We start from the raw sequence: 113,704 nt of genomic DNA, 5'->3' as shown, positions 1-113,704 counted from the left end.
GAAGCCGATGGACAGCACCTGCATGGCATCGGCCAGCCATACCAGCCCGAAGATGACGAACAATCGATACTGGAACTTGCCCACGCCCGCCGCCTCGATGCCGTTCTCCAGGGACACAGCAGCGGCCGAGGTGTGGCCAGCGGATCGATCGGAACTGTCGCCCATGGGGTGAGCCTTGCGGTACGTGGCGGAAGTCGGGGCCGCCACGGGGGGCAGGGCAGCCTCGGTGTCTTGATACGGGGATTGCATTGTCGCTCCTTATGGCGTCTTCGCCGTGCTTTGTCTACCCGGGATCTGGCCGCCGGGCGGCTCTGCGTTGTCGCAAAGTCCGCGCCAGCCGTCATGTGATCGATTGGCATCGATTCTGTGTGCTGCTTGTGCTTCTCTACGGCCTGCTTCAATGCGAGGACTTGCGGAGCCTCGCGACGGTGTCTTCCACCCCATCCCAGCGGGGCTGGTCCGGTGCAAATCGTTCCCGCAGGTAGTGCACGAGCGCACTCACCTGGGCATCGTCGAGGCTGTCCGCAAAGCCGGGCATATAGCCGATGCCGGCGTGCGGCGGTGCCGAGGCACCATGCAGCACGACCTGGATCACGTTGTCCGGGCGCGCGCTGTGCAGATTGGTGTTCAGGGCCAGTGAAGGCTTCTCGCCGAACTGCGGCACGCCGGCGTTGCCCTGGTGGCATACCGCGCACGCATTCTGGTACAGCCTGTCCGTTGTGCCGGAGAGCCGCAGGGCGGCTGCGGCGCTGCGGGCTTCTACTGCCGCCACCTGCGCCGCCGCGGCCTGCTGCGTCCCTGCCTGCGTGGGCGAGGCCGGGTTGAGCGATGCAACGTAATGGGCGATCGCGCGCACATCGCCTTCCGGCAGTTCACGCAGGCTCTCCACCACCGGGGCCATCGGGCCCGCCGCGGCACCGTGCCGGGCGGCAAAGCCGGTGCGCAAGTACTGGAACAGGTCGTCCTCGGTCCACGGCACTGGCGCCTTCGAGAGTGCCGTCAAGGCCGGCGCTTCCCAACCCTCCGCTTCGCCGCCAGTCAGATAGGCCTTGCCACCCCGCTCGCCGCCCAGGGCGTTGCGCGGCGAGTGGCACGCGCTGCAGTGGCCCAGTCCATCGGCCAGATACGCGCCGCGATTCCATTGTGCGGAGCGCGAGGTGTCCGGTACGTATTGCTCGTTGCGGTGGAACAGCATGTTCCATCCAGCCAGCAGCGGCCGGGCGTTGAACGGGAACGCCAGTTGCGTTTCGGGTGGGCGCGATACCACCGGGTCGGCGGCCATCAGGTAGGCATAGAGCGCCTGCATGTCGGCATCGCTGACCTTGGCAAACGCCGTGTACGGGAAGGCCGGATAGAGCCGGCGGCCATCGCGATGGATGCCTTCGCGCATGGCGCGCTCGAACGCCGCGTAGGACCAGTTGCCGATGCCGGTCTCGGCGTCGGGCGTGATGTTGGTGGTATAGACGGTGCCGAACGGCGTTTCGAGCGCCAGCCCACCGGCATTGCGCGTGCCGCCTGGCGCCGTATGGCACACCGCGCAGTCGCCGGCGGCGGCTACCAGCCGGCCGCGCTCGATGGTCGCCGCCGAATACAGGCCGGGCCCGGGCGGCGCCACCGGGGCGATGGGCGCGCGCCACGGCAGGACCGTGGCACACAGGCCGGCCAGCGCCGTCAGCGGGGCCAGGGTGGCCAGCAGCCAGGCGCGCTTGCGCGGCGACTTGTTCGCGCTGGGCTTGTGCTCGAGCGCCTGGCGGATCTGCCCGGCGCTGAACGGTGGCTCCAGCAGGCGCACGCCGGTGGCGTCGTGAATGGCATTGGCCACGGCGGCGGCGGCCGGCAAGGTAGCGGCGGCACCACCCGCCAGCGTGCCGACGATGTCGACACGGGTCTGCGGGGCAAGGTCGTGGCCGGCCCCGTCAGCCGCCAGGGCCGGCGAGGTCTCGGCGGGCGCGCCATCGCCCCAGTCGTCGTAGCGTTGGCCGCCGGTGGTCAGTTGCCGCGTGGCGGTGGCGATGTCGTCGGGCAGCGTGGTGGTCGGCGCCTTGGCGCGTGACGCGATGTCTTCCCGCTCATGGCCGACGGTGACGCGCGTGACGTGGATATCGCCAGTCCGGCTGTCGACCTCGACATCGGCCACCCAGGCCGACCACGTACGCGCGGGCCGGCCGTCTTCCATGTCGATCACGCTGGCATAGGCAAAGCCGCGCCCGCGCCGCACGCCTGCCGTGGCGTCGTTGTGGCCTTTCAGCGGGCCTTGCCAGCCAGATTGCTCGGCCACCCGCGTGATCAGGCCGCTGCCCGTGCGGTCATCGAGCCATTGCAGGCGCAGCGCCACGGGGTCGATGCCGGCCTGGGCCGCCAGTCCGTCGAGATGGGATTCATGCGCGAAGACCTGCCCGCGCGCGGCGATGTCCGGGGGCACGCCCAGCGGCTGCGCGGCCGATACGTCGAGGTGTTCCACGGCATACGGCGGCACCAGGCCCGGATCCACGCCGGACGCTTCGGCGTAGGGCGCGGCGCGGCCCGTCTGCGTGAGGGCGAACGGGGTGCCCGCTCCGGGCGTGGCGGTCGCTGCGATCGTGTAGGCCGACGCCGGGGCGAGGGTGGCGCTGACGTCGAGCCTCAGCTTCGGGCCGTCATTGCCCAGCTCGGCGGCGCGAAACGTTGTACGTACCGGGCGGCCGATGGCATGCGCCATCAGTGCCGCGTCGGCGGCGGCCTGACGGGCGCAGAAGGCGTCGTGCCGGGCCGGTGGGTCGGGGTCGCAGAGGATGAGGATGGACTCGGCGGCAATGTCGAGCAATGCGGCCAGCTCCAGCCGCAACGCGGCAGGCTGCGTGCAGGCGAGCCACACATGCAGCGCGCCGTGCTGCCAGTCAGCGATGGCGCTGCCGCAGGCATCCGCACGCGGGCTGGCCAGCGGCCAGCGATAGGTGGCATCGACGCGCCCGGCGCCTTGCGCCAGCACTTGCGTGGCGTTTCCGTGCGAGGTGACGGCACGCATCTGCGGCGGGGTGGTGAGGGTGTCGCGCGGTGTCTCCCAGCGGGCTTGCAGCGCCACGGCTCCGGCATGCGCCTGCTCCGGCATCGCCGCGACAACGGCCAGAAAGTTGCCACGCACCACCACATCGACCACACCCGCACAGCGGCGCGCGGCGTCCGCATCGAAGCCGGTCAGTCGGCCCATGCCCGCCGCCGGCCGCACGGCATGGCCGTGGAGCATGCCAGTTGGCGCCGCAACGTCCATCGGCTCGCCTGCGGAGGCGTTCATCCGGGCATTCATCGGATGGCCTCGATTTCCGCGTGCGCGTGGGCCTCGCGCTGCAGCACGGCAGCGCGTTGCACCGCGCGCAGGATCTCGACGTGCGTGCCGCAACGGCACAGGTTGAAGCGCAGCGCCTCGCGAATCTCGGTCTCGGACGGATCGGGATTGGCAGCCAGCAGCGCCTTGGCGCTCATGATCATGCCGTTGAGGCAATAGCCGCACTGGGCGGCCTGTTCCTCGATAAAGGCCTGCTGCACCGGGTCCGGTGCCGCGCGCGTGCCCAGTCCTTCGAGCGTGGTCACGGCCCGGCCCACGGCGGCGCTGGCCGGCACGATGCACGACCGGGCGGCCAGACCGTCGATCAGTACCGTGCACGCCCCGCACTGGCCCAGCCCGCAGCCGTACTTCGGGCCATTGCAGGCAAGGTCATTGCGCAGGACGTATAGCAACGGCGTTGCCGGGTCTACGCAGACTTCCTGCGTATCCCGGTTCACGCGCAACACGATCGGGCGGGGCGTGGCCATCAAGTGTCTGGGGGGCGTTAGTGTTGCAATTCGTGCCGGCGCCGCTCGTCCCTGAAGGGATCTGCGCGGCGCCGCTACCAGGGGCGAAACTCAGGCTGCCGCGGCAACCGTCCGGGCCGCCGGCTCGCGCAGCGGTACGGAGAATACATCGTAGCCGAAGCACCAGTCGGGGTTCTCGTTGGTACGCAGCCACGTATTGTCGTGCGATACCTTCTGAACCTTGCTGGCGCGCTCGGCACGGTTGGCCTCATAGAGCGCGAACGTATAGGTGTGGTCCTGCAGGCCGGCCTCGACGAAGCAGCGCGTGAGCATGGCGGCGTCCTCGATCGCCATGGCCGCACCCTGCGCCATATGCGGCTTCATCGGGTGGCAGGCGTCGCCCAGCAGCACCAGGCGGCCACGGCTCCAGAGCGGCAGCGGGTCGCGTTCGAGCAGCGGCCACTTGGTGACCTCCACGGTGCCTTCGATCAGCGACTGGACCCCCTGGTGCCAGCCGTCGAAGGCCGCGCGCATCTCCTCGATGCTGCTCGGCACCCAGCTCCGGCTCATGTCCCACTCGGGCTCGGGCACGCCGGTCACGTAGTAGATCTCGTCGAGCTTGCTGGTGTCGAAATACACCATCATGTGGCGGTCGTCAGACCACCACTTGGTGCAGCGGTCGTGCGTGAAGCCCTTGACGCGCGAGATCGGGAACACGGCGCGGTGCGCCACGTAGCCGGTGTACTTGGGCGGCTCGGCGCCCAGCAGGTGCTCGCGGATGCGGGAATTGACGCCGTCCGCGCCGATCACGATGTCGGCTTCCTCGACCGTGCCGTCCGTGAACGTCAGCTTCACCACGTTGCCAAGGTCTTCCACGCGTTCCAGCTTCTTGTTGAAGGCCAGGCGGGCCGGTTCCACGGCGTCGGTCATCAGGGCGTGGAAGTCGCCACGATGCACGGTCAGGTAGCTCGCGCCGTAGTGCGACAGCGCGTAGTCGCCCAAGGGGATCTGGGCGATCACCTCGCCGGTCTTCCAGTCGCGGCTGTACCAGTAGTCCGGGTGGCAGCCCATCTGGTTCATCGCATCCTCGATGCCGATGCGCCGCAGGATCTTCATGACATTCGGCCCCACGTGAATGCCGGCGCCCAGCCGGGAGAAGCCTGGCGCCTGCTCATACAGCTTCACGTTGAACCCAGCACGCTGGAGCAGGGCGGCCGCTGCCGTCCCACCCAGGCCTGCACCAATAACCGCGATCCGAGTATTGCCTTGCACGACGTCTCTCCTGAAGTTGGTCTGTCACCGTGAAATCGAGTGTACACACCATAAAAATCCAAGTAAAGATGACTTTTGCCATGCCTATGGAAAACCCTGATGCAAGTTCGTCATATTTAATTCAATGCCCACGAATGGCGAAATAATGCGCCAATAGCGGGATTCATTCATTCAGAAGGCACTGAATGAGTGCGTGTTTCCGGGTGATAAGTCTTGTTGTAAAAATAAGGTGTGTACACTAGAATTTGCTGAAAGGCGCCAAGGCGTGCGCCATAGGTCCCGCCCAGCAGAGGCGGATGGGTAGACAGACAACACAGTCGATGGAGTCACAAGTGCAGAAAGTTTTCCGGATCGGTCAGATCGTCCCGAGTTCCAACACCACCATGGAAACCGAGATCCCCGCCATGCTGGCCGCCCGCCAGCTGGTGCGCCCGGAGCGTTTCACGTTCCATTCCAGCCGCATGCGCATGAAGACGGTCAAGAAGGAAGAGCTGGCCGCCATGGATGCCGAATCGGACCGTTGCGCGCTGGAGCTCAGCGATGCCCGCGTCGATGTGCTCGGCTATGCCTGTCTGGTTGCCATCATGTCGATGGGCCGTGGCTACCACCGCCAGTCGGAGGTGCGTCTGAAGTCCCGCACGGAAGAGAATGGCGGCCTGGCGCCGGTGGTGACCAGTGCCGGGGCGCTGGTCAATGCGCTGAAGGTGATCGGCGCCAAGCGGATCGCGCTGGTCGCCCCCTATATGAAGCCGCTGACCGAACTGGTGGTCGACTACATCGAGCATGAGGGCTTCGAAGTGGTGGAGTGGCGTGCACTCGAGATCCCGGACAACCTGGAGGTCGGCCGCCATGACCCGTCCCGCCTGCCGGGCATCGTGGCGGAGATGAATACGAAGGATGTGGACGCCGTGGTGCTGTCCGCCTGCGTGCAGATGCCGTCGCTGCCGGTGGTGGAGAAGGTCGAGGCGATGACCGGCAAGCCCGTGATCACGGCCGCGATTGCCACCACCTATGCGCTGCTCAAGGAACTGGACCTCGAGGCGGTGGTGCCGGGCGGCGGCACGCTGCTGTCGGGCGCCTACTAGGAAGGGGCGCGGCATGAGCACTTTCCTGTACGGCGGCAACGTCCACGCGAACGGCATCCGCCAGCACTACCTGCGCTACGGCGGCGCCGGCGCTGGGCGCGAAGGGCGCGACGCGGTGATCATCATCCCGGGCATCACCAGCCCGGCCATTACCTGGGGTTTCGTCGGTGAGCGTTTTGGCGAGCGATTCGATACCTATGTGCTCGATGTGCGCGGACGGGGCCTGTCGTCGGCTGGGGATTCGCTCGACTACAGCCTCGATGCACAGGCGGCGGACGTGGTGGCATTCGCCCAGGCGCTGGGCCTTGCGCGCTACCAGATCGTCGGCCATTCGATGGGTGGCCGCATCGGCATCCGGGCGGCACGTGCCCGCCCGGCCGGGCTGACGCGGCTGGTGATGGTCGATCCGCCCGTTTCTGGGCCGGGGCGGCGCCCCTATCCGGCGCAACTGCCGTGGTATGTCGATTCGATCCGCCTGGCCGTGCAGGGCACCGATGCAGAAGGCATGCGGGCCTTTTGCCCCACCTGGACCGAGGCGCAGCGCCAGTTGCGCGCCGAGTGGCTGCACACCTGCGACGAGCGCGCGATGCTGGCCAGCTTCGAAGGGTTCCACGTCGATGACATCCACGCCGACTTGCCGCACGTCGCGGTACCGACGCTGCTGATCACCGCCGCGCGCGGCGACGTGGTGCTGCCGGCTGACGTCGAGGAGTTGCGCACGCTGCGCCCGGGCCTGCTCGAGGTACGGGTGCCGGACGCGGGTCACATGATCCCGTGGGACAACGAAGCCGGCTTCTACGCGGCATTCGGCGATTTTCTTGGTGCACCGCTCGCAGGCTGAGCACAACCCGCAAGGAGCCAAGCATGGCTGTCAGTGACTATGACCTGACCTGCGCGTGGAAGCAGGTCCTTACGTTGTCGAAGCTGGAACCGGGGCAGACCGTGACGGTGCTGACCGGCGCCGACACGCATCCGCAGACGCTGCGCACCGCGCTGGTGGCCGCCGCCTCGATGGGCGCGATCGTCAACCGGCTCGACCTGCCGCCCGTCAATGGCGAGAAGGCGCTGAGCCGCGATGCGCTGGCTTATCTCGGCACCACGCCGTTGACCGGCAATCCGGCGGCAATTGCCGCGCTGAAGGCGAGCGACCTGGTGCTGGACCTGATGACGCTGCTGTTCTCGCCCGAGCAGCATGACATCCTGTCTACCGGCACGAAGATTCTGCTGGCAGTGGAACCGCCCGAGGTGCTGGCACGGCTGGTGCCCACGGAAGCCGACCGGTCGCGCGTGAAAGCCGCGACCGAGCGCCTGTCGCGCGCCCGGACGATGCACATCACGTCCGAAGCCGGCACCGACCTGCATTGCGTGCTGGGCGAATTCCCGGCCATCAGCGAGTACGGCTTCGTCGACGAGCCGGGCCGCTGGGACCACTGGCCAAGCGGCTTCGTCCTCACCTGGCCCAATGAAGGCGGCACGAGCGGCCATCTGGTGCTCGATCGGGGCGACATCCTGCTGCCGATGAAGTCCTATGTGCAGGAGCCGATTCACGTGACCGTGAAGGACGGCTACGTCACGCACATCGAAGGCGGTCTGGACGCGGAATTGCTGGCGGACTACATGGCGTCGTTCAACGATCCCGAGTCGTACGCGATGTCGCATATTGGCTGGGGCCTGCAGCCGCGCGCGCGGTGGTCGACGCTGGCGATGTACGACCGCGAGGCCACCATCGGCATGGATGCCCGGGCGTACGAAGGCAACTTCCTGTGCTCGTTCGGCCCGAACAACGAGGCGGGCGGCAGCCGGACCACCGCTTGCCATATTGACATGCCGCTGCGCCATTGCACCGTCAGCCTCGACGGCGAGCCCGTGGTGGCCGCTGGCAAGGTGCTGGACGGCGCGCCACGAACCGAGATGGAGTTTGCCCATGCATGAGGAAGTCCAGACCTACCGCCGCCAGGGCTTTGGCACGGCGATGGCGCCGAAGGCCCCGTACGGCCTGCTGATCATCGATTTCGTGAACGGCTTTGCCGACCCGGCCGTGTTCGGCGGCGGCAATATCCCGGAAGCCATCGCCAACACGCAGCCGCTGCTGGCTACCGCGCGCGCCCAGGGCTGGCCGGTGGCCCACAGCCGGATCGTGTTTGCCGACGATGACGCCGATCACAACATCTTCACGCTGAAGGTGCCGGGCATGCTGACGCTGAAGGAAGACGGCCCGGCCAGCCAGATCGTACCGTCCCTGGCGCCGGCGCCCGGCGAACTGGTCGTGCGCAAGACGGTGCCGTCCGCGTTCTTCGGCACGTCGCTGGCCGCGTGGCTGGCGCAGCGCGGCGTGCAGACGCTGCTGGTGGCCGGCTGCGTGACCAGCGGCTGCGTGCGCGCCAGCGTAGTCGATGCGATGTCGCATGGCTTCCGCCCGCTGGTGCTGTCCGACTGCGTGGGCGACCGCGCCATCGGGCCGCACGATGCCAACCTGTTCGACATGGAGCAGAAGTACGCCACGGTGATGCCGCGTGACGCCGCCCTCGCGGCGATCGGCGCGACGGTGCAGGCGGCTGCCTAAGCGGTGCGACGCGGGCGCCCGCGCGGCCGGCGCGGCGTCTGCGTGGTGCTGACGGCGGGCACTTCCACGGCGTGGCACACGGCGTTGAGCACGGTGCGCTGGATCACATCGCGCCAGTGGGTCACCGCCGGCGCGCTCATGATCGGCTCGCCGAGGAAGGCGCTGAGCGTATGATGGTTCGAGTTGTAGAAGTAGCCGAGCGACGCGATGATCAGGTACACATCGCGCGCGGTGAGACCGGGCTGAAACACGCCAGCATCGAGGCCACGCGCCAGGATGCCGTCGAGTACCGACAACGCGTATCCCGAGATCTCGTTGAGCCGGCCGGACTTCCTGGCATGGCGGGCGCGGCTCAGGTTCTCGCTGTTCAGGATGGCGACGAACTCGGGGTGATCGAGGTAGTAGCGCCAGACGAAGTCGACCAGCTGCGTGAGGGCGCGCACCGGGTCTTCGGGGTCCAGTTCCAGGGCCTGCTCGGCTTCATTGAGCTGCAGGTAGATGGTCTCCAGCACTTCGATGAACAGCTTTTCCTTGCTGCCGAAGTAGTAGTAGATCATCCGGTCATAGGTATTGGCCAGCGACGAGATGGTCTCGATGCGTCCGCCGTCGAAGCCGCTCTGGGCGAAGACCTTGATGGCGGCCTTGAGGATCTTGGCGCGCGTATCCTGGGCCTGGCGGGCACGGGTGCCCGGTCGGGCAGGCGCGGGGGCGATGTCGTTTGGCATGCTTGCCGTAGTCTGGAGAAACCAGCAGTGCGCTGGCGAAATGGCGTGGTTGCAAGTATAGCCGTGTGGTTCCTTGCGCCCGCCCGTTCCGCCGGCCGTGTATGCCGCCCGGCGCGGCAAGGACGAATGATCGATGCATAAGACTTCGCGGACTCCGCGCGCATTGCGTGAGGCACTGTTCCAGGAACGAGGCGTGCTGCTGGTCACGCGGCCCGCTGCGGCCGCGCCGCGGCCATCGCCGGGACAGCCGGGTGCCGCCTCCGATTTCGTATCCGATCTGCCGGATATCTTTATCGCCATCCGCGCCAACGGCGAGATTCTTGCCTTCAACGGCCACGTCGACCTCGGCACGGGCATCCGGACCTCGCTGGCGCAGATCGTGGCCGAGGAACTGGAGGTCGAGCCCGCGCAGGTGACGATGGTGCTGGGCCATACCGAGGCCACGCCCAACCAGGGGCCGACGATTGCCAGTGCCTCGATCCAGATTTCAGCCCTGCCGCTGCGGCGTGCAGCGGCGCAGGCGCGCGCATGGCTGGTGGCACGCGCCGGCGACGCCGCGCAAGTGGACGTGGCGAGCCTGCTGGCCGGCGAGCAGGTCCAGCTGACGCTGGCCGACGATGTCAAGACCAAGCCCGTGGAGCAATACCGGGTGGTGGGGCGGAGCGCGCCGCGCGTCGACATTCCCGCCAAGGCCACCGGCGAACTGACCTTCGTCCACGACGTGCGCGTGCCGGGCATGCTGCACGGCCGGGTGGTGCGTCCGCCCTATGCGGGGCGCGACAGCGGCGACTTCGTCGGCACCAGCCTGATCGCGGTGGACGAATCGTCGATCGCCAATGTGGCCGGCGTGGTGCGTGTGGTGGTGGAGGGCGACTTCATCGGCGTGGTGGCGGAGCGCGAAGAACAGGCCATCGAGGCGGCCCGGCGGCTCAAGGTGCGCTGGAAGCCGGCGCCGGCGTTGCCGGATCTCAACGCGCCGGAAGCCGCCTTGCGTGCCGCCCCGGCCCAGCGGCGGGAATTGCTCGGCACTGGCGACGTGCAGGCGGCACTGGCGGAAGGCACCCATCGCCTGACCCGTACCTACGTGTGGCCATATCAGATGCATGGGTCCATCGGCCCGTCCTGCGCCGTGGCGGACTGGCACGACAACCGTCTGACCGTGTGGTCCGGTACGCAGAACCCGCATGTGCTGCGGATCGACATGGCGCGGCTCAGTGGCCTTGACGAAGGGGCCATCGAGATCGTCCGGATGGAGGCCGCCGGCTGCTATGGCCGTAACTGCGCCGACGATGTCTGCGCCGATGCGGTGTTGCTGTCGCGCGCGGTCGGCCGCCCGGTGCGCGTGCAGCTGACCCGCGAGCAGGAGCATCTGTGGGAGCCGAAGGGCGCCGCGCAGCTGATGGACGTGGAGGGTGGCGCCACCGCCGATGGCACGCTGACCGCCTATGACTTCGTGTCACGCTACCCATCGAACGATGCCCCCATCCTGGCGCTGCTGCTGACGGGGCGCGTCTCGTCGGCGCCGCGCATGCTGGAGATGGGCGACCGTACGGCGGTGCCCGCGTACGGCTATGGGGCACTCCATATTGCCTGTGACGACACCCCGGCGATTGCGCGGGCGTCCTGGCTGCGCGGTGTGTCGGCGCTGCCCAACACCTTCGCGCACGAATCCTTTATCGATGAACTGGCGCACGCGTGCGGCGCCGATCCGCTGGCCTTCCGGCTGCGCCATCTGCCCGACACGCGCGCGCAGGAACTGCTCGTGGCGCTGGCGCAGGCTGCCGAATGGCGGGAAGGTGCGCGCGGCTCGCGCGGCAAGCCCGATGCCAATGGCCTGCTGCACGGCCGGGGTATCGCCTATGCCCGCTATATCCACAGCAAGTTCCCCGGCTTCGGCGCGGCATGGGCGGCATGGATCGTCGATGTCGAAGTCGATCCGCAGACCGGCAATGTGCGCGTGACGCGGCTGCATGTGGGGCAGGACACCGGCATGATGGTGAATCCTGACGGCGTGCGCCATCAGATCCACGGCAATGTGGTGCAGAGCCTGAGCCGCGTGCTGCGCGAGCAAGTACGTTTCGATGGCGTCGGCGTGGCCAGCCGGGAGTGGGGCAGTTATCCAATTGCGGCATTTCCCGACCTGCCGGCCATCCAGGTGCTGCTGATGCCGCGCCAGTCGGAGAGCCCGCTTGGGGCCGGCGAATCAGCCTCCTTGCCCGGTGCGCCGGCGATTGCCAATGCTCTGTTCGATGCCACGGGCCTGCGCCTGACGCACGCGCCGTTTACGCCGGAAGTGGTGCGCCAGGCGTGCGCCACCGCGCGGGTACCGGCATGACATTGCGCACCCCGTGACCACGGGGTGCGGTCCCTCCCTGACGTCAGAACTTGTGCCGGATGCCCATCACGGCGCCGAACTGGTTCGTGCCGGCGGCGCCGATGGCAGACGACGCGCCATTGAGGCCGATGCGTGAGCCATCGTCATTGTTGATGTACGCCACCTGGGCATACACATCCGTGCGCTTCGAGAACGCATAGTCGAGCAGCAGCGATGCGCTCCATGCGTCGCCATTGCCGCGCCGGTCGTTCAGCAGGTAGCCGGCACCGCTGAGCGATAGCGCCGGGGTGAGCTGGTAGCCGGCGCCGATCCAGAACAGGTCCGCACGCCGGGCCGGCACGGCCGCCGTGGCACCGATGTCGCCGTTGAGCCAGCGGTAGCCCGCATAGACCTTGGCATTGGCAAACCGATAGCTGCCCGCCACGGCCAGGCGACGATCCTTCTGCGACGGGTTTTGCCCGGTGATGCCGGAGGTGCCCTGTTGCTCGTCATAGATCACCGTGACGCCGGCATTGCCGACGTTGTACTCGAGGCCGCCGCTGATCGCACGATCGCTCTTCGCGTCGCCCGGCACTTCCGACGCCACGGCGCCGCCAGCCAGCGAGGTACCGCGCGCGAACGCGTAGAGCCCCGTCACCGTCAGTCCGCCGAACTTGCCAACGTACTTGGCCGTGTTGTCGTAGCGGCCCGCCGTCATGGCATCCATCATGAAGATCGAGTAGCGCGGCGAGACCGCCATGGCGTCGTAGTTGATCAGGATGTCATAGAGGATGTTGTTCTGCCGGCCCAGCGTTACGCGGCCGTACTGCGAGGACAACCCCGTGAAGGCCTGGCGCCCGAACAGGCGCCCGCCCTGGGCAGCGGTGCCGGCGTCGAGGTCGAAGCCGTTCTCGAGCACGAACAGGGCCTGCAGGCCGTTGCCAAGGTCCTCGGTGCCCCGGATGCCCCAGCGCGAGCCAGACAGGTTGCCCGATGTCATGCGGGTCAGGCTATGGTTGTTCGCATCGGCATGGGTCAGGAACTCGATACCGGCATCGGCAACGCCATACAACGTGACCGATGACTGCGCCTGCGCGGCGCCGCTGACGCCAAGGGCCAGAAGGATGGCCGCCAGCGCGGTGTGGCGGAAGGTGGATTGTGGTTGGCTCATATTGGTTGGATGTTCTCGTGCGGTTGCCGCCAATCCCCGATCGACAGCGCGCAGGTAGCCAACGCCTGACGGCTGGCGTCAGGACGCAGGGACGAACGCGCTCTCACGGGGGCTGGCTTGCGCCCGTGTGGCAACGAAGGACTACGGGAAAGGTTGGGGGAATCTGCCTGCTGAAGTCCAGGCGGTGCCCCGGAAGGTCAGTCGACGAGCAGGTTGATCTTCGTCGCGAATTTCTGCCAGCGGTCGATGTCGGTCGTCACCAGCTTCTGGAATTCGGCAGGCGTGCTGGTGGTGGTGGCAAAGCCGAGCTGCGCCAGGGAAGCCTTGATCTCCGGCTTGGCCATCGCCTTGGCAATTTCGGCGTTGAGTTTCTGCACGATCTCGGGCGGGGTGTGCGCGGGGGCGAGGATGCCGAACCACTGGTCCACATCGTAGCCGGGCACGCCGAGCTCGCTGACCGTCGGCACGTCGGGCAGGAACGGCGAACGGGTCTTCGACGTCACGGCCAGCGCGCGCAGCTTGTTGCTCTTGAGGTAGGGCACGGTGTTGGTCAGCGTATTGACGCTGACGTCGGCCTGTCCGCCGAGCACGTCGGCCATGGCGGGCGCGCAACCCTTGTACGGCACGTGCAGCATGTCGACCTTGGCCGAGACCTTCAGCAACTCACCCGCCAGATGCTGGGGCGTACCGTTGCCACAGGACGCGTAGCTGGGCGGGGCGCCGCTCTTGCCGGCCGCCAGCAGGTCATTGAACGTGCGGATCTTCGAGGTGTACGGCACCGCGATCACCGAGGGCACCGAGGCGAAGGTGATGACGGCGCTGAAATCGGCCTTCGGGTCGAACTGCAGCTTCTTGAACACGCTCGGGTTGATGGCGAAGCTGCTGTTGACGATCAGCAGGGTGTAGCCATCGGCCGGGCTCTTGGCCACGAACTCGGCGCCGATATTGCCGCTGGCGCCGGGCCGGTTATCCACCACCACGGGTTGGCCCATCGACTTGCCGATGTCGGTGCCGATCAGCCGCGCCAGGGCGTCAGTGCCGCCTCCGGCCGGGAACGTCACCACGATGCGGATGGGTTTCTGCGGGAAGGTGCTCGCCATGTTGGCCTCGGCGCGCCCGGGCAGGGTGCCTAGGCTGCCTGCGACAAACAGGAGCGATGCCAGACTGCTGACGACGGATAGGGGTCTCATGGGGATTTTGCCTCGTCGGTTAGGGTGAAGGAAGGAAGAAAGCAGGTCAATCGGGATCGATACGGACCGCGTCGCGGCACACGCCGTCGTCGCGCGCCGCCACTACGGCCGCCGCAAGTGCGTCCGCCGTCTCGGCGTGGATGCGATACAGGGGCTGGCCCGGCACCACAGGCGTGCCGATCGTGCACAGCAGATCGACCCCTGCACCAGCACTACGCGGGGCACCTGCCGCCCGCGCCACGCCGGAGATGCCCAGGCCGTCGATGCCGGTCACACGGCCAGGCCGTTCGGCATGAATCACTTCGGTATGCGCACCGGGTGTCACCGGATCCGCCCTGCGGCCCTGCGCCGCCGCGATACGCTCGAATGCCGCTTTCGCCTTGCCTTCGCTCAGGAGCTGCCTCGCAATTCGCATGCCTTCGTCGGGCGTGCCCACGCGCGGGTCGAAGGCGATGATTTCGGCGGCAAAGCGCAGGGCCTTGGCGCGCAGGTCAGCCGGGGCGTCAGGATCGCTGTCGAGCACCTGCAGCACATCGCGCACCTCCAGCGCCGGCCCGATGCCGCGGCCGATGGGGCGGCTGCCGTCGGTGGCCAATGCGTGCACGTGCATGCCCATGCCTTTGCCGACGAGCGCGAACAGCGCGCCCAGCGCCTCGGCATCGGCGCGCGAGGCCAGCTTGGTCTGCGGCCCGTACGGCAGGTCCACCATCACATGGGTGGCGCCGGCCGTGTACTTCTTGGAGAGGATCGAGGCCACGGACCAGCGGCGGGAATCGATGCCGAGGGGGCGGGTGATCGCATTCATGACGTCGTCCACCACGGAGTGGTTCAGGCGCCCATTCCAGGCAATGCAGGCGGCTGTCTGCATCACGCAGCGGCGGACGTCGTCCTGTGTCAGGTCCACGCGGGCGACGGTCTCCATGGCGTCCGCCGTGCCGGCGGCGGAAGTGATCGCGCGGGAGGAGGTCTTCGGCATCGCCAGCCCGTAGGCCGCGACGATCGGTACCACAATCAGCGTGATGCGGCTGCCGGGCACGCCGCCCATCGAATGCTTGTCGACGACGAGTGGCCGGTCCCAATCGATGCGGGGCGTGAAGGCGGTGCGCGCCCGCGCCAGCGCCACGACTTCGTCATCGGTCAGGTTGCCGGCCGTGGTGACCAGGAATTCGGTCAGCGCTGCCTCGGTATAGCGTCCGGCGATGGCGTCGCGCAGGATCGCCACGTAGGCGGCCTCGTCGAGCGCTTCCCCGCGCAGCTTGGCCATCAAGCTGGGGTGGCTGGCAGGCGGCTCGGCGCCGATTTCCGGCCCTTGCCGCAGCGCCTCCACAAAGCGCGCCATGCCCACTTCGAGCGTGCAGTCGTTGGAGACGGTGATGCAAGGCACATCGGCGGGCAGGGGCGCCGCCTGGCGCGCCACGCGCCGCGCCACCTGTTCACCCGACTCCCGGCCGCGCCGGGCAATGCGCTGCGCGAGGATCTCCTGTGGCGCCGTCACCAGCACCACCACGAACCGCGGCAGCCGTGCCGCCAGAGCGGCGATGACGCTGCGCGAGCCGTTGGCCACGACGTGCATGCCGCGCGACAGCGCATCGGTCAACGACGCCGGCAAGCCATAGCGCAGCTCGTGGGCGTCCCACGTCACCAGGAATTCGCCCGCTTCCTGACGTCGTGTGAACTCCATATCGGACACACCCTCGTGGTCCTCGCCCGGAGAGCCGGTGGGCCGCGTGATCACCCGTCGCGCAAACAGGTAGTTGTCGCCGAGGACCGCGCGTGCGCCATCGATCAGGGAATCCTTGCCCGCGCCGCTGGGCCCCACCACAAGGAAGAAGATGCCGGTATTGTTCATCATTAACTTAGATGTCGAAGTTTATAGGGCTATGCTAGCACCGGCCTGTCCACTGTCAAGATAAGTTCGATGTCTAAGTTAATGCAAGGGTCGGGCCAGCTCCCGCAAATCCAGTGTGTACGCGGGATTCCCGCTTTCCTCAGGGAAAACGCGAGGTAGGGCAATGCGCGGTGACGGTGCCCGATGCATCGTCGGTGCGCACGCCGCACTGATGTAGTGAGGGCGCGATGCAATGTGCGGACGGCGGCATCGCGGAGGCGCTATCATGTGCGCTGCCGCGCGCCCGCCGTGCTGCGCGGCGCCTGCGCCCGCATATCTTTGCCACGACTATGACCACGAAAAAACCGGAGACCCCGGTCACGCTCACGCCCGCCGATGAAGCCGAAGAAGAACGTCTTGCCCACCTGGTGAAGGACGCCGCGCGCGCCTACATCCGCGCGCTGCAGTTGCGGCTGACGGAGCATTCGGTGTCGTACGGGCACTGGACCATCCTGCGCATCCTCTGGCGTCGCGATGGCTTGTCGCAGCGCGAGCTCAGCGAACGGGCCGGCGTGACCGAGCCCACCACCTTCGCGGCGGTGAAGGCGCTGGAAGCGCTGGGCTACGTCGAGCGCACGCACCTGCCCGGCAACAAGAAGAAAGTGCACGTGTTCCTGAGCAAGACCGGGCGCGCCCTGCGCCGCAAGCTGGAGCCGCTGGCCACCGAGGTCAATGAGTTGAGCGTGGCGGGGCTGAGTGAAGAGGACGTCCTCACCACGCGGCGCGTGCTGATCACGATTGCGCAACGCCTGGTGGCGGACGAGGTGGCGTCGGCCGAGCATGGCCGCCGCGTGCCGTCCACGCAGGAAGTCGGGCGGCTGCTGTCCGATCTCTGACGGGCACGCCCGGATGGGGCAGCCAATGCAAAAGCCCCCCGCCGGATAAACCGGGGAGGGTGAAGCCCTCGGGTAGGAAGGCGCGAATCGTCAGGCGGGGCCTGGCCCCGCGACACATGCCGGACCGGCTCAGGCCTCGTCGAGGCCGATATCCACTGCCGGTGCCGATTGCGTGATCTTGCTCGTGGAGATGTAGTCCACCCCCGTTTCCGCCACGGCGCGGATCGTTTCCAGGCGGATGCCGCCCGATGCCTCGACCTTGGTGCGGCCATTGACGATCTGCACGGCTTCCTTCATGTCGGGCACCGACATGTTGTCCAGCATGATCACATCGACGCCGGCCGCGAGTGCCTCATGCACCTGCTCCAGGCGGTCGCACTCCACCTCCAGCTTGGTCAGCACCGGCAGCTTGCGGCGTACACGCGCCACGGCGGCGGCAATGCTGCCGCAGACCGCGATATGGTTGTCCTTGATCATCACGCCGTTGTCGAGGCTCAGGCGATGGTTGAGGCCGCCGCCGCACGTGACGGCGTGCTTCTCCAGCGCGCGCAGGCCCGGCGTGGTCTTGCGGCTGTCGATCAGGCGTGCCTTGGTATGGGCGATTGCCGCGGCATAGGTCGCGGTGTGATTCGCGATGCCGCACAGGCGTTGCATGATGTTCAGCGCGGTGCGCTCGGCAGTCAGCACGCTGCGTGCGTTGCCGCTCACGTTGAGCAGCACGGCGCCTTTTTCCACCTTGTCGCCATCGGCGACGCGCACATCCAGGGTCAGCGTCGGGTCGTAGCGGGCGAAGATGCGCGCGGCGACGTCGATGCCGGCGATCAGCATGGGCTCGCGGGCATTCATGCAGAACGTGCCGGTTTCACCTGGCTCGATCATCGTATGGACCGTCAGGTCGCAGATGCCAATGTCCTCGGTCAGCCAGAGATCGATCAGTTTGTCGGTGGAAAAGATGTCATACATGGGAAGCGCTCCTGAGTAGTGGTTGCCGTACCAAGAATCTTAGAGATCGAAGTACATGGCGTAATACTAGCGCATGGCATCTCCTTGTCAATAGATATTCGATATCTAAGTTATTGGCGTGATGCAGGGGCGTCGCCACGCGTGACGAGGCCGGGAACTGGGGGAGGGGGCTGCGACGCTCTGGTCGCAGTAACGGGGGAGGGGAACTACGGTCTGCTGAGCGGGGTGCCGCCTGGGCCCCTAGATTGGGCTGTCAGAGTCGGCGGTATCCGGGGTGTCATCGCCCAGTTCGCTCATTTTCCTGAGCAGGTAGAGCAGTGCCACCCGTTCGGCCGGGTTCAGGCCACCCATGGTGCGCTCGGTGATGTCCTGCGCAAAAGGCACCACTTCGTTGATCAGGGCCTCGCCGGCGGGGGCGAGCAGCACCACGACCTTGCGGCGGTCGCGCGCATCGTGGGAGACCGCAATGAGTTCACGAGACTTCAACCGCTCGATAATGCCGCGCACGGTCGCCTGGTCGATGGCGGTGGCGCGCGCAATCTCGCTCAACGAGCATGGCCCCTGGGCCTGGATGGCGCACATGACGACGAACTGGCCGGCCGTCAGCTGCGAGTCTGGAATGGTCTGCTGGAAGATGGCGACGTGCCGCTGGTAGGCACGGCGCAGCAGATGTCCAACCTGCTCGGTGAATTCATAGTGAGCGGCGTGGGCTGACGCGTGGTCGGGCGGACTTTTCACGGTAGGAGATCAAAAGGAGCTGACCGGCGAAGTATAGCCGGCGTTACAAATAGAGGCGTGGAGCCATCGGGGCGTCATTTCAGCGAGTACCTGAGCCTGGTCGCAGCCGTGTTGATTGTCATGGCTTTCGGCTCTGCCGTGGCCGCGCACCGTTGCATGATGTACGGCACGCCACGCAGCCGTGGCGGTGCAGCCTGTTATTCTCTGGACGTGACATCTCGCCGATAGCCCCCAAGCCCCGTGCCGCGCCTGACCCCCATCCAATACCGACGGCTGTTCTCGATCTGCGCAGTGGCCGTGCTGGTCCTGTCGCTGCTGCCGCCTTCGGTGCCGCAGCCCACCACCGGCTGGGACAAGTCCAACCATCTTCTTGCCTTCGGGGTGCTCGCGCTGCTCGGCGTGCGCGCGTGGGACGGCCGCGTGGCGGCGGTGCTGGCCGGTCTGATGGCCTATGGCGTGCTGATCGAATGGCTGCAAGGCATGACGCCGACCCGCTCGTCCGACTGGCATGACCTGATCGCCGATGCGGGGGGGCTGGCGCTGGGCCTGCTAGCGCATGCCGCACTGACGCGGGTCTGGCCCGGTCTGTCCACCCCTCGGAAAGAGCCCCGGGCCTGACGCGCGCCCGGCTCAGTTGTCGAGCGATTCCAGCGTGTAGCCTGCGCCAGCATCCTGGCCGAGCAAGTCCACCAGCAGCGGCATCGCTTCCTCGATCGTCGCCTTGAGCCGCCACGGCGGGTTGACGATGAACATCCCGCTGCCGTGCAGGCCGAGCCCGCCTTCCACGGGGTGCTTCACGGTCAGCGTCACATGCAGCCAGCTCTTCAGCGGCAGGCGCATCAGTTGCGCCGGCAGTTGGGTCGATTCACGCCGCTGCACCTGCGGATACCAGATCGCATAAACGCCAGTTGCGAACCGTTCGAGGCTGTCTTCCAGCGCCTGCACGGTTCGCGCGTAGTCCTGCTTGTCTTCGTACGACGGGTCGATCAGCACCAGCGCGCGACGCGGCGGGGGCGGCAGGATGGCCTTGATGCCATTGAAGCCGTCGCCGTCATAGAGCATGACCTTGCGGCCCGCGCCGCGGAAATTGTCGCGCAACACCTGGATCTCGGTGCTGTGCAGCTCGAACAGCCGCAGGCGGTCCTGATCGCGCAGCATCTGCCATGCCAGCCATGGGGAACCGGGGTAGTGGCGCAGGTTGCCGTCCGGGTTCTGGGCGCGCACCTGGTCCAGGAATTCGTCCAGAAACGGGGGTAGGGTCTGGCCATCGGCGGCGGCCTGCCAGATGCGTGAGATGCCGGTTTCGAACTCGGCCTTCTTCTGCGCATAGGCGTGGTCCAGCGCATAGAGGCCGGCGCCGGCGTGGGTGTCGATGTACCAGAACGCCTTGTCCTTCTGCGTCAGGTGCTCCAGCAACTGGACCACGACGGCGTGCTTGAGGACATCGGCATGGTTGCCGGCATGGAAGGCGTGGCGATAACTGAGCATGATGAGGCGGGATAAAGCGGGATGACGGCGCGCAAGCGTCGGCGAAAAAGGCGCCTGCGGGCGCGTGGCGCGAAGGGCGCTATGCTACCATCCGCCGCCCCCGGAAGCCCGTTTTACGGCCCGTTCCTGCGGCTGTTGCCGTCCGAAGTGTCCCGTCCGCCAATGCCTGCCATGCCGCGTGCCCTCGAGTCCGCCGAGCCGATCGTCTCCCCCGACGGCATTCCTTTTTCGCCACGTTACGACGACGTCTACCACAGCACGGAAGGGGGGCTGGCGCAGGCCCATCACGTGTTTCTGGGCGGTAATGGCCTGCCCGGCAACTGGGCCGGGCGCGACCAGTTCGTGATCGTGGAAACCGGCTTCGGGCAGGGGCTGAACTTCCTCGCCACCTGGCAGGCGTGGCGCCAGGACCCGCACCGCTGCCGTCGGCTTCACTTCGTTTCCGTAGAAAAACATCCATTTACGCGCGATGGACTGGCGACGCTGCACGCCGGACTCGGCGATCTGCTACCGCTCGCCGAACCCCTGCAGGCGGCATGGCCCGACGCGCTGCCGGGTCTGCATCGACTCGAATTCGAAGGCGGCGCGGTTACGTTGACGCTGGCGCTGGGCGATATCGACGCGATGCTGCCCAAGCTCGCGCTTGGCGCCGATGCGTTCTATCTCGATGGCTTCTCCCCGTCCCGCAACGCGGACATGTGGTCCGAAACCGTCTTCAGGGGCCTGTCGCGGCTCGCCCGGCCCGGCGCCACGCTTGCTACGTATACAGCGGCAGGCTTTGTGCGGCGCGGTTTGCAGGCGGTCGGGTTCGAGGTCACCAAGGCGCCAGGCTTTGGCGGCAAGCGTGACATGACCGTGGCGCGCTTCGCGCCGCCCTGGAAGAACCGCCGTTATGCCCCGCCACCCGCCGCGGAGTGGCGAGAAAGGCATGCCATCGTCATCGGCGCAGGGTTGGCCGGCTGCGCGGTCACCGAGCGGCTGGCCGCGCGCGGCTGGCGCGTGACGCTGTTTGACGCCCATGACGGCCCCGCCCGGCAGACCTCCAGCCATCGCGCGGCGGCCATGCACGCCCATGTTTCATCCGATGAAAGCCTGCTGTCCCGGCTCTCGCGCGCTGGCAATCTCCATGCGCTGCGCGCGTGGTCGGCCCTCGCGGCGGCGGGGCACCCGGTGAACTGGCACGGCTGCGGTGTGCTCCAGATCGGGGAGGACGAGGCCGACAACGCCGCCCAGCAGGCGGCGCTGGCTGCCCTCGGCTTCCCCGAATCGTTCGTCAGGTGGATGGACCCCGCCGAGGCGGCCGCGCGCCACGGCGCGACGGTGGCGCGCGGCGGGCTCTGGTTTCCGCGTGGCGGCTGGGTGGCGCCGCCCGACATCTGCCGCGCCCAGCTGGACAAGGCCGGCGCGGCCCTCGATGCGCGATTCAACTGCCGCGTGGCCGCCATCGAACATGAGGATGGTGTCTGGCAGGCGAGGGCGGGGGATGGTAGCGTGCTGGCTGCGGCGCCGGTGCTGGTGCTGGCCAACGCCCACGAGGCCGAGCGGCTCGTCTCCAACCGCTTTCTGGCCCTGCGCCGGGTGCGCGGGCAACTGACCGATCTCTCCCCGGCGCAGGTCGCGGCGATGGGCGGCTGGCCCGACTGCGTGGTGACCGGCGCCGGCTACCTGCTGCCGAAAGCCCCTGATGGCGGCGCGCGCATCGGATCGAGCTACGACGCCGACGAAGGCCCGCTGGCCGAGCGTCCCGAGGTCCATGCCGCAAACCTGGAGCGCCTCGCCACGCTGCTGCCAGGCCGTGCCGCCGACGTCGCCCATCTCGATCCCGCGCAGCTGACCGGCTACGTCGGCGTGCGCACGGTGACGCACAACCGCCTGCCGCTGATCGGGCCCCTCGCGGACGAGGCGAAGGCGCTGGCCCGCTCCGGCCCGCTGCGCGGCGCCCACCTGCGGGACCTGCCCCGGCTGCCGGGGCTCTACGCGGCACTTGCGTACGCGTCGCGCGGCCTCACTTGGGCGGCACTGGGCGCGGAGTTGATCGCCAGCCAGATCGAGGGCGAACCGCTGCCCGTCGAATCTGACCTGGCCGATGCTGTCGACCCGGCCCGGCTGCTGCTGCGGGCGCTGCGCCATGGCGACACGGCGGGAGCGCCGGCGATCGATCCTGGGGCGGCCTCGGACGCGTCAGGGTAAAAACTGCCGGAAGCGAACAAAAACCGTGCGATAATCCCCGTTTTCCGTTTGCGCGGAAGTCCTTCGTTCGCGTGGGGAATCCGTAGGTTTCACTGGCCACGGCCAGGCCGGTGCGCAGGCGGTTGCGCTTAAAACTACATTTCTGGATTGGATTAACGACCATGTCGAACGTCATTGAAAACCTCGGCAAGCTGGACCGTAAGGTAACCCTGGCTATTCCCAAGGCCGAAGTGCAGAAGGAAACCCAGGAACGCCTGGTGCGCCTGTCGAAGACGGTGAAGATGTCCGGCTTCCGCCCGGGCAAGGTGCCGATGAAGATGGTCGAGAAGCAATATGGCCAGCAGGTCGAGTTCGAAGTGCGCTTCGACAAGGCTGCCCGCAAGTTCTTCGACATCACGCAGGCCCAGGACGTGAAAGTGGCCGGCCAGCCCAAGTTCGACCTGAAGACCGACGGCGTGTCGGACGACGAAGTGGCGTTCGAAGCCACCTTCGAGGTGTACCCGGAAGTCAAGCTGGGCGACCTGGCCACGGCTGAAGTGACCCGCACCAAGACGGAAATCGGCGACGCCGAGATCGACAAGACCATCGACATCCTGCGCAAGCAGCGCGTGCACTACCACGTGCGTGGCGAGGCCGGCGCCCATGGCGACGGTGGCGCAGACGAGGCTGCCAAGAACGGCGACCGCGTGACGCTGGACTTCGTCGGCAAGATCGACGGCGTGGAATTCCCCGGCGGCAAGGCCGATGACTTCGCATTCGTGCTGGGCGAAGGCCGCATGCTGCCCGAATTCGAGCAAGCCGCGCTGGGCCTGAAGCTGGGCGAGAGCAAGACGTTCCCGCTAGCCTTCCCGGCTGACTACCACGGCAAGGAAGTGGCCGGCAAGACCGCCGAGTTCACGATCACGCTGAAGAAGGTGGAGTGGGCGCACCTGCCGGAAGTGGACGACGCCTTCGCGAAGTCGCTCGGTATCGCCGACGGCAGCGTCGAGAAGATGCGCGCCGACATCCGCGAAAACCTGGAGCGCGAAGTCAAGCGCCGCACGCACGCCATGCTGAAGGATCAGGTCATGGAAGCGCTGCTCAAGGTGAGCGAGCTGGACGTGCCCAAGGCCCTGATCGAGCAGGATCAGGAACGCCTGGTGGAAATGGCCCGCCGTGACCTCGAGCAACGTGGCATGCCGAACGCCAAGGACATGCCGATTCCGGCCGAGATGTTCACTCAGCAGGCCGAGCGCCGCGTGAAGCTGGGCCTGATCCTGGCCGAGATCGTCAAGGCACACGGCCTGCAGGCCAAGCCGGAGCAGATCAAGGCGGAAATCGAGGACTTCGCGAAGAGCTACGAAGACCCGAAGGAAGTCATGCGCTGGTACTACGGCGACCAGCAGCGCCTGGCCGAAATGGAAGCCTACGTGCTCGAAAACAACGTGGTAAATTTCGTGTGCGACAAGGCCAAGGTCACGGACAAGTCGGTGTCGTTCGAGGAACTCACCGCCGAGACCAACGCGCAGCAAGCCTGAGCGTTCGCATGACCGGATCGCGCCGCCTGGATGGCGCGGCGCGCCCCGGTCGCGCGGCATCCGGCTTGGCGCGCAAGCGCTGGCCGGGGCCGATTGGCGCATTCCCTGAATACCTGGAGAACCTGCATGACCCGCAATGATTTGCTTGACCGTCTCGCCACGACGCAGGCCTCTGCTCTGGAAACCCAGGGTCTTGGGCTGGTGCCGATGGTTGTCGAGCAGTCCGGCCGGGGCGAGCGCGCGTATGACATCTACTCGCGCCTGCTCAAGGAGCGCGTGGTGTTCATGGTCGGCGAAGTGAACGACCAGACCGCAAACCTGGTCGTGGCCCAGCTGCTGTTCCTCGAGAGCGAGAATCCGGACAAGGACGTGTCGCTGTACATCAACTCGCCCGGCGGCTCGGTATCCGCCGGCCTGGCGATCTACGACACGATGCAGTTCATCAAGCCCGACGTGACCACGCTTTGCATGGGCATGGCGGCGAGCATGGGCGCCTTCCTGCTGGCGGCCGGTGCCAAGGGCAAGCGCAGCGCGCTGCCGAACTCGCGCATCATGATCCACCAGCCGCTGGGTGGCGCGCGTGGCCAGGCCTCGGACATCGAGATCCAGGCACGCGAGATCCTGTACCTGCGCGAGCGCCTGAACAGCATCCTGTCGGAAGTGACCGGCCAACCCGTCGAGAAGATTGCCCGCGACACCGATCGCGACAACTTCATGAGCGGCGACCAGGCCGTGGACTACGGTCTGATCGACAAGGTCATCACGCGCCGCGGTTGATCCGATGCCGGTGTGTCGGAGCGGGCAGCCCACGGCCCGGCGCCGGGGCTCCCGCCACCAGCCTGCGCCAAATGACGCAGGCTACACCGGAACGAGGCTGTGCGCCTCGTTTTTGCGTTTTGCCCCACACGCCGGGGAAGCCGCCGACTGCGCCAATTGTTTTGGCGTATGATGCGTTTAATGCGTTTCCCGTGGGGCTCTCCCGCCGTGCGGGGACCACACTGCTAATGTGACTGATTCCTATGGCGGACAAAAAAGGTTCATCCAGCGAGAAGCTTCTGTATTGCTCGTTCTGCGGCAAGAGCCAGCACGAGGTCAAGAAGCTCATCGCAGGCCCGTCGGTGTTCATTTGCGACGAATGCATCGACCTGTGCAATGAAATCATCCGTGACGAGGCCGCCGCGACCGACAAGGACGCCACAGCCGCCACGCGCTCGGACCTGCCCACGCCCCACGAAATCCGCGAAAGCCTGGATCAGTATGTGATCGGGCAGGAGCAGGCCAAGAAGATTCTGGCGGTAGCGGTGTACAACCACTACAAGCGCCTCAAGCATCTTGGCAAGAAGGATGACGTCGAACTCTCCAAGAGCAATATCCTGCTGATCGGGCCGACTGGCTCGGGCAAGACATTGCTTGCGCAGACGCTGGCCCGGCTGCTGAACGTGCCGTTCGTGATCGCTGACGCCACCACGCTGACTGAAGCCGGCTACGTGGGCGAGGATGTCGAGAACATCATCCAGAAGCTGCTCCAGAACTGCAATTACGAGGTCGAGAAGGCTCAGCGCGGCATCGTCTACATCGACGAAATCGACAAGATCTCGCGCAAGTCCGACAACCCGTCCATCACGCGCGACGTGTCGGGCGAGGGCGTGCAGCAGGCCCTGCTGAAGCTGATCGAGGGCACGATGGCCTCGGTGCCGCCGCAAGGCGGGCGCAAGCACCCGAACCAGGACTTCCTGCAGGTGGATACCACCAACATCCTGTTCATCTGCGGCGGCGCGTTCGACGGCCTGGAAAAGGTCATCATGCAGCGCTCTGACAAGACCGGCATCGGTTTTGCGGCCCAGGTGCAGAGCAAGGAAGAGCGTGACGCCAGCGAGGTGCTGCCCCAGACCGAGCCGGAAGACCTGATCAAGTTCGGCCTGATTCCGGAACTGATCGGCCGCCTGCCGGTGGTGGCCACGCTGGCCAAGCTGGATGAGGCCGCGCTGATGCAGATCCTGGTCGAGCCGAAGAACGCGCTGGTCAAGCAATACCAGAAGCTGCTGGCGATGGAAGGCGTGGAACTGGAGATTCGTCCGGCCGCGCTGTCTGCCATCGCGCGCAAGGCCATCCGTCGCAAGACGGGGGCACGCGGTTTGCGTTCCATTCTGGAACAGTCGCTGATGGACGTCATGTACGACCTCCCGAACTACAAGGGGGTGCAAAAAGTGGTGATCGATGAAAATACGATTACCGGCGATGCACCACCGCTGCTCATGTACGAGGAGCAGCAGCCCAAGGTTGCGGGGTCCAACTGACGAACGCGCCGGCCTACGTGGTGCATGCCACACCGGCTAAAAAATCAAGCGGCCGTTCGCGTGAAAGCGAACGGCTTTTTTTCTTCAATTCGACGATACGAACGGGAGGAAACGCGGGTATGCTGTTTCAGAGTGGGTCACAGGTGCTTTGCGCGGCACTTTTTTGCGCGGCATGACGGCACAAAGAATCGGGGGCGGTACCTTGCAATCGATTCCCGTGACCCTATTTACGCCTTAAATGACTGACTGGGGAAAATGATGTCCGGAACACAACTCCTCCCGGCTGAGCCGATTCGCCTCCCACTGTTGCCGCTGCGCGACGTGGTGGTGTTTCCGCACATGGTGATCCCGCTGTTCGTGGGTCGCCCGAAGTCCATCAAGGCGCTTGAGACTGCGATGGAGTCGGGCAAGAGCATCATGCTCGTGGCCCAGAAGACGGCTGCCAAGGACGAGCCGACGGCTGACGACCTGTACGAGGTCGGCTGCATCGCCAATATCCTGCAAATGCTGAAGCTGCCCGACGGCACCGTGAAGGTGCTCGTGGAAGGCACGCAACGCGCGAATATCACCGAGGTGAGCGAGGACGATTCGCACTTCATGTGCGAAGCCGTGCCCGTGCCGCCCGCGCCGGTCGAATCCGCCGAGACCGAGGCCCTGCGCCGCGCCATCGTGTCGCAGTTCGACCAGTATGTGAAGCTGAACAAGAAGATCCCGCCCGAGATCCTGACGTCGCTGTCGGGCATCGACGAGGCCGGCCGCCTGGCCGATACCATCGCCGCGCATCTGCCGATCAAGCTCGAGCAGAAGCAGAAGATCCTCGAGATGGTCAACGTGACCGAGCGTCTCGAGAGCCTGCTGTCGCAGCTCGAGGGCGAGATCGACATCCTGCAGGTGGAAAAGCGCATCCGTGGCCGCGTGAAGCGCCAGATGGAGAAGAGCCAGCGCGAGTACTACCTGAACGAGCAGGTCAAGGCGATTCAGAAGGAATTGGGCGAGGGCGAGGAAGGCGCCGACCTTGAGGAGCTGGACAAGCGCATCAAGGCCGCACGCATGCCCAAGGAGGCCAAGAAGAAGGCCGACGCCGAGTTCAAGAAGCTCAAGCTGATGTCGCCGATGTCGGCCGAAGCCACCGTCGTGCGCAACTACATCGACACGCTGGTCAACCTGCCGTGGCGCAAGAAGAGCAAGGTCAATAACGACCTGGCGAACGCCGAGCGCGTGCTCGACGAAGACCACTATGGCCTCGAGAAGGTCAAGGAACGGATTCTCGAGTACCTCGCGGTGCAACAGCGCGTGGACAAGGTGAAGGCGCCGATCCTGTGCCTGGTTGGCCCCCCCGGCGTGGGCAAGACCTCGCTCGGCCAGTCGGTGGCGCGCGCCACGAACCGCAAGTTCGTGCGCATGGCACTGGGTGGCGTGCGTGACGAGGCCGAGATCCGCGGCCACCGCAGGACCTATATCGGCTCGATGCCGGGCAAGATCCTGCAGAGCCTGTCGAAGGTTGGCGTGCGCAATCCGCTGTTCCTGCTCGACGAGATCGACAAGATGGGCATGGACTTCCGCGGCGATCCGTCGTCAGCGCTGCTCGAGGTGCTGGACCCGGAACAGAACCACACGTTCCAGGACCACTACATCGAGGTGGACTTCGACCTGTCGGACGTGATGTTCGTGGCGACGTCGAACTCGCTGAACATCCCGCCGCCGCTGCTGGACCGCATGGAAGTGATTCGCCTCTCGGGCTACACCGAAGACGAGAAGGTGAACATCGCCACGCGCTACCTGCTGCCCAAGCAGATCAAGAACAATGGTCTGAAGGCTGGCGAGATCGACATCACCGAAGCCGCCATCCGCGACATCATCCGCTACTACACCCGGGAAGCCGGTGTGCGGTCGCTGGAACGCGAGGTGTCGAAGATCGCGCGCAAGGTGGTCAAGCTGCTGCTCCTGAAGAAGGAATCGGGCGCGGTGAAGGTCGATTCGGAGAACCTGGACAAGTTCCTGGGCGTGCGCAAGTACGACTTCGGCCTGGCCGGCAAGGAAAACCAGGTGGGCCAGGTGACCGGCCTCGCGTGGACCGAGGTGGGCGGTGATCTGCTGACCATCGAGGCCGCGATCATGCCGGGCAAGGGCAACATCACGCGTACCGGCTCGCTGGGCGATGTGATGAAGGAATCGGTCGAGGCTGCGCGTTCGGTGGTGCGTTCGCGGGCACGTCGCCTGGGGATCACGGATGAGATGTTCGAGAAGCGCGACATCCACATCCACGTACCCGAAGGCGCCACGCCCAAGGATGGTCCGTCGGCCGGTGGGGCGATGACGACTGCACTCGTGTCGGTGCTGACCGGCATTCCGGTGCGGGCGGACGTGGCCATGACCGGCGAGATCACGCTGCGCGGCGAGGTGCTGCCGATCGGCGGGCTCAAGGAGAAGCTGCTGGCGGCCCATCGTGGCGGCATCAAGCTGGTGCTGATCCCCGAGGAGAACGTCAAGGATCTCGCCGAGATTCCGGACAACGTGAAGAACGCCATCGAGATCGTGCCGGTTCGCTGGATCGACAAGGTGCTGGAGCTGGCACTCGAGCGCAAGCCCGAGCCGCTGCCTGAGGAAGAGGCCAAGCCCGCCGAGGTGGCGGACAAGGCCAAGGCCCAGGTCGAGATGATTCATCACTGATTGACCAAGCGCTGTCAGGAAGTGCCGCGGGTATTCCCCGCGGCATTTTTTTTGCGCCGCCGGGCTTGGCAAAGCGAAAAGTCTCGTATTACAATCGCGGCCTCGCAACGCAAACAGCGGCAGCCAGGCAGTAACCGCCGAGTCGTGCGAAGCGAGATTACCCAGCGGGCGCGCACGTCCGCGATGGTCTAGTGGGTGCTTAGCTCAGTTGGTAGAGCGGCGCCCTTACAAGGCGTAGGTCGGGGGTTCGAGCCCCTCAGCACCCACCACTTCACCATCCCAGGGAATCCACGCAGGAGTGGTAGTTCAGTTGGTTAGAATACCGGCCTGTCACGCCGGGGGTCGCGGGTTCGAGTCCCGTCCACTCCGCCAAGCAAAATCGCCCGCGCAAGCGGGTTTTTTTGTATCTGTTGTCTTCCCAGCCATTCCCCCTCACGTGACGCTGTCGCATCAGCAAATGACGGTTTCGCGCCCGGCACCTGATAGAATCGCAGAGTTTGTCTTCGTGCCAACCCCTTACCAGAATCAGCATGCTTGATTTCGTACGCAACAACCGGCGCCTGATGCTTTTGCTGCTGCTGGTGCTTGTCTTCCCGTCGTTCGTATTCTTCGGCGTGGAAAGCTATTCGCGCTTCATGGACACCTCGCACGACGTCGCCAAGGTCGATGGCCGCGCGATCACCGTTCAGGAAGTGGACAACGTGGTGCGCGACCAGAGTGAGCGCATGCGCCAGATGCTGGGCAATCAGTACGATCCGCGCATGTTCGAAGGTGCCGCCGCGCGCCAGTCCGTGGTGAACCAGCTGATCCTGCAGCGCGTGGTGTCCGACGCCACCGCCAAGAAGAATCTGACGGTGTCTGACGCCCAGGTGGCGGCAGCCATCCAGAACATTCCGGCCATCGCCCAGTTGAAGACGGCGGACGGCAAGTTCGACGACAAGGCCTACATCCAGTTGCTGGCAACGCAGGGCATGACGCCCGAGCAGTTCGATGCGCGCCTGCGCTTCGAGCTGGCCACACAGCAGCTTGGCGGCGCCGTGGGCACCACGGCGTTCGTGCCGAAGTCGCTGCTGGACCGCCTGATCGCCGTGCGCGACCAGCAGCGCGACGTGCAGACGCTGACGATCAAGCCGGCCGATTTCACGGCCAAGGTTACGGCTGACGCCGCCGCCCTGAAGGCCTACTACGACGCACACGTGTCGACCTACACCACGCCGGAACAGGCGAAGGTGGAGTACGTGGTGCTGTCCGGTGACGCGCTGGCCGCCAGCCAGACCGTCACGCCGGAAGAACTCAAGTCCTACTACGAGAGCAACATCGCCCGTTTCCGGACTGACGAGCAACGCCGTGCGAGCCACATCCTGATCGCCGCGCCCAAGGACGGCAAGGACGCCGACCGCAAGGCCGCGAAGGACAAGGCCACCAAGCTGCTGGAAGACCTGCGCAAGCATCCCGAGACGTTCGCCGATGTGGCGAAGAAGCAGTCGCAAGACCCGGGTTCGGCGGAGAAGGGCGGCGACCTCGGCTTCATGGGGCGCGGCGCGCTGGTCAAGCCGTTCGAGGACGCCATGTACGCGCTCAAGGACGGACAGATCAGCGACGTGGTAGAAACCGACTACGGCTACCACATCATCAAGCTGACCGGCATCAAGCCCGCCGAGACGCAGCCGCTCGAGGCCGTGCGCCCCGAACTGGAAGCCGAACTCAAGAAGCAGCTGGCGAGCAAGAAGTACACCGAGCTGGCCGATGCCTTCGGCAATACCGTCTACGAACAGTCAGAAAGCCTCAAGCCGGCCGCCGACAAGTTCAAGCTGACGATCCAGACCGCCGACAATGTGACCCGCACGCCGAACCTGGCGCTGGGCGCGCAGAACCCGCTCAACAACGAAAAGGTGCTCAAGGCCCTGTTCAGCGACGATGCGCTCAAGAACAAGCGCAACACCGAAGCGGTGCAGGTGGGCCCGACCACGCTGGTGGCGGCACGGATCGTCGACTACCGCCCGGCCACCGCGCGCAAGTTCGAGGACGTGGAAGCTCAGGTGCGCCAGGCCTACGTCACCCAGCAGGCTGCCGAACTGGCCCGCAAGGATGGCGAAGCCAAGCTCGAGGCGCTGAAGAAAGCCGACAGCGCCGCCGGCTTCGGCCAGACTGTGACGGTCTCGCGTACCAAGGCAGACGGCCTGTCGCCGAAGGCGGTCGAGGCCATCATGCGTGCCGACGCAACCAAGCTGCCCGCGGTGGTTGGCGTGGACCTCGGTGCAGATGGCTATGCGATTTATCGCATCGCCAAGGTCAGCTCGCCGACCACGGCGAACCCGGGCCAGCGCGATGCCGAGGCGCAGCAGCTGGCCCAACTGGCCGGCCAGACCGAACTCGCCGCCTACTATGAGTCGCTGAAGGCGCGGGCGAAGGTCAAGATCCTGCGTCCGATCACGGCCACCGACGTACCGGCCAGCGAAGGCGCAGCGCAGTAACCGGCGCGCCTGCTCAGGCGAAGAACCCCTGCGGTCATCGACCAGCAGGGGTTCTTTGTTTTTGGGCCCGGTGACGACTGCCGGCGTCAGCCGGCCTCAGCGCTTCTTCGCAGGTGACTTCAGCAGCGGCTGCAACTGGGGCCAGACATTGTCGAGCAGCGTGGCCTGGGCAGCCGAGGTGGGGTGGATACGATCGTCCTGGAACCACTCGGGCCGGGCGATCACCTTGTCGAGGAAGAACGGCACCAGATTCACGCGATACTCGCCGGCCAGCTTGCCATAGAGCGCGAAGAAGCGCTCGGTATAGTCGGGGCCATAATTTGGTGGAATCCGCATGCCGACCAGCACCACACCCGCGCCTGCCTGGCGCGCCGCCGTCAGCATGCCGCGCAGGTTGGTTTCGGTGGCTTGCAGGGACAGGCCGCGCAGGGCATCGTTAGCGCCAAGCTCCACCACCACGACGGCCGGCTTGTGTCGGGCGAGCAGGTCCGGCAGGCGCGTCTTGCCGCCCGAGGTGGTCTCGCCGCTGATGCTGGCATTGACAACGCTATAATCGAGGCGCTCCTTGTGCAGGCGGTCCTGCAGCAGGCTGACCCAACCGGTGCCCCGCGCGATACCGTACTCGGCCGACAGGCTGTCGCCAAGCACCAGCACCGCGGGTGCGGCAGTGGCAGCCGGTTTCGCCGCCGCTGGTCGGGCCTGGGCCTGGGCACCAGCCGGCAGCGCCACCATCAACATCGCCGCGCCCAGCATCGCACCGCACGCCGCCAGCGCCCGGGGGCGCCAACCGTATCCAATCCTCTCGCTCATGTCCTCTTCCATTCTCGCTGTCGAGTCACTCGGAAAGACCGTTGCCGACACGACGGGTTCGCTGACGATTTTGCACGACGTCTCGTTTTCCGTCACGCCGGGCGAAACGCTGGCCATCGTCGGCGCGTCCGGCTCGGGAAAATCCACGCTGCTGGGGCTGCTGGCGGGCCTGGACCTGCCCAGCACGGGTTCGGTGCGGCTGCACGGCCAGGACCTGTTCACGCTCGATGAAGACCAGCGCGCCGCGCTGCGTGGCCGGCACGTGGGCTTCGTGTTCCAGTCGTTCCAACTGGTGGGCCACCTGACCGCGCTCGAAAACGTGATGCTGCCGCTCGAGCTGCGCGGCGAGACCGACCGCGTGCGCGAACGCGCCACGGAAATGCTCGAGCGCGTAGGCCTGGGCAAGCGCCTCACCCACTATCCGCGCACGCTTTCCGGCGGGGAACAGCAGCGCGTGGCGCTGGCCCGGGCGTTTGTCGCCCGGCCGGACATCCTGTTCGCCGATGAGCCGACCGGCAGCCTCGACACGAGCACCGGCGAGGCCGTGATCGCGCTGATGTTCGAGTTGAACCGCAACGCCGGGTCCACGCTGGTGCTGGTCACGCACGACCGCTCCGTGGCGGCGCGCTGCGCCCGCATCCTGACCATCGACGCCGGCCGCGTGGCCAGCGACGAGTGGATGGGCACCGAAGTCTGACGCTGCGGCGGGCGCGGCGTCAGCCGCGCGCCAGCACGCGGCGCGCGCGGGCGATCAGCGCCGCCGTGGACGCATCGTGGGTGGCGTGGGCGCTGCCATTGAGTTCGGCCTCGATCGGGCGCGCGAGAATCTTGCCCAGCTCCACGCCCCACTGGTCGAACGAATTGATGTTCCACACCACGCCCTGCACGAAGGTGCGGTGCTCGTAGAGCGCGATCAGCGCGCCGAGCACATGCGGCGTCAGGTCTTCCATCAGCAGCGTGTTGCTCGGGCGGTTGCCCTCGAACACCATGTGGGGCAGGCGGTCCTCATCGGTCATGCCGGCCGCCCGCAACTCTTCCGCGCTGCGTCCGCGCATCAGCGCCTCGGCCTGCGCGAAGCAGTTGGCCAGCAGCTTGGCATGGTGGCCGGGCAGGCTGCGCGGCGGCACCAGCGGGGCCACGAAGTCGACCGGCACGATCTGCGAGCCCTGGTGAATCATCTGGAAGTAGGCGTGCTGGCCGTTGGTGCCGGCGGTGCCCCAGACCACGGGCGACGTCTGCACGTGCGCCGGCTGGCCGTCCAGCTGGACCGACTTCCCGTTGCTCTCCATCTCCAACTGCTGCAGGAATGCCGGGAACAGTTCGAGCGAGGTCGAGTACGGCGCCATGCAGCTGGTTGGCATGCCGAAGAAATTTCGATACCAGATGCCCAGCATCGCCATCACCACGGGCATGTTGCGCGCCAGCGGGGCGGTGCGGAAGTGGTCGTCCATGGCGCGCGCGCCGAGCAGCAGGTCGTCGAAGGCATCGAAGCCCACGGCCAGCGCAATCGACAGGCCCACCGACGACCATAGCGAGAAGCGGCCGCCAATCCAGTCCCAGAATTCGAACATGTTGGCGGGGTCGATGCCGAACTCGGTCACCGCCTCGCGGTTGGTGGACACCGCCACGAAATGCCGCGCCAGCTGGTTCTCGGCCACGCCGTTGCGCAGGAACCAGTCGCGCATGCTGCGCGCGTTGGCCATGGTTTCGAGCGTGGTGAACGTCTTGGAGCAGATGATCACCAGCGTGCGGGCCGGGTTGAGGCGGACGAGCGTTTCGGCCAGCTCGGTGCCATCTACATTGGAGACGAAGTGGATGCGCGGCCCGGTCTGGTCGCCCAGATGCGCCAGCGCGCGGCAGACCATGCGCGGGCCGAGGTCGGAACCGCCGATGCCGATGTTGACGACGTCGGTGATGGTCTGGCCGGTGGAGCCTGTCCAGGCGCCGCCGCGCACGCGTTCGGAGAAGTCCTGCATGCGGCAGCGCACGTCGTGGATGGCTGGCATCACGGAGACGCCATCCACCTTGAACGGCGCATCGGGCAGCGCGCGCAGCGCCACGTGCAGGGCGGCGCGGTCTTCGGTGGTGTTGATGTGTTCGCCCGCGAACATGGCGTCCCGGCGCTGCGTCACGCCGGCTTCCTCGGCCAGCTTCATCAGCAGCGCAAAGGTTTCGAACGTGATGCGGTTCTTGGAGTAGTCCAGGTACAGGCCGGCGGCTTCCAGCGAGAAGTCCCCGACCCGTCGGGCAGCTTCCGCTTCGGCAAACCAGTCCTGCATCGGCGTGTGGCGGATGGCGTCGTGGTGTTGGCGAAGGGCGGTCCAGGCGTGGAGTTCAGTCGGCATGCGGTGTTCGGTTTGTCAGGGAGGGCAAACGCCCGGCGCGGCGGGCAGCGCTAGTATATCGCCGGAATTTGGCGGCACATGCGCGGTAACGGACGGTTCTTTCCCGTCTTTTGTTCCGATTGCGTCACCAAGGGCAGATGGGCGGACGCACACGCTACCTTAGCAGCCATGGCGCCCGTGTTTTATCGGACATTGTCCGACGTGGTGCGTTCCCCGGTGCGCCTCAAGTGCGCGGACGGGCGCGTGCCGCGAGCCGGCCCGCCACACGGCGCAGCAACGGCTCCCCGCCGGCCACGCAGACGCCGCCCGCGCAGATGACGGCAATGCCGAGCGCGGTGGTCCAGTCCGGCAGCTGGCCGAAGGCGAAGTACCCGACCACCGTGGCCGAGAAGATCTGCAGGTACAGGAAGGGGCTCAGGAACGAGGCATCGGCGTACTGGAACGCGCGGATCACGAAGTAATGCCCGAGTGACCCGGTGATGCCGGCCGACAGCAGCAGCGCGGCCTGCGCCGGCGTGGGCACTGCCTCGAACCAGAAGAACGGCACGATGAGCGTGGTCAGCACCGCGCCGGTCACGCCGCTCTGGATCAGCGTGGTCATCGGTGCGTCATGGGCGGCAATGTGGCGCGTCAGCATTTGCAGCAGCGCAAACAACATCGCAGAGAGCAACCCGAGCCCCACGCCGAGCGCGCTCAGCTCGCCGCCGGGCCGCACCACCACCAGCATGCCGGCGAAGCCGATGCCGACGCCTATCCAGCGCGTCCAGCGCGCGTGCGCGCCCGGGCGCTCGCCGAGCAGCCACGGCGACAGCGCCACCACGAACAGCGGCGCGCAGAAGTTGAGCGCGGTGGCCTGCGCTAGCGGCATCAGGCGCAGCACGCTGAAGAACACCAGCGTCGAGGCCAGCATCAGCACGCCGCGCAGCCACTGGAGGCGCGGCCGCGAGGGCCGATATTGCAGGCGCCAGCGCGCCGGCCCCAGCAACAGGAAGATGGCCACCACGTGGCCGAGGTAGCGCACCCATGCCACCGCGGCCACGGGCAGCCCCTGCTGGGTCAGCGTCTTGCCGGTGGCGTCGAGCAGGCTCAGGATCCATTGGCCGAGCACCAGCAGCGCGATGCCGGTCAGCAGGCGGCGGCGCGGATCATCGCCCGTGGCGAGACTGGCGGCCTGGGTCATGCCGCCCGGCCCTGGGGCAGCGCATTGAGGATGGCCCGGGCGGGCAGGTAGAGTTCGCTGGCGGTCATGCCGGCCGGACCGGTGCCGTTGCTGACAAGCCGGTCGGCGGCGCGCCCGTGGATCCAGACCGCCGCGCAGGCGGCGTCCGTCGGCGCCATGCCTTGCGCCAGCAGCGCGCCGATCATGCCGGCCAGCACATCGCCCGTACCGGCCGTGGCCAGCGCGGCGTTGCCGGTTGGATTGATGGCGATGCTGTCCACGCCAGCCGCCGCGATGAGCGTGCCGGAGCCCTTCAGCACAATCGTGGCCTGCCATGCAGCGGCCAGCGCCCGCGCGGCACTGAGCCGGTCGCGCTGGATCTCGGCCACGGTGCAGCCAAGCAGCCGCGCCGCTTCCAGCGGGTGCGGCGTCATCACGTGCGGCACGCCGCTGGCGCGCAGGGCATCAGCCAGCGTCTGGTCGCCAGCCAGCAGGTTCAGCGCATCGGCATCAAGCACGAGCGGCGGGGGCGAGCCCACCTTGGCGCAGGTGTCGATCCATTGCCCCAGCAGCTTGCCCGCCGCGCCGCCGGTGCCCATGCCCGGTCCGATGACCAGCGCCGACATGGTCTCGACGGCCATGTCGGCCACATCGTGCAGCATCAGTTCGGGGTGGACCGGGTCCATCAACGGCGCCGGCTGGGCGAGGAAGCCCACATGCACGCGCCCCGCGCCCAGATGCAGCGCAGCCCGCGCGCCGAGCAGCGGCGCCCCGGCCATGCCGTGGCTGCCGCCGAGTACCGCCAGCGAGCCGAAGGTGCCCTTGTTCACCGCATGCGGCCGCCCCGGCAGCGCGTCGCGGAATGCGCCCGGCAGGTTCACATGGGCGATAGCGGTCTGCGTGGGCGGATAGGGCAGGCCGAGCGGGGCGATGTCGATTTCGCCCGCGCAGTCGCGGCCATCCAGCGTCAGCAGGCCCGGCTTGGCGGCGATGAAGGTCAGTGTGCGGCGCGCGCGGATGGCCGGCCGGCCCGCGCCGGTATCGGCGAACAGCCCGCTCGGGATGTCCAGCGCGTACACCGGCAGTCCGGCGGCGTTCACATGGTCGATCCAGCGCGCCATGTTGCCGTCCGCCGGACGGTTCAGGCCGATGCCGAGCAGGCCGTCGACCAGGGCCGTGCAGCCTGCCGGCCAGGGCGGCAGGGCGGCCGTGGCGTTGGATGGGTCGGCCGGCACGGCCAGCAGCGGCACGCCGGCCGTGCGGGCCTCGGTCCAGGCCCGCGAGGCATCGGGCGGGAGCCGGTCGGTCTCGGCAGTCAGCCAGACTTCGACCTGCCGCCCCGACTGGTGCAGCCGCGTGGCCGCAACCAGCGCATCGCCGCCATTGTTGCCGGCGCCGGCCAGCAGGACGATGCGGCCGTCCGGCACCTGCTGCGCCAGCCAGTCGGCGGCGGCGTGGCCGGCGCGCGTCATCAGCGTGAAGGCGGGCAGGGCCGCCAGCGCGGCGTGCTCGATCTCGCGGATCGTGGCTACGTCATGGAGCGGCGTGGCATCGGTGCCGGTGGGGTCGAGCGGCAGCCAGTCGTGCGTTGCGGAAGACGCGGAAGACGCGGAAGACGGGGAGGGCGAGGCGGTCATGGTGGGCATCCAGCCAGTATCGGAGCCAGTTTCAGGCGGGGGCCAGGCCGTAGCGCGCGGGGGTGAGGCCGTCCATGTCGATGGCGGGCCCGTCGCCTTGTCCCGCGCTCGCGGCAATCTGGTCCGCCGCGATTTTGCCCGATCCGCAGCCCATCGCCCAGCCCGTGGAGCCGTGGCCGAGGTTCAGGAACAGGCCCGGCACGCGCGTGGCGCCGATCAGCGGCGGGCCGTCCGGCAGCATTGGCCGGGCGCCGGCCCACAGCGTGGCCTCGTTGTAGTGGCCGGCCACCGGGAACCAGTCGCGCGCCACCTTGATCAGCGTGTCGAGCGCGGCGGGGCGCGGGTCCAGTCGGCGTGAGCCGAGTTCCGCCGTGCCGGCCACGCGCAGCCGGTTGCCCATGCGCGTGATGGCTACCTTGTACGACTCGTCCATCAGGGCGGCGAGCGGCGCCTGCAATTCGTCGCGCACCATGACCGTGGCCGAGTAGCCCTTTACCGGATAGAGCGGCACGCGCAGCCCCAGCGGGCGCAGCAGCGCGGCGCTGCCGACGCCGGCGGCCACCAGCACACGGTCCGCCCGGAGCGTCTCCGGCTTGGCGCCGCGCGGGGCGGCCAGTTCGACGATCAGGCCGCCATTGTCGGCGGCGCGCAGCCGGGTCACGTCGGTATCGAGCCGGAATTGCACACCCGCCGCCTCGGCATGCTGGTGCAGCCGTCGCACGAACATCGGGCAGTTGCCCGATTCGTCCTCGGGAAGGTGCAGGCCGCCAGCCAGCGCCGTGTCGGCGGCCAGGCCGGGTTCGATCCGCCGGCACCCGGCGGCATCCACCAGTTGATGGGGTACGTGGTTCTCGCGCAGGACGGCCAGTGCCGGCGCGGCGAGGTCAAGATCCCGCTGGGTGCGGAACAATTGCAGATAGCCGCGCGACTGCTCGTACTCGATCTCGAGTTCCGCGCGCAACCCGTGCAGGCAGTCGCGGCTGTAGAACGCCAGGCGCTGCATGCGCAGCTTGTTGGCGCGATAGCGCTCCGGCTGGCACTCGCGCAGCCAGCGGCCGATCCAGCGCCACATGGCCGGATCGGCGCTGGGCCGGAAGACAACGGGGGATTCGCGCTGGAACAGCGTCCGCAGGATCTTGCCCGGCATGCCCGGCGCGGCCCACGGCGTGACATAGCCCGGCGCGATCACACCGGCATTGCCGAAGCTGGCCTCCTGCGCCGGCGCGCCGCGCCGCTCGAGCACCGTCACGGAGAAACCGGCCTGGCGCAGATACCAGGCAGAGCACACGCCGATCACGCCGGCACCGATCACGATCACATGCATCTTGGCGGTCTGTCCCTGTGTCGATGAACCCTGTCGATGGCGCCTCCGCTACTTCAGCTCCTTCGCCATCACCACGTCCGGCAGCCACGTGACCACGGCCGGCCAGACCGTCACGATGGCAATGGCAAGCACCATCATCATGAAGAACGGCAGCGAGACCCGGGCGATGTAGTTGCTGTCCTTGCCGGTCATGCTCTGTAACACGAACAGGTTGAACCCGACCGGCGGCGTGACCTCGGCAATCTCCACCAGCAGCACGATGAAGATGCCGAACCATACCAGATCGAAGCCGGCCTGCTGCACCATCGGCAGCACCGTGGCGGTGGTCAGGGCGATCATCGAGATGCCGTCCAGGGCGGTGCCGAGGATGATGTAGATGATCGTCAGCACGCCGATCAGCGCCCACGGGGACAGGTGCAGCGCCGCCACCCACTCCGCCAGCGCGCGCGGAATGCCCGTGAAGCTCATGGTCACCGAGAGGAACGAGGTGGCGCCCAGCACGAACATGATCATCGCCGTGAGCCGCGTGGCCGACATCAGGCTGTCCCAGAACGCGCGGCGCGTGAGCGAGCCGCCCATCCAGGCCAGCGCCAGCGACGCCACCACCCCGTACGCCGCCGCCTCGGTAGCGGTGGAGTAGCCGGCCATCATGATCCACGTGATGAACGCGATCAGCACGATGCACGGCATCAACTGGCGGATGGAAGCCAGCCGCGAGCGCCAGCCGAAGGTCTCGGCCGGCGGCACGCGCGTTGGGTTCAGCAGCGCCCAGACCACGATGTAGCCCGAGAACAGCAGCATCAGCAGCAGCCCGGGCAGGAAGCCGGCCAGGAACACGCGGATGATCGACACATCGGCGGACACCGCGTAGACCACCATGGTGATCGACGGCGGAATCAGGATGCCCAGCGTGCCGGCCGTGGCGAGCGAGCCGAGCGTGATGCGCTCGTCGTAGCCGCGCCGGGTCAGCTCGGGCAGCGCCGACTTGGCGATGGTCGCGCAGGTGGCCGCAGACGAGCCCGACACCGAGCCGAAGATGCCGCAGCCCAGGATGTTCACGTGCATCAGCCGGCCCGGCAGCCAGTTGAGCCAGGGCGAGAGCCCCGAGAACATCTGCTCGGACAGCTTGGTCCGGAACAGGATTTCGCCCATCCAGACGAACAGCGGCAGCGAGGCCAGGGTGTAGGACGCGCTCGACGACCACCACGCGTTGGCCAGGTTGACCAGCGCGTCGTGGTCCGAGAACACCACCAGCCCGATCCACGACGTGACGGCGATGGCCACCGGAATCCACGCCCCCACCGCCAGGAAGACCACCAGCACGACCAGCAGGATCAATGCGACGACAACGGTACTCATCAGATCGTCTCCCCGAAGTCGCCCGACGCCAGCTTGGCCTCCTGCGCCAGCTGGTAGCGCGGCTTCTGGTGCCGCACCACGCGCAGCCATTCGTCGGCCACGGCCAGCAGGAAGCCCACCGCGCCGATCACGGCGAAGCTCTGCGGAATCCAGAGCGGGATCACGATCTGCCCCTGCGACACATCGCCAATGTCCCAGCTCTGCCAGGCGAAGGTACCCAGCGCCCAGGACGCGTAGCCGGCGAACAGCAGGCAGATGGAGAGCGAGAGCAGCTCCAGCATCCAGCGGCGGCGCGGCCCCACGGCCTCGAGCAGCATCTCCACCCGCACGATGCCGCCGTGCTGGAAGGTCTGCCCGAGGACGAGGAAGGCCGAGGCGGCGCAGAGCCAGGCGACGATGTCGTCGCCGCCCTTGAGCGTGATGGTGGTCTCGCGCGAGATCGACATCGCAATCATGACGATGCACACGGCAAGGATGCAGAGCGCGCCCAGCACGGCGCAGAAGTCCAGCCAGCGGTCCAGCCAGCGCTTGTCAGGCAACGGAGTGGTCATGGGGGGTTACTTCTTGTAGGCGCCGAGGATAGCCTTGCCGTCGTCGCCGGCGCTCTTGGCCCATTCGTCGACCATGACCTGGCCCACCTTCTGCATGTCGCTCTTCAGCTGGGGCGAGGGCGGCGCCACGGTCATGCCGTTCTTCGCCAGCGTGGCCAGGTACTCGCGCGTCTTCTGCTCGGAGACCTGCCAGCCGCGCTTCTCGGCATCGGCCACGGCCTTGAGCAGGGCGTCCTGCGTGGGCTTGTCCAGCGCGGCGAAGGCCTTCTTGCTGACCACCAGCATGTTCTTGGGCAGCCAGGCATCCACGGTGTAGAAGTACTTGACCGATTCCCAGACCTTGGTGTCCACGCCGGTGGCGCCGGAGGACATGAACGAGTTGACCGTGCCGGTGGCCAGCGCCTGGGCGAGGTCGGCCGCCTGGATCGTCACGGGCTGGGCGCTGACCAGTTCGGCGATCTTCGACGTGGCCGGGTTATAGGCGCGCCATTTCAGGCCCTTCATGTCGGCGGCACTGTTGATCGGCTTGTTGGCGTAGATGCCCTGCGGCGGCCAGGCCACGGCGTAGAGCAGCTTCATGCCCTGGCGGTCCAGCAGCTTCTCGGTGACGGGCTTGGAGGCCTCCCAGAGCTTGAACGAATCGGCGTAGCTGGTGGCCAGGAACGGCACGGCATCCACCCCGAAAACCGGGTTCTCGTTGGCCAGCGTCGACATCAGGATTTCGCCCATCTGCACCTGGCCGGTCTGCACGCCGCGCTTGATTTCGTTGGCCTTGAGCAGCGAGCCATTGGGATGGAGCAGGATCTTGAGCTTGCCGCCGGTGGCCTTCTCCACGTCGTTGGCCATCTGCTGCAGGTTCTCGGTGTGCAGGTTGGTGGCCGGATAACCGGTGGGCAGGTCCCACTTGGTGTCCGCCCATGCTGCCGTGCCGCCCAGCAGCAGGGCTGCCGCCGCAACTGCCATTGCCTTGACTCGCATCTCGATCTCTCCTGGTGTTGCGCGTGGGCGCCTGCCCGACTGCGCGGGTTGGAACTCTTCCGGGCGTGCGTCAGGTGTCAGACATCAGGCAATACAGGGTTCGATTGTCTGAGACATGGCGCACGCCGCGATCACGCGCGCGGCTTCTGGCTCGGTCGCCGCGCGGTGAACATTGCACGATGGCTTCGAATGCAAGGGCCGTGCCCAGTGGCTGCGCGCCGGGCATGGCTTCGGGAATCCACAGGGTAGCAAGAAGCGCCCGGCGCCGACAGATAGGGTTCGTCTGGATGTGGCGGGCGCGCCGCGCGGGTCAGGGCGCGGCCGGCTCGCGGGCGGGCGGGGGGAATTGCATCGCGAAACGGGTGGTGCCGGGCTGGGAGTGCACCGAGATGCTGCCGCCGTGCGCGGCGACGATGGCGCGGGTGATCGACAGGCCCAGCCCCACCGTCTCGGACTCCGGCCGCGCGCGCGATTTGTCGCCCCGGAAGAAGCGGTCGAACAAGGCGGGCAGCAGGTCCGGCGCGATGCCGGGGCCGTCGTTCTCCACGGCAACTTCCACCTCGCCCGCACGCTGCGTGACGGTGACTACCACGCTGCCGTGCTCGGGGGTGTACCGCAGCGCGTTCGACAGGAGATTGCTGAGCGCGCGCCGCAGCATCAGGCGGTCGCCGTCGATGCGCGCATCGCCCACCAGCCGCAGGGCGATGCCCTGGTCCTCGGCCAGCGCCTCGTAGAACTCGAACAGCGCCAGCACCTCGGTGCCGATCGAGATCGATTCCTTATGAGGGAGGTCGAGCCCGTGCTCCATCTTGGCCAGGTAGAGCATGTCGGACACCATGCGCGACAGGCGCTGCAGCTCCTCGACATTGGAGGCCAGCACGTCGCGGTAGCGGGCGGCGTCGCGCGGCTGCGAGAGCGCCACCTGGGTCTGCGTCATCAGGTTGGTCAGCGGCGTGCGCAGTTCGTGGGCAAGGTCCGACGAGAATTCGGACAGCCGGCGGAAGTCGTCCTGCAGGCGGGCCAGCATCGCGTTCAGGTCGGCGGCCAGCGCGGCCATCTCGACGGGCACGGCCTCCACGGGCATGCGCTGGTCGAGCTTGTCGCCGGTAACGGCCTTGGCGCGCGAGGCCATCGCACGCAGCGGCGACAGCCCGCGCCGCGCCGCCCACCAGCCGAAGAGCCCGCTCGCCAGCACCGCCAGCGCCACGTAGAGCACCAGCGAGCGGCGGAACGCGCGCAGGAAATGCTCGTGGATATCGGTGTCCATCGCCAGGATCACGCCGATGGGCTGGGCGGCATCGCCGGCCGGCACCGCTGCGCGCAGGCCCCGGTAGCGCTTGCCGGCCTGCTGCCAGGCGAGGCGGTCTTCGCCGTCCTCGCGGACTGGCCGGGCGGCCAGCGCCGCCGTGAAGTCGAAATCCGGCGTGGCGTAGCGGGTGCGGCCATCGGCCTCGCGCAGGTGGAGTAGCACGCCGGCGTGGTGCGCGAAGGGGTCGCCGGCATGGCCGGATGGCCCGGATTGGCTGCTCTGGCCGAAATGGGGCGAGGCGCCCGGCGCCAGCGACTTTTGGATGACGCGGAGGTTGTCCCGCAGCAGCGCATAGTCTTCATCGGCGAAATGGCTGTCCATGGCCGAGAGGATCAGCCCGGCGAGCCCGAGCAGCACCACCGCCGACGACAGCGAGAACAGCACCGTCAGCCGCGTGGTGAGCGAGTAACGGCGCCTCACGCCTCGTCCTCCGGCACTTCGAGCACATAGCCCATGCCGCGCACGGTCTGGATCAGCTTGGGCTCGAAGTCATCGTCGATCTTGGCGCGCAGCCGGCGGATGGCCACGTCGATCACGTTGCTGTCGCTGTCGAAATTCATGTCCCAGACCTGCGAGGCGATCAGCGAGCGCGGCAGCACTTCGCCGCGGCGGCGGGCCAGCAACTCCAGCAGGGCGAATTCCTTGCCGGTCAGCACGATGCGGCGGCCCGCGCGCGTGGCCCGGCGGCGGGCGAGGTCGAGCACGAGGTCACCGATCTCGATGCGGTCCAACTGCACGATGGCCGTGCCGCGCCGGAGCAGGGTCCGCACTCGCGCGAGTAACTCGGAAAAGGCAAAAGGCTTGACGAGGTAGTCGTCGGCGCCCAGTTCCAGCCCCTTGACCCGGTCGGCCACGCTGTCACGCGCGGTCAGGAACAGCACGGGCACGGGGTTGCCGGCGGCGCGCAGGGTCTGGAGGATGCGCCAGCCATCCATGCCGGGCAGCATCACGTCGAGGATCAGGAGGTCATAGGCTTCGGTCATCGCCAGATGCCCGCCGTCCTGGCCGTTGACGGCCAGATCCACGACAAAGCCGGCCTCGGTGAGGCCCTGCCTCAGGTATTCGCCGGTTTTCGGCTCGTCTTCCACCACCAGCAGCTTCATGCCCACTCCCCATCCGCGCGAGGCGACAGTGTATGTCGCCCCATGAACATGACATGAAGATTACCGGAATGTAATGTTCGGGTCATTCGACGGTTACTGCGAAGTCCCTAAGCTGGCGTCGCCTATATAAGAGACACCAAGGATTCACTGCAATGCGACCCACATCTCCGGCGGGGCTTTTGCTGCCATCGCCGCGCGGCCTGTCAAGGCGTCGATTCGTTCAGGGCCTGGCGGCAGGCGGCGTGCTGGGGGCGGTTGGCGCCGTGCCGGCATGGGCGCAGGCGTCCGCCGGGCCGGCCCGCGCCGGTAGCGGCACCGCGCCGGTGCTGCGCGGCACCGAGTTCGATCTGGTCATCCAGGACGCCGTGGTTGACTTCACGGGCCACAAGACCATCGCCCCGACCATCAACGGCATGCTGCCCGGCCCCACGCTGCGCTGGCGCAAGGGCGACACGGTGACCATCCGCGTGACCAATCGGCTGAACGAGCCCACGTCGCTCCATTGGCACGGCATCCTGCTGCCCTATCAGATGGATGGCGTGCCCGGCATCAGCTTCCCGGGCATCGCGCCCGGCGAGACGTTCACCTACCGCTTCAAGGTGGCGCAGAGCGGCAGCTACTGGTACCACTCGCATTCCGGCTTCCAGGAGATGACCGGCGTCTACGGCGCAATTGTGATCGACGGCGATGACGACACGATCCGCGCGGATCGCGACTATTCGGTGCTGCTGTCCGATTGGACGGACGAAGACCCGATGCGCATCCTGTCCAAGCTCAAGACCCAGAGCGACTACTACAACTACCACCGGCCCACGGTGGGCGACTTCTTCCGCGATGTGTCGCAGGACGGCCTCGGCGCCGCGCTGGAGAAACGCAAGATGTGGAACCAGATGCGGATGAATCCGACCGATCTGGCCGACCTCTCCGGCGCCACGCTGACCTACCTGATGAACGGCGTCACGCCGGCCGGCAACTGGACCGGCCTGTTCCGCGCCGGCGAGACCGTGCGGTTGCGCTTTATCAACGGCGCCGGCAACACCTTCTACGACGTGCGGATCCCGGGGCTGAAGCTCAAGGTGGTGCAGGTGGACGGGCAGGGCATCGACCCGGTTTCCGTCGACGAATTCCGCTTCGGCCCGGGCGAAACCTGCGACGTGCTCGTGACGCCGACCGACGACGCCCACACGGTCTTCGCCCAGTCGATGGACCGGAGCGGCTACGCGCGCGGCACGCTGGCCGTGCGGGACGGCATCGAGGCGCCCGTGCCGCCGCTGGACCAGCCCGAGTGGCTCACCGCCGTCGACATGATGGGCAGCATGGATCACGGGACGATGGATCATGGGGCGATGGACCACGCTGCGATGGGGCATGGCACCATGGACCACGCGGCCATGGACCACAGCCAGCATGGCGCGGCCGCCCCGGACCCGCTCCGGGTGCCCAGCACCAAGGCGCGCCACGCGCGTACCGAGTACGGGCCGGGCACCGACATGCGCGTCGACATGGCCCGCACCAACCTTGACGATCCCGGCATCGGCCTGCGCAATAACGGCCGGCGCGTGCTGACCCTTTCTGACATGGTCACGATTGGCGGCCCCATGGACCCGCGCGGCCCGGGGCGTGAAGTCGAACTGCACCTGACCGGCAATATGGAGCGCTACACCTGGTCGTTCGATGGGGTCGAGTTTGGCAAATCGACGCCGGTGCGCTTCCGCCACGGCGAACGGCTGCGCGTGATCCTGCACAACGACACGATGATGACCCACCCGATGCACCTGCACGGCCTGTGGAGCGAACTCGAGGCGCCGGACGGGACTTTCCAGGCGCGACGGCACACCATCCCGGTCCAGCCGGCGCAGCGCATCAGCTTCCTCGTCACCGCCGACGCGCTCGGCCGCTGGGCCTGGCATTGCCACCTGATGATGCATATGGACGCCGGCATGTTCCGCGAAGTGGTGGTGGCATGATGACGCTGCAAATTAGGAAAAAATTGATTGTCGCGGCGCTGTTTTCCGGGCTGGGCACGAGCGCCGCGCTGGCTCAGCACGATGCGATGCAGGGCGGCAGCGCGCCCGCCGATGCGCGCGATCCGCATGCGTATTCGGATGGCTACCTGCTGGGCGTCGGCGAGTACGCGCTGGGCGGGCATCGTTCCTTGCACATGGCGGACGAGCACCCCTTCGGCTCGGTGCTGATCGACCGGCTCGAATGGGCGCACGGCAACGGCAGCAATGCCGCCGCCTATGAGGCCCAGGCGTGGTTCGGCGGCACCTACAACCGGCTGGTGATCAAGGCCGAGGGCGAGGCCGCACAGGGCAGGGTGCACGACGCGCGCACGGAATTGCTCTGGGGCCATGCGGTCGGCACGTACTGGGACACCCAGCTCGGCTTCCGGAACGATGCCGGCCATGGCCGTCCTGCCCGGAACTGGCTGGCGATGGGTATCCAGGGGCTGGCGCCGTACTGGTTCGAGGTGGACGCGACGGCCTATGTCGGCACGGAAGGGCGCACCGCGCTACGCCTGGCGGCGGAATATGAGCTGCTGCTGACCCAGCGGTGGATCCTCCAGCCGCGCATCGAGGCCAATCTGTACGGGAAGAACGATCCGGAGACCGGCGTCGGCAGCGGATTGTCGAGCGGGACGGTCGGCATCCGGCTGCGGTACGAGATCAGCCGGCAGTTCGCGCCCTATATCGGCGTGGAGCGCTACCAGTCGTTCGGCAATACCGCCGACATGGTCCGCACGGCAGGCGGCCGCAGCGGCGAAACCCGCTTCGTGGCCGGCATTCGTGCCTGGTTCTGAGCCGGTTTTTTGACTCTGGCGGACTTCACCTCGATAATTCGTCGACAATCTGTCGTGATTCGACGAAATTTATTCATCTTCGAAGGGGAGACCTGCTTCATGGCACGCAAGCCAGTCCAGGCCAGCGCGTCCGACGACGCGCCATCGGCCGCCGTCCGGCCTCCCGCCACGCTGGGCCGCGCCGCCGGCGTCAATATCGTCTCGTCCTCGCACCTCGTTTCGGTGCGGAGCCCGGAATTGTCCGAATTCGAGTTCGGCCTGAACACGGCCTACAACGCCTACAGCCGCTGGGTGGTGCGCTGCATGGGCGCGGCGGGCGTGCGCGACCTGACCTTCCTGGACGTGCTGGTGCTTCACCACGTCAACCACCGGGGCCGGGCCAAGCGGCTGGCCGACATCTGCTTTGTGCTGAATGTGGAAGACACCCATCTGGTCACCTACGCGCTGAAGAAGCTGGCGGGGCTGGGGCTGGTCGCGGGCGAGCGGGTGGGCAAAGAGGCCACCTACGCCACCACGCAGGCCGGCGCCGAGGCCTGCGCCCGTTATCGCGAGATCCGCGAGCAATGCCTGACCAGCAATTTCACCGAAGGTAGCGAGGAAAACGTCGAGATCGGCGAACTTGCGCGCCTTTTGCGCGTGTTGACCGGTCTGTACGAGCAGGCGGCGCGATCGGCGACGTCGCTCTGAACCGCGGTTTCGCATGAAGTGATTCAGGGCGCACTAAAAGGGTGTGCCCGCTGCACTTGCCGGCGTCGCAGCCGATTTGGACGTTCATGTCCGCCTCTGTCCCATTGCGCAATGCAAAAAGCGGGCGCCGGCAAGGTACAATAGCGGTTTCCCGCCAGCCGGCTCCCCACTCAGCGGTGCCGGCGGCCGCCAGCCCCGACCTCCCTACGCCTCCCGACCGCTACGATCATGGCGCATTTCTCGTGCTTCCCCGGCGCTTTGGCGCTTTCCGCCTTCCGCCAGCAACGCCTGCTTGCCACGCTCAAACAGATCGATGCCGATATTGAATCGGTGCATGGCCAGTTTCTGCATTTTGTCGACACCGACACGCCGCTCTCCGCCGAAGACCAGTCGCGCATTGCCGCGCTGCTGACCTACGGCACGCCGTTCACGGCCCAGTCCGAGGGCGACCGCTTCGTGGTGATTCCGCGTTTCGGCACGATCTCGCCATGGGCCAGCAAGGCCACGGACATCGCGCATAACTGCGGGCTGTCTCACGTGCACCGCATCGAGCGTGGCATCGAGATCACCGTGATCTGCAAGAAGGGCCTGCTGCGCGGCCGCAAGACGCTGGACGCCGACGTGCGCGCCGCCGTGGCCGCGCACCTGTTCGACCGCATGACCGAAACCGTGATCGCCTCGCGCGAGGACGCCGCCGGGCTGTTCCAGGAACTGCCGGCCAAGCCGCTGCGCTTCGTGGACATCGCCACCGGCCGTGCCGCGCTGGAGGAGGCCAACACGTCGATGGGTCTCGCGCTGTCCGAGGACGAGATCGACTACCTGCTCGACGCCTACGCCAAGCTCGGCCGCAACCCGACCGACGTGGAACTGATGATGTTCGCGCAGGCCAACAGCGAGCACTGCCGCCACAAGATCTTCAACGCCACGTGGACGATCGACGGCGTGAGCCAGGACAAGTCGCTGTTCGCGATGATCCGCAATACGCACCAGCTGAACCCGCAGGGCTCGATCGTCGCGTATTCGGACAACTCGGCCGTGATGGAAGGCGACATGGCCGAGCGTTGGTTCCCGCGCGGCGCGGATCAGCAGTACGGCCGCCACGAGGCGCTGACCCATACGCTGATGAAGGTGGAAACCCATAACCACCCGACCGCGATCTCGCCGTTCCCGGGCGCCTCCACTGGCGCCGGCGGTGAAATCCGCGACGAGGGTGCCACGGGCCGGGGCGCCAAGCCGAAGGCGGGCCTGACCGGCTTCACGGTGTCCAACCTGATGCTGCCGGATGCCATCGAGGCCTGGGAAAACGACCGCGATGCCGCCCAGCCGGTGGCCCATCGCAATCCGGACGACAAGGCCGGCGTAACCGGCAAGCCGGACCGCATCGCCTCGCCGCTCCAGATCATGATCGAGGGCCCGCTCGGCGGCGCCGCGTTCAACAACGAATTCGGCCGCGCCAACCTGGGCGGCTATTTCCGCGTCTACGAGCAGAACGTGGCCGGCACGGTGCGCGGCTATCACAAGCCGATCATGATTGCCGGCGGCATCGGCAATATCGACGCGGGCCATACCCACAAGGACCCGCTGCCGGCCGGCACGCTGCTGATTCAGCTCGGCGGCCCGGGCATGCGCATCGGCATGGGCGGCGGCGCCGCCAGCTCGATGGCCACCGGTACCAACACGGCCGACCTCGATTTCGACTCGGTGCAGCGTGGCAACCCCGAGATGGAACGCCGCGCGCAGGAAGTCATCAACGCCTGCTGGCAGCTTGGCGACGACAACCCGATCCTGTCGATCCACGATGTGGGCGCGGGCGGCATCTCGAACGCCTTCCCCGAACTCGTGGACGGCGCCGGCCGTGGCGCGCGCTTCGACCTGCGCCAGGTGCACCTGGAGGAGTCGGGCCTGTCGCCGGCGGAAATCTGGTGCAATGAGTCGCAGGAACGCTATGTCATGGCGATTGCGCCGGACAGCTTCCCGCGCTTCCAGGCCATGTGCGAGCGCGAGCGCGCCCCGTTTGCCGTGGTTGGCGTGGCCACCGAGGAGCAGCAGCTGCAACTGGTGGATGCCCACGTGGACGCCGCGCTCAAGGAGCACTTCGCGGTGGACATGCCGATGGACGTGCTGCTGGGCAAGCCGCCGCGCATGCACCGCGACGTGACCCGCGTGACCCGGGAACTGCCGCCGGTGGACGTGACCGGCATCGCGCTGGAGCAGGCGGTGCGCGACGTGCTGCGCCACCCCACCGTGGCCAGCAAGTCGTTCCTGATCACCATTGGTGACCGTACCGTGGGCGGCATGAACGCGCGCGACCAGATGGTCGGCCCGTGGCAGGTGCCGGTGGCCGACGTGGCCGTGACCACGCTCGACTACAAGGGCAAGGCCGGCGAGGCGATGACCATGGGCGAGCGCACGCCGCTGGCCGTGATCGACGCACCGGCCTCCGGCCGCATGGCGATTGGCGAGGCGCTGACGAACCTGGCGGCCGCGCCGGTCAAGGACCTCGGCAAGGTCAAGCTGTCGGCCAACTGGATGGCCGCCTGCGGCGTGGCGGGCGAGGATGCCAAGCTGTACGACACCGTGCATGCCGTCGGCATGGAACTGTGCCCGGCGCTGGGCATCAGCATTCCGGTCGGCAAGGATTCGCTGTCCATGCGCACCAAGTGGCAGGACGCCGATGGCGACAAGGAAGTGGTGGCGCCGGTGTCGCTGATCATCTCGGCGTTTGCCGCGGTGGATGACGTCGACAATACCCTGACGCCGCAGCTTCGCACGGACCTGGGCGACAGCGTGCTGATCGCCATCGACCTGGGCCGCGGCAAGAACCGCATGGGTGGCAGCATCCTGGCGCAGGTGACGCAGCAGGTGGGCGACCGCGCGCCGGACGTCGACAACGCCGACGACCTGAAGAACTTCTTCAACGTGATCCAGCGCCTGAACCGCGAAGGCAAGCTGCTGGCCTACCACGACCGCTCGGACGGCGGCTTCATGGCTGCCGTGGCCGAAATGGCGTTTGCGGGCCACTGCGGCGTGTCCCTGAACGTGGACATGCTGACGCTCGACCCGACGCAGGAGCAGGACTACGGCGACGCCAAGAACTGGGCGCAGCAGGTGGCGGAGCGCCGCAACGACCAGACGCTGCGCGCGCTGTTCGCCGAAGAGCTGGGCGCCGTGATCCAGGTGCGACTCGACGAGCGCGACGCCGTGTTTGGCGTGCTCCGCGAAGCTGGCCTGTCGGCCTGCAGCCACGTGATCGGCAAGCCGAACACGACGGATCAGGTCGAGGTGTACCGCGACGCCAAGAAGGTGTTCGGCGCCGCCCGTGCCGAACTCCAGCGCAACTGGTCGGAAGTCAGCTGGCGCATCGCGCGCCTGCGCGACAACCCGGCCTGCGCGGACAGCGAGTACCAGCTGCTCCAGGACGCCACGGACCCCGGTATCAGCCCGGTGCTGACGTTCGACCCGGCCGAGGACATCGCCGCGCCGTTCATCGCCACTGGCAACCGTCCGCGCGTCGCCATCCTGCGTGAGCAAGGCGTCAACTCGCACCTCGAAATGGCGTACAGCATGGACCGCGCCGGTTTCGACACGCACGACGTTCATATGAGCGATCTGATCGCCGGCCGGGCGAGCCTGGCCGACTTCAAGGGCTTCGTGGCGTGCGGCGGCTTCAGCTACGGCGACGTGCTGGGCGCCGGCGAAGGCTGGGCCAAGACCATCCTGTTCAACGCGCAGATGGCCGAGCAGTTCGCGGCCTTCTTCAACCGCCAGGACACCTTCGCGCTGGGCGTTTGCAACGGTTGCCAGATGCTGAGCAACCTCGCCCCGATCATCCCGGGTGCCAATGCCTGGCCGAAGTTCACGCGCAACCAGTCGGAACAGTACGAAGCGCGCTTCGTGACGGTGCAGGTCGAGCAATCGCCATCGATCTTCTTCGCCGGCATGGAAGGCAGCCGCATTCCGATCGTCGTGGCACACGGCGAAGGGTTTGCCGACTTCTCGCAGCAGGGCGACATCCAGGCCGCCAAGGTGGCGCTGCGCTTCGTCGACAACAAGGGCGCCGTGACGCAGGCCTATCCGCTGAACCCGAACGGCTCGCCGGACGGCATCACCTCGGTCACGACCGTGGACGGCCGCTTCACGGCCCTGATGCCCCACCCGGAGCGCGTGTTCCGGGCAGCTACCATGAGCTGGGCCCCGGATGCCTGGAAGCAGGCCGCAGACGGCGGCAGCCCGTGGATGCGCATGTTCCGCAACGCCCGGAAGTGGGTCGGTTGATCGCTGCACGGCGCTTGACAGACTGAAGCCCCAGGAAAGCCCGCGCAAGCGGGCTTTTCCTATTTGAGGCCGCCTCTGGTCAGCACCGTGTAGGCCAGCGCGGACATCCAGCAGAGGCCCGTGCTGCCGTACACAAGGATGACCACCATCTCGAACCTCCTTGCGAAGCGTTTGTCATGACGCAGCCGGTTCAGGAATTTTTCCATGAGCGTTTCCTTAAGGTTGATAGCTAGGAACCCAATGCGCGCATGACCGAGCAACTGACCGCGGCCAGCATGGCCAGGACGACCGAGAGCCGCAGGATATGGTTAGGTTGCAAGTCGGCGCCGCGCCGCGCGGGATGCTGGTCCATGGCACCCACGAGGACGAGTCCGGACGCGCCAACAATCATGCCCACATGCCACGTGATGCCGAGCCAGACCAGCCGCTGTGGACCGGGCAGTAGGTCGACGTTGAATTGCCCTGCCAGTGCATGGCATGCGCTGGCGCTCATCGCAATCACGGTCCAGAGCAGTTGCCCATCCTGGACGGCCCGCACGACAATGCCTCTGCTGTGCCGCCGATAGAAGCGGGGCACACGCGCAATTGGCAGCAATGCCACGGGCGCCAGCAACGGGACGGCGATGTTGATGAAGAACCAGCCGAGCAGGTCGAGCGCCGCGGTCATGGGGCGATGCCTTAGCCGCGCAGCGACCTCTGGTTCGGATAGCGCCTGGCGATGGCGAAGGGCAGTGCAATGATTGGCATGATGGATGCTCCAGATCGAGGAATTCAGGCAGCCCATCCTAAGTCCACCTCACGCCGTCGCCAATCAGACAGACGTGAACATTTGTTGCCGATCCCTGCTGTTGCGACTGACTTTGCGCCAGATCAAACCAGCGCGGATGGTGCGCCTCGGTCTTTGCTGATGCTGCTCTGGAAGTCGGGGGGGGCAAGATTGGGCGCGACCGGCCTGGCAATGACTCAATGCGGTGCATTCAGCCCAGCGCGTACTGGGCCAGCAGGCCGGTGTAGGCCTTCGGCAGCGGCCGCGCCCAGTCTCCGCGCTTGCTGGTGGAGAGCCGCAGCGAGACTAGTGCCTCGGCCATCTTGACGGCGCATGAGACGCCGTCGATCACCGGGGCGCCAGTCGCGTCGGAGATCTCCGCGCACAGGTCCGTCATGCCAGCGCAGCCCAGGACGATACAGTCGCTCTGGTCCTCGGCCAGTGCCACGCGGCAGGCTTCGGTGATGATGCGGCGCGCATCCGAGCCGGGCCGCTCCAGCTCCAGTACGGGCAGGTCGCTGGCGCGCACGTTGCGGCAGAACCGCTTCATGCCGTAGCGCTCGGCCAGGTGCCAGGCGATATTGCAGGTGCGGGCCAGCGTGGTGACCACGCTGAAGCTCGTGCCGATCATACTGGCCGCGTGCATGGCGGCCTCGGCGATGCCGATCACGGGGCCGCCCGCTACCTCGCGCGCTGCGTAGAGGCCCGGATCGCCGAAACAGGCAATCACGTAGCCGTCCACGTGCTCCTGCTCACCCAGCAGGACCTCGTCGAGGATGCCCGGCACGCTGAGCGCCTCATCGTAATGGCTCTCGATGGAAGCCGGGCCCATGCGTGGGCTGACTGCCACGATCTGTGTGTCCGGCATGGCCACCGCACGGGCACACTGGCCGATCTTGTCGGTCATGCTCTGGGTGGTATTGGGGTTGATGATCTTGAGCTTCATGACAACTCTCGGTGGCAGGATTCAGGCGTTATGGCCGCAGGGGGTAGCGGACCCAAGCAATGCCCATGCCGAAGACCTGGCTTCGCTGACAGGATCGTCAGCAATATCCGGGTTGTACGTGACGCTAGAGTAACTTTTTGTGGGAATGGCGGAGGGGGCGAAGCTAAGCCGTCGCCGGGTTCACCGTGGGATCGATGGGCGCCATGTCCGCCTGGAGCCGGGCGCTCCAGGGCAGGTAGCGCGAGTACAGCAGGCGCATGCGGTCGGCGTCGGGCGGCACGGACAGTTCGCCGTGCATCTCCATATAGGCGATGGTCGCCTGGAGCAGCTTGGTCTGCGCGTATCGGTCGCGCTCGGGCAGGTGAGGGTGGAGGTGGCGCCAGCGCATGCCCGTGCAATCGATATGCGGCATGCCCAGCGCGCAGTAGACGACGCCGCGCGAGTAGAGATGCCACAGGTGCCAGTAGCCGCTTGTCACGCCCATGCTTGCAATGCGCTCCCAGGATGCCGGGTGCCGGTCCGGAACGGCCCGGCGGCCCGTGGGAAACATCTTACCGGGCGCACTGTGCCGGGGGAACGTCGAAATATCCCCAAAGTGTGTGCCAGCGCGCCCGGGAAACAAAAACCGGCGCCTGGGCGCCGGTTTCGGTATCGGGAAACGCCGGGATCCTTACTGGATCTTGGCCTTTTCCTTGATCGACTTCATCATTGCCTGGAACTGCTCGCGCTGCCAGGCCTGGTCGCCCATCAGCATCTGTTGCAGCTGCGGCTTCACTTCCTCGAACGACGGGATCTTGGCGTCGCGCGTGTCCACCAGTTCGATGATGTGCCAGCCAAACTGGGTCTTGACCGGCGTGTCGGTCATCTGGCCCTTCTTCAGGCCGGTCATCGCGGCCGAGAACTCGGGCACGTAGCTGGTGCTGTTGGCCCAGTCCAGGTCGCCGCCATTGACGGCCGAGCCGGTGTCCTTCGACGAAGCCTTGGCCACGTCCTCGAACTTGGCACCGCCCTTGATCTTGGCGATGATTGCGCGGGCGTCGGCTTCCTTCTCCACCAGGATGTGGCGGACGTGGTATTCCTTGCCGTTGCCGAACTGCGCCTTGATCTTGTCGTACTGCTTGCGCAGTTCGTCGTCGCTGGCGCCGTTGGTGCGCACGTAGTCCTCGAACACCGCGCCGGCCAGCACGTTGAGCTTGGCCTGCTCGAGCTGCTCCTGCACGTCGTCGCGCTGGGTGATGCCGCGCTTGTTGGCTTCCTGCAGCAGCAGTTCCCGGTCGATCAGCATGGTGCGGGCCCGGTCGCGCAGCTCGGGGCTGGCGGGCTGGCCGGTGCCGGCGATCAGCTTGTCCAGCTTGGCCGAGGGGATGGGCTTGCCATTCACAACGGCGGCGTTCTGGGCGATTGCGGGCAGGCTGCCAGCAGCAAGCACAGCCGCCAGGCTGAACGAGAGGACGGTGGTCTTCATGGAATCAGGTCTGAGAGTTGCGGGTAGCGTCGCGTGAAGCTTCGCGGGATTGATATTCTTGGTCGGTGTAGGCGCTGACGGCCAGCGCATGAATCTGCGCCGGGAACAGGGCGCGCAGCGCATCATACACCATGCGATGGCGGGCAACCCGCGAGTGGCCCGCAAACAACTCGCTGACGATCAGCACTTCGTAATGCCCTCCGCCGGAGGCCGCGCCGGCATGGCCGGCATGGGCCGCGCTGTCGTCGCGCACGGTCAGGCGGGTGGGGGCGAGGGCCGCGCGCAGCAGCGCGTCGATGGTGGCGGGGTCTGCAGCCATCCGGGTTCCTTGTAGCGTGGCGTCCGGCTTATTCGGACGGAGTTTCCTGGATATGGCGCGACATCCAGATGCTCTGGAGCACGATGAACACCAGCATCAGCCCCATGCTGCCGAACAGCTTGAAGTTGACCCAGGTATCGGTGGAGAACGTGTATGCCACGTAGAGGTTCAGCAGGCCCATGGCGGCGAAGAAGCCGGCCCAGGCCGCATTCAGGCGGCCCCACATGGCGTCCGGCAGGGTGACCTGCTTTTCCATCATGGCGCGGATCAGGTTCTTGCGCCAGCCAATGACCGAGCCCACCAGCGTCACCGCGAACAGCCAGTACAGCACCGTCGGCTTCCACTTGATGAAGGTCTCGTTGTGCAACAGGATGGTGGCACCGCCAAACACGCCGATGATCAGCAGGCTGACCCATTGCATCGGTTCCACCTTGCCGTGGCGGAAGCGCACCCAGGCAATCTGGAACACCGTGGCAATCATCGCGACGGCCGTGGCCGGATAGATGCCGAACAGCTTGAAGGCGATGAAGAACAGGATGACCGGAAACAGGTCGAAAAGAAATTTCATGCGGACGATGGTTGATTGGCGGGCTTGCCTGGTGCAGAGGCCCGCGGCCGCGCCATTGTACTTGGGGAATGGCGCGTGGCGGGCGTCCTAAGCAACGATTACATCACCCGAAGTTTCACCCGCGATCGGAAGGATCCCGATCATCGAATTTTAGCGCAGCCGAGTTGATGCAATAGCGCAGGCCGGTGGGGGCCGGGCCATCCTCGAACACGTGGCCCAGGTGGCTGCCGCATTCCTTGCAGCGCACTTCCACGCGCGTCATGCCGTGGCTGTGGTCCGTGTGCTCGGCGATCACCTCGCCGTTGATCGGCTTGAAATAGCTGGGCCAGCCGCAGCCGGCGTCGAACTTCGTGGCTGATTCGAACAGCGGCGTGCCGCACCCCACGCAGTGGTAGATGCCCTGGTTCCAGTGGTCCCAGTAGCGGCCGGTGAACGGGCGCTCGGTGGCGGCTTCACGCGCGACGCGGTACTCGATATCGGAGAGTTGCTCACGCCATTCGGCGTCGGTCTTCTTGATGGTCATCTTGCGTCCTTCTCGTTGGGCGGTGGCGCGGGGCCCCGGTCTTGCTTGGTCGGACTCGCGCCGCAATCCTTACAGATTCAGAAATTCACGATTCTTCGATGTCACGATGAGCAACTGACCTCGAGCCCGGACGCCCAGTCCGGCGGCAGGGCGGCATAGGCTTCCGCCTCGGGCTGCTCGTCGAATGGCCGGGACAGCACGGCCAGCAGGCGGTCCACCTCGGAGAAGTCCTTGTCGCGCGCGGCGCGGATCGCGGTTTCTGCGAGGTGGTTGCGCAGGATGTACTTCGGGTTCACGGCGAGCATGCCGGCGGCGCGCGTGGCGTCGTCGGACTGCTCGGCCTGCAGCCGGGCGCGGTACTCGGCGGCCCAGGCGTCCCAGGCGGCGCGGTCCAGGAACAGGTCACGCACCGGGGCATCCGCACTCGCATCCTTTCCCGAGATGCGGGCGAGGTTGCGCCAGAACAAGGTGTAGTCCACGCGGTTGGCGTGCAGTTCCCGGAACAGGTTGGTCAGCAGCGCCTCGTCCTCGTTTTCCTGCCCGCCCAGCGGGCGCAGGCCCAGCTTGGCGCGATAGTGGCGGAAGAAGGCGGCGGCGTAGCGGTCGCGGAACGGGTCGAGTGCCTCACGCGCAGCGGCCACCGCAGCTTCCTTGGCGGCCTCGGGATCGGCTGCGTCGGCCGCATCGGTGTCGCGCCAGAGCGGCAACAGCGCCTGCGCCAGGCAATGCAGGTTCCAGAACGCCACCTGGGGCTGCTGGCTGTAGGCGTAGCGGCCCTGCTGGTCGGAATGGTTGCAGATATGGTTGGCGTCGAAGGCGTCCAGGAAGCCGAACGGGCCGTAGTCGATGGTCAGCCCCAGGATCGACATATTGTCGGTGTTCATCACCCCATGGCAGAACCCGACGGCCTGCCAGTGCGCCACCATGTCCGCGGTGCGTAGCGAGACCTCGCGCAGCAGCGCCTGGTAGGGGTTGCCGCCGGCATCGCGGCAGGCGGGGTAGAAGCGGTCGATGACGAAATCGGCCAGCTCGCGCAGCGCGGCATGGTCCTCGCGCGCGGCAAAGTGCTCGAAATGGCCGAAGCGGATAAAGCTCGGCGCCAGGCGCGTGACCACGGCGGCGGTCTCGATGGTCTCGCGGCGCACCGGGGCGTCCGAGCCGACGATGGCCAGCGCCCGCGTCGTCGGCACGCCCAGCGCGTACATGGCCTCGGAGCACAGGTATTCGCGGATCGATGAGCGCAGCACCGCGCGGCCATCGGCCATGCGCGAGTAGGGCGTCAGGCCGCCCCCTTTCAGCTGGATTTCCCACGGGCCGTCGTCGCGCTCGGCCTCGGCCAGGCGGATGGCGCGGCCATCGCCCAGCTGCCCGGCCCAGACGCCGAACTGGTGGCCCGAGTAGACCGTGGCCAGCGGGTCGGCCCAGTCGGGCACGCGGTTGCCGATAAAGGTGTCGAGGAAATCCGGCTGGCTGGCTTCGGCGCCGATCGTCTGCGGGCTCCAGCCCAGCAGCGCGGCGGCAGCCGGCGCCACGCTGACCAGGTAGGGCGAGGGCAGCGGCGTGGGCTGCAGGCGCGTGAAGAAGCGCTCGCCCAGCGCGGCAAAGCCGGGCGCGGTGCGGAACGGTACGGGGGACTCAGGGGGCATCGACGTCCTGCTTTGCGGTCTGCGGGGGTGGATTGGGGGTGCCGAAGTGCGCTTGCAGGCTAGGGGAAAACGACATATTGAGACGCATCAGGGCACGCAGTATTGTACTTGCACCGGTTTTCCCCTGTCGGCCGAGGGGGTGTCCACCGGGGCGCCATGCCTTATCGATAGCGGACATCAATCTCGTGCATGACGTGGACGCGCATGCGGCGAGGAGCACGGGAACATTCCGCCAAAAATAAGCACGGTTGTTCGTTTTTCTCAGGCCGACCACGACAAAGACTGGAGACATTCCATGGCATTGATGGGTCAAATGATGAGCGCGCCGCTGCTCATTTCCTCCATCATCAAGCACGCTGCGCGGTATTACGCCAGCACAGAAATCGTCTCGCGGCGGACCGAGGGCGACCTCCACCGCTACACCTACCGCGACTGCGAGCTGCGGGCCCGCAAGGTGGCCCAGGCGCTCGGCGCGCTGGGCGTGCAGCAGGGTGAACGAGTCGGCACGCTGGCGTGGAACGGCTATCGCCACCTGGAGATCTACTACGGCGTCTCCGGCATGGGCGCCGTCTGCCACACCATCAATCCCCGGCTGTTCCCGGAACAGATCGCCTATATCGTCAATCACGCCGAAGACCGCTACGTGTTCTTCGACGCCACCTTCCTGCCGCTGGTGGAAGGCGTGGCCCCGCATTGCCCGAACGTAAAGGGCTGGGTGATGATGACCGACCGCGCCCACATGCCGGCCGACGCCAAGGTGCCGCTGCTCTGCTACGAGGACCTGATCGACGCGCAGGATGGCGACTACGCCTGGCCGGAATTCGACGAAAACCTGGCCTCCAGCCTTTGCTACACCTCGGGTACCACCGGCAATCCAAAGGGCGCGCTGTACTCGCACCGGTCCACGGTGCTGCACTCGTACGCATCGGCGCTGCCCGACGCACTCGGCTGCTCCGCGCGGGACGTGATCCTGCCGGTCGTGCCGATGTTCCACGTCAACGCCTGGGGTCTGCCGTACTCGGTGCCGCTGGTCGGCGCCAAGCTGGTGCTGCCGGGGGCCAAGCTGGACGGCGCCTCGCTCTACGAACTGTTCGAGCAGGAAAAGGTGACCTTTTCCGCTGGCGTGCCGACGGTCTGGCTGGGTTTGCTCCAGCATGTCAATGCGAATAATCTGAAATTCTCGACTTTCCGCCGCACCGTGATCGGCGGTTCGGCGGCGCCGCCGGCCATGATCCGCGCGCTGGAGGCGCTGGACGTGGAGGTGATCCACGCCTGGGGCATGACCGAGATGTCGCCGCTGGGCACCTCGTGCAAGCTGCTGGCCCGTCACGAAGACCTCCCCGAGGACGCGCGCCACAAGATCCTGGAGAAGCAGGGCCGGGTGATCTATGGCGTCGACATGAAGATCGTCGATGGCGAAGGCGCCGAGCTGCCGTGGGACGGCAAGGCCTTCGGCGACCTGTATGTGCGCGGTCCGTGGGTGATTTCCACCTACTTCCGCAACGACAACACGCCGCTGGTCGATGGCTGGTTCCCCACCGGGGACGTGGCGACCATCGACGAGGAAGGCTATATGCAGATCACGGACCGCAGCAAGGACGTGATCAAGTCCGGCGGCGAGTGGATTTCGTCCATCGACATCGAGAACGTGGCCGCCGCCCACCCGGCGGTGCATATGGCCGCGTGCATCTCCGCCTTTCACCCCAAATGGGACGAGCGCCCGCTGCTGGTGGTGGTCAGGCGGCCCGGCATGGACGTCACGCGCGAGGAACTGCTGGCCTTCTTCGAGGGCAAGGTGGCCAAGTGGTGGATTCCGGACGACGTGGCATTCGTCACCGAGATTCCGCTGACGGCCACCGGCAAGATGCAGAAGCTCAAGCTGCGCGACCAGTTCAAGGATTACAAGCTGCCAACCGCCTGAGCCAGCCGGCGTAGACCGGGGCCGGGTGCAATTCCGATCCATAACAGGCAGCAACAGGCAGGCGGCAACCCCGCCCGCGGCGGTTCCAATCGCCATTCGATAACGAGAGTGAAGGAGACAGGTATGACGAAGATGCGTCCGCTGGTGGCTGGTGTGGCGGTATTTGCGGCACTGGGTTCCACGCTGGTTTCGGGCATGGCGGCGGCGGATACGGTGAAGATTGCCTTCATCGATCCGCTGTCTGGGCTGATGGCCCCGGTGGGGCAGAACCAGCTCAAGAGCTGGCAGTACGTGGCGGAGGTGGCCAACCAGAAGAACTGGGCCGGCGCGCACAAGTTCGAGGTGGTGGGGTTTGACAACAAGCTGTCGCCGCAGGAAAGCCTGACCATCCTCAAGCAGGCCGTGGACCAGAACATCCGCTATATCGTGCAGGGCAACGGCTCCTCGGTGGGGCTGGCGCTCGAAGACGCGGTGGCCAAGCACAACGAACGCAATCCGGGCAAGGAAATCGTCTACCTGAACTACGCGGCGGTGGACCCGGACATGACCAACAGCAAGTGCAATTACTGGCACTTCCGGCTGGACGCCAACTCCGACATGAAGATGGAGGCCCTGACCACGTTCCTGGCCAAGGATCAGAACGTCAAGAAGGTCTACCTGATCAACCAGAACTACTCGTTCGGGCACCAGGTGGCGCGCGCCGCCAAGGACTACCTGAAGCGCAAGCGTCCGGACATCCAGATCGTGGGCGAGGACCTGCACCCGCTGGCGCAGGTCAAGGACTTCGCGCCGTATGCGGCCAAGATCAAGGCTTCGGGCGCCGATACGGTCATCACCGGCAACTGGGGCAGCGACCTGGCCCTGCTGATCAAGGCCGGCAAGGACGCCGGGCTGACCACGAACTACTACACCTACTACGCCGGCACCACGGGCGTGGCAACGGCGATGGGCGCTGCCGGCGCCGAGCGCGTCAAGTACGTGGGCTACTACAACCCGAACAACAAGGGGTTCAAGGGCTCGGACATCATCGAGGGCTTCAAAAAGAAGTACAACGACGATTTCTACGTGATGGCGTCGTACACGGGCATCGCCATGCTGAGCCAGGCGATGAAGAAGGCCAACTCCACCGATCCGGTGAAGGTGGCCCAGGCGCTCGAGGGCCTCAAGGTGGAAAGCATGAACGGCACCGTCGAGATGCGTAACACCGACCACCAGGCGCAACAGTCGCTCGTGGTGGCCACGTGGACCAAGGTGGACGGCAAGGAAGTGAAGTACGACGCCGAGAACACCGGCTATGGCTGGAAGACGGATGCGCAGCTCGACCAGTTTGTCGCCGCCCAGCCCACCTCCTGCCAGATGAAGCGCCCGGGCTGATCCGGCGCGCCACCGGCATCTGAGCGATCCGGGGCGGGACGGGTTTCCGTCTGCCCCGGATCGGCGGACAATCACGCTTTTGCGCTGGGCGCCACACGTCCCACCGAAGGACCCGCCGTGGAATTTTTCGTCATTTCGCTATTGAACGGCATCAGCTATGGGCTGCTGCTGTTCATGCTGTCATCGGGGCTCACGCTCATCTTCAGCATGATGGGCGTGCTCAATTTCGCGCATGCCAGCTTCTATATGCTGGGCGCCTACTTTGCCTACACCATCGCCAGCAAGATCGGCTTCTGGCCGGCGCTGATCCTGGCCCCGCTGCTGGTGGCCGGGGCCGGCGCGCTGGTCGAGCGCTTCGGGCTGCGCACCGTGCACAAGTTCGGTCACGTGGCCGAATTGCTATTCACGTTCGGCCTGGCCTACCTGATCGAGGAGGGCGTGAAGCTGGTCTGGGGGCTGGCCGCCGTGCCGTACCGGGTACCGCCGGAGCTGGACGGGCCGCTGTTCACCGTGTTCACCTCGTCCTTCCCCACCTACCGGGCGTTCATGATGCTGGTGTCGCTGGGCATGCTGGTGGCGATCTACCTCGTGCTGACCCGCACCCGCATCGGGCTGGTGATCCAGGCCGCACTGACGCACCCGGAGATGGTCGAGGCCCTCGGCCACAACGTGCCGCGCGTGTTCATGATGGTCTTCGGCGGCGGCGCCGCGCTGGCGGGGCTGGCAGGGGTGATCGGCGGCAATGCCTTCGTGACCGAGCCGTCGATGGCGGCGGCGGTAGGCTCCATCGTCTTCGTGGTGGCCGTGGTGGGGGGCATGGGGTCGCTGGTGGGGGCGTTCATCGCCTCGATCCTGATTGGCGTGCTGCAAACCTTCGCGGTGACGATCGACGCCTCGCTGGCCGGCCTGTTCGGCGCGCTGGGGCTCAACGTCAGCGACGCCACGCCACTGAGTTCGGTCTGGAAGCTCACGGTGGCCCAGGTGGCGCCGGTGCTGCCGTACCTGCTGCTGGTGGTGATGCTGATTTTCCGCCCACGCGGGCTCATGGGCACCCGGGAGAGCTGAGCGATGGAGACCACGACCATGCAACAGACTCCCAACGCGGTAGTGACCGGCCGCACCATGCGCTACCGCCCGCTCAACCTGGCCCGCTGGATTATCTGGGGCGCCACCGCGCTGCTGATGCTGGTGATGCCGATGATCTTCACGGGCGGCTTCGCCGTGACGCTGATGTCCCAGATGGGCATCATGATCATCTTCGCGTTGTCGTACAACATGCTGCTCGGGCAGACCGGCATGCTGTCCTTCGGCCATGCGGTCTATGCGGGCCTCGGGGCGTTCATCGCCGTGCACGTGCTGAACATGATCGGCGCCGGCAAGGTCTGGCTGCCGGTGTCGATGCTGCCGCTGGTGGGCGGGCTGGCCGGCGCGTTCTTCGGCGTGCTGTTCGGCTACGTAACGACCAAGAAATCCGGCACGACCTTCGCCATGATCACCATGGGCATCGGCGAGATGGTGTTCGCCAGCTCGCTGATGTTCCCGGACTTCTTCGGCGGCGAGGGCGGCATTTCCACGAACCGGGTGGTTGGCGACCCCTTCCTGGGCATCACCTTCGGCCCGGGCCGGCAGGTCTACTACCTGATTGCCCTCTGGTGCCTGGCCTCCATGGCGGCGATGTACGCCTGGACCCAGACCCCGCTCGGGCGCATCGCCAACGCCGTGCGCGACAACCCCGAGCGCGTGGAATTCATCGGCTACAACACCCAGCGGGTGCGATTCCTGGTTGTGATTCTTTCGGCATTTTTCGCGGGCATCGCCGGGGCCTTGTCGGCCATCAACTTCGAGATCGTGTCCGCCGAGAACGTCAGCGCGGTGCGCTCGGGCGGCGTGCTGCTGGCCGCCTTCATCGGTGGCGCGGGGGTGTTCTTCGGCCCGGTGATCGGCGCCGTGGTCTTCGTGCTGTTCGCGGTGGCGCTGTCGGACCTGACCAAGGCCTGGCTGCTCTACCTCGGCCTGTTCTTCGTGATGATGGTGATGTTCGTGCCGGGCGGCATCGCCAGCCTGCTGCTGATGCAGGTGCCGCTGCTGGCGAAGAAGCGCCTCGGGCGGATGCTGCCCAGCTACGGGCAGGCGGCCTTGGCCGGGCTGGTGCTGCTGGCGGCACTGATCCTGACCGTGGAACTGGTCTACAAGGTGCAGGTGGATAGCGCCAACGGCACCGCGATGCGGCTGTTCGGCGTGGCCTTCGACGCGGGCACGGTAGCACCCTGGATCGTCGCCGCGGCGCTCTGGGCCGTGGGCTACGTGGCGTGGCGCTGGGCGGCGGGCCGTGTGCGCGCCGAACTCGACAAGATCCAGGCGGAATTCGGAGGTCAGGCATGACGGCGGCCATGGCAGGCGGGGGCACGCCCGCGCTGGAACTTATCGACGTGCGCAAGAAGTTCGGCCAGACCGAGATCATCCGTGGCGTGACGCTGGCTATCGGACGCGGCGAGCGCCACGCGATGATCGGGCCGAACGGGGCGGGCAAGTCCACCACCTTCAACCTGATCTCGGGGCGGTTCGCGCCCAGCTCGGGCACGGTCAGGCTCAATGGCCAGCCCATCAGCGGGCTGCGTCCGTTCGAGATCAACCGGATGGGGCTGTCGCGCAGCTTCCAGATCACCAATATCTTCCACCGGCTGTCGGTGTTCGAGAATCTGCGCTGCGCGGTGCTGTGGTCGCTCGGCTACAAGTATTCGTTCTGGCACCGGCTGTCCGAGTTGCGCGATGCGCGTGAGCGGGCCGAGGAGGTGCTGGAGCTGATCGGCATGCAGCATCGGCGCCACTCGCAGGCCGGGCTGCTGACCTATGCGGAGCAGCGCGCGCTGGAGATCGGCATCACCATCGCGGGCGGCGCCGAGGTGATCCTGCTGGACGAGCCTACCGCCGGCATGAGCCGTTCGGAATCGGACCACGCGGTGGAGCTGATCCGCAAGGTCACGGTCGGCAAGACGCTGGTGATGGTGGAGCACGACATGAGCGTGGTCTTCGGCCTGGCGGACCGGATCTCGGTGCTGGTCTACGGCGAAGTCATCGCCACGGACACGCCCGAGGCCATCCGCAACAACCGCAAGGTCAAGGAAGCCTACCTGGGCACGAGCCTCGACGAACCCGTGCCGGAAGGAGCGCACTGATGGCCAAGCGCATGCTGGACGTTACCGGGCTGCACGCCTACTACGGCAAGAGCCACATCCTGCACGGCGTGGATGCCCATATCGACGAGGGCGAGATCGTGGCGCTGCTCGGCCGCAACGGGGTGGGGCGCTCGACCATGGCCAAGGCGATCCTCGGCATGGTCAAGGCCGAGGGGTCGGTGCGCTTCCGCGACGAGGAAATCCTTGGCCGCCGCACCTTCGAGATCGCCCATGCGGGCATCGGCTACGTGCCGGAGAACCGCGACATCTTCCCAAGCCTGACCGTGCGCCAGAACCTGCTGCTGGGCGAGAAGCGCAACCCGCGCCAGTCGTCGCCGCGCTGGTCGGTGAACGATATGTATCAAATGTTCCCGAGGCTGAAGGAGCGCGAGAACACGTCAGCCGGCGTGCTCTCGGGCGGCGAGCAGCAGATGCTGACCCTGTGCCGCACCCTGATGGGCGACCCCGACCTGATCCTGATCGACGAACCCACCGAAGGACTGGCGCCCATGATCGTGGCGCTGGTCGGCGACTTCCTGAAGACGCTGAAGGAGCGCGGCGTGTCAGTGCTGCTGATCGAGCAGAAACTGGCGATTGCGCTGGACATCTCCCAGCGGGTGTACGTCATGGGCCACGGCCACATCGTCTTCGAGGGCACGCCGACCGAGCTGAAGGCGAACGGGCAGGTGAGGAAGGAATGGCTGGAGGTTTGAGGGGCAATTGCAGCGCGTTTTCTTGCCTGATTAGTAGTCCATGGGCGTCCAGACCGGCCAGTCCCCCGTGAACCAGCCAATCGCGGTTGCGCCCAGCCAGGGTAGTGTCCAGGCCCAGTTGAGCCATGGGGAGCGCTGCCGGATCCAGAGACCGGCTATCGAAAACAGCCAATACCCAGCCGTCACGCCTCGCCGATAGAAATACGCTTCCGGGCTTTGAAAGCGCTCGGCTTCCCAGACTGGACTGTATGTGGGATAGCCGATCCCGGCGTCTTCGTTGAGATTGGCGGCAGCCAGGAGGAACTGGATGGCAAGGGCGAGCAGGTGGCACAGCAGCAGCCCTGTCCACGCCATCCGCAATGCACGTTCGATGTTCGACCAAGGCATGTCAAGGGTAGATGTAGGCATGCAGGACAAGGTTGGACAACAGAGGCATGCTCCATGCCCAGTTGAGCCAGCGCCGGCGCTGCGTTATCCAGAGCCCGGCCAGCGCGAACAGGAGCAGGAAAATCTGCTCGCCGCTTGACTCGGCATACGCTCGAATGTTGAGGAACCCTTGGATCTGCCAGATTGGCGGTCCGTTGTACTCGTCGGGGTGAAGTATTCCGGCTACGGTCAGCACATCGAGCAGCATGCCGGTGAGAAAGAAGGCGAGCAGAGCTGACCAGCCAATGCGACAAGCGCGTTCAGTAGCGGACCACGACATCTATGTCTTTTCCATACTTGAGGAAGGCGTCGACGAAGGATGGCATGTCGGACGTCAGGTCGATACAGCCCGCCGATCCTCGCCACCAGCCGCCGTGGATCGAAAAGCCGCCGCGTCCATGTGTGGGAGTGCCTGGGAGCGGGTCTAGCCATACGCGGCGCTTTCCCCAGGACATGACACAGCCCGGCCACGTTCCGCTGTACTTCACGATGCCAAGCGTTCGAACTATGCATCGTCGACGGTCGGACCAGGGATAGTTCTCCCATCGTTGCAGACGCTCCTGTCTTGCAACGTAACGGCCTTCTGGAATGGGCCCCACATCCGCCCTTGTCTGATGTTCCTTGCCTGTGAAGCCCGGCTTGCCAGACGCCGCATGCCATGCGAGACGTAAGCCATCTTCGGCCCACGTTAGCCGTTTGCCGTCGAAACCGAGCGTTGCACGGCGAGACTCAATACGACGCATTGTCTCTTCGAGCCCGAGCAGGCGCACGATCGCTTCTGTATCCCGGCCTGATGCGCCGCCAATACCGAGCCTGCGATCCATCAGGTTTCGAAATTCCGACGCTAGGCTCGCGTCTCCATCAATCTCCCGGGCAATCTCTCTGGCGTCCACATTGGCTCCCGCACAAATGAACGCCCAATCTACTGGCCTCATTGCCGGCCGCTTTGCGCCGGATCAACCGCTCCAACACTGTCTCAAACCGCAACAACCTACTTCCGTCGCCCTCCGCCTGCGCGGCTTTTCGCTTTAGCGCGCTTCTTCGCGGGAGCCGCCGGAGTGAGGGCCGCCAGCCAGGCGTCGGTTGTGGCTTTCATCATGGCGGATGTGGCCAGCGTGGTCTGGCGTTTGGCTTCGGCGGTCGCCCGGCCCCGGGCGGCGCCCGCCGCGGCGTTGGCGCCGCTTAGCCACATGCTCAGCATGGGGTTTTTCTTCAGCCAGGGGTTTTTCATCGTCGGCTCCTTGGGTTGCGTCGATCAATCGTCGATCAATGGTCGATCAACAAGGAGCCGGGGCGCACGATGCGTGCCAGAGCGGGAAGCCGCCGGGCGTGGTGGGGGGGCCGGGGTGATGTTGCAGAATCGCCCGACCGATCCGGCCACGCCTTGTAATGGTGGCGGCAGCCTTACTGCTTTTCCGCGTTCGGCAGGTCGAACGGCATATCCTCATAGTCGATCAACCGGGTCTTCCTGACGAGCCGGTAGCCGATCCACAGTGCCAGGAACATCGGCACGCCGATATAGGTCGCCAGGATCTCCGGCCAGCGGTTGGGGATATCGGCGAACGCCTGGTAATTCTGGCCGGCCACGATCACCACGCACAGCACGCCGGCGAAGATCGGGCCGAAGGGGTAGAGGGGCGACCGGTACGCGAGGTCGCTGACGCTGTAGCCCTGGTAGATCAACCCGCGCCGGAAGCGGTAGTGGCTCAGGGCGATGCCGAGCCAGGCGAAGAAGCCGGTCATGGCCGAGGTATTGAGCAGCCACAGGTACACCGCCTTGTCGCCAAACAGCGAACTGAAGAAGCACAGCGCGCCGATGCCGGTGGTGACCAGCAGCGCGTTGAACGGCACGCCGTTCGGCGTGAGCCGGGCGAACATGCGCGGGGCGCGGCCGCTGACGGCCAGGCCGTACAGGATGCGGGTGGAGACATACATGCTCGAGGTGCCCGCAGACAGCAGCGCCGTCAGCACCACCGCGTTCATCAGCCCCGCCGCGAAGGCCAGCCCGGCGTGGCGGAACACCAGCGCGAACGGGCTCACGCCCACGTCGGTCACGTCGTTGCGCAGCAGGCTCGGGTCGGTGTAGGGAATCAGCACGCCGATGATCAGGATCGCCAGCACATAGAACAGCAGGATGCGCCAGAAGGTCTGGCGGATGGCGCGCGGCAGCGTGCGGGCCGGGTCGGCGGCCTCGCCGGCGGCCACGCCCACGGTCTCGGTGCCCTGGAACGAGAATCCGGCAATCATCGCCACGGCGAACATCCCCGGCACCCCGCCAACGAACGGCGCCTCGCCCGTGGTGAAGTTGTGCCAGCCCGACTGCGGCCCGCCGTTCATGATGCCGAAGATCATCAGCACGCCCACGCCGAGGAAGACCACCACCGTGACCACCTTGATCAGCGCGAACCAGTATTCGGCCTCGCCGAAGCCGCGCACCGAAAACGCGTTGAGCGCGAACATCAGCGTCAGGAAGCCGCCGCTCCAGGCCATGCCCGGCACGTCCGGGAACCAGTACTGCATGACGAGCTGGGCGGCAGTCAGCTCCACGGCAATCGTTACGGCCAGGCTGAACCAGTAGTTCCAGCCGAGCGCAAAGCCGAAGCCTTCCTCGACGTAGACCGCGCTATAGGTGACAAACGAGCCCGCCACGGGCATGTGCACGGCCAGTTCGCCCAGGCTGGTCATCAGGCAATAGACCATCAGGCCGATCAGGCAGTAGGCGAGCAGGGCGCCGCCGGGGCCGGACTGGGCGATCGAGGCACCGGAGGCCACGAACAGCCCCGTGCCGATGGCCCCGCCGAGGGCGATCATGGTCAGGTGGCGCGCCTTGAGCTTGCGGCGCAGGTCGTCGTGCTCGACGACGGGATGTTGATGCGGATGTGGGTGCGAATGAGAGGAAGACATCAGGTAGACACAGGGTCGCTGCAACGTCAGGGAATACCGGCGGCCTCGTAAGCCGGCCGGGGCGCGCGGGGACGCCATACCCGTAAAAATGAAAAGGCGCGAGTCTAACCTGTCCTTTTTAGTGGATTCGAGTGCGGCGTCAAATAAAGTCGAACCCGGGCGGCAGGGTGGGTGAAAAGTGCCTCTGCCGCCATGACGGACATCAAACGGGCTGATTCCCTACGGGTTCCCCCTGAGGGTTTCGGCACGCTGCGAGGCTCACCATGAACGCCGGATGGAGCGGCCATAAAGCCCGCGCATGACACGGAATCCATCGCAGAAAATTGAAATTGAACGACCGTGCTATTTTGTGTATGCTTGATCCGCTTTCGGGTCCGACAGCCCGTGGAGCAAGGGATTGCGGGGTGAGGAGACATTTCACGACACCGCCGCGCAAGGCCCCGGCAGTTACCAAAATTCGAGAATTCGAATCCCGAGATAACCAAAGACCAAAGGAACCAGCATGACAGCGCAGTATCAGGTTCAGGACGGCGTTGCCGTCATCACGCTCGACAATCCCCCCGTCAACGGCCTGGGTCACAGCACCCGGCTGGGCATCGTCGAAGGCTTGACCCGTGCGCTGGACGATGCGGCCGTCAAGGCCGTCGTCATCACCGGCGCCGGCAAGGCTTTCTCGGGCGGCGCCGACATCCGCGAATTCAACACGCCGAAGGCCACGCAGGAGCCGACGCTGCATTCGGTGATCCGCGCCGTGGAGGCATCCTCCAAGCCGGTCGTGGCCGCGATTCACTCGGTGGCCATGGGTGGCGGGCTGGAACTGGCCCTGGGCTGTAACTACCGCGTGGCCGCCAAGGGCGCGCAGATCGCGCTGCCTGAAGTGAAGCTGGGCCTGCTGCCCGGCGCCGGTGGCACGCAGCGCCTGCCGCGCGTGATCGGCCTGGAGCATGCGCTGAACATGATCGTCTCGGGCACGGCCATACCGTCCGAGAAGTTTGCCGGTTCGAAGCTGTTCGATGAAATTGTTGACGGTGACGTGCTGCCCGCCGCCATCAAGTTCGCCCAGAACGTTGGCGCGGCCCCCGGCCCGTACCCGAAGGTGCGCGACCTCAAGGTCCGTCACGAGAACGCCGAGGGCTTCCTGGCCTTCGCCAAGAACACCGTGGCTGCCGTGGCCAAGAACTTCCCCGCGCCGCTGAAGTGCGTGGAGGCCGTGGCTGCCTCGCTCAAGCCGTTCGAGCAGGGCCTGAAGGCAGAGCGCGAAGGCTTCATGTACCTGGTCGGCACGCCGGAATCGCGCGCGCTGCGCCATGCCTTCTTCGGCGAGCGCGCCGCCAGCAAGATCCCCGATGTGTCCAGCGATACGCCGGTGCGCAAGATCGAGCGCGTGGCCGTGATCGGCGCTGGCACCATGGGCGGCGGCATCACCATGAACTTCCTGAACGCGGGTATTCCGGTGACGATGCTGGAAACCAAGCAGGAAGCGCTGGACCGTGGCGTGGCCACGATCCGCAAGAACTACGAGAACAGCGCCAAGAAGGGCAAGCTCACGCAGGAGAAGGTCGAGCAGCGCATGGGCCTGCTGAACACCACGCTGTCCTATGACGACATCAAGGACGCCGACATGGTCATCGAGGCCGTGTTCGAGGAAATGGGCGTCAAGGAAATCGTGTTCAAGAAGCTGGACGAAGTGATGAAGCCCGGTGCGATCCTGGCCTCCAACACCTCCACGCTGGACGTGAACAAGATTGCCTCGTTCACCAAGCGTCCGCAGGACGTGGTGGGCATGCACTTCTTCAGCCCGGCCAACGTCATGAAGCTGCTGGAAGTGGTGCGTGGCGCCCAAACCGGCAAGGACGTGCTGGCCACAGTGATGCAGATCGCCAAGAAGATCAAGAAGACGGCCGTGGTGTCCGGCGTGTGCGACGGCTTCATCGGCAACCGCATGATCGAGCAGTACAGCCGCCAGGCCGGCTACCTGCTGGACGAAGGCGCGCTGCCCGAGCAGGTGGACAAGGCCATCGAGAAGTTCGGCTTTGCCATGGGCCCGTTCCGCATGGGCGACCTGGCCGGCAACGACATCGGCTGGGCTATCCGCAAGCGCCGCGCCGTGGACAAGCCGGACATCCAGTACTCGAAGACCGCCGACAAGCTCTGCGAGCTGGGCCGCTTCGGCCAGAAGACCGGCGCCGGCTGGTACGACTACAAGCCGGGCGACCGCAAGCCGTACCCGAACCAGCAGGTCAACGACATGATCGTCGAGCACTCGAAGGCGCTCGGACTCACGCGCCGCAAGATTTCCGACGAGGAGATCGTGGAGCGCCTGGTGTTCGCGCTGGTCAACGAGGGCGCCAAGATCCTGGACGAGGGCATTGCCTCGAAGGCGTCCGACATCGACATGGTCTACCTGACCGGCTACGGCTTCCCGCTGTTCCGCGGCGGCCCGATGCTGTACGCAGACCAGGTTGGCCTGTTCAACGTGGTCCAGGCCATGCAGCGCTACGCCAAGGGTTACCACGGCGAAGCCTGGAAGCCGGCCGCGCTGCTGACCAAGCTGGCCGACGAGGGCAAGGGCTTCAACGGCTGACCAGCCATTCATATCGATAGCAGATAGCGTGAGGAAGCGGACCCGACCATGACCTACGGCGCGCAGGACTGCCTGCTGGTGATCGACGTGCAGAACGACTTCATGCCCGATGGCGCGCTGGCCGTGCCGCGTGGCGATGAAGTGGTGCCCGTCATCAACCGGCTGGCGCAGGCGTTCGGCCATGTGGTGATGACGCAGGACTGGCATCCCGCCGGCCATGCGTCGTTCGCCACCAGCCACGCCGGCCGCGCGCCGTTCCAGACCACCACGCTGGCCTATGGCGAGCAGGTGCTCTGGCCGGACCACTGCGTGCAGGAGACCCCGGGCGCCGCGCTGCATGCGGACCTGTGCATCCCGCACGCCCGGCTGGTGCTGCGCAAGGGCCACCATGCGAACGTGGACAGCTATTCCGCGTTCCTGGAGGCCGACCGCACCACCCGCACCGGGCTGGCCGGCTACCTGCGCGAGCATGGCGTCACCCGCGTCTTCTGCGCCGGGCTGGCCACGGACTACTGCGTGGCCTGGAGCGCGCTCGATGCGCGCGCCGCCGGTTTCGAGGTTGTGGTGATCGAGGACGCCTGCCGCGCCATCGACCTGAACGGCTCGCTGGAACAGGCCTGGGCGGACATGACCGCCGCCGGCGTGGTCCGGGCGACGGCCGCGCAGGTGCTGGAAGGCCATCCCGCCGCCCCACGCTGAACACACTGAATAACTCGCAAGAGACACCAAGATACCGAGGAGCAAGACATGAACGAGGCAGTCATCGTATCCACGGCCCGCACCGGGCTGGCCAAGAGCTGGAAGGGCGCATTCAACATGACCCACGGCGCGACCCTGGGCGGTCACGCGGTCCAGCACGCCATCGCGCGCGCCAAGATCGAGGCGGGTGAAGTGGAAGACGTGCTGATGGGCTGTGCCAACCCGGAAGGCGCCACCGGCGCCAACATCGCGCGCCAGATCGCCCTGCGTGCCGGCTGCCCGGTGACCGTGCCCGGTGCCACCGTGAACCGCTTCTGCTCGTCCGGCCTGCAAACCATCGCCATGGCCGCACAGCGCGTCATTGCCGATGAAGGCGACATCTTCGTGGCCGGCGGCGTGGAGTCCATCTCGTGCGTGCAGCAGGAGATGAACCGCCACATGATTCAGGAAAGCTGGCTCAACAAGAACAAGCCGGAAATCTACTGGAGCATGCTCCAGACCGCCGAGAACGTGGCCAAGCGCTACAACATCTCGAAGGAGCGCCAGGACGAATACGGCGTGCGCAGCCAGCAACGCGCCGCCGCCGCGCTGGAAGCCGGCAAGTTCAAGGACGAAATCGTGCCGATGACGGTCCTGGCGGGCGTGGCAGACAAGGCCACCGGCCAGCTGATGACCAGGGAAGTGACCATCGACGCCGACGAGGGCATCCGCGCCGACACCACGCTGGAAGGCGTGGCGAAGATCCGCACCGCCATGCCCGGCGGCGTGGTCACGGCTGGCAATGCGTCGCAGTTCTCCGACGGCGCCTCGGCAGTGGTGGTGATGAACGCGAGCGTGGCAGCCGCCCGCGGCCTGCAGCCGCTGGGCGTGTTCCGCGGCTTTGCAGTGGCCGGCTGCGAGCCTGACGAAATGGGCATTGGCCCGGTGTTCGCGGTGCCCAAGCTGCTGAAGAAGGCTGGCCTGAAGGTGGACGACATCGGCCTGTGGGAACTGAACGAGGCCTTCGCGGTGCAGGTGCTGTATTGCGCCGACACCCTCGGCATTCCGATGGATCGCCTGAACGTGAACGGCGGCGCCATCGCCGTGGGCCACCCGTACGGCGTCTCCGGCGCCCGCCTGGTCGGCCATGCGCTGATCGAAGGCAAGCGCCGTGGCGTGAAGTACGTGGTTGTGACGATGTGCATCGGCGGCGGCCAGGGCGCTGCCGGGCTGTTCGAAGTTCTGTAAGGCGCGCTGGGCGCTGCCTCACCCCTCTCCCGCTCGGGAGAGGGGCGTCCCCCTTTCCAAGAATTTTCAGCCCGGAGCCTCGCATTCCATGTCGCTGATTCTTTCCCGCCGTGACCTCAATTTTGTGCTCTATGAGTGGCTCAAGGCGGAGGACCTCACCCAGATTCCCCGTTACGCCGACCACTCCCGCGAGACCTTCGACGCCGCGCTGGACACCTGCGAGAAGATCGCCACGGACCTGTTCGCGCCGCACAACAAGAAGAGCGATGCCAACGAGCCGCACTTCGACGGCGAGACGGTCAGCATCATTCCCGAGGTCAGCACCGCGCTGCGCGCCTTCTGCGACGCCGGCCTGATGGCCGCCGGGCAGGATTACGAATACGGCGGCATGCAGCTGCCGGTCACGCTCGAGAAGGCCGCGTTCGCCTACTTCAAGGCGGCCAACGTCGGCACCAGCTCGTACCCGTTCCTGACCATCGGTAACGCCAACCTGCTACTCACGCACGGTACGCCGGCGCAGATCGACACCTTTGTCCGCCCCGAACTCGAAGGCCGCTTCTTCGGCACGATGTGCCTGTCGGAGCCGCAGGCGGGCTCGTCGCTGTCGGACATCACCACACGGGCCGACTATGAAGGCGAATCGCCGCTCGGCCAGCAATACCGGCTGCGCGGCAACAAGATGTGGATCTCGGCCGGCGAGCACGAGCTGTCGGAGAACATCGTCCACCTCGTGCTGGCCAAGATCCCCGGCCCGGACGGCAAGCTGATTCCCGGCGTGAAGGGCATCTCGCTGTTCATCGTGCCGAAGTACCTCGTCAATGCCGATGGCTCGCTCGGCGAGCACAACGACGTGGTGCTGGCCGGCCTGAACCACAAGATGGGCTATCGCGGCACCACCAACTGCCTGCTGAACTTCGGCGAAGGCATGAAATATCGCCCGGACGGCAAGGCTGGCGCCATTGGCTACCTCGTGGGCGAGCCCCACAAGGGCCTGGCGTGCATGTTCCACATGATGAACGAGGCTCGCATCGGCGTGGGTCTGGGCGCGGTGACGCTGGGCTACACCGGCTACCTCCATGCGCTGGACTACGCGCGCAACCGTCCGCAGGGCCGGCCGGTTGGCCCGGGCGGCAAGGACCCGGCGAGCCCGCAGGTGAAGCTGGTGGAGCATGCCGACATCCGCCGCATGCTGCTGGCGCAGAAAAGCTATGTCGAAGGCGGGCTGGCGCTGAACCTGTACTGCGCGCGGCTGGTGGACGAGGAACACGCGGCCAAGGCCGCCGGCGAGGCCGAGCGGCACCGCGAACTGTCGCTGCTGCTCGACATCCTGACCCCGATCGCCAAGAGCTGGCCGTCGCAATGGTGTCTGGAGGCGAATAACCTCGCCATCCAGGTGCATGGCGGCTACGGCTATACGCGCGAGTACAACGTCGAACAGTTCTATCGCGATAACCGCCTGAACCCGATCCACGAAGGCACCCACGGCATTCAGGGCCTGGACCTGCTGGGCCGCAAGGTGGTGATGCAGGACGGCGCGGCGCTCCGGCTGGTGGGCGAGCGCCTGCGCGCCTCGTGCGAGCGTGCTGTGGCTATCGGCGACAAGACGCTGGCGGCGCAGGCCGCCGCGCTTGGCAAGGCGTCGCAGCGGCTGGCGGAAGTCACCGCCACGCTGTGGTCGGCGGGGGACCCCAACGTCACGCTCGCCAATGCCTCGGTCTATCTGGAGGCGTTCGGCCACGTGGTGGTGGCGTGGATCTGGCTGGAGCAGGCGCTGGTAGCACAAGCCGCGCTGCCGCAGGCACAGGGCGAGGGAGAAGGCGAGGACGCCGATTTCTATCGCGGCAAGCTGGCGGCGGCGGCGTTCTTCTTCCGCTTCGAGCTGCCGAAGGTGTACCCGCAACTCGACCTGCTGGCCACGCTGGACCGCACGACGCTGGACATGCAGGACGCCTGGTTCTGACCGCCACGGCCCCCGCATCCACACGATAACAAGGAGACAAGCATGCATACCATCCAGCAACTGTTCGACCTCAAGGGCCAGACCGCGCTGATTACCGGCGGCTCGCGCGGGCTCGGGCTGCAGATTGCCGAGGCGCTGGGCGAGCAGGGCGCGCGCATCGTGCTGTCCGCCCGCAAGGCCGACGAACTGCAGGCTGCGCAGGCGCATCTTCAGTCGCGCGGCATCGAGGCCGACTGGATTGCCGCCGATGGCGCGCGTGATGACGAAATCGCCCGGCTGGCCGACGAGTCGCTGGCCCGGCTCGGCCACATCGACATCCTGGTCAACAACGCCGGCGCCACCTGGGGCGCCCCGGCCGAAGACCACCCCGTGGAAGCGTGGGACAAGGTGATGAACCTGAACATCCGCGGCCTGTTCCTGCTGACGCAGCGCGTGGGCAAGCTGTCGATGATCCCGCGCCGCCATGGCCGCGTGATCAACGTGGCGTCCATCGCCGGGCTGGCCGGCAACCCGCCGGGCAGCATGGAGACGATTGCCTACAACACCTCCAAGGGCGCCGTGGTCAACTTCACGCGCACGCTGGCGGCCGAGTGGGGCGAGCACAACATCACCGTCAACGCGCTGGCGCCGGGCTTCTTCCCGTCGAAGATGACCAAGGGCTCGCTGGAGCGGCTGGGCGTGGAGGCGATGTGCGCCGGCGTGCCGCTGCACCGCCTGGGCGACGACGAAGACCTCAAGGGCGCCGCGCTGCTGTTCGCCACGGCGGCGGGCAAGCACATCACCGGCCAGATCCTGGCCGTTGACGGTGGCGTGAGCGCGGTTTGAGCGCAGTCCGAGTACGATCCGAACCATGACGCAAGACAACGGCTTTAAGCTCCAGATCCCGTTCCTGGCCGACCTCGGCGTGCGCTGCAACTTCATGGAGGGCGGCCGCAGCGAGATCGAACTCGACCTGCGCGAGCGCCACCAGAACAGCTGGGATATGGCCCACGGCGGCGTGCTGATGACGCTGCTGGACGTGGCCATGGCCGTCGCCGGCCGGTCGATGGACACCGATGGCCGGGGCGTGGTCACCATCGAGATGAAAACCAGCTTCATGGCGCCGGGGCGTGGCAAGCTGCGCGCGCGCGGGCTGGCCGTGCATCGCACCTCGACCATGGTGTTCTGCGAGGGCGAGATCGTCGATGAAGCCGGGGCGATCGTCTCCAGGGCATCCGGCACCTTCAAGTACATCAAGCGCATGCCGCCCCAGCGCAAGCCCGGCTCGCCTGACTCCGGCGCGGATGGCTGACGGCTGACCGTTGCGCCGCGTCTTCTCGTATTTTTCCTAACGTATCTCCTGATCGAGCGAAGGAACCCATCATGTCGAAGCAAACCTATCAGCGCATCGTCCTGGCCTCGCGCCCCACGGCAGCCGTCACGCCCGACAACTTCCGCCTGGAGCAGGCGCCCGTGCCGGAACTGGCCGATGGCCAGGTGCTCGTGCGCAACCATTACCTGTCGCTGGACCCGTATATGCGCGGCCGCATGAGCGAGGGCAAGTCGTACGCCAATCCGCAGCCGCTGGGCGAGGTGATGATTGGCGGCACCGTGGGCGAGGTGGTGGCGAGCAAGAATCCGAAGTGGAACGTGGGCGACAAGGTTGTCGGCATGTTCGGCTGGCAGGAATACGGCGTGAGCGACGGCGGCGGCATCCAGAAGGTCGATACCACGCATATCCCGCTGTCGGCCTACCTTGGCTCGGTGGGCATGCCCGGCGTGACGGCCTGGTACGGCCTGAACAAGATCATCGCGCCGAAGGCGGGCGAGACCATCGTGGTCAGCGCCGCGTCCGGCGCGGTGGGCAGCGTGGTGGGCCAACTGGCGAAGCTCGCCGGCTGCCGCGTGATCGGCGTGGCCGGCGGACGCGACAAGTGCGACTACGTGGTCAAGGAACTCGGTTTTGACGCCTGCGTGGACTACAAGGCCGCCAAGGACGCCAAGGAACTCTACGCGATGGTCAAGGACGTCACCCCGGACGGCATCGACGGTTACTTCGAGAACGTGGGCGGCGACATCCTCGACGTGGTGCTGGCCCGCCTGAACGCCTTCGCGCGCGTGGCGGTGTGCGGCCTGATCGCCGGCTACGACGGCCAGGACATGCCGATCCGCAATCCGCGGGCGATCCTTGTATCGCGTGCACGCATCGAGGGCTTTATCGTCTCCGAGCACATGGACGTCTGGCCGCAGGCGCTCAAGGAACTCGGCACCTACGTGGCGCAGGGCAAGATCAAGTTCCGCGAGAGCATTGCCGAGGGGCTGGCCAGCGCGCCGGAAGCCTTCATCGGCCTGCTGAAGGGCAAGAACTTCGGCAAGCAACTCGTGAAGCTGGTCTGACGCCAGCCGCCACACGTATACCTATATAGAGGGAGACACCCCATGAACGCCCCGCAATCCACACCCCGCCCCGACGACATGGCCGAGGGCCTGTCCGAGGAGGTCAAGGCCCGCTACCGCAACCTGCCGCGCCCGCCCAAGTTCGACACCCCGGCGCAGGAGCGGCTGCACCGCAAGCAGCGGCTGGCGGCGGCGTTCCGGCTGTTCTCGAAATTCGGGTTCGATGAAGGCGTGGCCGGTCATATCACCGCGCGCGACCCCGAGTTCGAGGACACCTTCTGGGTCAACCCGTTCGGCGTCCATTTCAGCCAGGTGACGGTGTCCAACCTGATCCGCTGCGATCACCACGGCAACGTGGTGGAGGGCGACTACCCGGTCAACGCGGCGGCGTTTGCCATCCACTCGCGCGTGCACCAGACCCGGCCGGACGCCGTGGCGGCGGCGCACTCGCACAGCACCCATGGCCGCGCGTGGTCCACGCTGGGCCGCAAGCTCGATCCGCTGACCCAGGATGTCTGCGCCTTCTACGACGACCACGCGCTGTACGACGACTTCGGCGGCGTGGTGGTGGAACTCGACGAAGGCCAGCGCATTGCCAACGCGCTGGGCGACAACAAGGCCGCCATCCTCCAGAACCACGGCCTGCTGACCGTCGGCAAGACCGTGGACGAGGCCGCGTGGTGGTTCATCACGATGGAGCGCTCGTGCCAGGTGCAACTGCTGGCGGAGGCCGCGGCGGCGCGCACCAACGCCCCGCTCAAGATGATTGGCGAGGCAGCGGCGCGGCAGGCATACTCCATCGTCGGCACTGCACAGGCGGGTTGGTTCCAGTTCCAGCCGCTGTACGCGCGCATCGTGCGCGAGCAGCCCGACCTGCTGGAATAAGCCCCCATCGATCCAACCCGACCTGACCGGACCCGCATCGCATGCCTGACATCATCCTGCATCAGTACGCCACCTCGCCGTTTTCCGAGAAGATCCGTCTCGTACTCGGCGCCAAGGGCTTGACCTGGAACGCGGTGGAGATCCCGCCCATCCTGCCCAAGCCCGACCTGCTGGCGCTGACCGGCGGCTACCGCCGCACCCCGGTGATGCAGATTGGCGCGGACATCTATTGCGATACGGCGCTGATCTGCGACGTGCTGGACCGGCTGGCCCCCCAGCCGCCGCTGTACCCGGCCATCCAGGCTGCCTCGGCGCGGCTGGCGGCGGCGTGGATGGACAGCGCGCTGTTCACGGCCTCGGTCACCTACACGATGCAGCCGGCCGGCGTGCAGGCGATGCTGGCGCACCTGACGCCGGGCCAGGTGCAGGCGTTCATCGCCGACCGCAAGGCCATGCGCGGCGATACCAACGCGCTGCGCATGCCGCTGCCCGAGGCCGCCGCCATGCTGCACGACACGCTGGGCCGCCTGCAGGAGCAGTTCGCGGCAGGGGTGCCGCATGTGGCGGGCCCGGAGTTGTCGATCGCCGATTTCTCGCTGTTCCACAACCTCTGGTTCATCCGCCGCGCCACGCCGCTGGCGGCGATCCTCGACGGCTACCCGCTGGTCAAGACCTGGTTCGCGCGGATGCAGGCGTATGGCCACGGCAAGCTGCGCGTGGTGCCCTCCGAGACCGCCATCGCCGATGCGCTGAACCACGACCCGCTGCCGCACGACACCACCATCCTGCCCGGCAGCGGCTTGTCGGCGGGCGACCCGGTCACGGTCACGCCCACCGATTACGCGAAGGACCCCGTCGCCGGCGTGCTGCTGACACTGACCGGCCACGTGGTCACCATCCGCCGGCAGGACCCGCGTGCCGGCGCCGTCAACGTCCATTTCCCGCGGCAGGGCTACCACGTGCAGTCCGCCGCCTGACACCCCTATATAAGAAGGCATCTGCCGGAGGAGACGATATGAAGCAGTTCGAGAGCAAGGTGGCGGTGATCACCGGCGGCGCGTCCGGTTTCGGCAAGGAGTTCGCCCGGATCGGCGCCTCGCTGGGCATGAAGCTGGTGCTGGCTGATGTGCAGGAAGATGCACTCGACGCAACCATCGCCGAATTCAAGGCGCAGGGCGTGCCGGTCATCGGCCTGCGCACCGATGTGTCGCGCGCCGAAGACGTGCAGGCGCTGGCGGACGCGGCGATGACCGCGTTCGGCGAAGTCCACCTGCTGTTCAACAACGCCGGCGTCGGCGCGGGCGGGCTGCTCTGGGAAAACACCCAGAAGGACTGGGACTGGGTGCTCGGCGTGAACCTCTACGGCGTGATCCACGGCGTGCGGATCTTCACCCCGCTGATGCTGGCCGCTGCCGCGAAGGACCCGGCCTACCAGGGCCATATCGTCAATACGGCGTCGATGGCGGGGCTGTTGAACCCGCCGGCGATGGGGGTCTACAACGTGTCCAAGCACGCGGTGGTGGCGCTGTCGGAGTCGCTCTACCAGGATCTGAGCCTGGTCACGGAGCAGGTGCATTGCTCGGTGCTGTGCCCGTACTTCGTGCCGACCGGCATCAGCCAGTCGCAGCGCAACCGCCCGGCCGGGCTGGCCAATGAGGCACCGCCCACGCGCTCGCAACTGGTGTCGCAGGCGTTGTCGGACAAGGCCGTCCATTCCGGCAAGGTGACGGCGGCGGACGTGGCGCAGCTGACTTTCGACGCCATCCGCGACGAAAGCTTCTATATTTACTCCCACCCGCAGGCGCTGGAGACGGTGCGGCAACGCATGGAGGACATCGTCGGCCAGCGCAATCCGGGCGATCCGTTCGGCGACAAGAAGGAAGTGCGCGCCGGCCTGATCGCCGCGCTGCGCGGCTGAACCGAGCCACCCTAACGTAAAGGAGTGGCGATGGAGACCGCGATGACCGCACCCGCTGTGATTCAGCACCTGCAGTTTGCCAACCTGCCCAACGGCACCCGCCTCCATTACGCGAGCGCCGGGGAGCAGGGCAGGCCGCTCATCCTGTTCGTGCATGGCTTCCCCGAGTTCTGGTACGCCTGGGAGCACCAGCTGGCGCAGTTCGGCCAGACCCATTTCGCCGTGGCGCCAGACCTGCGTGGATTCAACCTGTCCAGCAAGCCGGCCGAGCCGGACGCCTACAAGCCGAAGCATCTGGTCGAAGACCTCGTGCAGTTCGTGCGCGCGCTGGGCTACCAGCGCTGCGTGGTGGTGGCGCACGACTGGGGCGGGGCAATCTGCTGGAACCTCGCCATCCAGCATCCGGATCTGGTCGAGCGGTTGATCATCATCAACTCGCCCCATCCGTATGTGTTTGCCCGGGCGCTGTCGGCCGATGCGGCGCAGCAAAAGGCGTCGGGCTATATGAACTGGCTGCGCAAGCCGGGGTCCGAGCAGGCGCTGGCCGCCGACGAATTCGCGCTGCTGGAAAAGATGCTGACGGGCGACGCGGACCGGCTGCCCGCCTGGTTCAACGGCGAGACGCGCACGCGGTACCACGCGGCCTGGTCGCAGCCGGGCGATGCCGGGAGCCATCCGCTCACGGGGGGCGTGAACTACTACCGCGCCTCGCCGATGCACCCGCCCGGGCCGGGCGAGGCTGCGCCGGACATCTCGCGGCTCGATCCGTCGGCCTTCGTCGTGCGCGTGCCCACGCTGGTGATCTGGGGCGAGAACGACCGCGCGCTACCGAAGACGCTCGCGGACGGGCTGGAGGACTTCGTCCCCGACCTGCGCCTGGAGCGGATTCCGGAAGGCACGCACTGGATCATCCACGAGCAGCCCGAGCGGATCAATCTGCTGATCCGCAGCGCGCTGCCGTGATCGACGATGGAGAGGAGAGAAGGGTGACTAGGTGAGCCGCTCGCGGTACAGGCGGTAGTTCTCGTCATCGAAGCAGACGAAGGTCACCTGCTCCAGGCTCGGCGCCTTGGGCAGGGCGTCCCGCACGGCGCGGATGGCGATGTCCACGGCGCGGTCGCGCGGGAAGCCGTAGATGCCGGTGCTGATGTTCGGGAAGGCGAGGGTGCGCAAGCCCTGCTCGCCGGCCAGCCGCACGCTGTTGCGGTAGGCGCTGGCCAGCAGCGCGTCCTCGTCCTGGCTCCCGCCCTTCCAGACCGGCCCCACTGCATGGATGACATAGGGCGCCGGCAGCAGGCCGCCCGTGGTGATGACCGCTTCGCCGGTCGGGCAGCCGCCCTGTGCCTCGCGGATCGCCCGGCACGCGTTCATGATGGCCGGCCCGCCCGCGCCGTGGATGGCGCCGTCCACGCCCCCGCCGCCCAACAGGCCGTTGTTCGCGGCATTGACGATGGCATCGACCTCCATCCGCGTAATATCCCCGTGTACAACCTGCAAGTGCTCGCCTGTCATGGTGTCTCCCGATGGAATACGCTCTCAGCATAGCCGCTGATGTGGTCGATGATCGCGCAAAAGCGTCGCCAAAACACATCGCCACAGTGATTTCGTCATGCTGCAACTGCAAAACGCTGGCATGATACGGAAAACGAACGATCGTTCACTATTCGAACCTCGACAATATTCAGAGACAGCTTCCTCGGGTCAGTCCATGTCCGCCAAGCCTTTGCCGACCGATTCCGCGTCCGGCGTCCCTCCTGGCAAGTCCTCCCAGCCGCTCGACCCGCAGGTTGCGCAGCTGCTGGACCTGATCGCGCGCGCCAAGCGCCCGCCGATCCACGCGCTGGAGGTGGCGGACGCCAAGATTGCGTACGAGAAAAGCGCGCCGATCCTCGATATTTCGCCGCCGCCCGTCCATGACGTGGAGAACTTCGCCATTCCGGCGCGCGACGGCCACCTCATCCCGGTGCGGCTCTATGCACCGCGCGAGGCAAGCTGGGCCGATCCGCTGCCGTTGCTGGTGTATTTCCACGGCGGCGGGTTTACAGTGGGGAGTGTCAATTCGCACGATGCGCTGTGCCGCACGTTCTGCCTTGGCGCGGAATGCCTGGTGTTGTCGGTGGACTACCGGCTCGGGCCGAACTGGCAATTCCCGACGGCCGCCCACGATGCCTTCGACGCGCTGCACTGGGTCTTCGCCGAAGCCGAGCGGCTGGGCGCCGACCCGGCCCGGATCGCGCTCGGCGGCGACAGCGCTGGCGGCACGCTGGCCGCGGCCAGCGCCGTGGCCGCCCGCAACGCCGGCCTGGCGCCGGTGCTGCAACTGCTGATCTATCCGGGCACGAGCGCGCGGCAGGACACGCCCTCGCACCGCGCGCTGGCCGACGGCTACCTGCTGACCGCCGACATGATCCAGTGGTTCTTTTCGCACTACCTGGGCCAGGACGCCGACCGCGACGACTGGCGTTTCGCGCCGCTGGACGGCGGCGGTACCGGGGCCGATGTGCGCGGGGTGTGCCCGGCCTGGATCGCCGTAGCCGGCTACGACCCCCTGCATGACGAGGGCGTGGCCTACGCAGCCAAGCTCCAGGCGGCGGGTGTGCCGGCCACGCTGGTCGACTATCCGTCGATGATTCACGATTTTTTCAAGCTCGGCCGCTTCGTGCCGGCTGTATTACAGGCGCACGCCGACGCCAACAGCGCGCTCCGTCAAGCATTCAAGACCTGAAGTCGCAATATTGCAGAACTGCAGCAGAAGAAGGAGACATAGACTTATGCAACGCCGCCATTTCATCGCCCGTGCGGGCATGCTCGCTGCCACGGCCGCGATCGGTTTCGCAGCCCTGCCGGCCCACGCGCAGGCGGACAAATTCCCCAGCCGGCCGATCCGCCTGATCATCGGCTACACGGCGGGCGGTTCCACCGATATCCCGTTCCGCGTGCTGGCCGATAACGCCTCGAAGATCCTCGGTCAGCCGGTGATCGTCGAGAACAAGCCGGGTGCCGGCGGCGTGCTGCCGGCCCAGCTGATGCAATCCACCGCGCCGGACGGCTACACGCTGGCCCAGGTGGCCATGCCGGTCTACCGCCTGCCGTACACCACCAAGATCAACTGGGACCCGGTGAAGGACCTGTCGTACGTCATCAACCTGGCCGGCTACTCGTTCGGCCTGGTGGTGCCGGCCGATTCGCCGATCAAGACCATGCAGGAGTACGTGGCCTACGCCAAGGCCAATCCGGGCAAGCTCACCTACGGCTCGCCGGGCTCGATGACCACGCTTCACCTGACCATGGAAGAACTGGCCCTGCGCCAGGGCGTGCAGTTCTCGCATATTCCTTACAAAGGCAACTCGGAATCGATGCAGGCCCTGCTGGGCGGCCACGTGATGTCGGTGGCGGACACGCCGGCGTGGGCGCCGTATGTGGAGCAGGGCAAGCTGCGCCTGCTCTCCACCTGGGGCGAGAAGCGCTCGGCACGCTTCCCGAACGTGCCGACGCTGAAGGAACTCGGCATGGGCATCGTGCAGACGTCGCCGTTCGGGCTGGTGGTGCCGAAGGGCACGGACCCGAAGATCGTGCAGAAGCTGCATGACGCGTTCAAGAAGGCGATGGAAATGCCGAACTACCGCGAGTCGCTCGCCAAGTTCGACATGGAGCCGTTCTACATGAGCAGCGAGCAGTACGCGGCCTTCGCGGCCGAGACGGTCAAGAAGGAAAAGGCCATCATCGAGAAGCTGGGCCTGGCCAAGGCGCAGTAACTCGCTGAAATACGATGACATGCGGGCGCCTTTCGAGGCGCCCGTATTTGCTTGGAGAAGTCGAAACATGGCGAAAGAGGATTTCCGCCACAGCGTGCCGCTGCGCGTGCGCTGGGCCGAGGTGGACCCGCAGTCCATCGTCTTCAACGCGCACTACCTGACGTATTGCGATATCTGCGTGACCGAGTATTGGCGTGCGGTGGGCATCCGCTATCCCGAAGACGTGCTTCACGCGCACGGCGTGGACATTTTCGTGGTGAAGTCGACCCTGGAATACCACGCCTCGGCGCGGTTCGACGACATGCTGGAGATCCGTGGCCGCATGGCCCGGCTGGGCCGCTCGAGCATGCTGTTCCGCGTGGAAATGTATCGCGGCGACGAACACCTGATCACCGGGGAGGTGATCTACGTCTGCGCTGACCCGGCCACGCAGAAATCGGCCCCGATCCCCGGGCAGGTCAGGGAGACGATCGAGGCGTACGAGGTGGTGAAGCCGGAGCGGTAGGGCGGAGGCGTTCGGGGTCGAAAACCTCCGCGGTCGAACCGCAATCGAACGGCTTAGCGCGCGATCCCCGCGTCTTCCATATAGCCGCGGATCACGTCGTCGAAGCTCGCGTCGCTCTGGAAGCCCAGTTCCACGGCGCGGGTGACATCCCATGCCGCCGGCCAGGTGCCGACGATGTTCTCGATGCGCGCCTCGCGTTGCCAGGTGACGCGGTCGGCCACGGTGTCGCCGGCCACGCGCCGGAGCGCTTCGACCATCTGCTTGGCAGTCACCGACAGGCCCGGCAGGTTCACCACACGGCGGTTGCCGAAGCGCGCGCCGTCCAGTTCCAGGCCGTTGACCAGCGCCGTGATGGCGCCGCGCGGCGACAGCAGCCACAGCGACGTTTCGGGCGCCACCGGGCAGTTGGCGGCCTCGCCGGACAGCGGTTCGCGGATGATGCCGCTGGCGAACGACGACGCCGCTGCGTTGGGCTTGCCCGGACGCACGCTGATGGTCGGCAGGCGCAGCACGCGGCCATCGACGAAGCCGCGCCGGCTGTAGTCGGACAGCAGCAGTTCGCCGATGGCCTTCTGCGCGCCATACGACGACTGCGGGTTCAGCGCGGTGTCGTCCTGCACCACGGCCGGCAGCTTGCCGCCATAGACGGCCACCGAACTCGTGAACACCACGCGCGGGCGGTGGCCCAGCTGCCGGCAGGTTTCGAGCAGCGCGCGCGAGGCATCCAGGTTCACGCGCATGCCAAGGTCGAAGTCAGCCTCGGCTTGCCCGCTGACCACGGCGGCCAGGTGGAACACGGCGCCGGTATCGGCATCCATCGCGCGGGCCAGCACGGCCGCGTCGGAGAGGTCGCCGGTGACCACGCGCACGCGCGCATCGTCGATCTGCGGCGCTACCACGTCCAGCAGCGTCAGGCGGTCGATCGTGACGGCCTTGCCGTCGAGGTTAAGGCTGCCGCGCTTGAGCAGCAGGCGGGCCAGTTGCAGGCCGAGGAAGCCGGCGCCGCCGGTAATCAGTACATTCATGGTTGCAGCTCAGTCGTGTAGACGTTCAGTTCAGCGATTGAGGTACGGCTTCAGCCAGCCGAGACCCGCCGAGGTGCCCGCGCGCGGGCGGTACTCGCAGCCGATCCAGCCGTCGTAGCCGAGTTCGTCGATCACGTTGAACAGGTAGGGGTAGTTCAGTTCGCCCAGATCCGGCTCGTGGCGGTCCGGCACGCCGGCGATCTGGATATGGCCGATGCCCGCGAAGTCGCGCTTGAGCTTGACCGTCAGGTCGCCCTCGACGATCTGGCAGTGGTAGCAGTCGAACTGCACCTTCAGGTTGGCGGCGCCCACCTGCTGGCAGATGGCCTGGCCATCGTCCTGGCGGTTCAGGAAGTAGCCGGGCATGTCGCGCGTGTTGATCGGCTCGATCAGCACCGTCACGCCCTGCGCAGCGGCCGAGGCGGCGGCATAGGCCAGGTTCTCGAGATACGTGGCACGCGCCTTCGCGCGGTCCGCATCGGCGGGCACCAGGCCGGCCATCACGTGGACGCGGTCGTTGCCGATCACGCCGGCGTACTCGAGCGCCCGTGCGAACGCCGTGCGGAATTCGGTTTCGCGGCCGGGCAGGGCGGCGATGCCGCGCTCGCCCGCGCCCCAGTCGCCCGGCGGCGCATTGAACAGTGCCTGGGTCAGCCCGTTGTCATCGAGCCGCTTGCGGATCTCGGCGGCCGGATGATCGTACGGGAACAGGTATTCCACCGCCTGGAAACCGTCCGCCGCCGCGGCGGCGAACCGGTCCAGAAAATCGTGCTCGGTGTACATCATCGAGAGGTTCGCGGCAAAGCGCGGCATGGCGGTCTCCTAGGAGGAATGGGATCAGCGGTTGACCATCTTCGCGGGCGTCAGCCACACCAGCAGCGCGCCCACCACCAGGATGCCGGACAGCACATACATCGGCAGCTGCGTGCTGTGGGTCAGGTCCTTCAGCGTGCCCACCATGTACGGCGAGACAAAGCCGGCGAGGTTGCCCACCGAGTTGACCACGGCGATGCCCGATGCGGCGGCGATGCCCGAGAGGAACGCGGTCGGCAGCGACCAGAACAGCGGTGCGCACGTCAGCACCCCGGCGGCTGCCAGGGACAGCGCGGCGATGGCTACCACGGTATTGTCGGTGAACGAGGCCGCGATGGCAAAGCCCACGGCGCCCATCAGGGCCGGCACGATCAGGTGCCAGCGGCGTTCCCGGCGGGCGTCGGCGCTGTGGCCGAGGATGTTCATGACGACGATGGCGCAGATGAACGGGATGGCCGAGAGCAGGCCGATCTTCAGGTTGCCGCTCACGCCGCTGGCCTTGACCAGCGTCGGCATCCAGAACGTCAGCGCGTACTGGCCGGTCACGAAGCAGAAGTAGATCAGGCACATCCACCACACGCGGCGGTCGCTGAACACGGCGCCCAGCGAATGCACGCCGCGCTGGCCGTTGGCCGTGGCCGCGGCGCTGGCGTTGCGCTCGTCTTCCTCGATATTGCGCTTGAGCACGCGCTTTTCATCGGCGTCGAGCCACGGGGCCTTGTCGATGCCGTCGCGCAGCACGAAGACCGTGACGATACCGATCAGGAATGCCGGCAGGGCCTCGATGAAGAACATCCACTGCCAGCCGGCCCAACCGTGCGTGTCGTGGAAGGCGTCCATGATCCAGCCCGAGAGCGGGTTGCCGAACATGCCGGCCACCGGAATGCCCGACATGAACAGCGCGATCATCTTGGCGCGGCGGTCGGCCGGGAACCAGTAGGTCAGGTACAGGATCACGCCGGGATAGAAGCCCGCCTCGGCCAGGCCGAGCAGGAAGCGCATGATGTAGAACGTGGTCGGCGTCTTCACGAACACGAAGAGCGCGGAGATGATGCCCCACGTGATCATGATCCGCGCAATCCAGATGCGCGCGCCGATGCGGTGCATCAGCAGGTTGCTGGGCACTTCGAACAGGAAGTAGCCGATGAAGAACAGCCCGGCGCCGAGGCCGAATACGGTTTCCGAGAATTGCAGGTCCTGGGCCATCTGCAGCTTGGCGAAGCCCACGTTCACGCGATCGAGGTAGGCGATCACGTAGCAGAGCATCAGGAACGGCATGATGCGCCAGAACACCTTCTTGTAGGCGCGTTTCTCGATCACGGCGTCGGCGTCGAGCCGGCCGCTGGCGGGAATGGCGGACGCGCTGGCCGCCGTGTGGGTAGTATTCACGTTTGAGGTCTCCAGATTCATGGCCGTCGGATGACGGCCGGCAATCGTTGGCGCGCACGCATCCCGCGCGGTGCTGGCGGCACCACGCAGCTTGCGTCGCGAAAATCGTCGCGTTTTGTCCTAGGGGGGCGTTCTACTAATCGACGTCGGGCCTGCCCGGGGCTACCAGCGCGCCTTGAAGGCGTCGCGGAGCTCGGTCAACGCAGCCTCATCCAGGCTTGCGCGGTCGGCAAAGCCGGCCTGGTCCTTGAGCATCATCCATAACTTGGCGGTCTCCTCCAGTTCTTCCAGCGCGTACGCCGCGCGCGAGACACTGTCTTCCCACACCACCGGGCCGAGGCGCGCCAGCAGTACGCCGCGCACGTCGTTGGCCAGCGTGGCCACGCGCGCGGCCACGGCCGGGTCGCCGGGACGGTGATAGGAAATCAGCGGTATATGGCCCACCTTCATCACGTGGTACGGCGTGAGAGGGGGCAGGACATCGTCGGGCTGCCAGACGCCAGCCAGCGTCAGCGCCACCAGGTGCGTGGAGTGGGTATGGACCACGCCATGCACGTTCGGATTGTTGTCGTAGACGGCGCGGTGCAGCGTCAGCGTCTTGGACGGCTTGTCGCCGGATACCCAGCTGCCGTCCAGGCCGACCTTGGCCACGGCAGCCGGGTCGAGCGTGCCGAGGCAGGCATCGGTCGGCGTGATCAGCCAGCCGTCGGCCAGCCGGGCGCTGATGTTGCCCGCCGTGCCGACCGTATAGCCACGCTGGTAGAGGCTGGCGCCGACGCGGCAGATCTCCTCGCGCAGCGCGGATTCCGTCTTGCCGCTCATTGCGCCGCTCCCAGTGCTTGCAGCGCCTCGTCGAAGAAGTTCTCGCCGCCGAAGTTGCCCGATTTCAGGGCCAGCGCCAGCGGCGCGGCGTCCAGCGTGACCGTGGCCGGCACGCCCGGGGCGATCTGCGTGCCGATGCGCAGCGCCTGCACGGCGAGCGACTGGACCACGGCGCCGGAGGTCTCGCCGCCGGCCACCACGAAGCGGCGCGTGCCCGAGGCCTTGAGCGCGGCGGCGATGCCGGCCAGCGCGGCCTCCACCAGATGGCCGGCGCGCTCCACGCCCAGTTCGGCCTGCACGGCCTTGACCTGATCCGGGGTGGCGGTGGCGTAGATCAGCACGGGTTCGGCGTGATCGGCGGCAAAGGCCAGCGCCTCGTCCACCACCGGCTCGCCACGGGCCAGCCGCAGCGGGTCGATGCGCAGCGCCGGGCGCTTCTGGGCGATCCAGTGGGCAACCTGCCCATTGGTGGCGCGCGACGCGCTGCCAGCCAGCACCACACCGTGCCCATCGACGGACGGCACCTCGGCGGCATCCACGCGTTGCGGCAGCAGGCCGGCGCGGCGGAAGTTCTCGGGCAGGCCCAGCGCGATGCCGGAGCCGCCGGTAATCAGTTGCAGGTCCGCACAGGCCTGGCCGAGCGTGAACAGGTCGGCATCGGAAATCGCATCGGCAATCGCCAGCCGCGCGCCTTCGGCACGCAGTGCGCCGATGCGCGCGCAGGCCTCGTCGGCGCCGCGCGCCACGCTGTCGTAGCGCAGCAGGCCCACCTTGCCCTGGCTCTGGCGTTGCAGCACGCGCACCAGGTTTGCGTCGGTCATCGGCGTGAGCGGGTGGTGCTCCATGCCCGACTCATTGAGCAGCGTATCGGCCACGAACAGGTGACCGCGGAAGATGGTGCGGCCGTTCTCGGGGAAGGCCGGGCAGGCGATGGTGAAGTCGCTGCCCAGTGCATCGAGCAGCGCCTCGGCCACGGGACCGATGTTGCCGGCGTCGGTGGAATCGAAGGTCGAGCAGTACTTGAACACGAACTGCCGGCAGCCCTGGGCGCGCAGCCAGGCCAGCGCGGCCAGCGATTGCGCGACGGCGTCGGCAGCCGGGATGGTGCGGGACTTCAGTGCCACGACAATGGCGTCTGCCTGCACGGCGTCATTGGCGGTGCCGGCTGCCGGCACGCCAATCGTCTGCACGGTGCGCATGCCATTGCGGACCAGGGTGTTGGCGAGGTCGGTGGCGCCGGTGAAGTCGTCGGCAATGCAGCCGAGCAGGGGCGTGTGGCTTGATGCGGTCATCGTCGCGCTCCCTTACTTCGCCTTGGCCGCCGGCAGTTCGATGCCGGGGAAGATCTTGATCACGGCCGAGTCGTCCTCGCCGCCGTGGCCGGCGGTGGAGGCCATCATGAACATCTGGTGCGCGGCGGCGGACAGCGGCAGCGGGAATTTGCTGGTGCGGGCGGTGTCGAGCACCATCCCCAGATCCTTGACGAAGATGTCAACGGCGGACAGCGGGGTGTAGTCGCCCGAGAGGATGTGCGGCACGCGATTTTCGAACATCCACGAGTTGCCGGCGCTGTGCGTGATGACGTCGTAGAGCGCGTCGGGGTCCACGCCTTCGCGCAGGCCGAGTGCCATGGCTTCGGCGGCGGCAGCGATATGCACGCCGGCCAGCAACTGGTTGATGATCTTGACCTTGGAGCCCGCGCCATGCGCGTCGCCCAGGCGGTAGACCTTGCCCGCCATCGCGGCCAGCACGTCCTCGGCCAGCGCGTAGGCTTCGGCTGGGCCGGAGGTCATCATGGTCATCTCACCGCTGGCGGCGCGGGCTGCGCCACCGGAGACCGGCGCGTCCAGCAGCAGCAGGCCGCGCTCGGCCAGGCGCTTGCCCAGCGTCTCGGCAAAAACAGGCGGCACCGTGGCGCTGGCGATGACCAGCTTGCCGGCGGACATGGCCGGCACGGCGCCGTTGTCACCGAACAGCACTGCTTCGGTCTGCGCGGCGTTTACCACCAGCGTGATGACCACGTCGCAGCGCTCGCCCAGTTCGGCCGGATTGGCGCACGGCACACCGCCGGCATCGGCAAAGCGTTGCAGCACCTCGGGGCGCAGGTCGCAGGCGTGGACCTTGAAACCGGCACGCAGCAGCGACTGCGCGACACCATTGCCCATTGCGCCCAAACCGATGACGCCGACGTTGCGGGACATATTGAATCTCCTACGGAAGTGTTTCAGTGCGAGCGGAGGCCGTCGCGTTCGGCCGGCGTGTCCTCGCCCAGTTGGGAGAGACGGCGCGCGGCGTTGTACATGTGGGTCTGCGCGGCGTTGCGCGCGGCATCGGCGTCGCCGGCACGGATGGCCGCGACGATGGCCTGGTGTTCCTCGCGCACCTGGCGCGAGAAGTCCTCGCGGCGGGCTTCATTGGTGCGGGTCACACGCGTGGCCGTTTCGAGGTACTGGCTCAGGAAGGCCAGCGTCTTCAGGAAATAGGGGTTGCCGGTGGCTTCGGCGATGGCGCGGTGGAACGCCACGTCGGCCTGCACGCCATCGCCGCCTTCGGCCACGGTGGCATCGAGGTGCGCCAGCGCGGCGTCGATATTGGCCATGGCCGTATCGGTGCGGCGGCGCGCGGCCTGCGCGGCCACCTCGGCTTCGATCGATCGGCGCAATTCCACGATCTGGAGCACCGATTCGAGCGTGCCGGTATCGGTGAAGTCGATGCGCAGTGGTCGGATACCCGCCTGATCAGTGACGAATACGCCACTCCCCTGGCGCGATTCCACCAGCCCCTCGTACTTCAACCGGGCAATCGCCTCGCGGATCACGGTGCGGCTGACGCCGAATTCCTCGGACAGCACGGCCTCCGTCGGCAGCTTGGCGCCGCGCGGGAACGCGCCACCCTCGATCTTCTCGAGCAGTTGTTCGGCAACGCTGTCGGTCAGGGCGCGGGCGGGAATTTTCTGGAAGACGGGCACGGCGAGGGAGGGTAGTGATCAGGTAGTCAGGTCATCATACAAATTTTCGGCGCGCCTGCCGACCGGGGAAACCCTAGGATGATTGGTGCATTGCGTTACGATTTGCCCGGCGCGCAGCGTATGATTGCGCCTTTCTACAGACTTCCTAGCTGGATCGAATCATGTCCGAGACCGTCATCGTCTGCGCCTGGGCCGAAGCCCGCGAGCGCGCCCGCGCCATCCGCTACAGCGTTTTCGTCGAGGAGCAGGGCGTGCCGGTGGAATTGGAATGGGACGACATGGACGAGCCCAGCTGGCACGCGCTGGCCTTCGCCGCCGATGGCACGCCCGTGGCCACGGGCCGGCTGCTGCCGGACGGCCATATCGGCCGCATGGCTGTGCTGAAGGTGGCGCGCGGCACCGGCATGGGCGCGAAAGTGCTGGACGCGCTGATGGCCAAGGCCGCCACACTCGGCTTTCCCGAGCTGATCCTCAACGCGCAGACCCACGCGGCGGCGTTCTACGCGCGCGTGGGGTTCGAGCAGGTGGGGGAGGAGTTCGAGGAAGCCGGCATTCCGCACGTGGAAATGCGCAAGCGGATCTGAATCGCGATTATCGTGCGATTACCGCACGATTACCGGGGCGCCGGCACCGTGCCCGGGTCGCGCGCCACGTTAAGCCGGCCGCGATACATCACCTCGCCGGTCGGACCATTCGCATCGAAGCTGCGCTCGCTGAAATCGAAACGGCCATCGTGCCGCACGCGCAGCAGCGTGCTGGCGCGCGTGCCGTAGCTCGGTGAGCGGATGAACGACGACGACAGCAGCTTTTCCCATTCCGGCGCCACGCCCGTGCGCGGCAGTTCCCAGTCGGGTGCCTGACGGTCGTCGGCCAGCAGTTGCAGGTACGGTTCCGCGCTGGCGCTTGCCTGGCCGCTATCCGCCGCCAGCACTTCGCACAGCGCGCCCACGCGGCTGCGCACCTTGGGCCATGGCGTATCGAGCAGCGCGTTGGACAAGCCGTAGAGGCCCGGCTTGAGCCGCTGCGGCTGGCGCGACGGCGAACGGTTGCTGTACCACCAGAGGTCGTGCAGATCGCTCGCAAGCAGGTTGAAGCCGTTGTAGGCGCCGTGGTCGCCCGCCAGCGCATGCAGGTATTCATCGGCGCTCTGGTCGCCGCGCAGGAATTGGGACACCAGCTCGCCGCGCGAGCGCGCATCGGTGCGCTTCTCGGACGGCGCGCGGTAATTGGTCAGCGCGGCAAAGCGCGCGCCGGCATGACCGTGACCCGCGTGACCCGCGTGGCCGGCATGCTGGGCGTCGGCGCCCGCAATCCCCATCCACGTGCCGGGTTCGCCGATCACTTCCGCGAGGTCGCGGCCGCCCAGCACCTGGGGGGCATCCTGCCACCAGTGCGCAGCCGCCGCCGGGCGGGCGTAGAACTCGTCGCGGTTGCCGGCAACCACCAGGGCATAGTCCGGGTGCGATTGCCAGGCCACCAGAATCAGGCACATAGCACTTCCTTTACAACTTGATCGGTCGATGTCTTGGCACAGCACACGACAAGACACCTACAAGACATCGAGATCCACGAACCGTTCCGCCATCCGCTCGCCGCTGACCCACTGCGACAGCCCGCTCTGGTGCCACAGGCCCGCGAGCGTGGCCTCGAAGGCGGGTGGCACATCGGCATAGCATTCCATCCAAGTTTGCAGGCCGGCGCGGGTCTCGGGCCTGCGCATGAGCGTACCACCAATCCCGGTAGCTTCCGCCACCGTTTCCATCCAGCGGTGCCAGTGGGGCAGGGCCTCGACGGCCCGCTCGTCCGGTACCTTGAAGTAGACGTACAGATGATCGCTCATGTCGGCGCTCCGGGGGGATTCAGCCGGCCGCCTCGGCCGCATTCGGCAGCGGCACTTCGTACGGCAGCGCACGCGTGGCCACGGCGGGGCCATCGGCGGCGCCCAGCCGCAGCGCGCCCGCCGCCGCGTCGATCTTCAGTTCCGCCAGCGCGTCCCAGCCGCCCTCGGGCGACGGCGCCGCGTTGACGATCATCCCGCAAGGCTGTTCCGGGTCTTCCGGGCGGAAGATCTCGGCGGCGGCGGCCGGTACCTCGTCCTCGCCATGCAGGCGCCACATGCGCCGCTTGAGCGTGCCGCGATACTGGCTGCGCGCCACCACTTCCTGGCCTGGATAGCAGCCCTTGCGGAAGTTCACGCCGCCAATCAGCTCGAAATTGATCATTTGCGGCACGAACTGCTCCTGCGTCGGCGTGCTGATGCGCGGCACGCCGGACATCACGTCGAGCCAGTCCCAGAACGCCGGCGCGGCGGCGTCGAGGTTGCCGGACAGGGTCTGTTGCAGGGCGGCGATGCGGTCCGCCGGGGCCACGATCTGCCAGCGCGGGGCGCCATCGGCATCGGCCAGACGAATCACGGTGACGCCTTCGGCACTCGCCGCCTGGAGCGGCCCCTGCGGGGCGGGCAGGCCCGCCACGGCGAGCGCGCCAGCAGCAGCCGGGCCGGCCACGCCGAGCACGCCATGCGTGGCGGAAAGATCGGACAGCTTGGCCTTGGCGCGCAGCACGAACATGCTCAGGCGCTTCTGGATGGCCGGCTGGATATCGGCCGAGATCTGCAGGACGATGCCGTCGGCATCGCGCCACATCAGGAAGCTGGCTTGCAGGCGGCCCTTGGGCGAGCAATAGCCGGCCAGCCGCGCGGTGTCGGGGGACAGATCCTCGACGGCGTTGGTCAGCTGGGTGTGCAGGAACGCGGCGGCATCGTCGCCGGCCACGCGGATCAGCCCGACGCCGGCAGGCACGGCAATCACGCCGGTGCGGCGCAGCGATTCAAGGCTCGAAGCCAGGGTGGGAGTTGCGTTGGACATGCAATCAGGCCGGTTGGCGAACAGGTGACGGGGCGCGGCGGCACGCGCAAAGGGGTGCCGTCGCCTCCTCTATATAGGGACGCTTGCCGCCAGGGCAAATCGCAACGTGACGATGCGGGCTCGTGGCGGCGCGGGGCTCCCGGTATTATATGGGGCTGTCGCCATTCCGGCCCGCCGCCTTGCCGATCCCGACCTGACGTTGGGGGCATGGCGTTGGCATCACCCTGGCGTCGCCATTTCACCCATCCTCCATGAAACGTATTGTTCTGCGTCTGGTCGGGGTCCTGCTGGTCTTTGCCCTGGCAGCCGCCGGCGGCTTTGCCTGGTGGGCGCACCAGCCGGTCGGCCTGTCTGCCTCGCCTGTCGAGGTCATCATCAAGCCCAGCTCGGGCGTCGCCAGCGTCGGCCGCCAGATCCAGCGCGGCGGCGTGGCGATGGACCCGCGCCTGTTCCAGCTGCTGGCCCGCATCACCGGCCACGGCGCCGACCTCAAGGCCGGCGGCTACCAGTTCGAGACCGGCATCACGCCGCTCGACATCATCGAGAAGATGGTGAAGGGCGAGGTCACGCACTATGTGGTCACCGTGATCGAAGGCTGGGAGTTCCGCAAGATGCGGGCGGTGGTCGATGCCAACCCGGCGCTGAAGCACGACACGGCGGGCATGTCCGACGCCGACCTGATGAAGGCGATCGGTGCGGCGGAACCGTCACCCGAAGGGCTGTTCTTCCCCGATACCTACCTGTTCGCACGCGGCAGCAGCGACCTCGAGCTGTATCGCCACGCCTACCGCGCCATGCAGAAGCGCCTGAACGAAGCCTGGAACGCGCGCGCGCCGGACCTCCCGTACAAGACCCCGTACGAGGCGCTGGTCATGGCGTCCATCGTCGAGAAGGAAACCGGGCAGGCCGTGGAGCGGCCGATGATCGCCGCCGTATTCATCAACCGGCTGCGCAAGAACATGATGCTGCAGACCGATCCGACCGTGATCTACGGCGTGGGCGAGTCGTTCGACGGCAACCTGCGCAAGAAGGACCTGCTGACGGACACCCCGTACAATACGTACACCCGCACCGGCCTGCCGCCCACGCCGATCGCGCTGCCGGGCATCGCCTCGCTGGCTGCGGCCACCACGCCGGCGCCGTCCGATGCGCTGTACTTCGTGGCGCGTGGCGACGGCAGCAGCCATTTCTCCAATTCGCTTCCCGAACACAATCGCGCGGTAGATAAATACCAGCGCGGCAAATAAGCCTTTCATGCGCGGAAAATTCATTACCTTCGAAGGCATCGACGGCGCCGGCAAGAGCACCCATATCGACTGGGTGGCCGAGCGCCTGCGCGCACGGGCCGATACGGGCCGCGTGGTCACCACGCGCGAGCCGGGCGGCACGCCGCTGGGCGAGGACCTGCGCCAGTTGCTGCTGCACCGGCCGATGCATCTGGAAACCGAGGCGCTGCTGATGTTCGCGGCGCGCCGCGAGCATATCGCCGAGGTCATCGAGCCGGCCCTGGCGCGCGGCGACTGGGTGATCTCGGATCGCTTCACCGACGCCACCTTCGCCTACCAGGGCGGCGGGCGGGGCCTGCCCACCGCGCGGCTGGAAGTGCTCGAGACCTGGGTGCAGGGCGGCCTGCAACCCGACCTGACCCTGCTGTTCGACGTGCCGCTGGAGACCGCCAGCGCGCGGCTGGCCGGCGCACGTTCGCCAGACAAGTTCGAGGCCGAATCGCGCGCCTTCTTCCAGCGCACGCGTGACGAATACCTGCGCCGCGCGGCAGCGGCCCCGGAGCGCTTCCGCGTCATCGACGCCACGCGCGCCATCGAAGAAATTCGCGTAACGCTCGAGGAAATCATTGCAAGTCTTTGATTTGGATGGCCTATATGGCGGTGATGATGTCCGCTTGCCACCCTCCGATAATACATGAGCGACCCCCGCTAACTAACTGAATCGGCATGCTTTATCCCTGGCAACGAGAAGACTGGCAACGACTGGCCGCGCTGCGCCCCCGGCTGCCGCACGCGATGCTGCTGCATGGCCAGCAAGGCATAGGCAAGCGGGACCTGGCGCTGCATTTCGCCCAGGGCCTGCTGTGCGAGTCGCCGCTTGCCGATGGCCAGCCGTGCAATACCTGCGGGGCCTGCCACTGGTTCAGCCAGGGCAACCATCCCGATTTCACGGTGGTGCGCCCCGAGGCGCTCGATGCGAGCGGCGAGGCGGACGGCGAGGCTGAGGGCGGCGCCAAGAAAAAGGCGCCGAGCAAGATCATCCGCATGGAGCAGGTGCGCGCGCTGATCGAGGCCGTGGGCGTGGGCACGCACCGGGCCGGGCTGCGCGTGGTGGTGGTCTATCCGCTGGATGCCCTGCAGACCGAAGGCGCGAACGCGCTGCTGAAGACGCTCGAGGAGCCGCCGCCGTCCACCGTGTTCCTGCTCGTGACCGACCGCCTGGATCGCGTGCTGCCGACCATCCTGTCCCGCTGCCGCCAGTTTTCCGTCGAGCGCCCCACGGCAGGCGCCGCGCTCGACTGGCTGCGCAGCCAGGGCGTGGCCGATGCCGAGGCGCAACTGGCGCTGGCCGGCGGATCGCCGCTGACGGCGCTCCACGCCGCCGAGGCCGAGGAGCAGCCGATGCAGCGCTGGCTGGTCTCGCAACTGGGCACGGGCGCCGCGTTCGACGCACTGGCGGCCGCCGAGCAACTCCAGAAGCTGCCGGTGCCGGCCGTGCTCGGCACGCTCCAGCGCTGGACCTATGACCTGCTGGCGCTCTGCGTCGGCACCGGCGCGGTCCGCTATTTCCCGAAGGAGCAGGCGGCGCTGGCGCGTTGTGCCGGCGCCACCGATGCCCACCGCCTCCAGGCGTTCGGCGCGCGGCTGGTCGGCCATCGGCGCAACGAGAACCATCCGTTGGCTGCGCGCCTCGTCATGGAGTCCGTTTTCCTCGATTACCGGCATTTGTTCCAGGGAAGTGCCGCCGGGCGATAGGAATCGGGCGCTGCCCGTGGTAAAAGCTAACGCAGTCAAGCTGTCGATTTGTCAAACGCGCCAAATAGCGCCGCACCAAGCGGCCAGGGCGCAACGCAAAACAGGGGTCAAACCATGAATGCACCAGTCACCGGGGCGCCCGTGCGTCCGGCCGCAGCCGCCGCACCCGCCGCACCCGCAGCACCCGCAGCACCCGCCACCGTGCCGGGCCAACCTGCCACGGCGGGCGCCGCACAACGGCCGAACGTACTGTCGCTGTCGATCAAGGACCAGGCGGGGCTGTACGCGGCCTACATGCCGTTCCTGACGCGCGGCGGTATCTTCGTGCCGTCCAACCGGCCATTCCGGATTGGCGAGCAGGTGTTCCTGGTGCTGTCCCTGCTGGACCGCCCGCAGAAATACCAGGTGCAGGGCACGGTGGCGTGGATCACGCCGGCCGGTACGCCGATGAAGACCCCCGGCGTGGGTGTGCATCTGCCCGAGGACGACAACGGCCGCAACCTGCGCCGTGCCGTGGAGGAAATCCTGGGCAAGGCCATCGATTCCGGACGGCCGACCCAGACCTTGTAGCAATCTAATCATCTACGCGAAGTCTGCTTCGCAAGTATTTGTTATTCATGCGAATTTCCGATTTCATCCTGCGCCTGGCCACGCCGGCCGACCTGCCCGGCATCGTCGAGATCTATAACAGTACGGTGCCATCGCGCATGGTCACGGCGGATACGGAGCCGGTGAGCGTGGCGTCCCGCCAGGCGTGGTTCGACGCCCATCAGCCGGCGCGTCGCCCGCTGTGGGTGTGCGAGGATGCCGAGGGGCGCATGGCCGGCTGGCTCAGTTACTCGGATTTCTATGGCCGTCCGGCCTATGGGGCGACAGCCGAGCTGTCGATCTACCTGCACGCGGACCGCCGCGGGCAGGGGCTGGGGCGCTATCTGCTGGAGCAGGCCATCGCCCATGCCCCGAAGGTGGGCGTGACCACGCTGCTCGGTTTCATCTTCGGCCACAACACGCCGAGCCTGGCCCTGTTCGAGCGCCATGGCTTTGCCCGCTGGGGCGACCTGCCGCGCGTGGCGGTGCTGGATGGCGTTGAGCGCGATCTCGTGATCGTCGGCCGCCGGCTCGACTGACCCGCATCCAGAGACTGACGATGTTCGTTGATTCCCACTGCCATATCGATTTCCCGGAACTGTCCGAGCGGCTGCCGCAGCTGCTCGAGAACATGAAGGCCAACCAGGTCACCCATGCGCTGTGCATCTCGGTGACGCTGGAGGACTTCCCGCGCGTGCTGGCGCTGGCCGAGCAGCATCCGAACCTGTACGCCTCGGTGGGCGTGCACCCGGACTATGAGGAGGGCGAGGACCCCACGCTCGAGCGCCTGCTGGCACTGTCCGCGCATCCGCGCGTGGTGGGCACCGGCGAGACCGGGCTCGACTACTACCGGCTCAATGGCCGCAGCATCGCCGACATGGAATGGCAGCGCGAGCGCTTCCGCACCCATATCCGCGCCGCCAGGCAGACCGGCAAGCCGCTGATCATCCATACCCGCTCGTCGGCGGACGACACGCTGCGCGTGATGCGCGAGGAAAATGCGCGCGAAGCCGGCGGTGTGATGCACTGCTTTACCGAAACCTGGGATGTGGCGAAACAGGCACTCGACGAGGGCTTCCATATCTCGTTCTCGGGCATCGTTACGTTCAAGAGCGCGGCAGACCTCCAGGCAACCGCCAGGAAGGTGCCGCTGGACCGCATGCTGATCGAGACCGATTCGCCCTATCTGGCGCCGGTGCCGTATCGCGGCAAGACCAACGAGCCGGCCTGGGTGCGCCATGTGGGCGAGTTCATCGCCCAGTTGCGCGGCGTGCCGGTGGAAACCATTGCCGAACAGACAGCGGATAATTTCTTCCGTCTCTTCAAGCACATAGACAGGAATGCTCATGCTTGACATGAAGATTGTGCGCGGCGTTGTGGCCGCCCTGATGCTGGGCGCCGCCACGGCAAGCTGGGCCGCCCCGGCGGACGACATGCGCAAGGCCGTGGAATTCGACGATGCCAACACGGTGCAGAAGCTGCTGGCGCGCGGCGTGGACCCGAACCTGACCGATGCCCGGGGCAACCCGATGCTGGTGGTGGCGCTGCGCGAGAAATCGATCAAGGTCGCCACGGTGCTGATCAAGGCCAAGAACATCGACTTCGACAAGACCAACCCGGCTGGCGAGAACGCGCTGATGATGGCCAGCCTGCAGGGCGAGCTGGACATGGTGAAGCTGATGGTCGACGGCGAAGAGGCCGAGATCAACAAGAAGGGCTGGGCGCCGCTGCACTACGCGGCCTCCAACGGCCATAACGAAGTGGTGAAGTACCTCGTCGATCACGCCGCCTATATCGATGCGGAAAGCCCCAACGGCACCACGCCGCTGATGATGGCCGCGCGCGGCGGGCATATCGACACCGTGAAGCTGCTGCTGGATGAGGGCGCGGACCTGCGCCTGAAGAACCAGCAGAGCATGACCGCGATCGACTTTGCCGAGCAGTACAACCAGAAGGAGATTGCCGACGGGCTGAAGTCCCGCTGGCAGAAGCTCTATGGCGCGGTGCCGGCCCCGGCACCGAAGCCGGTGCCCTACAACCCCTCGGGCAGCCCGGGCGCACCGAACAAGCAGCCGCAGCCCAAGCCGTACTGAGCGGTACTGAGCGGTACTGGGCCGTACTGAGCCGGCGCTAGCCGGTTCAGGGGAATTCCGATTCCGTGATGGTCACGCTCTTCGACTTGCCCATCACGCTGTAGAGCGTGAGCGTGTTGTTGGCGAAGCTCGTGCCGTTGGCCTCCTGGATCTCCTTGAGGTCGAAGCGCTCGGAACGGAAGATCTCCCCGGAGTCGAGGCTCCGGTAGCGCACGTCGTAACGGCCGGGCGCAATATTCTCCATCGTGAACATCGACCCGCTGCGCACGAAGCTTGTGCGTACGGGAATCGCCGCGTCACCCTCGATCGATACCAGTTTCAGGAACACATCGGACAAATTGCGCGTGTTATCCACGGTCACCGTGGAGAGCCCGTTGCTGTTCAGCACCGGATAGCCGGCCAGATAGCCCGAGCGGCTCGGCCACGGCATGCCGCGCGGCGTGTTGGCGGGCCGGCTGTAGCGGGGCGGCTGAGGCGGGAAGGCTTCCTCGGCGCGGGCCGGCTTGACCAGCGCGACGGGGGTGTCGGCGGCCGAGCTGGCGCTGGGCGTCCAGTCGCCAAGCAGGACCACGATGCTGGCCCCCACCGCGATATAGAGCAGGAACGCCAGATGGGCCGGCAGTGGCTGGCCGCGCGGGGGCGGGCCATCGGGCCGGGGTTCGGGTTTGGGGCGGAAACGGGTCTTTTCGCCGCGCGAGGGGCGGGCTTCCTCGGCTTTCTGCGAAGTTTTGCTGCCAGCGCTGCGCGCGGAGGCACCCTGGGCGGACGCACCGCCGGCCTTGGCACCCCCAGCCGTCCCGGAAGCACCGCTGGCGGCACGAGGCTGCCGGGGCTGGGCCTGCGGGCGCGCCGTCTGGGGCCGCGCGGTGCCCGGCGCGGGGCGCGGCGGCGCCTCGCGGCGGCGGGCGCGCATGGCCTCGATCCGCTCCTGCTCCACGATCCACTGGTCATGCTCCGCGCGCCGGCCGGGGTCGCTCAGGACGTCATAGGCCACGTTCAGCAGCCGCATGATGCGATTGGCTTCCTCGCCGTCCGCGTGGCGATCGGGATGATATTTCTGGCTAAGCGACTTGTACGCGGCCCGGATTACTTCCTGGGGCGCGTCGCGGGATACCTTGAGGTTGTCGTAATGGGTATGCATCAAGCAGGAAAGACGCAATAGCGGAGGCCGACAACAATTAACGGCAGAATTCCGGATGTTTCAAGGTATAGCGGCCCGGCCCGGCCGTGTATGCCGGTTGGGCAACAGATGGGCAGCCCCCGGTAACGCCGGCTGGCCCTGGAGAGTATCCAGCAGCCGCTGCATGGCCGTGTCGATCTCTTCGATGCTGAGGCCGCCGTAGCCCATCAGCAGCCCCGCGCGCGGCGGCCGCCCGGCGAACATGCCGCCGATGCCGTAGAGGCCGATCGACGCCGCTCCCGCCCGGGCGATGAACGCGGCCTCGTCAGGCGGCTTCTTGCCGTTCGGACGGATTTCGGCCACCAGATGGATGCCGGCTGACGTCGGCAGCGGGGCCAGCCACGGCGACAGTTCGTGATCGAGCCAGCGCCGCAGCGCCGCGCGCCGCGCCGCGTACTCCTTGTGCATGCGCCGCAGGTGCTTGGCGAAGTAGCCGTCGAGCATGAACTTGGCCAGCGCGGTCTGGGTGAGCGTGCAACTGTGCCAGTCGCCGGTCTGCTTGGCCCGGCGCAGCGCCTGCGCCAGCGAGGCGGGCGGAATCAGGTAGCCGATGCGCAGCTCCGGAAAAATGGTCTTCGAGAACGTGCCCACATAGGCGACAACGCCGTCATGGTCGAGGCTCTTGAGCGAATCCATCGGCCGGCCCTCGAAGCGGAATTCACCGTCGTAGTCGTCCTCCACGATCAGCGCGCCGCGCCGCTGCGCCCAGTCGAGCAGTGCCAGCCGGCGCTCCAGGCTCATCGGCATGCCGAGCGGAAACTGGTGCGAGGGCGTGACATAGATCAGGCGCGCGTCCGCGGGCAGGGCGCTGACCACGATGCCGTCCGCGTCCACGGGCACCGGCACCACCCGCGCGCCCGCCGCCTTGAAGCTCATGCGGGCAGGCGGATAGCCGGGATCTTCCATCGCCACCACGTCGCCGGGCCGCAGCACCACGCGCCCCAGCACGTTCAGCGCCTGCTGGGCGCCCTGGGTCATGATCACGTCATGCCAGTTGCTGACCACGGCGCGGCTGAGGGCCAGGTAGCGCGACACGGCCAGCCGCAACTCCGGCTCGCCGGCCGGGTCGCGGTAGCCGGCCGGTGCGCGCGCCTGCACGCGTACCGCATGGCTCACGCAGCGGCGCCATTGGTCGAACGGGAACAGGCGCTTTTCGGTCACGCCGCCCATGAAGTCGTACTGGGGCGAGACGCCCTCCTGGCGCATCGGCAGCGCGTCCGGCATCGATTCCCAGAGCGGGTCTGCCGGCTGCAACGCCGTGGCGTGCGTGGGCAGGTTGCCGCGCCGGGTCATGGTCGCCGCCACGAAGGTGCCCTCGCCGGTGCGCGAGCGCAGATAGCCCTCGGCGGTCAGCCGCTCGAAGACATCGAGTGTTGTCTTCCGGGAAACACCAAGTTGCGTGGCAAGCTCGCGCGTCGATGGGAGCCGCTCGCCCGGTGCCAGACGGCCGTCGAGAATGCCGGCGCGCAACTGGCGATAAATCTGACTGGCCAGGCCGTGGCGGCCTTCGATGGTCAAGTGGACGTTCATGATGGGGCGGGGGGCGAGTGATCGGTCGGAAACCGCGCGCTGGCAAGCGCTGGCGCCATTCTAGTTAAGTTGCATCTTTGATGCAATTTAAGGTAATTCGGTAAAACCGGGCTGCAAGGGCAGGGGGCCGAAGCGGCCATCTTCCGGACGATCGCCTCGCATGGGTGCCCCGATTCAGTGCCCTCTGCGCGCCCCCTGTGCACCTCCTGTGCGTAACGCGCCTGCAACGTCCGGCGGCGGTGGTCACCCAAAAATCTCAGGAAGTGGCTATGGGCGCCAAATCGCCCCGTGCGTAATCTGCGCAGGACTCGTCTCATGCCCTGCCGGCAATGCCATGAATACCATCGCCATTCTGCTCTCCGCGTTCCTGCTTTCGGTGATCGCGCTGGCGGCCTTTATCTGGAGCATGCAGAAGGGCCTGTTCGATACTTCACCAGCCGCCGCGCGGGTGATCTTTGCCGACGGCGAGGCCGGGCAGCCCGAGGATCCCGCCTCGGCGCACCTGACGCCGGGCATGGACGACCCCTCGCGCGATGCTGCCGATGCATCTTCCGCGCCAGTCGTGTTCCTGTTCATCTGCTGCGCCATGGTGTGGCTGGTGGTGGCGTCGATGGCCGGGCTCACCGCCTCGATCAAGCTGCACGAACCGGACCTGCTCGCCAGCGTGCCCTGGCTGTCCTTCGGCCGCATTCGCACCATCCACCTGAATGCCGTGGCCTACGGCTGGGCGCCAATGGCCGGGCTGGCCATCGCCCTGTTCCTGCTGCCCCGACTGCTCAAGACGGCGCTGGTGGGCGCGCGCTGGGCGGTGCTGGGCGCGGCGGTGTGGAATGCGGGGCTGATTGCCGGCATCGGCAGCATTGGCGCGGGGATTTCCGATGGCATGGAGTGGCTCGAGATTCCCTGGCAGGTGGACATCCTGTTCGTGGTGGGCGGCGCCTTCGTGGGCGTGCCGCTGGTGCTGACGCTGGTCAACCGGAAGGTGGATCACCTCTACGTGTCGGTCTGGTACATGGGCTGCGCGCTGTTCTGGTTCCCGGTGCTGTTCCTGGTGGCCAACGTGCCCGGTGTGCACTTCGGCGTGGAGCAGGCCACCATGAACTGGTGGTTCGGCCATAACGTGCTGGGGCTGTTCTACACGCCGCTGGCGCTGGCTTCCATCTATTACTTCCTGCCCAAGATCATTGGCCAGCCGGTCAGGTCGTACGGGCTCTCGCTGCTGGGCTTCTGGGCGCTGGCGTTCTTCTACGGGCAGGTGGGCGGCCACCACCTCGTGGGCGGGCCGGTGCCGGGGTGGCTGATCACGCTGTCCATCGTGCAAAGCATGATGATGCTGATTCCGGTGATCGCGTTCTCCATCAACCAGCACCAGACGCTGCGTGGCAACTTCCGCCGGCTGATCGACTCGCCGACGCTGCGTTTCGTCACCTTCGGCGGGATGATGTACACGCTGAGTTCCATCCAGGGCTCGTTCGAGGCACTGCGCGCGGTCAACCGCGTGGCCCACTTCACGCACTACACGGTGGCCCACGCCCATCTGGGGCTGTACGCCTTCGTCAGCTTCGCGTTCTTTGGCGCGCTGTACTTCATCGTGCCGCGCGTGACCGGCCGCGAATGGCCGTACCGCTGGATGATCTATATGCACTTCTGGCTCGCGGCGGGCGGCATCGGCATCTATTTCGTCTTCCTGAGCATTGGCGGCTGGCTGCAGGGGCTGGCCATGCTGGACGCGGCGCGGCCGTTCATGGACTCGGTCGCCGTGACCCTGCCTTACCTGCGCGCCCGCTCGCTGGGCGGGGCGCTGATGCTGGCGGGCCACCTGTTCTTCGTGACGAACTTCGTCTGCGCGATCTTCGGCCTCGGGCCCAATCGTGACCGCCCGGCGCTGTTCCACCAGGGCCGCCAGCGCAAAACCAGCCAGCCGGGCCAAAAACCTGCCGAGGGAGTCTGAACCGTGAACAATGAAAGCGCCCTGCTGGCGGGGGGCATGACCATGCTGGCGCTGGCCACCAGCGCGCTGGTCGTCCTGCCGTATCTGCAACTCCAGGACGTCAAGCCCACCGAAGGCACCAAGCCCTATACCGCCGCGCAACTGCGCGGGCGGGAGGTCTATATCGCCAACGGCTGCATCTACTGTCATTCCCAGCAGCCGCGCGACAGCGCCTACGCGCCGGACGACAAGCGCGGCTGGGGCCGCGTGGCCGTGGCCGGCGACTATTACTACGACAAGCCGCACCTGCTGGGCACCATGCGGACCGGGCCGGACCTGATGAATATCGGCGTGCGCCAGCCCGGCGCCGACTGGCACCTCGGGCACCTGTACCAGCCGCGCGCCTACGTGAGCGGCAGCATCATGCCGAGCTATCCGTACTTGTTCGATGTGAAGGATGCGCCGGAGCCGGGCGACAAGCCGGTGACGCTGCCCCCGGGCTACGCGCCGCCGGGCAAGGTGGTGGTGCCAACCGCCGCCGCGTCTGACCTGGTGGCCTATCTCCAGTCGCTGAACCGCACCGGGGCGGTGTTGCCGCCCGCCGGCGGCGAGTCGAACCCGCGATAAGTACACGACAAGCGTATCCGCAGAGGAAACAGATGGCAGATCCATCGGAAGAACGGCAGGCCGCCGCGGCGCGTGCCCGCGAGAATGCCGATCCGCACGAGAACCGCGCGCCGATTCCCCGCTACGTGCTGGCCATGGTGGCGGCACTGGTGGCGTGGGGGGCGTTCTATATCGTGACGTCCGAGAGCGAGCAGCCCTCGGCGCTGGGCGACAGCCGCACCCTGGCCGACCTGCAAGGCAAGCCCAAGGGTGCCGGCGGCGGCGCCGTGGATGGCGCGGCGGTGTTCCAGGCCCGCTGCGTGGCCTGCCATCAGGCCACCGGGCAGGGTTTGCCGGGCGTGTTCCCGCCGCTGGCGGGCTCGGAATGGGTGGTGGGGCAGGAGGCGCGCCTGGCGTCCATCGTGCTGCGTGGCGTGACCGGCAAGCTGACCGTCAAGGGCACCGCCTACAACGGGGCGATGCCGGCCTTCGCGGACCAGTTGTCCGATGCCGAAATCGCTGCCGTGCTGACCCATGTGCGCAGCCAGTGGGGCAATACCGCTGGCCCCGTGACGGCGGAAGCCGTGGCCGCCGCGCGCACCCAGACCGCCACCATGGCGGCGCCGTTCGATGGTGACGCGGCGCTCGGCAGCCCGGGTGGCTAGCCTCGCCCACCGTGTTAAGCCCGCGCGCCCGCGCGGGTCTCCGGCTGTGCTGATGGTGCTGGCGGTGCTCTGCCTGGTGCTTGTGCTGGGCGCCAGCGGCCTCTGGGCCATCACGCATGGCCTGACGGCCTGGACGCTTGACCAGCGCCGCGAGGCGCGCATCGCCGCGCACCAGATGCGCCTGCCGCCCATCGCGGTGCATGACCAACTGGGCCAGCCGCACCGGCTTTTCGGCGAATTACCAGCCGAAGGGCCAGCCGAGGGTGCTCGCGCCGTGTATCTCGTCGATGCCATCTACACCCGCTGCCAGACCGTGTGCCGCGCGCTCGGGGCCGCGTTCGCCCAGCTATCGCGCCAGCTGGAGGCGGACGGCATGACCGGCCGGATCGGCCTGATCTCGCTGTCTTTCGATCCGCGTGACACCGGCGCCGATCTGGCCAGCTACGCCCGCGAGCACGGCGCCAGGCCGCCGCAATGGCGGGTGGCTGCGCCGGACGCGCCCGCCGCCATGCAGGCGCTGCTGCGCGAGGCCGACATCATCGCCATTCCGGACGGCTTCGGCGGCTTCGTCCACAACGGCGGCCTGCAGGTGGTGGATGCGCGTGGCGTGGTGCTGGGCAGCTTCGCGCTGGAAGACTTCCACGCGGCCTATGCGCTGGCCCAGCGCCATGCCTTGGCGGGTGGAGCCGGGCGATGAGAATCGTCCGGCCTCTGGCGCTGGTCGCCGTCTTTGTCACCCTGGCCGTACCAGCGCTGCGGGAGCCCCTGGAAGCCTCGATGGCCCTGCAAATGCTGGCGCTGCTGCCGGGCGTATTCGCCGCCGGCTGGCTGTCCGCGCGGCTGGCCCCGGCGCGCTGGCAGGCCCGGGCGATGGCGGCGCTGCGGCCGCACGCGCTGAGCCTGCTGGTAGTGGCGGCCCTCGGCTACGGGCTGTGGATGCTGCCGATTGCACTGGACCTCGCGCGGCTGTCGCCGGCGGTCAATGCCGCCAAATTCGCTACGGTGTTCGTGGCCGGCTTGTCAACTGGCATCGCGCTCCGCGTGGCGGCGTGGCCGCTGGTGTTGTTCTTCGGCGGCAACATGGTCTGGATGGGCCTGACCTTCGGTATGCTCTTCATCGACGCACCCGCGCGCCTGTGCGCGAGCTACCTGATCGACGACCAGCGCATGGCCGGTGTCGGGCTGGTGGCGGGGTCGGCCGGGGTTGGGGTCTGGCTGCTGGCCTGGGTGGTGCGTCGTGCAGGATGGTCGAATTCGGAAGATTCCGAAAAAACCGCTAAAGATTGGCCGGCGATTGCCGTTAACGCGGGCCAAAAGGGTCTTACACAAAAGGGTCGCAAACAACAACTGCGTGCCGCGGCAACGACCGTGGCGCCGGACAAGGGGCCTGACAGAGCCCCGGATTGACGGGTTCGCGGAGACATCCGCACCCATTTCAAGGGACAAGTGCATGCTGAGAAGAATTCGAGCGGAACAGCTCCAGGTGGGCATGTTCGTGGCCAGGCTGGGCGGACCCTGGATCAACCACCCGTTCTGGCGCTCGCGTTTCCTCGTCACCAGCGACGACCAGGTCACGCAGATCCAGTCGGCCAACGTGCAGGATGTGTGGATCGACATCCTCAAGGGCCGCAACCTCCCCACGCCGGCCGCGCCGGAGATGATGGAGGCCGACCTTTCCGACGACGATCCCGAGGCCAGTTTCGAGGAGGAACTGGAGCGCGCGCGCGAGCTGATCAAGAGTGGTCGCTCCTTGGTAGGCAACATGTTCAGCGATGTGCGCATGGGCCGCGCGCTGGAGACCGCCGGGGCGCTGCTGCTGGTGGATTCGGCGTCGCTGTCGCTGTCGCGCCATTCCCAGGCGCTGCTGGCCATGGCCCGGCTCAAGGCCAAGGACGACTACACCTACCTGCACTCGTTCTCCGTGTGCGCGCTGATGATTGCCGTGGGCCGCACGCTCAAGCTGCCCGATGGCGAGGTCCGTGAACTCGGGCTGGCCGGGCTGGTGCACGACATCGGCAAGCTGACGCTGCCCGATTCGCTGCTGCACAAGGCCACCGACCTCACGCCGGCCGAGGAAGAGCAGATGCGCCGCCACCCGTCGGCGGGCTACCGCATCCTCAACGAGGCGCGCCTGTACACCAATATCCCGCTCGACGTCTGCGTGCACCACCACGAGCGCGTGGACGGGCGCGGCTACCCGTTCGGGCTGGTCGAGCACGAGATCAGTGTGCACGCCAAGATCGCGGCGATCTGCGATACCTATGACTCGCTGACCTCGCCCCGGCCCAACCATCAGGCCTGGGCGCCGGCGCGCGCGGTGGAGTACATCGCCGTGCGCGTGGACACGCTGTTCGACCGCCGGGTATTCAAGGCGTTTACGCGCACGGTGGGCATCTACCCGCTTGGCACGGTGCTGCGGCTGCGCTCCAGCCGGCTGGGCGTGGTGTGCGGCCAGAACGAGGACGAGCCGCTGCGGCCCCGCGTGATGACGTTCTACAACGTGGCGGCGTCCCAGGCGGTGCCGCCGCAGGTCATCGACCTGTCCCACAGCGAGGACACCGTGGTGGCCTTCGAGGACGCGCGCCAGTGGGGCTATACCGACGAGCAGCTGATGGCGATGTACGCGCCACACGGGTGAGGGTGGGCATCGACGATCAACCGATCGAGAATCGGCCGTGAGACGATTCTGAAAACGGCAGGCGGGGGCGAGAAAGCCGTCGCGGCGGGGCGGGTGGCTAGTACACTTGGCGCTTGTTTGTTGACCGACCTGCCTGCCGCATGAATTTCGATGCCCTGCTGGACCTGTTCCAGCAACGCCTTCCCGCCCACCCCTCGGCCCAGATTGCGCTCTATGTGCTGGCGCTCGGCGTGATTGCCGCGCTGGCCCAGTGGCTGATCGCGCGCGTGGCGGGCCGCCTGGTCTACCGGGTGCTGAGCCTGTCCGGCCACCGCAACTGGGCCGCGGCGCTGCTGCGCCACCGCATTTACCGCCGGCTTGGCTACGCCATCTTCCTGGCGGTAATCGCGCTCGGCATCGGCGAGGTGCCCAACCTCGGCCGTTTCTCGCAACTGATTGAGCGGCTGGCCCATGCCGGCACGTGGGTCAGCGTGTTCCTGATGCTGTCCGGGGTGTTCTCGGCCTGGCAGACCGTGTTCGCGGGCAGCCAGCGGGCGCAGACGCGCTCGATCAAGGGCTACGTGCAGGTGGCCCAGCTCGCGCTGTGGCTGGTCTGCGGCGTGCTGGTGCTGTCGATCCTGATCGACCGCTCGCCGCTCTGGATGCTCTCCGGCCTGGGCGCGCTCTCGGCGGTGCTGCTGCTGGTTTTCAAGGACACGCTGCTGTCGCTGGTGGCCAGCACGCAGCTGACCACCAACGACATGCTGCGCATCGGCGACTGGATCGAGATGCCGCAGTCCAATGCCGATGGCTTCGTGATGGACATCGCGCTGCACACGGTCAAGGTCAAGAACTGGGACAACACGGTCACCACGGTGCCCACCTACAAGCTGTTCTCAGAGAGCTACCGCAACTATCGGCACATGTTCGAGTCCGGCGCGCGGCGCATCAAGCGGACGCTGCGCATCGACGCCACCAGCGTGCGCTTCCTGGAGGATGAGGAGCTGCACGCGCTGATGCGCTTCCGGCTGCTGCACGACTACCTGGAGATCAAGCAGGCCCAGGTGGCGCAGGCCAACCTTACCCTGAGCGGCCCGGACGACGACCCGGTGAACCGGCGCCGGCTGACCAATGTGGGCACGTTCCGCGCCTACGGCATGGCCTACCTGCGCGCCCATCCCGAAATCCACCACGATCTGCTGCTGAACCTGCGCATGATGGAGCCTGATTCGCAGGGCATTCCCATCGAGGTCTACTGCTTCACCACGCTGACCGGCTGGACGGACTACGAGCGCATTCAGGGCGATATTTTCGACCACCTGCTGGCGATCCTGCCGGAGCTGGGGCTGCGGCTGTACCAGGCGCCGTCCGGCGCGGACCTGAGCGGGCTGCGGGCCAACCCGGTGCTCGGCGCGCAGCATGCGGCACTTGCCGTGGCGGCGGCGGATGCACGGGCGTAGCAACGTCAATTGATCGAAAACATCAGACTTTGCAGCAAGCTTGCACGCGATCAACCCGCGCGCAGATACCCCGGCTCCGGATTGGCATGTCCTTGTCCCATCGACTAGCCTGTTTATCTGCGGCAACCGTCGGGAGTGCGTCATGGCAAGCATGCAAGCGTTGGTCTTCAAGGGGCCCGGACAGATCGAACTCCGGGAAAAGCCGATTCCAGAGGTGGGGCCGACCGATGCGCTGATCCGCATCACGACCACCACCATCTGCGGCACGGATGTCCACATCCTCAAGGGCGAGTATCCGGTCAAGCCGGGCCTGACCATCGGCCATGAACCGGTCGGCGTGATCGAGAAGCTTGGCAGCGTGGTGACCGGCTACCGGGTGGGCCAGCGCGTGATTGCCGGGGCGATCTGTCCGAGCTTTCATTCCTACGCGTGCCAGGACGGGCGGCCTTCGCAGGATGGCCAGGCGCACGGCCATGGCTACAAGCCGATGGGCGGCTGGCGCTTCGGCAACACCATCGACGGCACCCAGGCCGAATACGTGCTGGTGCCCGATGCCCAGGCGAACCTCTCGCCCATTCCGGACGGCCTGACCGATGAACAGGTGCTGATGTGCCCGGACATCATGTCCACGGGCTTTGCCGGGGCGGAGCAGGCCAACATCAAGATTGGCGATGCGGTGGCGATTTTCGCCCAGGGGCCGATCGGGCTCTGCGCCACGGCTGGCGCGCGGCTGTGCGGCGCGGGGATGATTATCGTGGTGGATGGGCTCGACGAGCGTCTGGCCATCGCGCAGAAGATGGGCGCGGATGCCGTGGTGAACTTCCGCAAGGTGGACGTCGTGGCGGAGATCCTGCGCCTGACCGGGGGGCGGGGCGTGGACGCCTCCATCGAGGCGCTCGGCACGCAGGCCACCTTCGAGGCGGCGCTGCGCGTGCTGAAGCCGGGTGGCACCTTGTCGAGCCTGGGCGTCTATTCGAGCGACCTGCGTATTCCGCTCGATGCCTTCGCCGCCGGGCTGGGCGACCATCGCATCGTGACGTCGCTGTGCCCGGGCGGCAAGGAGCGGATGCGGCGGCTGATGCAGGTGATCGAGACCAATCGCCTCGACCTCGGGCCGATGGTGACCCACCGGTTCCCGCTGTCACGCATCGTCGAGGCGTACGACCTGTTCTCGAATCAGCGTGACGGCGTGCTGAAGGTCGCCATCACGCCTTGACCGGCGTAGTCCCTCAGTCCCTCAGCCCCTCAGCCCCTCAGCCCTTGCGCGGCTTGACGCGGCTGGCTGCATCCTTGGCGCGCGCGCGGGCCACGTCCACGTTTTCGGCGTAGGCCAGCGCCACGCCCATGCGGCGGCGCTCGAAGCTCTCCGGCTTGCCGAACAGGCGCAGTTCGGTCTGCGGCACGCGCAGCGCGTCGTCCACGCCGTCGAAGACGATGCCCTGGGCTTCCACGCCGCCGTAGATCACGGCACTGGCGCCGGGGCTCTTGAGCGCCGTACTGACCGGCAGGCCGAGGATGGCGCGGGCGTGGAGTTCGAACTCGTTCTGCCACTGGGTGATCATCGTCACCATGCCGGTGTCGTGCGGGCGCGGGCTGACCTCGCTGAACCAGACCTGCTCGCCCTTGACGAACAGTTCCACGCCGAACAGCCCCTGGCCGCCGAGGTCGGCCGTCACCGCGCGGGCGATGTGCTGCGCCGTTGCGAGGGCCTGCGGATGCATCGGGTGGGGCTGCCAGCTTTCCACGTAGTCGCCGCTGACCTGCACATGGCCGATCGGCTCGCAGAATTGCGTTTCCACCTGGCCATCGGCGCCCACGGCGCGCACGGTCAGCAGGGTGATTTCGTAGTCGAAGTCGATGAAGCCTTCCACGATCACACGGCCGTGGCTCACGCGGCCGCCGGCCATGGCGTAGTCCCAGGCGGCCTTGACGCCCTCGGGGCCGTCGATCTTGCTCTGGCCCTTGCCGGAGCTGCTCATCACCGGCTTGACCACGCACGGGTAGCCGATGCCGCCGTCGATGGCGGCCTGGAGTTCCTCGAGCGAATCGCAGAACTTGTACGGGCTGGTCGGCAGGGCCAGCGTCTCGGCGGCCAGGCGGCGGATGCCCTCGCGGTCCATGGTCAGCCGTGCGGCACGGGCGGTGGGAATCACGCGGACCACGCCGGCGGCTTCCAGCGCCTCCAGCATCGGGGTGGCGATGGCTTCGATCTCGGGCACCACCAGATCCGGGCGCTCGGCCTCGATCAGGGCCTTCAGCTGCTCGCCGTCGCTCATCGTGATGGTGCGGGCATGGTGCGCCACCTGCTGGCCCGGCGCATTCTCGTAGCGGTCCACGGCGATGGTTTCCACGCCCAGCCGTTGCAGTGCGATCAGCACTTCCTTGCCGAGCTCGCCGGAGCCGAGCAGCATCACTTTGGTGGCGGAGGGGGAGAGGGGCGTTCCGAGGGTGGTCATGGCGGGGCGAAGGTCTGGGGTGAACGGGTAAAGACCGCGATTGTATACGCGGCAGGATCGGCGCTCCAAGCGGCCCAAAGCAAAACGCCCTGCCAGGGCAGGGCGTTTCATAGGTGGCGCATCCGACTCACTACGCGCCTCAGGTCAGCTTAGTACGCGATCTTCGCGGTCAGGCTGACGGCACGCGGGTCCGCCGGCTGGACGTAGCCAGCGTACTGGAAGCCCCAGTAGCGCTTGTTGGCCAGGTTGGTCAGTGCGGCGCGCAGCGTCAGCTCCTTGCCGGCCACGCGGGTGCTGTACGAGGCACCCAGGTTGAACACCGTGTAGCCGCCTGCCGTCAGGTCGCCCTCGGGGCGGACCTTGGTGGTACCCGTGTACTTGCCGTCGAGGCCAACCTTCAGGCCCGGCACGAACGGCACGCGGTAGCTGATCCGGCCCGTCAGGATCCAGTTCGGGGCACCGGCCACGCGGTTGCCGATGTTCAGCTGGCCCTGGTCGTAATAGCTGTCCAGGTACATCGCGCTGCCGCCTACTTCCCACTGGGAGCCGATCCGCGTGCTGCCCGCCATCTCCACACCCTGGTAGATCGACTTGCCGTCCTGGACGAACACCGGCAGCGTGCCGCCGTCGTTGCGGCCGAATTCCGTACGTTGCTCGATGCGGAACAGCGCTGCCGTACCGGTCCAGAGGCCCTGGTCCGTCTTGGCGCCCACTTCGTACTGGCGGCTCTTGGCCGGCGTCAGCGCGGCGCCGGCGTTGGAGTAGAACGACGAGACGATGCCGCCACCGTCGAACGACTCCACGTAGCTGGCGTACAGCGTGGTGCTCGGCATCGGCTTGAACATGATCGCCGCGGTGGGCGTGATCAGGCCGTTCTTGGTGAAGTTGGTGTTGCCGCCCGTGGTGCCCGGGAAGCCGTAGCCGTTCTGCTCGTAGTTGGTGACACGCAGGCCGCCCAGCACCGACCATTTCTCGGTCAGGTACATGGTGTCGCTGACGAACGCCGCCTTCTGCTCGGTGTCGCCGGCGCGGTACTTGTTGAAGCCGGTCTGGCTGTAGTACACGCCGGTGTACGGGGCGTAGATGTTGCCGTTGGCCAACTGCGTGTAGACCGAGTTGGTGCTGTAGCGGTCGATCTGCTTCTGCCAGCTCAGGCCGGCCACCAGTTCATGGCGGAACGGGCCCGTGCGGAACTTGCCTTCGACCATCGACGTCCAGTTGCTGAACTGCTGGCTTTCGGCGCCGTCGTAGCGGAAATCGGTGTAGTCGCCTGCCGCATTCTGCAGGTTGAGCGTGGTTTCGTTACGGCTGCGCGACTGCTTGCTGAAGCTGTAGGTCGTGCTGACGGTCCAGTCGTCGTTGAGCCGGTAGCGCAGGCCGGTCTGGTACACCTGCAGGTTCGAATAGAAGTGCGCGTCGGGGCCGGCGTACAGGCCGCCGCGGCCGCTGACCACGCCCGGCAACTGGCCGCCGGCAGGCAGGGAGCCGGTGTAGAACGTCGGCGTGGCGCCCCAGGTGTTGCGGTCCTGGTAGATGCCGTCGAAGGTCCAGGTCAGGTCACGCGTGATG

Annotated in this window: 104 protein-coding genes and 2 tRNA genes (2 of these 106 cut by a window edge); 56 read left to right on the top strand and 50 right to left on the bottom strand. The window is 66.9% G+C overall.

What is annotated here, in order from left to right; all coding sequences use genetic code 11:
* From SB751_RS01045 to SB751_RS01030, 4 genes are all read right to left on the bottom strand, one after another.
* On the bottom strand, positions 1 to 165 hold the beginning of the coding sequence (locus SB751_RS01045; RefSeq protein WP_144196260.1) for an MFS transporter. Its footprint begins 1,185 nt before the window's first position; the window shows 165 of its 1,350 coding nt (coding positions 1-165); its start codon is at positions 163 to 165; the stop codon falls past the left edge of the window.
* Positions 166 to 397: 232 nt separating this feature from the next.
* Positions 398 to 3,271, bottom strand: a complete 2,874-nt coding sequence (locus SB751_RS01040; protein WP_250025237.1) for a c-type cytochrome — start codon at positions 3,269 to 3,271, stop codon at positions 398 to 400.
* Between the two features lie 8 nt (positions 3,272 to 3,279).
* Positions 3,280 to 3,789 carry a (2Fe-2S)-binding protein gene (locus tag SB751_RS01035; protein ID WP_144195645.1) on the bottom strand — a complete coding sequence of 170 codons (510 nt, stop codon included), beginning with the start codon at positions 3,787 to 3,789 and terminating at the stop codon, positions 3,280 to 3,282.
* Positions 3,790 to 3,879: 90 nt separating this feature from the next.
* Positions 3,880 to 5,040, bottom strand: a complete 1,161-nt coding sequence (locus SB751_RS01030) for an FAD-dependent monooxygenase (protein WP_410747725.1) — start codon at positions 5,038 to 5,040, stop codon at positions 3,880 to 3,882.
* Positions 5,041 to 5,372: 332 nt separating this feature from the next.
* On the opposite strand from SB751_RS01030, the gene SB751_RS01025 reads away from it, so the two are divergent.
* The 4 genes from SB751_RS01025 to SB751_RS01010 are packed head-to-tail and all read left to right on the top strand — an operon-like array spanning position 5,373 to position 8,688.
* Positions 5,373 to 6,125 carry an Asp/Glu racemase gene (locus SB751_RS01025; RefSeq protein WP_144195641.1) on the top strand — a complete coding sequence of 251 codons (753 nt, stop codon included), beginning with the start codon at positions 5,373 to 5,375 and terminating at the stop codon, positions 6,123 to 6,125.
* Positions 6,126 to 6,138: 13 nt separating this feature from the next.
* Positions 6,139 to 6,966 (top strand): alpha/beta fold hydrolase, encoded by an 828-nt coding sequence (locus tag SB751_RS01020; protein ID WP_144195639.1) that lies wholly within the window; start codon positions 6,139 to 6,141, stop codon positions 6,964 to 6,966.
* 23 nt (positions 6,967 to 6,989) lie between these two features.
* Entirely contained in the window at positions 6,990 to 8,057 is a 1,068-nt protein-coding gene (locus SB751_RS01015; protein WP_410747724.1) for a 2,5-dihydroxypyridine 5,6-dioxygenase, read from the top strand.
* Positions 8,050 to 8,688: an N-carbamoylsarcosine amidohydrolase gene (locus SB751_RS01010; protein WP_144195635.1), complete on the top strand. Its 639-nt coding sequence runs from the start codon at positions 8,050 to 8,052 to the stop codon at positions 8,686 to 8,688. Before SB751_RS01015 ends, SB751_RS01010 begins: the two co-directional genes overlap by 8 nt.
* On the opposite strand, the gene SB751_RS01005 is transcribed toward SB751_RS01010, so the two are convergent.
* Positions 8,685 to 9,413, bottom strand: coding sequence for a TetR family transcriptional regulator (locus SB751_RS01005; protein ID WP_144195633.1), 729 nt, complete (start codon positions 9,411 to 9,413; stop codon positions 8,685 to 8,687). The two genes, SB751_RS01010 and SB751_RS01005, sit on opposite strands and share 4 nt — an antisense overlap.
* 133 nt (positions 9,414 to 9,546) lie before the next feature.
* Here SB751_RS01005 and SB751_RS01000 point away from each other — a divergent pair, with 133 nt between their 5' ends.
* Positions 9,547 to 11,748 carry a molybdopterin cofactor-binding domain-containing protein gene (locus SB751_RS01000; protein WP_410747723.1) on the top strand — a complete coding sequence of 734 codons (2,202 nt, stop codon included), beginning with the start codon at positions 9,547 to 9,549 and terminating at the stop codon, positions 11,746 to 11,748.
* A 43-nt stretch (positions 11,749 to 11,791) separates the two neighbouring features.
* Here the strand turns inward: SB751_RS01000 and SB751_RS00995 are convergent, their stop codons facing one another.
* From SB751_RS00995 to phnN, 3 genes are all read right to left on the bottom strand, one after another.
* Positions 11,792 to 12,898 (bottom strand): porin, encoded by a 1,107-nt coding sequence (locus SB751_RS00995; protein WP_144195629.1) that lies wholly within the window; start codon positions 12,896 to 12,898, stop codon positions 11,792 to 11,794.
* 197 nt (positions 12,899 to 13,095) lie between these two features.
* The gene (locus SB751_RS00990) at positions 13,096 to 14,088 is read right to left on the bottom strand and encodes a tripartite tricarboxylate transporter substrate binding protein (protein ID WP_144195627.1); all 993 of its coding nucleotides are present in this window, start codon (positions 14,086 to 14,088) and stop codon (positions 13,096 to 13,098) included.
* A 46-nt stretch (positions 14,089 to 14,134) separates the two neighbouring features.
* Positions 14,135 to 15,937, bottom strand: a complete 1,803-nt coding sequence (gene phnN / locus SB751_RS00985; RefSeq protein ID WP_331491751.1) for a phosphonate metabolism protein/1,5-bisphosphokinase (PRPP-forming) PhnN — start codon at positions 15,935 to 15,937, stop codon at positions 14,135 to 14,137.
* 329 nt (positions 15,938 to 16,266) lie between these two features.
* Between phnN and SB751_RS00980 the strand changes: the two genes are divergently transcribed.
* Positions 16,267 to 16,812 carry a MarR family winged helix-turn-helix transcriptional regulator gene (locus SB751_RS00980; RefSeq protein ID WP_144195625.1) on the top strand — a complete coding sequence of 182 codons (546 nt, stop codon included), beginning with the start codon at positions 16,267 to 16,269 and terminating at the stop codon, positions 16,810 to 16,812.
* 129 nt (positions 16,813 to 16,941) lie between these two features.
* On the opposite strand, the gene nadC is transcribed toward SB751_RS00980, so the two are convergent.
* Complete coding sequence (nadC, locus tag SB751_RS00975; RefSeq protein ID WP_144195623.1) at positions 16,942 to 17,775, bottom strand: carboxylating nicotinate-nucleotide diphosphorylase; 834 nt, start codon at positions 17,773 to 17,775, stop codon at positions 16,942 to 16,944.
* A gap of 240 nt (positions 17,776 to 18,015) precedes the next feature.
* The gene (locus tag SB751_RS00970; protein ID WP_144195621.1) at positions 18,016 to 18,513 is read right to left on the bottom strand and encodes a MarR family winged helix-turn-helix transcriptional regulator; all 498 of its coding nucleotides are present in this window, start codon (positions 18,511 to 18,513) and stop codon (positions 18,016 to 18,018) included.
* A gap of 240 nt (positions 18,514 to 18,753) precedes the next feature.
* Here SB751_RS00970 and SB751_RS00965 point away from each other — a divergent pair, with 240 nt between their 5' ends.
* A complete protein-coding gene (locus tag SB751_RS00965) occupies positions 18,754 to 19,131 on the top strand; it encodes a VanZ family protein (protein WP_246118893.1) in 378 nt (125 codons plus the stop codon).
* Between the two features lie 12 nt (positions 19,132 to 19,143).
* Here the strand turns inward: SB751_RS00965 and SB751_RS00960 are convergent, their stop codons facing one another.
* Positions 19,144 to 20,001 carry a 23S rRNA (adenine(2030)-N(6))-methyltransferase RlmJ gene (locus tag SB751_RS00960; RefSeq protein WP_144195619.1) on the bottom strand — a complete coding sequence of 286 codons (858 nt, stop codon included), beginning with the start codon at positions 19,999 to 20,001 and terminating at the stop codon, positions 19,144 to 19,146.
* Between the two features lie 171 nt (positions 20,002 to 20,172).
* Between SB751_RS00960 and mnmC the strand changes: the two genes are divergently transcribed.
* From mnmC to SB751_RS00920, 8 genes are all read left to right on the top strand, one after another.
* Complete coding sequence (mnmC, locus tag SB751_RS00955; RefSeq protein ID WP_144195617.1) at positions 20,173 to 22,191, top strand: bifunctional tRNA (5-methylaminomethyl-2-thiouridine)(34)-methyltransferase MnmD/FAD-dependent 5-carboxymethylaminomethyl-2-thiouridine(34) oxidoreductase MnmC; 2,019 nt, start codon at positions 20,173 to 20,175, stop codon at positions 22,189 to 22,191.
* Positions 22,192 to 22,352: 161 nt separating this feature from the next.
* A complete protein-coding gene (gene tig / locus SB751_RS00950; RefSeq protein ID WP_144195615.1) occupies positions 22,353 to 23,708 on the top strand; it encodes a trigger factor in 1,356 nt (451 codons plus the stop codon).
* Between the two features lie 126 nt (positions 23,709 to 23,834).
* Positions 23,835 to 24,485 carry an ATP-dependent Clp endopeptidase proteolytic subunit ClpP gene (gene clpP / locus SB751_RS00945; RefSeq protein ID WP_144195613.1) on the top strand — a complete coding sequence of 217 codons (651 nt, stop codon included), beginning with the start codon at positions 23,835 to 23,837 and terminating at the stop codon, positions 24,483 to 24,485.
* A 242-nt stretch (positions 24,486 to 24,727) separates the two neighbouring features.
* Positions 24,728 to 26,005 (top strand): ATP-dependent Clp protease ATP-binding subunit ClpX, encoded by a 1,278-nt coding sequence (gene clpX, locus SB751_RS00940; RefSeq protein WP_144195611.1) that lies wholly within the window; start codon positions 24,728 to 24,730, stop codon positions 26,003 to 26,005.
* 258 nt (positions 26,006 to 26,263) lie between these two features.
* Positions 26,264 to 28,675 carry an endopeptidase La gene (lon, locus tag SB751_RS00935; protein ID WP_144196254.1) on the top strand — a complete coding sequence of 804 codons (2,412 nt, stop codon included), beginning with the start codon at positions 26,264 to 26,266 and terminating at the stop codon, positions 28,673 to 28,675.
* Between the two features lie 193 nt (positions 28,676 to 28,868).
* A tRNA-Val gene (locus tag SB751_RS00930) sits at positions 28,869 to 28,944 on the top strand.
* Positions 28,945 to 28,970: 26 nt separating this feature from the next.
* Positions 28,971 to 29,047, top strand: a tRNA-Asp gene (locus SB751_RS00925).
* A gap of 158 nt (positions 29,048 to 29,205) precedes the next feature.
* A complete protein-coding gene (locus SB751_RS00920; protein ID WP_410747722.1) occupies positions 29,206 to 31,149 on the top strand; it encodes a SurA N-terminal domain-containing protein in 1,944 nt (647 codons plus the stop codon).
* A gap of 96 nt (positions 31,150 to 31,245) precedes the next feature.
* Here the strand turns inward: SB751_RS00920 and SB751_RS00915 are convergent, their stop codons facing one another.
* Entirely contained in the window at positions 31,246 to 31,959 is a 714-nt protein-coding gene (locus SB751_RS00915; RefSeq protein WP_186296742.1) for an arylesterase, read from the bottom strand.
* Between SB751_RS00915 and SB751_RS00910 the strand changes: the two genes are divergently transcribed.
* Positions 31,958 to 32,656, top strand: coding sequence for an ABC transporter ATP-binding protein (locus SB751_RS00910; protein WP_144195607.1), 699 nt, complete (start codon positions 31,958 to 31,960; stop codon positions 32,654 to 32,656). The two genes, SB751_RS00915 and SB751_RS00910, sit on opposite strands and share 2 nt — an antisense overlap.
* A gap of 19 nt (positions 32,657 to 32,675) precedes the next feature.
* Here the strand turns inward: SB751_RS00910 and pgi are convergent, their stop codons facing one another.
* The 9 genes from pgi to SB751_RS00865 form a co-directional block, all read right to left on the bottom strand.
* Positions 32,676 to 34,304, bottom strand: coding sequence for a glucose-6-phosphate isomerase (pgi, locus tag SB751_RS00905; RefSeq protein ID WP_410747721.1), 1,629 nt, complete (start codon positions 34,302 to 34,304; stop codon positions 32,676 to 32,678).
* Positions 34,305 to 34,527: 223 nt separating this feature from the next.
* On the bottom strand, positions 34,528 to 35,484 hold the full coding sequence (locus SB751_RS00900) for a DMT family transporter (protein WP_144195603.1): 957 nt from the start codon (positions 35,482 to 35,484) through the stop codon (positions 34,528 to 34,530).
* Complete coding sequence (locus tag SB751_RS00895) at positions 35,481 to 37,100, bottom strand: NAD(P)H-hydrate dehydratase (protein ID WP_410747720.1); 1,620 nt, start codon at positions 37,098 to 37,100, stop codon at positions 35,481 to 35,483. The genes SB751_RS00900 and SB751_RS00895 overlap by 4 nt, the downstream gene beginning before the upstream one ends.
* Before the next feature lie 31 nt (positions 37,101 to 37,131).
* Positions 37,132 to 38,424, bottom strand: coding sequence for a D-amino acid dehydrogenase (locus tag SB751_RS00890; protein ID WP_144195599.1), 1,293 nt, complete (start codon positions 38,422 to 38,424; stop codon positions 37,132 to 37,134).
* A 48-nt stretch (positions 38,425 to 38,472) separates the two neighbouring features.
* Positions 38,473 to 39,783, bottom strand: a complete 1,311-nt coding sequence (locus tag SB751_RS00885; RefSeq protein ID WP_144195597.1) for a TRAP transporter large permease — start codon at positions 39,781 to 39,783, stop codon at positions 38,473 to 38,475.
* Positions 39,783 to 40,334: a TRAP transporter small permease subunit gene (locus tag SB751_RS00880; protein ID WP_144195595.1), complete on the bottom strand. Its 552-nt coding sequence runs from the start codon at positions 40,332 to 40,334 to the stop codon at positions 39,783 to 39,785. Before SB751_RS00880 ends, SB751_RS00885 begins: the two co-directional genes overlap by 1 nt.
* Positions 40,335 to 40,340: 6 nt before the next feature.
* A complete protein-coding gene (locus tag SB751_RS00875) occupies positions 40,341 to 41,312 on the bottom strand; it encodes a TRAP transporter substrate-binding protein (RefSeq protein ID WP_144195593.1) in 972 nt (323 codons plus the stop codon).
* A 310-nt stretch (positions 41,313 to 41,622) separates the two neighbouring features.
* On the bottom strand, positions 41,623 to 43,041 hold the full coding sequence (locus tag SB751_RS00870) for a heavy metal sensor histidine kinase (RefSeq protein ID WP_144195591.1): 1,419 nt from the start codon (positions 43,039 to 43,041) through the stop codon (positions 41,623 to 41,625).
* Entirely contained in the window at positions 43,038 to 43,724 is a 687-nt protein-coding gene (locus SB751_RS00865) for a heavy metal response regulator transcription factor (protein ID WP_144195589.1), read from the bottom strand. Before SB751_RS00865 ends, SB751_RS00870 begins: the two co-directional genes overlap by 4 nt.
* A gap of 152 nt (positions 43,725 to 43,876) precedes the next feature.
* On the opposite strand from SB751_RS00865, the gene SB751_RS00860 reads away from it, so the two are divergent.
* From SB751_RS00860 to purL, 4 genes are all read left to right on the top strand, one after another.
* Entirely contained in the window at positions 43,877 to 45,691 is a 1,815-nt protein-coding gene (locus SB751_RS00860; RefSeq protein WP_250025243.1) for a copper resistance system multicopper oxidase, read from the top strand.
* Positions 45,691 to 46,527 carry a copper resistance protein B gene (locus tag SB751_RS00855; RefSeq protein ID WP_144196250.1) on the top strand — a complete coding sequence of 279 codons (837 nt, stop codon included), beginning with the start codon at positions 45,691 to 45,693 and terminating at the stop codon, positions 46,525 to 46,527. Before SB751_RS00860 ends, SB751_RS00855 begins: the two co-directional genes overlap by 1 nt.
* A 99-nt stretch (positions 46,528 to 46,626) precedes the next feature.
* The gene (locus SB751_RS00850) at positions 46,627 to 47,214 is read left to right on the top strand and encodes a winged helix DNA-binding protein (protein ID WP_144195585.1); all 588 of its coding nucleotides are present in this window, start codon (positions 46,627 to 46,629) and stop codon (positions 47,212 to 47,214) included.
* 228 nt (positions 47,215 to 47,442) lie between these two features.
* Positions 47,443 to 51,489, top strand: a complete 4,047-nt coding sequence (gene purL / locus SB751_RS00845; protein ID WP_410747719.1) for a phosphoribosylformylglycinamidine synthase — start codon at positions 47,443 to 47,445, stop codon at positions 51,487 to 51,489.
* A 59-nt stretch (positions 51,490 to 51,548) separates the two neighbouring features.
* Here the strand turns inward: purL and SB751_RS00840 are convergent, their stop codons facing one another.
* The 9 genes from SB751_RS00840 to SB751_RS00800 form a co-directional block, all read right to left on the bottom strand.
* Positions 51,549 to 51,695 carry a hypothetical protein gene (locus SB751_RS00840; RefSeq protein WP_186296741.1) on the bottom strand — a complete coding sequence of 49 codons (147 nt, stop codon included), beginning with the start codon at positions 51,693 to 51,695 and terminating at the stop codon, positions 51,549 to 51,551.
* A 23-nt stretch (positions 51,696 to 51,718) separates the two neighbouring features.
* Positions 51,719 to 52,156 carry a hypothetical protein gene (locus SB751_RS00835; RefSeq protein WP_144195580.1) on the bottom strand — a complete coding sequence of 146 codons (438 nt, stop codon included), beginning with the start codon at positions 52,154 to 52,156 and terminating at the stop codon, positions 51,719 to 51,721.
* A gap of 310 nt (positions 52,157 to 52,466) precedes the next feature.
* Entirely contained in the window at positions 52,467 to 53,201 is a 735-nt protein-coding gene (locus SB751_RS00830; RefSeq protein WP_250025245.1) for an aspartate/glutamate racemase family protein, read from the bottom strand.
* A 163-nt stretch (positions 53,202 to 53,364) separates the two neighbouring features.
* Positions 53,365 to 53,685, bottom strand: coding sequence for a hypothetical protein (locus SB751_RS00825; RefSeq protein ID WP_211943441.1), 321 nt, complete (start codon positions 53,683 to 53,685; stop codon positions 53,365 to 53,367).
* A 186-nt stretch (positions 53,686 to 53,871) separates the two neighbouring features.
* Positions 53,872 to 54,666: a peptidylprolyl isomerase gene (locus SB751_RS00820; protein ID WP_144195574.1), complete on the bottom strand. Its 795-nt coding sequence runs from the start codon at positions 54,664 to 54,666 to the stop codon at positions 53,872 to 53,874.
* Between the two features lie 4 nt (positions 54,667 to 54,670).
* Positions 54,671 to 54,985, bottom strand: a complete 315-nt coding sequence (locus SB751_RS00815; protein ID WP_313816568.1) for a BolA family protein — start codon at positions 54,983 to 54,985, stop codon at positions 54,671 to 54,673.
* A 28-nt stretch (positions 54,986 to 55,013) separates the two neighbouring features.
* Positions 55,014 to 55,553, bottom strand: coding sequence for a septation protein A (locus tag SB751_RS00810; RefSeq protein ID WP_144195570.1), 540 nt, complete (start codon positions 55,551 to 55,553; stop codon positions 55,014 to 55,016).
* Between the two features lie 115 nt (positions 55,554 to 55,668).
* The gene (gene msrB / locus SB751_RS00805; RefSeq protein ID WP_144195568.1) at positions 55,669 to 56,076 is read right to left on the bottom strand and encodes a peptide-methionine (R)-S-oxide reductase MsrB; all 408 of its coding nucleotides are present in this window, start codon (positions 56,074 to 56,076) and stop codon (positions 55,669 to 55,671) included.
* A 101-nt stretch (positions 56,077 to 56,177) separates the two neighbouring features.
* Complete coding sequence (locus tag SB751_RS00800; RefSeq protein ID WP_410747718.1) at positions 56,178 to 57,722, bottom strand: protein adenylyltransferase SelO; 1,545 nt, start codon at positions 57,720 to 57,722, stop codon at positions 56,178 to 56,180.
* Positions 57,723 to 58,017: 295 nt separating this feature from the next.
* On the opposite strand from SB751_RS00800, the gene SB751_RS00795 reads away from it, so the two are divergent.
* The 6 genes from SB751_RS00795 to SB751_RS00770 all read left to right on the top strand — a co-directional run bounded on the left by SB751_RS00795 (position 58,018) and on the right by SB751_RS00770 (position 64,906).
* Positions 58,018 to 59,643 carry a 3-(methylthio)propionyl-CoA ligase gene (locus SB751_RS00795; RefSeq protein ID WP_144195564.1) on the top strand — a complete coding sequence of 542 codons (1,626 nt, stop codon included), beginning with the start codon at positions 58,018 to 58,020 and terminating at the stop codon, positions 59,641 to 59,643.
* Between the two features lie 123 nt (positions 59,644 to 59,766).
* Positions 59,767 to 61,017 (top strand): branched-chain amino acid ABC transporter substrate-binding protein, encoded by a 1,251-nt coding sequence (locus SB751_RS00790; RefSeq protein WP_144195562.1) that lies wholly within the window; start codon positions 59,767 to 59,769, stop codon positions 61,015 to 61,017.
* A gap of 117 nt (positions 61,018 to 61,134) precedes the next feature.
* Positions 61,135 to 62,082, top strand: a complete 948-nt coding sequence (locus tag SB751_RS00785) for a branched-chain amino acid ABC transporter permease (RefSeq protein ID WP_144195560.1) — start codon at positions 61,135 to 61,137, stop codon at positions 62,080 to 62,082.
* A gap of 3 nt (positions 62,083 to 62,085) precedes the next feature.
* Positions 62,086 to 63,399, top strand: a complete 1,314-nt coding sequence (locus tag SB751_RS00780; protein ID WP_144195558.1) for a branched-chain amino acid ABC transporter permease — start codon at positions 62,086 to 62,088, stop codon at positions 63,397 to 63,399.
* Positions 63,396 to 64,193: an ABC transporter ATP-binding protein gene (locus SB751_RS00775; RefSeq protein WP_244844815.1), complete on the top strand. Its 798-nt coding sequence runs from the start codon at positions 63,396 to 63,398 to the stop codon at positions 64,191 to 64,193. Before SB751_RS00780 ends, SB751_RS00775 begins: the two co-directional genes overlap by 4 nt.
* Positions 64,193 to 64,906 carry an ABC transporter ATP-binding protein gene (locus SB751_RS00770; RefSeq protein WP_144195556.1) on the top strand — a complete coding sequence of 238 codons (714 nt, stop codon included), beginning with the start codon at positions 64,193 to 64,195 and terminating at the stop codon, positions 64,904 to 64,906. Before SB751_RS00775 ends, SB751_RS00770 begins: the two co-directional genes overlap by 1 nt.
* A gap of 30 nt (positions 64,907 to 64,936) precedes the next feature.
* On the opposite strand, the gene SB751_RS00765 is transcribed toward SB751_RS00770, so the two are convergent.
* The 5 genes from SB751_RS00765 to SB751_RS00745 form a co-directional block, all read right to left on the bottom strand.
* On the bottom strand, positions 64,937 to 65,293 hold the full coding sequence (locus tag SB751_RS00765; protein ID WP_144195554.1) for a hypothetical protein: 357 nt from the start codon (positions 65,291 to 65,293) through the stop codon (positions 64,937 to 64,939).
* Position 65,294: 1 nt separating this feature from the next.
* Positions 65,295 to 65,612, bottom strand: coding sequence for a hypothetical protein (locus tag SB751_RS00760; RefSeq protein ID WP_144195552.1), 318 nt, complete (start codon positions 65,610 to 65,612; stop codon positions 65,295 to 65,297).
* Positions 65,593 to 66,156: a hypothetical protein gene (locus tag SB751_RS00755; protein ID WP_144195551.1), complete on the bottom strand. Its 564-nt coding sequence runs from the start codon at positions 66,154 to 66,156 to the stop codon at positions 65,593 to 65,595. Before SB751_RS00755 ends, SB751_RS00760 begins: the two co-directional genes overlap by 20 nt.
* A 167-nt stretch (positions 66,157 to 66,323) precedes the next feature.
* Positions 66,324 to 66,563: a hypothetical protein gene (locus SB751_RS00750; protein ID WP_144195549.1), complete on the bottom strand. Its 240-nt coding sequence runs from the start codon at positions 66,561 to 66,563 to the stop codon at positions 66,324 to 66,326.
* Positions 66,564 to 66,736: 173 nt separating this feature from the next.
* Entirely contained in the window at positions 66,737 to 68,236 is a 1,500-nt protein-coding gene (locus SB751_RS00745) for an amino acid permease (protein ID WP_410747716.1), read from the bottom strand.
* A 502-nt stretch (positions 68,237 to 68,738) separates the two neighbouring features.
* On the opposite strand from SB751_RS00745, the gene SB751_RS00740 reads away from it, so the two are divergent.
* The 11 genes from SB751_RS00740 (at position 68,739) to SB751_RS00690 (ending at position 80,848) form a co-directional block, all read left to right on the top strand.
* Positions 68,739 to 70,820, top strand: coding sequence for a 3-hydroxyacyl-CoA dehydrogenase NAD-binding domain-containing protein (locus SB751_RS00740; protein ID WP_250025246.1), 2,082 nt, complete (start codon positions 68,739 to 68,741; stop codon positions 70,818 to 70,820).
* Between the two features lie 48 nt (positions 70,821 to 70,868).
* On the top strand, positions 70,869 to 71,519 hold the full coding sequence (pncA, locus tag SB751_RS00735) for a bifunctional nicotinamidase/pyrazinamidase (RefSeq protein ID WP_211943439.1): 651 nt from the start codon (positions 70,869 to 70,871) through the stop codon (positions 71,517 to 71,519).
* Positions 71,520 to 71,567: 48 nt separating this feature from the next.
* Complete coding sequence (locus tag SB751_RS00730) at positions 71,568 to 72,746, top strand: acetyl-CoA C-acyltransferase (RefSeq protein ID WP_144195541.1); 1,179 nt, start codon at positions 71,568 to 71,570, stop codon at positions 72,744 to 72,746.
* 88 nt (positions 72,747 to 72,834) lie between these two features.
* A complete protein-coding gene (locus SB751_RS00725) occupies positions 72,835 to 74,706 on the top strand; it encodes an acyl-CoA dehydrogenase (RefSeq protein WP_410747715.1) in 1,872 nt (623 codons plus the stop codon).
* A gap of 42 nt (positions 74,707 to 74,748) precedes the next feature.
* The gene (locus tag SB751_RS00720; RefSeq protein ID WP_092293158.1) at positions 74,749 to 75,531 is read left to right on the top strand and encodes an SDR family oxidoreductase; all 783 of its coding nucleotides are present in this window, start codon (positions 74,749 to 74,751) and stop codon (positions 75,529 to 75,531) included.
* Positions 75,532 to 75,556: 25 nt separating this feature from the next.
* Positions 75,557 to 75,997 (top strand): PaaI family thioesterase, encoded by a 441-nt coding sequence (locus tag SB751_RS00715; protein WP_144195537.1) that lies wholly within the window; start codon positions 75,557 to 75,559, stop codon positions 75,995 to 75,997.
* A 71-nt stretch (positions 75,998 to 76,068) separates the two neighbouring features.
* On the top strand, positions 76,069 to 77,082 hold the full coding sequence (locus SB751_RS00710) for an NADP-dependent oxidoreductase (RefSeq protein WP_144195535.1): 1,014 nt from the start codon (positions 76,069 to 76,071) through the stop codon (positions 77,080 to 77,082).
* Between the two features lie 42 nt (positions 77,083 to 77,124).
* The gene (locus tag SB751_RS00705; RefSeq protein WP_144195533.1) at positions 77,125 to 77,967 is read left to right on the top strand and encodes a class II aldolase/adducin family protein; all 843 of its coding nucleotides are present in this window, start codon (positions 77,125 to 77,127) and stop codon (positions 77,965 to 77,967) included.
* A gap of 41 nt (positions 77,968 to 78,008) precedes the next feature.
* On the top strand, positions 78,009 to 78,944 hold the full coding sequence (locus SB751_RS00700) for a glutathione S-transferase family protein (protein ID WP_144195531.1): 936 nt from the start codon (positions 78,009 to 78,011) through the stop codon (positions 78,942 to 78,944).
* Positions 78,945 to 78,982: 38 nt separating this feature from the next.
* Positions 78,983 to 79,885 (top strand): SDR family oxidoreductase, encoded by a 903-nt coding sequence (locus SB751_RS00695; RefSeq protein ID WP_144195529.1) that lies wholly within the window; start codon positions 78,983 to 78,985, stop codon positions 79,883 to 79,885.
* Positions 79,886 to 79,915: 30 nt separating this feature from the next.
* Complete coding sequence (locus tag SB751_RS00690) at positions 79,916 to 80,848, top strand: alpha/beta fold hydrolase (RefSeq protein WP_144195527.1); 933 nt, start codon at positions 79,916 to 79,918, stop codon at positions 80,846 to 80,848.
* Between the two features lie 27 nt (positions 80,849 to 80,875).
* Here the strand turns inward: SB751_RS00690 and SB751_RS00685 are convergent, their stop codons facing one another.
* On the bottom strand, positions 80,876 to 81,397 hold the full coding sequence (locus SB751_RS00685; RefSeq protein WP_144195525.1) for an O-acetyl-ADP-ribose deacetylase: 522 nt from the start codon (positions 81,395 to 81,397) through the stop codon (positions 80,876 to 80,878).
* Between the two features lie 196 nt (positions 81,398 to 81,593).
* Here SB751_RS00685 and SB751_RS00680 point away from each other — a divergent pair, with 196 nt between their 5' ends.
* From SB751_RS00680 to SB751_RS00670, 3 genes are all read left to right on the top strand, one after another.
* A complete protein-coding gene (locus SB751_RS00680; protein WP_410747714.1) occupies positions 81,594 to 82,610 on the top strand; it encodes an alpha/beta hydrolase fold domain-containing protein in 1,017 nt (338 codons plus the stop codon).
* A 46-nt stretch (positions 82,611 to 82,656) separates the two neighbouring features.
* Entirely contained in the window at positions 82,657 to 83,640 is a 984-nt protein-coding gene (locus tag SB751_RS00675; RefSeq protein ID WP_144195521.1) for a tripartite tricarboxylate transporter substrate binding protein, read from the top strand.
* Between the two features lie 67 nt (positions 83,641 to 83,707).
* Entirely contained in the window at positions 83,708 to 84,145 is a 438-nt protein-coding gene (locus SB751_RS00670) for a YbgC/FadM family acyl-CoA thioesterase (protein ID WP_144195519.1), read from the top strand.
* A gap of 53 nt (positions 84,146 to 84,198) precedes the next feature.
* Here SB751_RS00670 and denD read toward each other — a convergent pair whose 3' ends face one another.
* From denD to SB751_RS00635, 7 genes are all read right to left on the bottom strand, one after another.
* The gene (gene denD / locus SB751_RS00665) at positions 84,199 to 85,170 is read right to left on the bottom strand and encodes a D-erythronate dehydrogenase (protein ID WP_144195517.1); all 972 of its coding nucleotides are present in this window, start codon (positions 85,168 to 85,170) and stop codon (positions 84,199 to 84,201) included.
* Between the two features lie 30 nt (positions 85,171 to 85,200).
* Positions 85,201 to 85,983, bottom strand: a complete 783-nt coding sequence (gene otnI / locus SB751_RS00660) for a 2-oxo-tetronate isomerase (protein ID WP_144195515.1) — start codon at positions 85,981 to 85,983, stop codon at positions 85,201 to 85,203.
* A gap of 24 nt (positions 85,984 to 86,007) precedes the next feature.
* The gene (locus tag SB751_RS00655; RefSeq protein WP_144195513.1) at positions 86,008 to 87,372 is read right to left on the bottom strand and encodes an MFS transporter; all 1,365 of its coding nucleotides are present in this window, start codon (positions 87,370 to 87,372) and stop codon (positions 86,008 to 86,010) included.
* A 162-nt stretch (positions 87,373 to 87,534) separates the two neighbouring features.
* Positions 87,535 to 88,194 (bottom strand): aldolase, encoded by a 660-nt coding sequence (locus SB751_RS00650; protein ID WP_144195511.1) that lies wholly within the window; start codon positions 88,192 to 88,194, stop codon positions 87,535 to 87,537.
* The gene (otnK, locus tag SB751_RS00645) at positions 88,191 to 89,486 is read right to left on the bottom strand and encodes a 3-oxo-tetronate kinase (RefSeq protein ID WP_211944132.1); all 1,296 of its coding nucleotides are present in this window, start codon (positions 89,484 to 89,486) and stop codon (positions 88,191 to 88,193) included. Before otnK ends, SB751_RS00650 begins: the two co-directional genes overlap by 4 nt.
* Before the next feature lie 12 nt (positions 89,487 to 89,498).
* Entirely contained in the window at positions 89,499 to 90,395 is an 897-nt protein-coding gene (gene ltnD / locus SB751_RS00640; RefSeq protein WP_092293190.1) for an L-threonate dehydrogenase, read from the bottom strand.
* A 23-nt stretch (positions 90,396 to 90,418) separates the two neighbouring features.
* Positions 90,419 to 91,162 carry a FadR/GntR family transcriptional regulator gene (locus SB751_RS00635; protein ID WP_144195507.1) on the bottom strand — a complete coding sequence of 248 codons (744 nt, stop codon included), beginning with the start codon at positions 91,160 to 91,162 and terminating at the stop codon, positions 90,419 to 90,421.
* Positions 91,163 to 91,323: 161 nt separating this feature from the next.
* Between SB751_RS00635 and SB751_RS00630 the strand changes: the two genes are divergently transcribed.
* Positions 91,324 to 91,746 carry a GNAT family N-acetyltransferase gene (locus SB751_RS00630; RefSeq protein WP_211944133.1) on the top strand — a complete coding sequence of 141 codons (423 nt, stop codon included), beginning with the start codon at positions 91,324 to 91,326 and terminating at the stop codon, positions 91,744 to 91,746.
* Positions 91,747 to 91,775: 29 nt separating this feature from the next.
* On the opposite strand, the gene SB751_RS00625 is transcribed toward SB751_RS00630, so the two are convergent.
* The 3 genes from SB751_RS00625 to SB751_RS00615 are packed head-to-tail and all read right to left on the bottom strand — an operon-like array spanning position 91,776 to position 94,029.
* Entirely contained in the window at positions 91,776 to 92,654 is an 879-nt protein-coding gene (locus tag SB751_RS00625; protein WP_144195503.1) for an NRDE family protein, read from the bottom strand.
* A 57-nt stretch (positions 92,655 to 92,711) separates the two neighbouring features.
* Positions 92,712 to 93,002: a DUF4936 family protein gene (locus tag SB751_RS00620; RefSeq protein WP_144195501.1), complete on the bottom strand. Its 291-nt coding sequence runs from the start codon at positions 93,000 to 93,002 to the stop codon at positions 92,712 to 92,714.
* A 19-nt stretch (positions 93,003 to 93,021) separates the two neighbouring features.
* Positions 93,022 to 94,029, bottom strand: a complete 1,008-nt coding sequence (locus tag SB751_RS00615) for a YgfZ/GcvT domain-containing protein (RefSeq protein WP_144195499.1) — start codon at positions 94,027 to 94,029, stop codon at positions 93,022 to 93,024.
* Positions 94,030 to 94,280: 251 nt separating this feature from the next.
* Between SB751_RS00615 and mltG the strand changes: the two genes are divergently transcribed.
* The 7 genes from mltG to SB751_RS00580 all read left to right on the top strand — a co-directional run bounded on the left by mltG (position 94,281) and on the right by SB751_RS00580 (position 99,691).
* Complete coding sequence (mltG, locus tag SB751_RS00610) at positions 94,281 to 95,276, top strand: endolytic transglycosylase MltG (protein WP_144195497.1); 996 nt, start codon at positions 94,281 to 94,283, stop codon at positions 95,274 to 95,276.
* A gap of 7 nt (positions 95,277 to 95,283) precedes the next feature.
* Positions 95,284 to 95,895: a dTMP kinase gene (tmk, locus tag SB751_RS00605; protein ID WP_144195495.1), complete on the top strand. Its 612-nt coding sequence runs from the start codon at positions 95,284 to 95,286 to the stop codon at positions 95,893 to 95,895.
* Positions 95,896 to 95,981: 86 nt separating this feature from the next.
* Positions 95,982 to 97,010, top strand: coding sequence for a DNA polymerase III subunit delta' (locus tag SB751_RS00600; RefSeq protein WP_211944136.1), 1,029 nt, complete (start codon positions 95,982 to 95,984; stop codon positions 97,008 to 97,010).
* Between the two features lie 114 nt (positions 97,011 to 97,124).
* Positions 97,125 to 97,580: a PilZ domain-containing protein gene (locus tag SB751_RS00595; RefSeq protein ID WP_250025251.1), complete on the top strand. Its 456-nt coding sequence runs from the start codon at positions 97,125 to 97,127 to the stop codon at positions 97,578 to 97,580.
* Between the two features lie 47 nt (positions 97,581 to 97,627).
* Positions 97,628 to 98,137: a GNAT family N-acetyltransferase gene (locus tag SB751_RS00590; protein WP_144195489.1), complete on the top strand. Its 510-nt coding sequence runs from the start codon at positions 97,628 to 97,630 to the stop codon at positions 98,135 to 98,137.
* A 20-nt stretch (positions 98,138 to 98,157) separates the two neighbouring features.
* Entirely contained in the window at positions 98,158 to 98,952 is a 795-nt protein-coding gene (locus SB751_RS00585; RefSeq protein WP_250025252.1) for a TatD family hydrolase, read from the top strand.
* Positions 98,945 to 99,691: an ankyrin repeat domain-containing protein gene (locus SB751_RS00580; protein WP_144195485.1), complete on the top strand. Its 747-nt coding sequence runs from the start codon at positions 98,945 to 98,947 to the stop codon at positions 99,689 to 99,691. The genes SB751_RS00585 and SB751_RS00580 overlap by 8 nt, the downstream gene beginning before the upstream one ends.
* Positions 99,692 to 99,737: 46 nt before the next feature.
* Here the strand turns inward: SB751_RS00580 and SB751_RS00575 are convergent, their stop codons facing one another.
* Together SB751_RS00575 and SB751_RS00570 are read right to left on the bottom strand one after the other, a co-directional pair.
* The gene (locus tag SB751_RS00575; RefSeq protein WP_250025353.1) at positions 99,738 to 100,832 is read right to left on the bottom strand and encodes a J domain-containing protein; all 1,095 of its coding nucleotides are present in this window, start codon (positions 100,830 to 100,832) and stop codon (positions 99,738 to 99,740) included.
* A 60-nt stretch (positions 100,833 to 100,892) separates the two neighbouring features.
* Positions 100,893 to 102,401, bottom strand: coding sequence for a PLP-dependent aminotransferase family protein (locus SB751_RS00570; protein WP_410747713.1), 1,509 nt, complete (start codon positions 102,399 to 102,401; stop codon positions 100,893 to 100,895).
* A 334-nt stretch (positions 102,402 to 102,735) separates the two neighbouring features.
* Between SB751_RS00570 and SB751_RS00565 the strand changes: the two genes are divergently transcribed.
* The 8 genes from SB751_RS00565 (at position 102,736) to SB751_RS00530 (ending at position 110,895) form a co-directional block, all read left to right on the top strand.
* Positions 102,736 to 104,352: a cbb3-type cytochrome c oxidase subunit I gene (locus tag SB751_RS00565; protein ID WP_144195481.1), complete on the top strand. Its 1,617-nt coding sequence runs from the start codon at positions 102,736 to 102,738 to the stop codon at positions 104,350 to 104,352.
* Between the two features lie 3 nt (positions 104,353 to 104,355).
* Complete coding sequence (locus SB751_RS00560; protein ID WP_186296740.1) at positions 104,356 to 104,958, top strand: cbb3-type cytochrome c oxidase subunit II; 603 nt, start codon at positions 104,356 to 104,358, stop codon at positions 104,956 to 104,958.
* A 32-nt stretch (positions 104,959 to 104,990) separates the two neighbouring features.
* On the top strand, positions 104,991 to 105,602 hold the full coding sequence (locus tag SB751_RS00555) for a c-type cytochrome (protein WP_144195480.1): 612 nt from the start codon (positions 104,991 to 104,993) through the stop codon (positions 105,600 to 105,602).
* Positions 105,595 to 106,299 (top strand): SCO family protein, encoded by a 705-nt coding sequence (locus SB751_RS00550; protein WP_410747712.1) that lies wholly within the window; start codon positions 105,595 to 105,597, stop codon positions 106,297 to 106,299. Before SB751_RS00555 ends, SB751_RS00550 begins: the two co-directional genes overlap by 8 nt.
* Complete coding sequence (locus SB751_RS00545) at positions 106,296 to 107,009, top strand: hypothetical protein (protein WP_144195476.1); 714 nt, start codon at positions 106,296 to 106,298, stop codon at positions 107,007 to 107,009. Before SB751_RS00550 ends, SB751_RS00545 begins: the two co-directional genes overlap by 4 nt.
* A gap of 43 nt (positions 107,010 to 107,052) precedes the next feature.
* Positions 107,053 to 108,240, top strand: a complete 1,188-nt coding sequence (locus tag SB751_RS00540) for an HD-GYP domain-containing protein (protein ID WP_144195474.1) — start codon at positions 107,053 to 107,055, stop codon at positions 108,238 to 108,240.
* A 140-nt stretch (positions 108,241 to 108,380) separates the two neighbouring features.
* Positions 108,381 to 109,679: a mechanosensitive ion channel family protein gene (locus tag SB751_RS00535; protein WP_211944094.1), complete on the top strand. Its 1,299-nt coding sequence runs from the start codon at positions 108,381 to 108,383 to the stop codon at positions 109,677 to 109,679.
* Positions 109,680 to 109,821: 142 nt separating this feature from the next.
* Positions 109,822 to 110,895: an NAD(P)-dependent alcohol dehydrogenase gene (locus tag SB751_RS00530; protein ID WP_211944093.1), complete on the top strand. Its 1,074-nt coding sequence runs from the start codon at positions 109,822 to 109,824 to the stop codon at positions 110,893 to 110,895.
* A 37-nt stretch (positions 110,896 to 110,932) separates the two neighbouring features.
* On the opposite strand, the gene purT is transcribed toward SB751_RS00530, so the two are convergent.
* Together purT and SB751_RS00520 are read right to left on the bottom strand one after the other, a co-directional pair.
* On the bottom strand, positions 110,933 to 112,135 hold the full coding sequence (purT, locus tag SB751_RS00525) for a formate-dependent phosphoribosylglycinamide formyltransferase (protein ID WP_144195468.1): 1,203 nt from the start codon (positions 112,133 to 112,135) through the stop codon (positions 110,933 to 110,935).
* A 149-nt stretch (positions 112,136 to 112,284) separates the two neighbouring features.
* Positions 112,285 to 113,704, bottom strand: the 3' portion of a protein-coding gene (locus tag SB751_RS00520) for a TonB-dependent siderophore receptor (protein ID WP_144195466.1). 782 nt of this gene lie beyond the right edge of the window; the window shows 1,420 of its 2,202 coding nt (coding positions 783-2,202); the start codon falls outside the window, past its right edge; the stop codon is at positions 112,285 to 112,287.

The organism is Cupriavidus sp. SIMBA_020 (assembly GCF_046535395.1).
Lineage (GTDB): Bacteria > Pseudomonadota > Gammaproteobacteria > Burkholderiales > Burkholderiaceae > Cupriavidus > Cupriavidus campinensis.
Note: the sequence above shows the minus strand (reverse complement) of the source record. Positions and strands in the feature narration are given on the sequence as shown.

Coding starts and splice junctions, on each gene's coding strand:
- SB751_RS00995 (WP_144195629.1), bottom strand. CDS start 12,898: ATGAGCCAACCACAATCCACCTTCCGCCACACCGCGCTGGCGGCCATC.
- SB751_RS00825 (WP_211943441.1), bottom strand. CDS start 53,685: ATGGGCGTGACAAGCGGCTACTGGCACCTGTGGCATCTCTACTCGCGC.
- SB751_RS00800 (WP_410747718.1), bottom strand. CDS start 57,722: ATGCCCCCTGAGTCCCCCGTACCGTTCCGCACCGCGCCCGGCTTTGCC.
- tig (WP_144195615.1), top strand. CDS start 22,353: ATGTCGAACGTCATTGAAAACCTCGGCAAGCTGGACCGTAAGGTAACC.
- SB751_RS00575 (WP_250025353.1), bottom strand. CDS start 100,832: ATGCATACCCATTACGACAACCTCAAGGTATCCCGCGACGCGCCCCAG.
- SB751_RS00535 (WP_211944094.1), top strand. CDS start 108,381: ATGAATTTCGATGCCCTGCTGGACCTGTTCCAGCAACGCCTTCCCGCC.
- SB751_RS00775 (WP_244844815.1), top strand. CDS start 63,396: ATGACGGCGGCCATGGCAGGCGGGGGCACGCCCGCGCTGGAACTTATC.
- mnmC (WP_144195617.1), top strand. CDS start 20,173: ATGCCGCGTGCCCTCGAGTCCGCCGAGCCGATCGTCTCCCCCGACGGC.
- SB751_RS00760 (WP_144195552.1), bottom strand. CDS start 65,612: ATGTCGTGGTCCGCTACTGAACGCGCTTGTCGCATTGGCTGGTCAGCT.
- SB751_RS00545 (WP_144195476.1), top strand. CDS start 106,296: ATGAGAATCGTCCGGCCTCTGGCGCTGGTCGCCGTCTTTGTCACCCTG.
- SB751_RS00570 (WP_410747713.1), bottom strand. CDS start 102,401: ATGAACGTCCACTTGACCATCGAAGGCCGCCACGGCCTGGCCAGTCAG.
- SB751_RS01010 (WP_144195635.1), top strand. CDS start 8,050: ATGCATGAGGAAGTCCAGACCTACCGCCGCCAGGGCTTTGGCACGGCG.
- SB751_RS00585 (WP_250025252.1), top strand. CDS start 98,158: ATGTTCGTTGATTCCCACTGCCATATCGATTTCCCGGAACTGTCCGAG.
- SB751_RS00730 (WP_144195541.1), top strand. CDS start 71,568: ATGAACGAGGCAGTCATCGTATCCACGGCCCGCACCGGGCTGGCCAAG.
- clpP (WP_144195613.1), top strand. CDS start 23,835: ATGACCCGCAATGATTTGCTTGACCGTCTCGCCACGACGCAGGCCTCT.
- purT (WP_144195468.1), bottom strand. CDS start 112,135: ATGACCACCCTCGGAACGCCCCTCTCCCCCTCCGCCACCAAAGTGATG.
- SB751_RS00620 (WP_144195501.1), bottom strand. CDS start 93,002: ATGAGCGATCATCTGTACGTCTACTTCAAGGTACCGGACGAGCGGGCC.
- otnI (WP_144195515.1), bottom strand. CDS start 85,983: ATGCCGCGCTTTGCCGCGAACCTCTCGATGATGTACACCGAGCACGAT.
- SB751_RS00855 (WP_144196250.1), top strand. CDS start 45,691: ATGACGCTGCAAATTAGGAAAAAATTGATTGTCGCGGCGCTGTTTTCC.
- SB751_RS00810 (WP_144195570.1), bottom strand. CDS start 55,553: ATGAAATTTCTTTTCGACCTGTTTCCGGTCATCCTGTTCTTCATCGCC.
- SB751_RS00830 (WP_250025245.1), bottom strand. CDS start 53,201: ATGAAGCTCAAGATCATCAACCCCAATACCACCCAGAGCATGACCGAC.
- pncA (WP_211943439.1), top strand. CDS start 70,869: ATGACCTACGGCGCGCAGGACTGCCTGCTGGTGATCGACGTGCAGAAC.
- SB751_RS00725 (WP_410747715.1), top strand. CDS start 72,835: ATGTCGCTGATTCTTTCCCGCCGTGACCTCAATTTTGTGCTCTATGAG.
- SB751_RS00840 (WP_186296741.1), bottom strand. CDS start 51,695: ATGGAAAAATTCCTGAACCGGCTGCGTCATGACAAACGCTTCGCAAGG.
- SB751_RS00875 (WP_144195593.1), bottom strand. CDS start 41,312: ATGCGAGTCAAGGCAATGGCAGTTGCGGCGGCAGCCCTGCTGCTGGGC.
- SB751_RS00770 (WP_144195556.1), top strand. CDS start 64,193: ATGGCCAAGCGCATGCTGGACGTTACCGGGCTGCACGCCTACTACGGC.
- SB751_RS00780 (WP_144195558.1), top strand. CDS start 62,086: ATGGAGACCACGACCATGCAACAGACTCCCAACGCGGTAGTGACCGGC.
- SB751_RS00615 (WP_144195499.1), bottom strand. CDS start 94,029: ATGTCCAACGCAACTCCCACCCTGGCTTCGAGCCTTGAATCGCTGCGC.
- SB751_RS00860 (WP_250025243.1), top strand. CDS start 43,877: ATGCGACCCACATCTCCGGCGGGGCTTTTGCTGCCATCGCCGCGCGGC.
- SB751_RS00530 (WP_211944093.1), top strand. CDS start 109,822: ATGGCAAGCATGCAAGCGTTGGTCTTCAAGGGGCCCGGACAGATCGAA.
- SB751_RS00850 (WP_144195585.1), top strand. CDS start 46,627: ATGGCACGCAAGCCAGTCCAGGCCAGCGCGTCCGACGACGCGCCATCG.
- lon (WP_144196254.1), top strand. CDS start 26,264: ATGTCCGGAACACAACTCCTCCCGGCTGAGCCGATTCGCCTCCCACTG.
- SB751_RS00750 (WP_144195549.1), bottom strand. CDS start 66,563: ATGAAAAACCCCTGGCTGAAGAAAAACCCCATGCTGAGCATGTGGCTA.
- nadC (WP_144195623.1), bottom strand. CDS start 17,775: ATGTATGACATCTTTTCCACCGACAAACTGATCGATCTCTGGCTGACC.
- SB751_RS01015 (WP_410747724.1), top strand. CDS start 6,990: ATGGCTGTCAGTGACTATGACCTGACCTGCGCGTGGAAGCAGGTCCTT.
- SB751_RS00795 (WP_144195564.1), top strand. CDS start 58,018: ATGGCATTGATGGGTCAAATGATGAGCGCGCCGCTGCTCATTTCCTCC.
- phnN (WP_331491751.1), bottom strand. CDS start 15,937: ATGAACAATACCGGCATCTTCTTCCTTGTGGTGGGGCCCAGCGGCGCG.
- SB751_RS00790 (WP_144195562.1), top strand. CDS start 59,767: ATGACGAAGATGCGTCCGCTGGTGGCTGGTGTGGCGGTATTTGCGGCA.
- otnK (WP_211944132.1), bottom strand. CDS start 89,486: ATGACCGCATCAAGCCACACGCCCCTGCTCGGCTGCATTGCCGACGAC.
- SB751_RS00705 (WP_144195533.1), top strand. CDS start 77,125: ATGAACGCCCCGCAATCCACACCCCGCCCCGACGACATGGCCGAGGGC.
- SB751_RS00580 (WP_144195485.1), top strand. CDS start 98,945: ATGCTTGACATGAAGATTGTGCGCGGCGTTGTGGCCGCCCTGATGCTG.
- SB751_RS01040 (WP_250025237.1), bottom strand. CDS start 3,271: ATGAACGCCTCCGCAGGCGAGCCGATGGACGTTGCGGCGCCAACTGGC.
- SB751_RS00885 (WP_144195597.1), bottom strand. CDS start 39,783: ATGAGTACCGTTGTCGTCGCATTGATCCTGCTGGTCGTGCTGGTGGTC.
- SB751_RS00910 (WP_144195607.1), top strand. CDS start 31,958: ATGTCCTCTTCCATTCTCGCTGTCGAGTCACTCGGAAAGACCGTTGCC.
- SB751_RS00625 (WP_144195503.1), bottom strand. CDS start 92,654: ATGTGCCTGATTCTGGTGGCCTGGCAATCGCACCCGGACTATGCCCTG.
- SB751_RS00890 (WP_144195599.1), bottom strand. CDS start 38,424: ATGCATGTGATCGTGATCGGTGCCGGCGTGATCGGCGTGTGCTCTGCC.
- SB751_RS00865 (WP_144195589.1), bottom strand. CDS start 43,724: ATGAAGCTGCTGGTGGTGGAAGACGAGCCGAAAACCGGCGAATACCTG.
- ltnD (WP_092293190.1), bottom strand. CDS start 90,395: ATGTCCCGCAACGTCGGCGTCATCGGTTTGGGCGCAATGGGCAATGGT.
- SB751_RS00745 (WP_410747716.1), bottom strand. CDS start 68,236: ATGTCTTCCTCTCATTCGCACCCACATCCGCATCAACATCCCGTCGTC.
- SB751_RS00600 (WP_211944136.1), top strand. CDS start 95,982: ATGCTTTATCCCTGGCAACGAGAAGACTGGCAACGACTGGCCGCGCTG.
- SB751_RS00565 (WP_144195481.1), top strand. CDS start 102,736: ATGAATACCATCGCCATTCTGCTCTCCGCGTTCCTGCTTTCGGTGATC.
- SB751_RS00540 (WP_144195474.1), top strand. CDS start 107,053: ATGCTGAGAAGAATTCGAGCGGAACAGCTCCAGGTGGGCATGTTCGTG.
- SB751_RS00670 (WP_144195519.1), top strand. CDS start 83,708: ATGGCGAAAGAGGATTTCCGCCACAGCGTGCCGCTGCGCGTGCGCTGG.
- SB751_RS00695 (WP_144195529.1), top strand. CDS start 78,983: ATGAAGCAGTTCGAGAGCAAGGTGGCGGTGATCACCGGCGGCGCGTCC.
- SB751_RS00815 (WP_313816568.1), bottom strand. CDS start 54,985: ATGGCTGCAGACCCCGCCACCATCGACGCGCTGCTGCGCGCGGCCCTC.
- SB751_RS00980 (WP_144195625.1), top strand. CDS start 16,267: ATGACCACGAAAAAACCGGAGACCCCGGTCACGCTCACGCCCGCCGAT.
- SB751_RS00595 (WP_250025251.1), top strand. CDS start 97,125: ATGAATGCACCAGTCACCGGGGCGCCCGTGCGTCCGGCCGCAGCCGCC.
- SB751_RS00900 (WP_144195603.1), bottom strand. CDS start 35,484: ATGACCCAGGCCGCCAGTCTCGCCACGGGCGATGATCCGCGCCGCCGC.
- pgi (WP_410747721.1), bottom strand. CDS start 34,304: ATGCCGACTGAACTCCACGCCTGGACCGCCCTTCGCCAACACCACGAC.
- SB751_RS00680 (WP_410747714.1), top strand. CDS start 81,594: ATGTCCGCCAAGCCTTTGCCGACCGATTCCGCGTCCGGCGTCCCTCCT.
- denD (WP_144195517.1), bottom strand. CDS start 85,170: ATGAATGTACTGATTACCGGCGGCGCCGGCTTCCTCGGCCTGCAACTG.
- SB751_RS00960 (WP_144195619.1), bottom strand. CDS start 20,001: ATGCTCAGTTATCGCCACGCCTTCCATGCCGGCAACCATGCCGATGTC.
- SB751_RS00720 (WP_092293158.1), top strand. CDS start 74,749: ATGCATACCATCCAGCAACTGTTCGACCTCAAGGGCCAGACCGCGCTG.
- SB751_RS00555 (WP_144195480.1), top strand. CDS start 104,991: ATGGCAGATCCATCGGAAGAACGGCAGGCCGCCGCGGCGCGTGCCCGC.
- SB751_RS00915 (WP_186296742.1), bottom strand. CDS start 31,959: ATGAGCGAGAGGATTGGATACGGTTGGCGCCCCCGGGCGCTGGCGGCG.
- SB751_RS00755 (WP_144195551.1), bottom strand. CDS start 66,156: ATGGATCGCAGGCTCGGTATTGGCGGCGCATCAGGCCGGGATACAGAA.
- SB751_RS00740 (WP_250025246.1), top strand. CDS start 68,739: ATGACAGCGCAGTATCAGGTTCAGGACGGCGTTGCCGTCATCACGCTC.
- SB751_RS00685 (WP_144195525.1), bottom strand. CDS start 81,397: ATGACAGGCGAGCACTTGCAGGTTGTACACGGGGATATTACGCGGATG.
- SB751_RS00715 (WP_144195537.1), top strand. CDS start 75,557: ATGACGCAAGACAACGGCTTTAAGCTCCAGATCCCGTTCCTGGCCGAC.
- SB751_RS00895 (WP_410747720.1), bottom strand. CDS start 37,100: ATGACCGCCTCGCCCTCCCCGTCTTCCGCGTCTTCCGCGTCTTCCGCA.
- SB751_RS00690 (WP_144195527.1), top strand. CDS start 79,916: ATGGAGACCGCGATGACCGCACCCGCTGTGATTCAGCACCTGCAGTTT.
- SB751_RS01020 (WP_144195639.1), top strand. CDS start 6,139: ATGAGCACTTTCCTGTACGGCGGCAACGTCCACGCGAACGGCATCCGC.
- SB751_RS00835 (WP_144195580.1), bottom strand. CDS start 52,156: ATGACCGCGGCGCTCGACCTGCTCGGCTGGTTCTTCATCAACATCGCC.
- purL (WP_410747719.1), top strand. CDS start 47,443: ATGGCGCATTTCTCGTGCTTCCCCGGCGCTTTGGCGCTTTCCGCCTTC.
- SB751_RS01035 (WP_144195645.1), bottom strand. CDS start 3,789: ATGGCCACGCCCCGCCCGATCGTGTTGCGCGTGAACCGGGATACGCAG.
- SB751_RS00675 (WP_144195521.1), top strand. CDS start 82,657: ATGCAACGCCGCCATTTCATCGCCCGTGCGGGCATGCTCGCTGCCACG.
- SB751_RS01000 (WP_410747723.1), top strand. CDS start 9,547: ATGCATAAGACTTCGCGGACTCCGCGCGCATTGCGTGAGGCACTGTTC.
- SB751_RS00700 (WP_144195531.1), top strand. CDS start 78,009: ATGCCTGACATCATCCTGCATCAGTACGCCACCTCGCCGTTTTCCGAG.
- SB751_RS00650 (WP_144195511.1), bottom strand. CDS start 88,194: ATGAGCGGCAAGACGGAATCCGCGCTGCGCGAGGAGATCTGCCGCGTC.
- SB751_RS00920 (WP_410747722.1), top strand. CDS start 29,206: ATGCTTGATTTCGTACGCAACAACCGGCGCCTGATGCTTTTGCTGCTG.
- tmk (WP_144195495.1), top strand. CDS start 95,284: ATGCGCGGAAAATTCATTACCTTCGAAGGCATCGACGGCGCCGGCAAG.
- SB751_RS00630 (WP_211944133.1), top strand. CDS start 91,324: ATGTCCGAGACCGTCATCGTCTGCGCCTGGGCCGAAGCCCGCGAGCGC.
- SB751_RS00990 (WP_144195627.1), bottom strand. CDS start 14,088: ATGAGACCCCTATCCGTCGTCAGCAGTCTGGCATCGCTCCTGTTTGTC.
- SB751_RS00880 (WP_144195595.1), bottom strand. CDS start 40,334: ATGACCACTCCGTTGCCTGACAAGCGCTGGCTGGACCGCTGGCTGGAC.
- SB751_RS00820 (WP_144195574.1), bottom strand. CDS start 54,666: ATGAAGACCACCGTCCTCTCGTTCAGCCTGGCGGCTGTGCTTGCTGCT.
- SB751_RS00710 (WP_144195535.1), top strand. CDS start 76,069: ATGTCGAAGCAAACCTATCAGCGCATCGTCCTGGCCTCGCGCCCCACG.
- mltG (WP_144195497.1), top strand. CDS start 94,281: ATGAAACGTATTGTTCTGCGTCTGGTCGGGGTCCTGCTGGTCTTTGCC.
- msrB (WP_144195568.1), bottom strand. CDS start 56,076: ATGACCATCAAGAAGACCGACGCCGAATGGCGTGAGCAACTCTCCGAT.
- SB751_RS00765 (WP_144195554.1), bottom strand. CDS start 65,293: ATGCCTTGGTCGAACATCGAACGTGCATTGCGGATGGCGTGGACAGGG.
- SB751_RS01005 (WP_144195633.1), bottom strand. CDS start 9,413: ATGCCAAACGACATCGCCCCCGCGCCTGCCCGACCGGGCACCCGTGCC.
- SB751_RS00590 (WP_144195489.1), top strand. CDS start 97,628: ATGCGAATTTCCGATTTCATCCTGCGCCTGGCCACGCCGGCCGACCTG.
- clpX (WP_144195611.1), top strand. CDS start 24,728: ATGGCGGACAAAAAAGGTTCATCCAGCGAGAAGCTTCTGTATTGCTCG.